Origin of the sequence: Microbacterium sp. BE35 (assembly GCF_031457705.1) — a bacterium.
Classification (GTDB): domain Bacteria; phylum Actinomycetota; class Actinomycetes; order Actinomycetales; family Microbacteriaceae; genus Microbacterium; species Microbacterium trichothecenolyticum.
This window is the reverse complement of the sequence record NZ_JAVDXD010000004.1, coordinates 226668-339704: the sequence shown is the minus strand read 5'-3', so window position 1 is coordinate 339704 and position 113037 is coordinate 226668. Positions and strand designations below refer to the sequence as shown.

Genomic DNA, 113037 nt, shown 5'->3' with positions numbered 1-113037 from the left:
GGCTGCGGACGAGCGGGCTGCGCTGCTCTCGGCTGCCGAAGCCGCGGTGCATGCCGCAGGCGGCCGGGTCGCGGCATCCGATTCCAAACTCGCCCGCACCCTCGGCGCCTGAACACGAGAACGCCCCGGACCTTCCAGATGGTCCGGGGCGTTCCGCGTCAGCTGATCAGAGGTTGATCATGTGGCCGGCGAGGCCGTGGAAGGCCTCCTGCACGGCCTCCGACAGCGTCGGGTGCGTGTGGACGTTGCGCGCCGCCTCGAGAGCGGTGAGGTCCCACTTCTGCGCGAGGGTGAGCTCGGGCAGGAGCTCCGAGACGTCCGGGCCGATGAGGTGGCCGCCGAGGAGCTCGAGGTGCTCGCCGTCGGCGATGAGCTTGACGAAGCCGATGGGCTCGCCCAGGCCGTTCGCCTTGCCGTTCGCCGAGAACGGGAACTTCGCGACCTTGACGTCGTAGCCGGCGTCGCGGGCCTGCTGCTCGGTGAGGCCGAACGAGGCCACCTGCGGCGAGCAGAACGTCGCGCGCGGCATCATGCGGTAGTCGCCGAGCGTCATGGTCTCGGCCTTGCCGATGGTCTCGGCGGCGACGACGCCCTGCGCCTCGGCCACGTGCGCGAGCTGCAGCTTCGCGGTGACGTCGCCGATCGCGTAGATGTGCGGCACGTTGGTGCGCATGTGGTCGTCGATGTCGATCGCGCCGCGGTCGGTGAGCTTCACGCCGGTGTTCTCGAGACCGAAGCCCTCGACGTTGGCGGCGAAGCCGATCGACATCATGACCTTGTCGGCGTCGATCGAGCCCTGGGTGCCGTCCTTGGCGGTGTAGGTCACGGTGACCTTGTCACCCTGGTCGGTGACGGTCTCGACCTTGGTCGAGGTGAGGATGTCGACGCCGTAGTTCTTGTACTGGCGCGCGATCTCCTTCGAGACGTCCGCGTCCTCGTTCGGAAGGGCACGATCGAGGAACTCGATGATCGTGACCTTGACGCCGTAGTTCACCATCACGAAGGCGAACTCCATGCCGATGGCGCCGGCGCCGACGATGACGATCGACTGCGGCAGGTCGCGGGCGAGGATCTGCTCCTCGTACGTCACGACGTTGCCGCCGATCTGCACGCCCGGAAGCAGGCGCACCTTCGAGCCGGTCGAGATGATGGCGTTGTCGAACGAGACGTCCTCGGTGGAGCCGTCGGCCTTGGTCACGCGGATCGCGTTCGGGCCCGTGAACGAGCCCCGACCCTCGTACTCGTCGACCTTGTTCTTCTTCATCAGGTAGTGGATGCCCTTGACGTGGGTGTCAGCCACCTTGCGGCTGCGGTCCCACGCGACTCCGAAGTCGAAGTGCACGTCGCCCGAGATGCCGAACAGGTCGGCCTTGTGGTGGAACTGGTGCGCGAGGTCGGCGTTCTTGAGCAGAGCCTTCGAGGGGATGCAGCCGACGTTGAGGCACACACCGCCCCAGTACTTCTCTTCGATGATGGCGACCTTGAGGCCGAGCTGCGAAGCGCGGACGGCTGCGACGTAGCCGCCGGGCCCCGCGCCGAGGATGGCGACGTCGTAATGAGGCATGGTCTCAAGCCTATCGGTCGGCGGGGGGCGCGGAGTCGGGCTGCGAGGCACCGCCGGCAGGACCGGCGCCGCCGCTCGCGAGGGCCTTCTCGCGGCGGGAGCGCGAGACGAGCAGGTAGACGACCGCGGCGATCAGCGCGAGCGCCAGCACGCCCGCGATGATCCACGGGAGGGCGCTCGATCCCTCGTCCGCCACGGGCTCGCTCGTGACCGTCGGCGTGGGCTCGGCGGACTCGGTCGGCGCCGTGGTCGCGGTCGGCGTCGGGCTCGCCGTCTCGGTGGGCGTCGGCGCGCCCGTGACGGTGAAGGAGAACTCGCCCGAGATGGGGTGCCCGTCGCTCGAGACGACCTTCCACAGCACCCTGACGGCACCGGATGCCTCGCCCGCGAGCGGCTGCGTCAGCACGTTGTCCTGCACGGTCGGTGCGCCATCGACGAGCGACGAGCCCGAGGAATCCGTCACCTCCACGACCGAGGCGCCGTCATCGTCGGCGATCTCGGCGCTGAAGGTGAGCGTCAGCTGCGCGGGGAGCGCGTCGAGCGTGCTGTCGGCCGCCGGGTCGCTGCCCAGAAGCTCGTCATGCGCCAGGGCGGGAGATGCTGTCGCGAGGACGACGCCGAAGGCGAGGAGCAGTGCGGCGAGGAATGCCCAGACCCGGGCTGGAAGCGGCTTGTGAAGAGTTTGTGACATCACCCGATCGAGCCTATCCGGCTCTTTGCTGCGGACCCCGCGAGGTCTAGCCTGGCCAATGGCGGGCCCCCTGCCCGTCGTCCCCACACGCGGAAGGATGCGGCAGATGGATCAGATGATGATGGGCGCCATGTCGAAGGACATGATGTCGATGCCCGGCATGCAGGCCATGGACATGTCGGTCATGCAGGCCTGTATGGATGCCTGCTCGGCCTGCGAGCAGGCATGCACGGTGTGCTCCACGCAGATGATGTCGTGCGCCCCCGCGTGCATGAACTGCGCCGACATGTGCAACACGATGATGCGCGCCATGATGCGGATGCAGGGCATGAACCCGGCGACCATGATGTCGATGCTCGACGCCTGCATGGCGATGTGCCAGCTGACGATGGACGAGTGCATGGAGCACGCGGACCACAGCGAGGTCTGCAAGATGTGCGCTCAGGCGTGCAAGGCGTGCATGGACGCCTGCATGGCCATGAAGGACATGATGATGGCGATGAGCTGAGGCTCGTCGCTTCCTCTTCGGCCGCGGTGCGGGCCGTGCGACTCAGCCGCGGAGGACGTTGAACCGCGCGCCGCCGACGGCGAGCACGTGGTAGCGCTCGTGGAGCGCGACCGGCGTGCCGGGCGTCGCGGCCGCGGCAGCGCCCGTGCCGTTCCAGAGAGCGACCGGGGTCCAGTCGGCGAGCGTGCGAACGATCACGAAGCCGGAGCGCTCATCGGAGGCCTCGACGATCGCGTCCGCCCAGTCCGACGGCGTCGCCGAAGCGAGGCGCGCCTGGATCAGGTGCAGCGCGTGACCGGGGGCGTAGGACGAGCAGGTGTCACCGTGGTCGCACATGCACGCCGCAGCCTCACGCACCTCGAGGGGCGGGACGTGGCTGTGCGGGCTCGACACGGTGGTCTCCTTCTGGTTAACGGATCTTTGCCGGTGCTGCCAGGGTAGAAGGGCCGCCCTGCGGCTCGCACGTCGGGTGACACGCGGCGAAACATTGCGGCAACGGCCGACGTCCTCTTCCGAGCCGGGGACGATCGGATAGGCTGGCCGGACGAAGGAGGAAACCGTGGAGCACGACCGCCGACCCGATCAGGGCGACATCCGCCGGGCCGCAGGGTCCGACGCGCACGATTCCGACCGCGCCGCCGACACGACGCAGACGTTCGGCCACGACTCCGACCTGTCGTTCGTGCCCTTCGGCAGCGAGCTCGGCGAGGCCGAGCTCGACGCGATCGACGCCCTCCCGTCCGGTGCCGCTCTGCTGCTGGTCCGCTCGGGGCCCACCGCCGGCGCCCGCTACCTGCTCGATGCCGACGTCACGTCCGTGGGGCGGCATCCCGAGGCCGACATCTTCTTCGACGACGTCACCGTCTCGCGCCGCCACGCGGAGATCAGCCGCACCGGCACCGCCTTCGAGCTCGTCGATCAGCGTTCGCTGAACGGCACCTACGTGAACGGCGAGCGGGTCGACAGGGCCGTGCTCACCAACGGTGCCGAGGTTCGCATCGGCAAGTTCCGCCTCAACTTCTTCGTCTCACCGGCTGACCTCGCCAGGGCGACGGAGGCCTGATGCCCGCGGCTTCCGCCCGTGACAGGGCGTCGTCCGCGGGTCTTCTCAGCATCGGTCAGGTCCTCGCGCGTCTGTCGCCCGAGTTCCCGTCACTGACCTCCAGCAAGCTGCGCTTCCTCGAGGTCCAGGGGATCGTCACCCCGCTGCGCACCGAGTCGGGCTACCGCAAGTTCTCGCAGGACGACCTCGAGCGCCTGCGCCTCGCGCTCACCCTGCAGCGCGACCACTACCTGCCGCTGTCGGTCATCCGCGATTACCTCGAAGACGTCGACGCCGGCCGCGATCCCGCGACACCGACCGCCGTGCCGCCGCCGTCGATCGTGCCGGCGCCGCGCCGCTACCGCCGTGAGGAGCTGCTGTCGGCCGCCGGCGCCGCGCCGCAGCTGCTCAACGACGCCATCAGCACCGGCATCCTCGCGGGCGCCGAGTCGTACACCGAGCAGTCGGTGACCCTGCTGCGCGCACTGGTCGCGCTGGACCGGCACGGCATCGAGCCGCGCCACGTCCGAGCCCTCCGGCAGAGCGCAGAACGCGATGTCGCGCTCGTCGAGTCGGCTCTCGCACCCCTGCTGCGCCGCACGGATGCCTCGTCCCGCGGCCGCGCCGGCGAGCTGGCGCCCGAACTGACCCGGCGCCTCGACGACGTGCGGGCCATCTTCGTGCGGGCGGCGCTCGACCGCATGCTGTCCTGAGGTGCGGCAGGTCGCACCTCTCCGACCGGTCGTCGAGCGAGATCGCGGCTCGAAACGCGCGAAGTGCGCGACACGCCGACCCCCGAACGACGGATGTCGTTGCCGCGAGGGGGCGGCTGATCTAGCGTGGAACTATTCGATCCGGAGGGGGGAACGAGCATGACCGGAGACGTTGCTCCAGGCGAGCCGTTCAGTGCAGAACTCCTCTTCACGGACGGTCTTCCCGCGATGGATGACGAGGTCGGGTATCGCGGCGCGGCCGCGGCGAAGGCGGCCGGAATCACCTACCGCCAGCTCGACTACTGGGCCCGCACCGAACTCGTCCAGCCGACGGTGCGCGGTGCCAGCGGGTCCGGCTCGCAGCGGCTGTACGGCTTCCGCGACATCCTCGTGCTGAAGCTGGTCAAGCGCCTTCTGGACACCGGCATCTCGCTGCAGCAGATCCGCACTGCCGTCGACCAGCTCCGTGCTGCCGGCATCCGCGACCTGGCAGGCACGACGCTCATGAGCGACGGGGCATCGGTCTATCTGTGCACGTCCAACGACGAGGTCATCGATCTCGTCAGCCGCGGCCAGGGCGTCTTCGGCATCGCGGTCGGCAAGGTGCTGCGCGAGGTCGAGTCGGAGCTCCTCGAGTTCGAGTTCGAGAAGCCCGACCCGATGGACGAACTCGCGGTGCGTCGCGCCGCCCGCACCGCGTAAGGCGCGCCGCCCGCTTCGTCGGGGTCAGCCCAGCGCGGTCCCCATCCGTTCCCGCACGCCCGCCGCCGCGGTGAGGGCCTGATCGAGGTCAGCGATGAGGTCGGCCGGATCCTCCAGGCCGATCGAGAGGCGCACGAGCGCGTCCGAGGGCTTCGCCTCGGCGGCGACGGGCCGGTGGGTGAGCGCCGCAGGATGCTGGATGAGCGAGTCGACACTGCCGAGCGACACGGCGTGCGTGAAGAGCTGGACGGATGCCGTCAGCGTCGCCGCGGCGTCGAAACCGTCGGCGAGTTCGATCGCGATCATCGCGCCCGGACCCGACTGCTGAGTGCCGATGAGGCCTCGGGGGTCGCTGTCGGAGAACCCGGGGAAATGCACACGCGCGACTTCGGGGCGTGAGAGCAGCCACTCCGCGACGACCCGCGCGCCCTCCTGCTGGGCGCGCATGCGCACCGGGAGGGTCGCCAGGCCGCGGTGCAGCAGGTACGCCGCGAGCGGATGCATGATCGCGCCGGTGATGGCGCGGGTGCGCCGCAGCGCCGCCGCGAGTCGCGCGTCGCACGCGACGACGCCGCCCACGACGTCGCCGTGGCCGCCGAGGTACTTCGTCGCACTGTGCAGCGAGAGGGACGCGCCGAGGTCGAGCGGGTGCTGCAGAACGGGTGTCGCGAAGGTGTTGTCGACGAGCACCGGGACCACGCCGGCCGCCGCCGTCACCCGGCGGATGTCGACGAGCTCGAGCGTCGGGTTGGCCGGGCTCTCGAGCACGACGAGCGCGGTGTCGTCGCGTACTGCGTCGGTGACACCGTCGGGGGAGCAGAAGGTGGTCTCGACGCCGAGCAGACCCGACGCCAGCAGGTGGTCCGTGCCGCCGTACAGTGGACGCACGGCCACGACGTGGCGCTTCTCGGACTCGTGCGTGAGGGCCAGCAGCACGGCGGTCACTGCGGCCATACCCGACGAGAACGCCACCGCCTCCTCGGCGTGCTCGAGACGTGCGAGAGCCTCCTCGAATCGCGCGACCGTCGGGTTCCACAGTCGCGCGTAGACGTTCGACCCGCCTTCGAACGGGTGGCCGCCGGTCGCGAGGACCTCGTACGACATGCCTCCGAGTTCGATGCCGGGCAGCGGATTGGTGGACGAGAGGTCGAGGGGGAGAGCGTGCACGCCCAGGCTCGCGAGATCGTCGCGACCGGCGTGCACGGCAAGGCTGTCAGGGTGCAGCGTCATCGATGCCATGGCGATATGGTCAGTGAAATCGCGACGAATGGCAAATCGAGCTCACCCGCACGTGCAGATTTAGCGCAATGTGCTCATGCGGTGAGCAAAGTGTTCACCGTCACGGATGCCGGGGCCCGCAGCATCCGTCGGATCAGGAGCGGGAGTCCTCGGGGACCGGGATGCGACCCGTCCGCATGACGCGGTCGAGCAGGGAGTCGAAATCGGCGGCGAGCTCCTGGGCAGAGTCGCCGGGCCAGATGTGCAGCGGCTTCGCGGCGCCCTGTGCCTGCTGGAGCGAGGTGCGCTCGGGCAGCTGCGGGCTCAGCACGAGCGGGCCGAACATGTCGCGGAGCTCCTTGATGCGGAACTGGTGCTCGATCGACTGCGGGCGCACGCGATTGACGACGATCCCCAGCGGCTGCAGGCGGGGGGAGAGCCCGCGGCGGATCTCTTCGATCGCACGCAGGGCGCGGTCGGCGGCGGCGACCGAGAACAGTCCCGGCTCGGTCACGACGACGACGCGGTCGGAGGCCGCCCACGCGGTGCGGGTGAGGGCGTTGAGCGACGGCGCGCAGTCGACGAGTACGAGATCGTAGTCCGCCTCGATCGTCGCGAGCGCCTCTTCGAGCTTCCAGACGTCCCGGACGCTCGGGTGGGGGCCGTCGAAGTTGATGGCCGACGGGCTGCCGATCATGACGTCGATGGTGCCCGGGTGCACCTTCGCCCAGCCGCTGGAGGTGATGGCCTGACGGACCGTCTTCTCCTTGGGGTTGGCGAGGACATCTGCGACATTCAGGCGGCCGGCCACCTGGATGTCCATGCCCGTCGAGACGTCGGACTGCGGGTCGAGGTCGACGACGAGCGTGCGGACACCGCGGGCGAAAGCCGCCGACGCGAGTCCGAGAGTCACGGTCGTCTTGCCGACGCCACCCTTGAGCGAGCTGACGGATAGGACGTGCACAAGCCACCACGTTACCGTCCCCTAGGCTGAGAGCACACTCAGCCCGTTTTTTCGGGCCCTGCCTGCGCCGCCGCACACGGAGGTCTCATGTTCCGCAAGATCCTGGTCGCGAACCGAGGCGAGATCGCCATCCGGGCATTCCGCGCCGCGTACGAGCTGGGGGCGCGCACTGTCGCGGTGTTCCCGTTCGAGGACCGCGGCTCCCTGCACCGCCAGAAGGCGGACGAGTCGTACGAGATCGGTGAGAAGGGCCACCCGGTCCGCGCCTACCTCGATGTCGACGAGATCGTGCGCGTCGCACTCGCAGCCGGTGCCGACGCCATCTACCCCGGCTATGGCTTCCTCTCCGAGAATCCCGAGCTCGCTGAGAAGGCGGCCGCGAACGGCATCGCCTTCATCGGACCGCCCTCCAACGTGCTCGAGATGGCGGGAAACAAGGTCACCGCGAAGCAGCACGCGATCGCCGCGGGCGTGCCGGTGCTGCGCTCCACCGACGCGTCCGACGACGTCGACGCGCTGCTCGCCCAGGCCGACGACATCGGGTTCCCGATCTTCGTGAAGGCCGTCGCAGGCGGCGGCGGCCGAGGGATGCGCCGGGTCGAGCGCAAGGAGGAGCTCGCGCCCGCGCTGGCCGAGGCCATGCGCGAGGCGGGCAGCGCCTTCGGCGACGCCCGTGTCTTCCTCGAGCAGGCGGTGCAGCGGCCCCGTCACGTCGAGGTGCAGATCCTCGCCGACAAGACGGGCGAGACCGTGCACCTGTTCGAGCGTGACTGCTCGGTGCAGCGTCGTCACCAGAAGGTGATCGAGATCGCTCCGGCGCCGAACCTCGACCCCGCCATCCGCGACGCACTCCACGGCTACGCGGTCGCCTTCGCGCGGTCCATCGGCTACGAGAACGCCGGCACCGTCGAGTTCCTCCTGGAGACCGCCGGCCCGCGCACCGGCGAGGTCGTCTTCATCGAGATGAACCCGCGCATCCAGGTCGAGCACACCGTGACCGAGGAGGTGACGGACGTCGATCTCGTGCAGTCGCAGATGCGCATCGCCGCAGGGCAGACGATCGCCGACCTCGGGCTGACGCAGGATCGCATCCAGCTGCGCGGTGCGGCGCTGCAATGCCGCATCACGACGGAGGACCCGTCGCAGGGCTTCCGCCCCGACACCGGCCGCATCACGACCTACCGTTCGCCGGGTGGCGCCGGCATCCGTCTCGACGGCGGCACGACCGCGGCGGGCTCCCAGATCAGCCCGCACTTCGACTCGATGCTCGCGAAGCTGACGTGCCGCGGCCGCGACTTCCCGGCCGCCGTCGCGCGCGCCCGCCGCGCCCTGGCCGAGTTCCGCATCCGCGGCGTCTCCACGAACATCCCCTTCCTGCGGGCGGTGCTCGACGACCCCGCCTTCGTCGCGGGCGACGTCAGCACGTCCTTCATCGACGAGCGGCCCGAGCTGCTCACGAGCAACCCGTCGCGCGACCGTGCGACGAAGCTCCTCAACTGGCTCGGCGACGTCACCGTGAACCGCCCGTACGGCGAGAAGCCCGTCTCGGTGTCGCCGGGCAGCAAGCTGCCTGCCATCGACCTCTCGGTACCGCCCCCCGCCGGCACGCTGGACCGCCTGCGCGAGCTCGGACCCGAGGGCTTCGCCCGGGCGCTGCGCGAGCAGACCGGTCTCGCCGTCACCGAGACGACGTTCCGCGACGCGCACCAGTCGCTGCTCGCCACCCGTGTGCGCACACGCGACCTCGTCCGCGTGGGCCCCCACGTCGCGCGCATGACGCCGCAGCTGCTGTCGGTCGAGGCATGGGGCGGTGCGACCTACGACGTCGCGCTGCGCTTCCTGGCCGAGGACCCGTGGGAGCGCCTCGAGGCGCTGCGCACGGCGATGCCGAACATCCCGATCCAGATGCTCCTGCGCGGCCGCAACACCGTGGGCTACACGCCGCGCCCCGTCCAGGTCACGGACGCCTTCGTGCGCGAAGCCGCCACCACCGGGGTCGACATCTTCCGCATCTTCGACGCCCTGAACGACGTGTCGCAGATGCGTCCGGCGATCGACTCCGTGCGCTCCACGGGCACCGCGATCGCCGAGGTGGCGCTCTGCTACACGTCCGACCTGCTCGACCCGGCCGAGAAGCTGTACACGCTCGACTACTACCTGCGCCTCGCGGAGCAGATCGTCGAGTCGGGCGCGCACATCCTCGCCATCAAGGACATGGCGGGCCTCGTGCGTCCGGCGGCCGCAGCCAAGCTGGTCACCGCGCTGCGCGAGAATTTCGATCTCCCGGTGCACCTGCACACGCACGACACCGCGGGCGGCCAGCTCGCGACCCTGCTCGCGGCGAGTGCCGCGGGAGTGGACGCGGTGGATGCTGCAGCCGCCCCGATGTCGGGGACCACGAGCCAGCCGTCGCTGTCTGCGCTGGTCGCCGCGCTCGCCCACACGGACCGCGACACCGGCCTCAGCCTGCAGGCGGTCAGCGACCTCGAGCCGTACTGGGAAGGCGTACGCCACCTGTACCGTCCGTTCGAGTCCGGCCTCGCGTCGCCGACCGGCCGCGTCTACCACCACGAGATCCCCGGCGGGCAGCTGTCGAACCTGCGCCAGCAGGCGATCGCCCTGGGCCTCGCCGACGACTTCGAGCTCATCGAGGACATGTACGCCGCCGCCGACCGCATCCTGGGCCGCATCCCCAAGGTGACGCCGTCGTCGAAGGTCGTGGGCGACCTCGCCCTCGCGCTCGTGGCGGTGCGCGCCGATCCCGCCGACTTCGAGGAGAACCCGCAGAACTACGACATCCCCGACTCGGTGGTGGGCTTCATGGCGGGCGAACTCGGTGACCTGCCGGGTGGCTGGCCCGAGCCCTTCCGCACGAAGGTGCTCGCGGGCCGCACGATCTCGATCGACGTCCCGCCGCTCACCGCGGAGGAGCAGGAGGGCCTTGCCGGCGACGCCGCGACGCGCCGCCGCACGCTCAACCGTCTGCTCTTCCCCGGGCCCGCGCGCGACTTCGAGAAGAACCGCGAGACATACGGCGACCTGACGGCGCTCGGCACCCCCGACTATCTCTACGGATTGAAGCCGGGCGAGGAGCACATCGCCGAGATCGACCCTGGCGTGCAGCTGTACGTCGGTCTCGAGGCGATCGGCGAAGCCGACCCCAAGGGCATGCGCACCGTGATGACGACGCTCAACGGCCAGCTGCGACCCGTGTTCGTCCGCGACCGCAGCATCAAGGTCGAGGCGCGCCAGGCCGAGAGGGCCGACACCTCGAAGCCGGGCCAGGTCGCAGCTCCATTCTCAGGCGTCGTCACCCTCAAGGCGAAGGCCGGCGACGCCGTCACGGCCGGCCAGCCCGTCGCGTCGATCGAGGCCATGAAGATGGAGGCGGCGATCACCGCACCCGTCGACGGCGTCGTCGAGCGCCTCGTGATCGCCGAGACCGCGCAGGTCGACGCCGGCGACCTTTTGGTCGTCATCCGTCCGGCGCAGTAACCTGGAGGGCGGCATCCGCCCGAAACGCCGTCTTTTCAGGAGAGCTCCGCAGTGACGCCCGATCGCATCGAACACACGCCCGACGAGCCCGAGAACGGCGTGCTGTCCGACACCGGAAGCATGGACACGACCGGTCTCGGCATCCTGGGCGGTGCGACGGCGCAGGTGAACGTCGAGCTGCCGTCCGAATCCGACGACGACCGTGAGGACGACGGCGTCATCGACGACGAGGTCCCCTTCGTGATCGAGATCCCGGCCGACGCCGATCTTCCGGTCATCGAGGCCGCTCCGGTCGAGGAGTTCCCGACCACGACGACCGAGGCCGAGATCGTCGAGAACCCGGCCGACCTCGAGGAGTGGACCGTCGAGGGCGACGGCTTCGCCCCGGCGCCGCTTGTCGAAGACATCGCCGACGCGGAGATCGTCGAGGTGTTCGAGGCCGAGATCTACGCCGAGGACGCCGATGTGGTCGACGAGGCCGAGCCGGACCCGGTGGTCGAGGCTGAGCCCGTAGCCGAGGAGCCGACCGCCGTCGCCGAGGACCTCGAGCCGCTCGCCGAAGAGCCGATCTCCGAGGTGCTTGTCGCCGAAGAGCCCGAGGTCGTCGCCGAAGAGCCCGAGGCCGTCGCCGAAGAGCCCGAGGCCGAACCTGTGGCGGCGGAGCCGGCCGTCGAAGAGTTCACGATCGCCGACTTCGACGCCGCCGACTTCGAGGTCGCCGACTTCGACGGGGAGTTTGATCCGGCCGAGTTCGACCTCGAGCTCGCCGATGACGGCGTCGAGGCCGCCCTGGCGGAGAACGCCGCAACCGGAGACGATGTCAGCAGGGCCGACGACACCGCGGAGGAGCCCATGAGCGCCAAGACCCCGGCCGACGACGACAAGGCAGCCGCGACTCCGGCGCCGGGAGCGCCCCCGGCGGCCCCCGCCCGGCCATCGGTCCCGGCCGCTGCCGCCGCAGCGAAGACCGCGACCGGCCAGACGCCCGCCACCCGCCGTGAGGCCAACCACACCGGCGCCCAGCCGGTCGTCGAGCGCACGGCGGTCGAGCGTGCCGGCTTCCCGCGCGCCGACGTCGCCCTGACCTCGAAGCGCCTCGGCGAGTTCGAGGCGGGCCGCGAGACCGCCGACCTGCTCACCGCCGACCGCCTGCTCGACCCGCACCAGGTGATCCGCCCCGAGCCCGAGGGCGCCTGGCAGCACTTCGTCTACTCGATCTCCGGCAAGCGCATCAACCTCGGCGACAGCAAGCGCGCGAAGGCCCGCAAGGACCTCGACCGCCGCATCGCGACCCCCCTCACCGGCGGCGCCCGGTTCGTTCCGGTGCTGTCGCGCAAGGGCGGCGTCGGCAAGACGACCGTGACCACCCTGCTGGGCCAGGCGCTGGCCGACGCCCGCGACGACCGCGTGATCGCCATCGACGCCAACCCTGACCGTGGCACGCTCGCCGAGCGGATCACCCGCGACGGCGGCAAGACCGTGCGCGATCTCGTGCGCATGAGCCCTGAGGTCGTCGGCTTCAACGACCTGTCGAGCATCGTCGCGCGCGACGAGACACGCCTCGACGTCGTCGCGTCCGACACCGACCCGCGCGTGTCGGAGGCGTTCAACGACGCCGACTACCGGAATGTCGCCGCCCTCGCGGCCCACTACTACTCGGTCGTGCTCACCGACACGGGAACCGGCATCGTCCACTCCGTTATGGGGGCAACGCTCGACCTCGCCGACCAGATCGTGATCGTGGCCGGACTGAGCGTCGACGAGGCCCGGCTCGCCTCCGAGACGCTCACCTGGCTCGAGACCAACGGCTACTCCGACAAGGTGCGCAGCGCCGTCGTCGTGCTCAACAACGCGCGGCCGGGCCATCCGCTGGTTCAGCTCGATGAACTGGAATCGCACTTCCGCACCCGCGTGCGCGCAGTCGTGCGCGTGCCGTACGACCCGCACATCGCGGCCGGCAGCGCCATCGTGTTCCGCGAGCTGCAGCCTGCGACGCGCGAGGCCGCACGTCAGCTCGCCGCGACCGTGGTCGAGGGCCTCCGTTCGCTCGCGTCGGCGGCCTGAGGCATCCGATGGCAGTCCGTCCCATCCGTGTGTTCGGCGACCCCGTCCTGAAGTCCGCCAGCGCCCCCATCGGCGAGATCGACGACGGCGTGCGCGCCCTCGTCCGCGACCTCGTCGACACCGTCGAGCTGCCCGGCCGCGCGGGCGTGGCCGCGCCGCAGATCGGCGTCGGGCTGCGCGCCTTCAGCTACAACATCGACGGTGACATCGGCTACGTGCTGAACCCGGTGCTGGTCGAGGTGTCGGGCGAGCCCGAGGCGATCGGCGAGGGCTGTCTGTCGGTGCCGGGACTCTGGCACGACACGGTCCGGTATCCGAGGGCCAAGGTGGTCGGCATCGACCTCGACGGCAACGAGATCGTGCTCGAGGGGGAAGGTCTTCTCGCACAGGCGCTGCAGCACGAGACCGATCACCTCGATGGCACGCTCTATCTCGATCGGCTCACGAAGGAGCGGCGCCGCGTCGCGATGCGCGAGATCCGCGAGTCCGACTGGTTCTGAGCCCTCGATTCACCGCGAAACGGCAAGCCCCGGACCCTGAGAGGGCCCGGGGCTTGCGGCATCCGTCGTCCGTCGTCCGCCGGTTAGGAAAGCGAGACGTTCGTCGTGTTGACGGGCACGGCGTAGATCTCGTCGACGTCGCCGGCGAAGTCCTCGAGGATGACGTTGCGCTTGATGCTCATCTTGGGCGTGAGGTGGCCGCTCGACTCCGTCCACTCCGTGGGGAGGATGGTGAACTTGCGGATCGACTCGGCGCGCGAGACGTTCTTGTTCGCGATGTCGATCGCCCGCTGCACCTCGGCGCGGACCGCGTCGTTCTTCGCGGCGTCGGCGAGCGACATGTCGGCCGGCAGGTTGTTGTTCGACAGCCACGCCGGCAGCATCTCGGGGTCGAGGGTCACGAGGGCTGCGATGAACGGCTTCTGGTCGCCGACGACGACAACCTGGCCGACGATCGGGTTGGCGCGGATCGGGTCCTCGAGCGCCGCCGGCGCGACGTTCTTGCCGCCGGCGGTGACGATGATCTCCTTCTTGCGGCCCGTGATCGTGAGGAAGCCCTCGGAGTCGAACGCGCCGATGTCGCCGGTCTTGAACCAGTCGCCGTCGAACGTGGCCGCCGTGGCCTCGGGATTGCGCCAGTACTCCTTGAACACGTTGATGCCGCGCACCTGGATCTCGCCGTCGTCGGCGAGACGGATGCCGACACCCGGCAGCACCGGACCCACGGTGCCGATCTTGGACTTGGTCGCGAGGTTGACCGTCGCGGGCGCCGTCGTCTCGGTGAGACCGTAGCCCTCGAGGATCGTGACGCCGAGGCTGTGGAAGAAGTGGCCGAGGCGGTGGCCCAGGGGAGCGGAGCCCGACACGGCGTACGCCACGCGCCCGCCCATCGCGGTGCGCAGCTTCGAGTAGACCAGCCGGTCGAAGAGCGCGAACTTGATCTTGGTGAGGAACGGGACCTTCTTGCCCTCCTGCAGGAGGCGGGAGTGCTCGATCGCGGTGTGTGCGGCGGCGCGGAAGATCTTGCCCTTGCCGCCGGCCTCCGCCTTCTGCTCGGCCGAGTTGTAGACCTTCTCGAACACGCGCGGCACAGCCAGGAGGAACGTCGGCTTGAACGAGCCCAATGCGGGCAGCAGCTGCTTCGTGTCGGGCTGGTGGCCGGTCTTGACACCCGCATGGATGGTGAGGATGGAGATGAACCGGGCGAACACATGCGCCGTCGTGATGAAGAGAAGCGTCGACGCGCCGGGCATGTCGAGCACCTCGTGCAGCGACTTGGCGGAGTTGCGGGAGAGCTCCACGAAATTGCTGTGGGTCAGCACGCAGCCCTTGGGGCGGCCGGTCGAGCCCGACGTGTAGATGAGCGTGGCGATGTCGGCGCCGTTCGCGATGTTGCGACGTCGCTCGATCTCGTCGTCTGCGACGCTCGCACCCTCGGCGACGAGCGTGTCGAGGTCGCCGCCGTGCATCTCCCACACCGAGCGGATGAGCGGAAGCTCCGGGCGCGCCTCGGCCAGGCGCGCGCTGTGGTCAGACAGCTCGGTGATGACGGCGATCGCGCCCGAGTCGGTCAGATTCCACGCGATCTGGGCGCTCGAGCTGGTCTCGTAGATGGGCACCATGACCGCTCCGGCGTAGAACAGCGCGAAGTCGACGAGCGTCCACTCATACGTGGTGCGGGCGATGAAGCCCACCTTGTCGCCGGGCTCGATGCCGCCCGCGACGAAGCCCTTGGCCAGCGCGATGACCTGCTTCTGGAACTCGGCAGCGGTGATGTCGCGCCACCCGTCGCCCTCCGGCACGGCGAACAGCGCGAGGTTCGGCGTGGCATTGACGCGCTCGACCAGGAGGTCGGTGATGTTCGCCTGTGGATCGGCGGGGACGATGGCAGGGACTTCGAATTGAACCACGGCAGCTCCTTCGGTACCGGACGACTTAATCTCGGGTGGATCTCATCCGAGTCTAATCAGGTGTCGCATCGGACTCGCGGGGGATGTGGAGAGCACCGCCTGGATAGACTTCAAGGCGCTGTCGCGCGTGCGGCGGACGGAGAGGGAGAACGTGCTCAAGGTCGGCATCGACATCGGCGGAACGAAGATCGCGGGCGGAGTCGTCGACTCCGAGGGCACCATCGTCGAACAGCTCCGCGTCGACACCCCCACCGACACCGCCGCCCTCGCCCAGGCCGTGGTCGACATGGCTCGCTACTTCCGCGGCGCGCACGACGTCGCAGCCGTGGGCGTCGCAGCCGCCGGCTTCATCGACCGCGACCGCGCCACCGTCATCCACGCGCCCAACATCGCGTGGCACAACGAGCCGCTGAAGGCGACCCTCGAAGAGGGCATCGGCCTGCCGGTCACCATCGAGAACGACGCGAACGCCGCCGGCTGGGCCGAGTTCCGCTTCGGCGCGGGCCGCGGGGTTCAGCACATGGTGATGCTCACGATGGGCACCGGCGTGGGCGGCGCCATCGTCCTCGACGGCGAGCTCTTCCGTGGCGGTCACGGCGTGGCCGCCGAACTCGGCCACATCCGCTTCATCCGCGACGGCATCCTGTGCGGCTGCGGTCAGCGCGGATGCCTCGAGCAGTATGCATCCGGCCGGGCACTGCAGCGCGAGGCCGGTGAGATCGCCGATGGCGGCGGCATCGGCGCCGCGCTGGCGGCCCACCGCGCCGAGCACGGCAAGATCAGCGGACCGGCGGTGTCACGCCTCGTGCTCGCGGGCGATCCCGGGGCGGCGGAGGCGCTGCGGCGTGTGGCGACCGCTCTCGGCGAGGCGTGCGGCGGCTTCCAGGCGGTGCTCGACCCCGAGCTGTTCGTCATCGGCGGCGGGGTCGCCCAGCTCGGCGACGCCCTCCTCGAGCCGATGCGCGTCGCGTACGAGAAGTCGCTTCCGGGATACGGCGACCGGCCGATCGCGACCTTCAAGATCGCGAAGCTCGTCAACGACGCGGGCCTCATCGGAGCGGCAGATCTCGCGGGGACAGAGGCGTAGCGCGATGTTCTACTGGCTGATGAAATACGTGGTCATCGGACCGATCGTCAAGGCGATCTGGCGGCCGTGGATCGTCGGCCGTCGCAACGTCCCCGCCGAGGGAGCCGCGATCCTCGCGAGCAACCACCTCTCGTTCGTGGACTCGATCTTCCTGCCGCTCATGCTCGACCGGCCCGTCGCGTTCCTCGCCAAGAGCGACTACTTCACCGGCAAGGGCCTCAAGGGCTGGGCGACCCGCATGTTCTTCAAGGGCACCGGCCAGCTCCCCATCGACCGATCCGGCGGCAAGGCGTCCGAGGCATCCCTCAACACGGGTCTTCAGGTGCTGGGCCGGGGCGACCTGCTCGGCATCTACCCCGAGGGCACCCGCAGCCCCGACGGCAAGCTCTACCGTGGCCGCACCGGCATCGCTCGCATGGCGCTCGAAGCGCACGTGCCGGTGGTGCCCGTGGTCATGGTCGACACCGACACCATGATGCCGATCGGCACCACGGTCCCGCGGATCGTCCGGGTGGGCATCGTGGTGGGCGAGCCCCTCGACTTCTCGCGCTTCGAAGGCATGGAGGGCGACCGCTACATCCTGCGCTCCATAACCGACGAGATCATGGTCGCGCTGCAGCGGCTGGGGGAGCAGGAGTACGAGGACGTCTACGCGTCGACCGTCAAGGACCGGCTCAAGCCGAAGACCCGCTGAACACCGGGTGGCCGGCCGTCACGCGGCGCCGGTGGCCTGCGTCCCGCGGCTAGACTCGGGGGATGCTCCAGCACCTCGACGCACTCGACCATTGGCGGACCCTGCCCATCAAGCAGCAGCCGCAGTGGTATGACGCGGACGCAGTGGCTGAGGCATCCGCCGAACTGGCCACCCTGCCGCCCCTTGTCTTCGCCGGTGAGGTGGACAACCTCCGCGACCGCCTCGCGCGTGCCGCGTCGGGCAAGGCCTTCCTCCTGCAGGGCGGCGACTGCGCCGAGACCTTCGCAGGCGCGACCGCCGAGCAGATCCGCAACCGCATCAAGACGGTGCTGCAGATGGCCGTCGTGCTCACTTACGGCGCCTCGATGCCCGTCGTCAAGATGGGCCGTATGGCGGGGCAGTTCGCCAAGCCTCGCTCGAGCGACACCGAGACGCGCGGCGACGTGACCCTCCCGGCGTACCGCGGCGACATCGTCAACGGCTACGACTTCACGGAGCACTCGCGCCGCGCCGACCCCCAGCGACTGCTGAAGGGCTACCACACGGCCGCGTCGACCATCAATCTGATCCGCGCCTTCACGACGGGTGGTTTCGCCGACCTCCGCGAGGTGCACTCCTGGAACAAGGGCTTCGCGTCGAACCCCGCCAACCAGCAGTACGAGCGTCTCGCGACCGAGATCGACCGCGCCATCAAGTTCATGGAGGCCGCCGGCGCCGACTTCGACGAGCTGAAGCGCGTCGAGTTCTACACCGGCCACGAGGGCCTGCTCATGGACTACGAGCGGCCTATGACGCGCATCGACTCGCGCACGAACACGCCGTACAACACGTCGGCGCACTTCCTGTGGATCGGCGAGCGCACCCGCGAACTCGACGGCGCGCACGTCGACTACTTCTCGAAGATCCGCAACCCCATCGGCGTGAAGCTCGGCCCCACCACGTCGCCCGACACGGCGCTCGCACTCATCGACAAGCTCGACCCGAACCGCGAGCCCGGCCGTCTCACGTTCATCACGCGCATGGGCGCCGGCAAGATCCGCGACGCGCTGCCGCCGCTGCTGGAGGCCGTGAAGGACTCGGGCGCGACCCCGCTGTGGGTGACCGACCCGATGCACGGCAACGGCATCACGACGCCCACCGGCTACAAGACGCGTCGCTTCGACGACGTCGTCGACGAGGTGCGCGGCTTCTTCGAGGCTCACCGCGCGGTCGGCACGTTCCCCGGCGGCATCCACGTCGAGCTCACCGGTGACGACGTCACCGAGTGCCTCGGCGGGTCCGAGCAGATCGATGAGGCCACCCTCGCGACCCGCTACGAGTCGCTGTGCGACCCGCGCCTGAACCACATGCAGTCGCTCGAGCTCGCATTCCTCGTCGCCGAGGAGCTCGAGAAGCGTTGACGCGGCTCGGGTCAGCCTGACACGAAGAAGATCCCGGATGCCTCGACCCGAGGCATCCGGGATCTCTCTGTTCTGCGTCAGAGCGCGGCGGCGATGCGCAGCGAGATGACGGTTCCCTTCGGCTCCATGTCGCCGGCGTCCGGCTTCTGGGACTCGACCTTGGTGAACGGATCGGGGAACGCGTCCCAGCGGTCGTCGTAGTCGATGGAGAAGCCGGCGTTCGCGGCGGCCTGTCGGGCCTCGGCGAGAGTCATGCCCGCGAAGTCGGGGACCTCGAACAGCGCCGGACCGGTCGACACGACAAGGGTGACGGTGTCGCCGGGGGCGAGCCAGGTGCCGTCCTCCTTGCCGAGGACGCGGATCACGCGCTCGGCCTTGACGGAGTCGCTGGACTCGGTCTGGCTGGGGTCGGCGACGACGAGCCCGAGCCCCTCGAGCGTGCTGCGCGCCTTGCCCTCGCTCTCGCCCGCGACGTTCGGGAGCGGACCGAGCGATACCTGCAGGCGCGCGGTGTCGCCCTGGTGGACGGTGCAGCCGTCCATGCACGCCACATCCTGCGAGCCGTCCTCCGGCGCACCCGCGGGGCGGATGATCACGCCGATCACCACGTCGGGCGCGGCGTCGGTGAAGAACTTCGCGCTCTCGTCGGGCACCGAGACGGACTGGGCCTGGAGCGCTGCGCGCGCGTCGGCGTCGGGCATTCCCGAGAACGACGCGAACGTCGCCTCCTGCGGGCCGAGCGAGACGTAGACGTTCACCTCGGCGCCCTTGTCGACGCGGGTGCCGCCGCCGGGGTCGCTGCGGATGACCTGACCCGTCGCGACCTCGAGGCTGTACTCGCCCTGCTGCACGGCGACGAGGGAGTCCTCCTGAAGACGTGCGGATGCCTCGTCGAAGGTCATGCCCGTGACATCGGCGACGGCGACCATCGACCCCGGTCCGGACCCGAACCACCACCCGAGCCCGCCTGCGAGCGCGGCGAGCACGAGCACGAGGACGATGAGCCAGCCGCCACGGGACCGGCGGCGCTGCGTCGCGCGGCGGAGCCGGCCGGCGTTGTCGACCTCCGCCATCGTCGCGACGGGTCCGGTCGGCGTTGCGGGGAGCACCGCTGTGAGCTCGCCGGTGGCGGCGACGTCGTCGCGGACGATGCCGATGGGCCCGGTGCGTGCGACGACGGGGGAGATGCCCAGCTCGCGCTCGATGTCATGCAGGCGCTGCAGCATCTCGCGCGCGTCGACGGGCCGTTCGTCGGGCGACTTCTCGGTCGCCCACAGCACGAGCTCGTCGAGCGGCTCGGGAACGCCCGGGTTCTTCACGCTCGGCCGGGGCACCGAGTCGGTGGCGTGCTGGAATGCGATCTGCATCGGCTGCTCGCCCTTGTAGGGCTGCTCGCCGGTGAGCATCTCGTACAGCATGATGCCGATGGCGTAGATGTCGCTGCGGGCGTCGGCGGTGCCGCGCGTGACGAGCTCGGGGGCGAGGTAGGCGATCGTGCCGAGCAGCTGCGCGCCCGATGCGGTGTTCGCGGTCGTCGCACGGGCGAGGCCGAAGTCGCCGATCTTGATGCGCCCGTCCTCGGCGAGGAGCACGTTCTCGGGCTTGACGTCGCGGTGCACGATGCCGGCCTTGTGCGCGGCGGCGAGTCCCGAGAGCACGGCGTCGAGGATCGACACGGCCTGCGGGATCGTCAGCCGGCGCTGCTCGCGCAGGAGCTCGCGCAGCGTGATGCCGGGCAGATACTCCATGACGAGGTACGCCATGTCGCCGTCCTGGCCCTGATCGAACACGTTGACGACGTGCGGATCGGCGAGGCGGGCGGCCGCGCGGGCCTCCTGGATGAACCGGCTCTGGAAGACCGTGTCATCGCTCAGGTGCGAGTGCATGACCTTGAGCGCGACCCGCCTCTCGAGGCGCAGATCGGTCGCCACGTACACCGTGGCCATGCCGCCGCGGGCGATGCGAGCACGCACCCGGTACCGGCCGTCGACGAGACGGCCGATCAGCGGGTCCGTCTGCTGACTCGTGCTCACCCTGAGAGTCTACGGATCCGTGCCTGCGAGCCGGCGGAGCGGCTCACCCGGCGAGACCGCATTGTGACGGATGCCTCGGCTCAGCCGAGCGCGGCGAGCCACGAGTGGGCCGGGGCCTCCCACTTCGCGTACGCGTCCGGGTAGGCCGAGATCTGCACGGCCTGCGCGGCCTGCGTGAAGGTCAGGCTCTCCCAGCCGGGGATGTCGAGCAGCCCGCGTGTGCGTGATCCGTTCGGGTCGCCGGCGCCGCCGAAGAAGGCACGCGTAGCACGGGCGGCATCCTGCACCTCCGCAGCGGTGCCCCAGCCGTGACTGGGACGCTGCTGGAACAGTCCGAGCGAATCGCGGTCGCCCCAGGTCACATTGCGCAGCGACGATTCCTGCATCGCGGTGCCCAGGGCGATGGCGATGCCGCGGTCCGAGACGCCGAGTTCCCGGCCGATGCGGACGATCAGCTGCGCGTTGGCGACCTGCTCGGCCGTGAGGCCGGGCACCGACGGCGCCGAGCCCGGGATCTTGATGGTCTGCCCGGGGTAGATGATCGACGACCAGCCGAGGCCGTTGGCCGAGAGCACCGCGTTCGTCGTCACGCCGTACCGCTTCGCGATCGAGCTGATCGTCTCGCCGGCCGCGATGGTGTGCGAACCGCCCGCCGACGTGTTCGGCGCGGGAGCGGGTGCGGGGGCAGGCGCCGGAGCGGGGACGGATGCCGCGGGCGCGGCCGCGCCGGGGATCTTGATGGTCTGCCCGGGGTAGATGATCGACGACCAGCCGAGGCCGTTGGCGGCCAGCACCGCGTTCGTCGTGCTGCCGTGGCGCGTGGCGATCGCGCTGACCGTGTCGCCCCGCTGCACGGTGTACGTGCCCGTGGCCGGGGCGGGTGCCGGCGCGGCCGGCGCCGGTGCGGCGGCGGCCGCACTGAGCTTGAGCACCTGGCCGGGGTAGATCGTCGACGACCACCCGAGCCCGTTGAGCGCGAGCACGTCGTTGGTGCGGAGCCCGAACCGCGCCGCGATGCGGCTCACGGTGTCTCCACGCTGCACCGTGTAGGTCGCGGGCGCGGCCTCGGCGGTCACTCTGACGGTCGGCAGCGCGGCGACGCGAGGGACGCTCACCGCGGTCGCGCCGAACGTGCGCGGCACGCTCAGGGGCGCAGCATCCGTCGTCGCCGCATGGGCGGGCACCGCCGACAGCGTCAGCGCGATCGACCCCGCGACGGCCACCGGCACACCGGTGAGGAGCGCGCGCGACGGGATGCCGGTCTGGTGGACACGATTCCTGGTACTGCGGACCTGTCGCACGAGTTTCCCCCCTCAGTCGACTCCGAGAACCGTGTCACGGATGTTTATTGGTGTCAACAGGTGTAAATAGGAGGGGTTTCTGTTACTGGTGTGGCCAGAGTGCGGTGGACGAGTGGCCGATCCGATCTGAGATAGTTGGTTTCGTGACCCCTGACGCCGCTTCGCGCTTCGAGACCGATTGGCTCACTCTGCCCGACCTCGTGGAGGTGCTCGGCGAACCGCTCGGCCGCGTGCGCCGGCTGCTCGACGAGTACTACCTCGTCGGATCCAAGCGCGACGGTGTCCTCAAGGTTCCCTCCGTCTTCGTGGTCGACGGTCACCCGCTGTCGTCGCTGCGAGGCACGGTCATCGTGCTGCACGACGGCGGCTTCTCCGACGACGAGGCGATCGACTGGCTGCTGTCTCCCGAGGAGTCTCTGGGCCATGCCCCGATCGAGTCGCTCCTCGCCGGGCGCAAGAGCGAAGTCCGCCGGGTCGCCCGCACGCTGGCCTGACGCCGGCGAGCTCAGGCTCCGGATCCGCTCAGGTCGTTCGGACGGTCGCGGCGCGTGCGAGGTCGCGCAGCTCTCCGACGGCCGCGTTGCCCAGCCGCGCCCCCGACAGCGCGCGATCGGCCTGGTGCGCGTAGTCGGCGATGAGCCGCTCGACGCGGTCGAGCGCGCCGGTGTCGACGATCGTCCGCTGGAGTGACGCCACTTGATCGGCGTCGAGATCGGCATCGCCGACGAGCTCGTCGACGATGCGGCGCGCGGTGGGCGCCAGAGCCTCCCGCGCGTACGCGATGAGCACGGTGCGCTTGCCCTCGCGCAGGTCGTCGCCGGACGGCTTGCCGGTCGCGGCCTCGTCGCCGAACACGCCGAGCACGTCGTCGCGCAGCTGGAACGCCATGCCCAGCGGATGCCCGAACGCGGCCAGCGCCGCTGTCTGCGCAGCATCCGCTCCCGCGAGGGCCGCCCCGATCGCGAGCGGCTGCTGCACGCTGTAGCGCGCAGATTTGAAGGACGCCACGCGGAGCGCCCGTTCGGCGTGGCGGTCGTCGGGCTCGCTCGCGAACGCGGACTCCTCGGCGACGTCGAGGAACTGCCCGAGGGTGACCTCGCGACGCATCAGCGCGTACTGGCCCCGCGCGGCGGCGGCGCGTTCGGCCGAGGTCTCGGCGAGCCCCTCCTCGAGGAGGTCGTCGCTCCACGCGACGAGCAGATCGCCGAGCAGGATCGCCCCCGAGCGGCCGAAGGCGTCGGCATCGCCGAGCCAGCCCGAGCCGCGGTGCCCCGCCTCGAGGGCGCGATGCGCCGACGGGCGGCCACGGCGGGTGTCGGAGTTGTCGATCAGGTCGTCGTGGACGAGGGCCGCGGCATGGAACACCTCGAGGGAAGCCGCCGCGGCGATGACCGCCGCCGGCGGCTCGCCGGCCGGGCCCGCGGCCTCCTCCACTGCCCTCCACCCGGAGAGGCAGAAGCGTCCGCGAAGACGCTTTCCGCCGGTGACGGCTTCCGCCCCTGCAGCGACGAATCGCGCCGCTTCGGGGCCCGCATCGGCCACACCTCCGCGTTGAGCCGAGACGAACATGTCCACTCGCTGGGAAATGGCTTCGATCGGCTCAAGAGGGGCGGACACGGGCCTAGCCTAGTGAGGAACGGCACGCGTACAATCGAGCCACCGAAGTACAGAGGGGGAAGCATGCCACTCTCCGAACAGGAGCAGCGCCTGCTGGACGAGATGGAACGTCATCTCATGCGCAACGACGCGGACGTCGTCAGCGCGCCCCGCGATGGACGCACTCTGAGCTATCGCAACATCGTCTACGGCACGATCCTCGTGCTGCTGGGGCTCGGCGGTCTCATCGTCGGGGTGTCGCAGCAGCTGATCGTCGTCGGCGTCATCGGTTTCGTCGTGATGCTGGGTGGAGTCCTCCTCGCCGTCACGCCGGGCCGCGGTCCCGGCAAGATGCGCATCGAGCCCGAGCGACCCGCCAAACCCCAGAACAGCTCTTCGTTCATGGACCGCATGAACGACCGCTGGGACAAGCGGCAGGAGGAGCGCTGAGCGTCCCCGCCGCCTGAATCGGCACGAGAAGCACCGACCTTAGGGTCGGTGCTTTTTTTGTTGCCCGCGCAGCCCCTTCATCCCGCCGCGAAGGGGCGCGGGGGAGTGCCACATCACAGATCGGTAGCAAAGTGGAGGAGAGTGGAGTAAAGTGGCGCACATCCCGGGGGGCCGGATGAAGGGGGTGTGATGTACCGATGCTTTTGGGCACGCACACACCCAAGCTCGATGACAAAGGACGCGTCATCCTCCCGGCGAAGTTCCGCGACGACCTTGGTGGGGGTGTCGTCGTGACGCGCGGGCAGGATCGCTGCCTGTACGTATTCAGCGAGAAGGAGTTCGAGCGGGTGCACGACCGCATCCGCGAGGCGCCTCTTGCGAACAAGCAGGCGCGCGACTTCCTGCGCATGTTCCTCTCCGGCGCGAGCGCCGAGAAGCCCGACGGTCAGAACCGCATCACCATCCCCCCTCCGCTGCGCGCATACGCCGGCTTGGAGCGCGACCTCGTCGTCACCGGCGTAGGCGCCCATGCCGAGATCTGGGACGCCACGGCGTGGAACACCTACGCCGAGGCCAACGAAGAGAGTTACGCCGAGCTGGAGCAGGAGGTGATTCCGGGCCTGTTCTGAGCCCTCGGCCGTGACTCCCAGCTGCTCGTGCCCTGTCGCCACTTCCCCGGTGCCAGGTCGGAGCGGATGGGGATCAGGGCCTGGGGACCAGGACCGCCAGGCGATCATGAATCTTCGCGACATCCACACCCCTGTCATGCTCGAGCGCTGCATCGAGCTGCTCGCTCCCGCGCTCGAGCGCGACGGCGCCGTCTTCGTCGATGCCACGCTCGGCATGGGCGGGCACTCCGAGGCGTTCCTGCAGCGCTTCCCGAAGCTCCAGCTCGTCGGCCTCGACCGCGACACCGACGCCCTCCGCATCGCGGGGGAGCGCCTCGCTCCGTTCGGCGACCGCGTGCATCTCGTGCACACCGTCTACGACGGCATCGCAGATGCGGTGACCGCGAGCGGGTTCGCCGCGGCTGACGGCATCCTCTTCGATCTGGGCGTCTCGTCGCTGCAGCTCGACGTCCCGGGCCGCGGCTTCGCGTACGCGCAGGATGCGCCGCTCGACATGCGCATGGACCAGTCGGCGGGCACGACGGCAGCCGACATCCTCGCCACCTACGGCGAGGGCGACCTGCGGCGCATCTTCGAGCGCTACGGCGAGGAGAAGCTCGCCGGTCGCTACGCCCGCGCGATCATCGCCGCACGTGCCGAGGCGCCCATCGAGCGATCGGGCCGGCTCGTCGAGATCCTGCAGGCGGCGACTCCGGCCGCCGTGCAGCGCACCGGCCACCCTGCCAAGCGCGTGTTCCAGGCGCTGCGCATCGAGGTCAACCGCGAGCTGTCGGTGCTCGAGCGGGCGGTGCCCTCGGCACTCGGCATCCTGCCGGTCGGTGGCCGCGTCGTCGTCCTGTCGTATCAGTCCCTCGAGGATCGCCTCATCAAGCGCGCGTTCGCCGACGCGTCGGCGTCGACCGCGCCCAAGGGGCTGCCCGTCGAGCTGCCCGAGCACGCCCCCAAGTTCCGACTGCTCGTCAAAGGCGCCGAGCTCGCCACCGACGAGGAGCGCGCGGTCAACCCGCGCGCGACGCCGGTGCGCCTGCGAGCCGCTGAGCGCGTGAGGCCCGAGCACGCGGAGGGTGCCTCATGAGCACGATCGCGAACGCCACGACCGGCCTCGGCCGGGCCGTCGCCCCGGAGAGGACGGATGCCCCGCGCCGCCGACTGCGGGTAGTCGACGCACCGGCCCGGCGGCGCCGCCCGAAGCTCTTCTACGGCATCGTCGCGGTGCTGGGGGCTTTCCTCATCGGCGCCGCCCAGATGTCGCTGTCGATCATGACGACGCAGGGGACGTACGAGATCGCCGCCCTGACGAAGGAGCAGCGCGACCTCACCTACGAGAAGCAGATCCTCTACGACGACGTCGCAGGGCTCAGCTCGCCGCAGTACCTGGCCGCGAACGCGGCGGCGCTCGGCATGGTCATCAACGAGGCGCCCAGCTATCTGCGGCTGAGCGACGGCGCGATCCTCGGTCCGTCCGAGGTCGCCATGGGCACTTCGTCGGTCGACGCCATCGGCCGCGGATCCGTGCCCAACGCGCTCATCACGAACACGCCCCTGGTCACCGTGCCTGACGCGACGATCGACGGTCTGCCGGTCGAGGTCGCCGAGACGCCCGACGGCGGAGTCGGCAACACTCCGCCTCCGCTCACGGACGGACTGCCCACCCCGAGCACACACTGAAGCGACGACGCCGAGCCGAGAACCGATCGAGACGCCCCACTGCACGAGGCGCAGAGCACGAGACGCAGATGACGACACGAAGCACGAGAAGTCCCCGCCGCCGCACCGTGGTGGCCCTCGCCGTCGTCCTGGCCGTCCTCGCCGGATTCATCGTCCGCCTCGTCGACATCCAGGTCGTGAACGCCGACGATCACATCAAGGACTCCCTCGACGTCGCCTTCGCCGGAGAGCAGAAGCTCTACGGCACGCGCGGCTCGATCGTCGACACGAACGGGCAGACCCTGGCGGGCAGCATCCTTCGCTACGACTGCCAGCTGTCTCCGCTGCTCATCACCCAGATCGACGAGCAGGTGCTCTCGGGCGACTCCGATGAACGGCTGTGGGCGGACGTGTCGAACGACGTGGCCGAGATCACCGGCCAGACTCCCGAGGAGGTCCGTGCGATCGTCGGCACCGCTCTCGCGGAGGATCCCAACTCGCAGTACGCGGTGCTCAAGAAGGGCGTGTCGACCGAGCAGTTCCGAGCCCTGGCCGACCTCAAGACCCCCTACATCGCGTGTGTCTCGCACCCTGCGCGCACGTACCCCGACGGCGCGGTCGCCGGCAACCTCATCGGCTTCGTCGGCTCCGACGGCACGCCGCTCGAGAGCCTCGAGCAGTCGCAGAACGCCTGCCTCGCGGCGACCGACGGCACGCGGACGTACGAGAAGGGCAAGGACGGCGTCGTCATCCCGGGCACCGAGCTGGAGACGCCCGCGACGGACGGCGGCACGCTGCAGCTGACGATCGACCGCGACCTGCAGTGGTACATGCAGCAGCTCATCGCCGAGCAGACGCAGACGATGGCCGCGCAGCGCGGTGCGATCCTCGTCTACGAGGTGAAGACCGGCAAGGTGCGCGCGGCCGCCGAGTATCCGACCGTCGACCCCAACGACTTCGAGGCCGCAGCGGTGAAGGATCGCACGAGCAGCATCTTCACCGACTGGTTCGAACCCGGATCGACTTTCAAGGGCCTCACCGCGGCGACGGTCATCGATGCCGGGGGGCAGACACCGACCTCGACCGTGGTCGCCTCCAGCCTCGAGAACTTCGACGGGGGCGCGCGCGTGCGCGACTCGTTCCAGCACCCGGCCTACACCTACACGCTCACCGGCGTGCTCATCGACTCCTCGAACGCGGGCATCTCGAAGTTCAGCCAGAAGGTGGACAAGCAGACGCGCTACGACTACTTCAAGAGGTTCGGCATCGGCGACGGCACGGCCTCGGGGTATCCCGGTGAGGGCCAGGGCCTCATCTACCCCGCGGACCAGTGGGGCGCGCAGACCACGCTCAACACCTCGTTCGGCCAGGGCGTCACGACCACCATGCCCGAGCTCGCGCGCGCGTACGGCGCGATCGTGAACGGCGGCGTGAAGATGCCGCTGCAGATCATCGAGTCGTGCACCAAAGCGGACGGCACCGTCGTCGAGCCCGAGGTGGCGGAGCCCGAACGGGTCATCAGCGAGGGCACCTCCGCGCAGATGCGCGAGATGCTCGAGAACGTGTTCCTGCAGGCGCCCTACGCCAAGACGGTCGCCATCCCCGGCTACCGCCTCGGCGGCAAGACGGGTACCGGTGAGAAGAGCGACGGCCAGGGCAACTACAAGGCCGGCGTGTACTACACGACGATGGTCGGCTTCGCGCCCGCCGACGACCCCCAGTACGTCGTCGTCGTCACCCTCGACGAGCCGACGAAGGTAACATCGTCTGCGGCCAACGCGACCGCGTTCCAGAAGGCCATGACCCAGGTTCTCAAGACCTACCGCGTCATGCCCTCGACGACGTCGCCGGAGCTGCTGCCCAAGTTCGGGTAGTGTCCCGAGCTTCCGGAGTTCCCCACATGATCGCGCTCAGCATCGCCCAGATCGCCCACGCCGTTTCGGGCGAAGTGCACCTCGAGAACGGCGACACCCTCGACACCGTCGTGTCGGGGGCCGTCGACACCGACTCCCGCCTCATCGAACCCGGCGGCGTCTTCGTCGCGAAGCCGGGCGAAGAGACCGACGGGCACCTGTTCGTCGACGCGGCCGTCGACAGGGGCGCCGCCCTGGCCCTCGTCGAGCGGCGGGTCGAGGCATCCGTCACCCAGATCCTCGTGCCCGACGTCGTCGAGGCGATCGCCGCCCTCGCACGCGAGGTGGTGAAGACGGTGAAGGATGCCGGAGACCTGCGCGTCGTCGGCATCACCGGGTCGAACGGCAAGACGACGACGAAGAACCTGCTCGCCCGGATCCTCGAGGGCGAGGGTGAGACCGTCTCGCCGAAGGCGTCGTTCAACAACGAGGTCGGCGCGCCCCTCACGATGCTTCGCGTCACCGGCACCACGAAGTACCTCGTGAGCGAGTTCGGCGCGAGCGCGCCCGGCGAGATCGCCCGCCTCGCGGGACTCGTCGACCCCGATGTCGGCGTCGTGCTGATGGTCGGTATGGCGCACGCGGGCGGCTTCGGCGGGATCGAGGCGACCTTCCACGCGAAGTCGGAGCTCGTGCGCGCGTTGAGCGCCGGGGGAGTGGCGGTGCTCAACGCCGACGACGCGCGCGTCGCCGCGATGGCGCCCATCGCCGCCGAGCAGGGCGCGAGCGTGCGCTGGTTCGGCCGCGGTCCCACCGCCACGGATGTGCGCGCCGACGACGTCGTGGTCACGGCATCCGGAACCTCGTTCACGGTGACCGCCGACGGCGTCTCGCTGCCGCTGCGCCTGCGGGTGCTGGGCGAGCATCATGTCATGAACGCGCTGGCGGCGATCGCCGCCGCGACGACCTTCGGGGTCTCGCTCGCCGACGCCGTCGCGCGCCTGGAGACCGTCGAGATCGCCGAGCGGTGGCGCATGCAGCCCCTCGGCTCGGAGCGCGTGCGCATCATCAACGACGCCTACAACGCCAGCCCCGACTCGATGGCGGCGGCTCTGCGCACCCTCGCGCAGATCACCGGCCCCGATGAGCGCACCGTCGCCGTGCTCGGCGCGATGAGCGAGCTCGGCGAGTACGCCGAGGAGGAGCACGACCGGGTAGGCCTGCTCGCAGTGAGACTCGGCATCCAGCGCATCGTCGTCGTGGGCGACCCGGCACGCCGCATGTTCCTCGAGGCCGTCGCACAGGGCTCGTGGGACAACGAGGCCGTCTTCTTCTCGACCGCCGACGAGGCGTTCGACTATCTGCAGGGTGAGCTGCGCGACGGCGACCGCGTGCTGGTGAAGTCGTCGAACTCCGCCGGGCTCCGGTTCCTCGGCGATCGTCTGGGAGAATCGTTCTCGTGAGATCACTCCTTACCGCGGCGGCGATCTCGCTGGCATTCACCCTCTTCCTCACTCCCGTGTTCCTGCGGCTCTTCCGCAAGTGGGGCTGGGGCCAGGTGATCCGGACACCGGAAGACATCCGCAACCCCAACCACCAGACCAAGCGCGGCACGCCCACGATGGGCGGCACGATCTTCATCGTCGGCACGATCGTCGGCTACCTGGTCGGGTGCTACGTCGGCAACAACCCGCCGACCGTCTCGGGCCTGCTCGTGATCTGGATGATGGTCGGGCTCGGCGCCGTCGGCTTCATCGACGACTACATGAAGGTGCGCCAGCAGAAGTTCATGGGCCTGAGCGGCTGGCGCAAGGTCGCCGGTCAGGTCGCGGTCACCGTGCCGTTCGGCATCGTCGCGCTGAACTTCCCCAACCAGTTCGACCAGACCCCCGCCTCGCCGTACATCTCGGTGTTCCGCGACGTGCCGGCCCTGGGCTTCATGACGCTCGGGCTCATCATCGGCTGGATCCTTTACCTCGCGTGGATCACGTTCATCGGCGTCGCCTTCTCCAACAGCACGAACGTGACCGACGGCCTCGACGGCATGGCCGCCGGCGCGGCGATCTTCGTCGTCGGCGCCTACAGCCTCATCGCCTTCTGGCAGTTCAATCAGGCGTGCTGGGGCGGCGACGCCCTCTCGGCGGCGGCGAAGGCCGCGTGCTACCCGACGCGTGATCCGTTCGACCTCGCGATCATCTCGGCGTCCTTCGTGGGCGCGCTCGTCGGCTTCCTGTGGTGGAACGCCCCCAAGGCCAAGGTCTTCATGGGGGACGTGGGATCGATGGCCATCGGCGGCGTCATCGCCGCGATGGCGATCCTCACCCGCACCGAGCTGCTCGCCGTGCTGGTCGCCGGCGTCTTCATCATCGGCCCCGGCTCGGTGATCCTGCAGCGCCTCTACTTCAAGATCACGCGCGGCAAGCGCCTGTTCCTCATGAGCCCGTTCCACCACCACCTCGAGCTGCGAGGGTGGTCGGAGGTCACGATCGTCGTGCGCATGTGGATCATCGCCGGCCTCCTGGCGGTGTCGGGCGTCGGATTCTTCTACGTCGAATGGCTCTCTCGCACATGACCTCGGACCGCCTCCGCGCCCTCACCAGCTGGAACGCCGACTGGAAGGGCCTGCGGGTCGCCGTGCTCGGCCTGTCGGTCACCGGCTTCTCCGTCGCCGACACCCTCGCCGAGCTCGGCGCCGACGTTCTCGTCGTGACCGAGAAGGCCGACGAGGAGTACGAGCGCCTCCTGCCCGTCATCGGCGCACGCCTGTGGACCGGCTCGTTGGATTCGCCTCCCGCCGAGCTCATCGAGTTCGCGCCCGAGGTCGTCGTGGCGTCGCCCGGCTTCGCGCCGAGGCATCCGCTCATCGCGTGGGCGCGCGAGAACGACATCGCGCTGTGGGGCGACGTCGAGCTCGCGTGGCGCGTGCGCGACAAGGTGGTCAGGGCCGACGGCAGACCCGCCGACTGGATCCTCATCACCGGCACCAACGGCAAGACCACCACCACGCGGCTGACGGCGACCATGCTCGTCGCGGGCGGCGTGCGCGCAGCTCCCGTCGGCAACATCGGCACGCCGGTGCTCGACGCGGTGCGCGACCCTGACGGCTTCGACGCACTCGTGGTCGAGCTGTCGAGCCACCAGCTCTGGTACCTGGGACTGCAGGACTCGCCCGACCCGCTGTCGCCGCACGCGGCCGTGTGCCTCAACCTCGCCGACGACCACCTCGAGTGGCACGGCTCGTTCGAGGAGTACCGCGCGGCGAAGGCGCACGTGTACGACAACACGCGCGTCGCGTGCGTCTACAACAAGGCGGATGCGGCCACCCAGGCGATGGTCGAGGACGCCGAGGTCGTCGAGGGCGCCCGCGCCATCGGCTTCGACCTGGGCGTGCCCGGCCCGAGCGACCTCGGCGTCGTCGAGGGCATCGTCGTCGACCGCGCGTTCCTCGAGGACCGGCACAAGAGCGCCCTGGAGCTCACGACGGTCGAGGAGCTCGCCTCCCTCGGGCTCGCGGCGCCGCACATCGTCGCCAACATCCTGGCCGCGGCAGCGCTCGCACGGTCGCTGGATGTCGCGCCCACGGCGATCCGGGATGCGCTGCGCGGCTTCCGCCTGGACCCGCACCGCATCGAGGTCGTCGCGCGCCACGAGGGCGTCACCTGGGTCGACGACTCCAAGGCCACCAACCCCCACGCCGCGGCGTCGTCGCTCGCGGCGTATCCCGGCGCCGTGTGGGTCGTCGGGGGGTTGCTCAAGGGCGTCGACATCTCCGAGCTCGTCGCCGGACGCGGAGCGACCGCGAAGGCGGCGATCGTGATCGGCCTCGACCGCGCCGCGGTCGTCGGCGCGTTCGAGCGACACGCGCCGACGGTGCCGGTGTTCGAGGTGCACGCCGATGAGACTGAAGTGGTCATGGCGCAGGTCGTCGAACTGGCGGCAGGGGTGGCGCGTGACGGGGACGTTGTTCTTCTCGCTCCCGCTGCCGCATCCTTCGACCAGTTCGCGTCGTACGCGGACCGCGGCCGCAGATTCGCTGCGGCGGTGAGGGATCGGATCGGAACGGAGGACCCGGGTGACCACGACGCAGCCACCGCGGGCCCGGACGGCACGCCCCGCTCCGACGACGTCGGCGACGACGACCGAGGCTGACAGGCCCGCGCGACGCGGCCTCGCCGCTCGCGTGTCGCTCGGGCGCGTGTTCGCCCCCGTGCCGAGCGAGTTCCTGCTCATCGCCTCGACGACGCTGCTCCTGACGGTCTTCGGCCTCGTGATGGTGCTCTCGGCGACCTCCGCGACGGCGACGGCCGCCGGTGAGGCTCCGTGGGAGATGGTGCTCAAGCAGGTCGTGTTCGCGGTGATCGGCGTCCCGTTGATGTTCATCGCGAGCCGCCTGCCGGTGGCGTTCTGGAAGAAGATGGCGTGGCCGGCGCTCATCTTCGGCGTCGCGTTCCAGCTCCTGGTGTTCACGCCCCTCGGCCACGGCGCCGACGGGAACCGCAACTGGATCACGATCGCGGGTTTCCAGGCGCAGCCGTCGGAGTTCCTGAAGCTCGGTCTGGCGCTGTGGGTGGCATACGTCCTGTTCCGCAAGCGCACGCTGCTCACGAAGTGGCAGCACGTGTTCATCCCGCTCGTGCCGGTGGCAGGCCTCGCGATCGCGACGGTGCTGGCCGGCGACGACCTCGGCACGGCGATGATCCTCGTGCTCATCGTGCTGGGCGCCCTGTTCTTCTCGGGCGTGAAGCTGCGCATCTTCGTCCTGCCCGCGATCGCCGCGGCGGGCGCGGTCGCGTTCCTCGCGGTGACGAGCCCGGACCGCATGCGCCGGTTCATGAGCTTCCTCAACCCGAACTGCCTCGACGACTACTTCAACGACTGCTATCAGCCGCTGCACGGCATCTGGGGCCTTGCAAGCGGCGGGATCTTCGGTCTCGGCCTCGGCAACTCGCGCGAGAAGTACGACTGGCTGCCCGCGGCCGCGAACGACTACATCTTCGCGATCGTCGGCGAGGAGCTCGGCCTCATCGGCTGCGCCGTCGTGCTGGCCCTCTTCGCCCTGTTCGCCGTCGGCGCCTTCCATGTCATCCGCAAGACCGACGACCCGTTCGTGCGCATCGCCGCCGGCGGCATCACCGTGTGGATCGTCGGGCAGGCGCTGATCAACATCGGCGTCGTGCTGCGCGTCTTCCCGGTGCTCGGCGTGCCGCTGCCGTTCATGTCGCAGGGTGGCACCTCGCTGCTGTCGGTGCTGCTGGCGTGCGGGGTGCTGCTGGCGTTCGCGCGATCACTGCCGGCATCCGTCGCGCGACGTGAGGCCGCCATCGCCTCGGCGCGCGCGGCGCGAGAGCGCGCGAAGCTCCACGCCGTCCGCTGACGTCAGGGCTTCGGATCCGGGTTTGGGGCGCGATTTCTTCGTTGGGGCGGAGTTACTGCGCCCCAACGGAGAGAGTGCGCCCCAAACCCGTCGCGCCGGGCCGGATAGGCTCGGGGAGTGACGACGTACCTTCTTGCCGGCGGCGGCACCGCCGGACACGTCAACCCGCTCCTGGCTGTCGCCGACGCGCTGCGCGCCCGCGACCCCGAGGCCGAGGTGCTCGTGCTCGGCACCCGCGAGGGGCTCGAGGCGCGGCTCGTGCCCGAGCGCGGCTACGAGCTGCTGTTCGTCGACAAGGTGCCGTTCCCGCGCCGCCCGAACAAGGCGGCCGCCACGTTCCCGGCGCGCTTCCCCCGCGCGATCTCACAGGTGCGCGCACACATCGCACAGCGCGGCGTCGACGTGCTCGTGGGCTTCGGCGGCTACGCGTCGGCCCCGGCGTACGTCGCGGCACGGCGCGAGAACGTGCCGTTCGTCGTGCACGAGGCCAATGCCCGCCCGGGCCTCGCGAACGTGCTCGGCGCCCGCCGCGCGGCCGGTGTCGGCGTGGCCTTCGAGGGCACGCCACTCAAGCGCTCGAAGGTCGTGGGGATGCCGTTGCGTCGGGAGATCGTGGCGCTCGACCGCGCCGCGCTGCGCGACGAGGCGGCCGCGTACTTCGGACTCGATCCGGCGAAGCCGGTGCTCCTGGTCTTCGGCGGCTCGCTCGGCGCCCAGCGCCTGAACGCCGCCTTCGGCGAAGGGCACGGCGAGGGCTGGCGTGCCGTGCTCGACGCCGGCTGGCAGCTGCTGCACGTCACCGGCGAGCGCTCCGAGCTCGTCGACCCCGGCGCGCCGGGCTATGTCGTCCGCCGCTACGTCGACCGCATGGACCTCGCGTTCGCTCTCGCCGACTTCATCGTCTCGCGCGCCGGTTCGGCCACGGTCAGCGAGATCAGCGCACTGGGCATCCCGACCGCCTACGTGCCCTACGCCGTGGGCAACGGCGAGCAGGCGCTGAACGCCTCCTCTGCGGTCCGCGCCGGCGCGGCGATCCTGATCCCGGATGCGGAGTTCACGGGCGATCGCGTGCGGTCCGAGGTCGTGCCGCTCCTGGCCGATGAGACCCGCCGCGTGGCGATGGCGGCGGCCGCGGCATCCGTCGGCACCCGCACCGGAACCGAGAACGTCGTCGCGATGATCGACGACGCGCTGCGCGACTGAGATGCGTGTCGTCGCGGCTCTGCTGAGCGCGCTGTGCGCGCTGGCGCTGAGCGGTTGCACGGCCGGCCCGGGTGCGCCGAAAGGCGGGCCCACGCCGCAGGCGTTCCTCGGCCGCGAAGAGCTCCCGGCCTGCGGCACCGTCGAGCTCGATCAGGGCGAAGAGGTTCCGACCGGCGACATCGCGTGCCTCGAGGAGGCTTCCGTCGCCGGCGCGGAGCTGGCGGTGACCCGACCGACCACGGAGGGCGACCCGTTCACGGCGTACTACCGCGTGCTCCCTGGCGGCGGGTGGGAGATCTACACCGACATGACGCAGGATCGCTACGGCGAGGGCTGGTGGCTCGACGAGTGCCCCGACGCCCTCTCGATGACCCAGCTGGGGGAGTGCACCAGCACGCGGCTGTGATCAGGCTCCCGCGGTCGCGGACCCGGGCGCACGCAGCGCAGCGGTGACGACGGCGAGCGCCTCCTCGGCGTCGAGATGCAGGTCGCGAACCTGCGCGGCGAACGCCGCCGCGGCGCGCTGCAGCTGCTGACGGGCGGGGTCGGCGTCGAAAGCGACGAACGTGCCGTTGCGGCCGCGGGTCTCGATGATTCCGGATGCCTCGAGCTCGCGGTACGCGCGGGCGACCGTGCCCGGTGCGACACCCAGGTCTTCGGCGAGGCGGCGCACCGTGGGCAGCCGCGTGCCCGCGGCGAGTTCGCCGGACGCGACCGCGTCGACGAGCCCCGTGCGCAGCTGCTCGAACGGCGGGAGAGGGGAGGACGGGTCGATGACGATCATGCGGGTGCTCCTCCCGACGCGAGTGCCTCGAACCACATCTCGAACTCGCTGGTCATGACTTCGATTGTGTCGCCGTCTGTATCAATGTGTCAACACAAAGCAGTGCGTCGGCGCCGAGCGGCCCCAGCGTGCCGGGGCCGCGGCATCCGCCCGCCAACTTAGACTTGACCGGTCATGATCAGACCCGATCTCAGTCTTCCCATTCCCGACGACATCACGGCCGCCCATTTCATCGGAATCGGCGGATCCGGCATGTCGGGGCTCGCCCGCATGTATCTGGAGCGCGGGATCCGCGTCTCGGGATCCGACCGCGCCGACAGCACGGCGCTGCGCGAGCTCGCGGAGCTCGGCGCCACCGTCTACGTCGGGCACGACGCGTCGAACCTCGCCGACGATGTCGACACCGTCGTGCACACGGGCGCGATCTGGCCCGAGAACCCCGAGTTCGTGCTCGCCAAGGAGCGCGGGCTGCACGTCATACACCGGTCGCAGGCGCTGTACTGGCTGATCGGCGGGCGTCGGCTCGTCTCGGTCGCCGGTGCTCACGGCAAGACCACGTCGACCGGCATGATCGTCACCGCCCTCCGCGACCTGGGCGTCCAGCCGACCTTCGTGAACGGCGGCGTCATCGCCCAGCTGGGTGTGTCCAGCGGCAGCGGCTCGGACGAGCTCTTCGTCATCGAGGCCGACGAGTCCGACGGCACGTTCCTGCTGTACGACACGTCGATCGCGCTCATCACGAACGTCGATCCCGACCACCTCGACCACTGGGGCACCCGCGACGCGTTCTACGCCGCGTTCGCCCGGTTCGCGAACGAGGCGCGCGAGGCGGTCGTCATCTCGTCCGACGACGCGGGTGCGCAGCTCGTCGCCGCACAGCTCAGCCACCCGCACGTCATCACCTTCGGCGAGGCCGCAGACGCGACGGTGCGCGTGAGCGACATCGTCACCGACGGACCTGTCTCGTTCCGCATCACGCACGACGGGGTCGCCGTCGACGCGCAGCTGCCGGTTCCCGGGGCCCACAATGCGATCAATGCCGCGGGCGCGGTCGCCGTGCTCCTCACGCTCGGCCACGCCCTCGAGCCCGCGGTCCGCGCGGTCGAGGGCTTCGCCGGCACCGTCCGCCGCTTCGAGCTGCACGGCGTCGAGCGGGGCGTCAGCGTCTTCGACGACTACGCCCACCACCCGACCGAGGTCGCCGCCGCCCTCGCCGCGGCTCGGTCGGTCGTCGGCGACGGACGCCTCATCGCGATCCAGCAGCCGCACACCTACTCGCGCACGCAGGAGATGTACCGCGAGTTCGCCGAGGTGCTCGAGCGGTACGCCGACCACACCGTCATGCTCGACGTCTACGGCGCCCGGGAGGACCCCGTGCCCGGAGTCACCGGCGAGCTCGTGAGCGCGGCCTTCGCAGACCCGTCGCACGTGCACTACGTCCCCGACTGGCAGGAGGCCGCGGACTACACGGCCTCGGTCGCGCGCGACGGCGACTACGTCATCACCCTCGGCTGCGGCAACGTGTACCTCATCATCCCGCAGGTGCTCGAGGCCCTCGCCCACGAGGACTCCGCCCGTCAGACGAGCACGGCGAAGTAGCAGCCGCATGCGCCGCCCGTCGCCGTTGCCGCAGCCGCCGGTCGCCTCGCGCGGCACGGCGGATAAGGCCGCGCCGACGCGCACGCAGCGCCCCATCGAGGAGTCCGCCGCCACGCGGGCACCGGCGGCACGTCGGCGGGACGAGCCGGCGCCCGACGAGAACCCCACGGCCCCCGTCATCCCGCTGGCGTCGCCGACGCCGCTGCGCGACGCGAAGCCCACCCCCGATTCCACGACGGCCGACGCGGGAACGGATGCTGCGCAGGTGGGCTTCCGCGAGGTGTGGAGTGCCGCACACGCCCGGCGCAAGGCGCTGCGCGCCGAGATCCGCCGCTTCACCGTGCGCCAGCGACGCCGGCGCGCGGTGTGGTTCGGTGCGGCGGCATCCGTCCTCCTCCTCGCCCTCGGCACGCTCGGCGCCGCGTACAGTCCGCTGTTCGGGGTGGAGAAGATCACTGTGGTCGGTGCGCAGGAGCTCGTTGCCGGCGACGTCAGCGCCGCGCTGTCCGGTCAGCTCGGCACGCCGCTGCCGCTGGTCGACGAGAGCGCCATCAAGGCCGAGCTCGTCGCGTTCCCGCTCATCGAGACCTACGCCCTCGAGGCGCGACCGCCGCACGAGCTGGTGGTGCGGATCGTCGAGCGCACGCCGATCGGGCTGATCGAGACGCGTGCGGGGTACACCCTCGTCGACGCGGCGGGCGTGGCGCTGTCGACGACGGCGACGCCGAGCGCCGGCACTCCCGTGCTCACGATCACGGGTGGCGTGGACTCCGACGCGTTCGCCGCGGCCGGTCAGGTGATGCGCTCGCTGCCCGACGCGATCCGTGCGCAGGTGACGGGGGTCACGGCATCCACCCCCGACGACGTGACGCTCGAACTCGGCGGCACGAACACGCAGGTCGTGTGGGGGAGCGCGGAGGATTCGGCGAAGAAGGCCCTCGCCCTGAACAAGATCATGGCGGCGCGCCCGCCTGCCGACGTGTTCTCGTACGACGTCTCATCGCCGGGCGCCGTCGTCGTCCGCTGACGCGCAACCCCCTCCGACGCGACTTCGAGTACCAGATGGCGCGACACGCCGACTCGCTCCGAGCTCGTGCGCGGCATCGGCCTACTTTCGTGACAAAGGAATTGCATACCGGGCAATTCTTTATACCTCTACTAGAGGTTGAAGGTTTCGACAGGTCCAGGGCTACGGAGGCCGGCATGAGCCAGAACCAGAACTACCTCGCCGTCATCAAGGTGGTCGGCGTCGGCGGCGGCGGCGTGAACGCGGTCAACCGCATGATCGAGCTCGGCCTGCGGGGCGTCGAGTTCATCGCCATCAACACCGACGCCCAGGCGCTGCTCATGAGCGACGCCGACGTCAAGCTGGATGTCGGGCGCGAGCTGACCCGGGGGCTCGGTGCAGGTGCCGACCCCGAGGTGGGGCGCCGCGCCGCCGAGGACCACGCGGAGGAGATCGAGGAGGCGCTGCGCGGCGCAGACATGGTCTTCGTCACCGCGGGCGAGGGCGGCGGCACCGGCACCGGCGGCGCGCCGGTCGTGGCCAAGATCGCGAAGTCGATAGGAGCACTCACGATCGGTGTCGTGACGAAGCCCTTCTCCTTCGAAGGCCGACGACGCCAGCAGCAGGCAGAGTCGGGCGTCGCGCGCCTGAAGGAAGAGGTCGACACCCTCATCGTGGTGCCGAACGACCGCCTGCTCGAGATCAGCGACCGCGGCATCTCGATGATCGAGGCGTTCGCCACCGCCGATCAGGTGCTCCTCGCCGGTGTGCAGGGCATCACCGACCTCATCACGACACCCGGTCTCATCAACCTCGACTTCGCCGACGTCAAGTCGGTCATGCAGGGAGCGGGTTCGGCGCTCATGGGCATCGGCTCCGCACGGGGGGCGGATCGCGCCATCAAGGCCGCCGAGCTCGCCGTCGAATCGCCCCTGCTCGAGGCCTCGATCGAAGGCGCGCACGGTGTGCTGCTGTCGATCCAGGGCGGCTCGAACCTCGGCATCTTCGAGATCAACGACGCAGCGCAGCTGGTCAAGGAGGCCGCGCACCCGGAGGCGAACATCATCTTCGGCACGGTCATCGACGACACCCTCGGCGACGAGGTGCGCGTCACCGTTATCGCGGCGGGCTTCGACGGCGGCGAGCCGCAGGCCCGCATCGAGCCGATCACGGCCACGCGCGTCGTCTCCACGCCCGCGCTGCCCGTGACATCCGCCGACGAGGCCGCGAAGGACCGCGATGTCGTCGAGACGCCCCAGCAGGTGCCGGTTGCGGTCGGCGCCGTCACCGAGTCGTCCTACGACACCGCCTTCGGCGACGACGACCTCGATATCCCCGACTTCCTCAAGTAAGTGGGCGACCTCGCCGATCGTCTCGCGACGATCGATGAGCGGATCGCGGATGCCGCGCGCGCGGCGCGCCGTGATCCGTCCGAGCTCACCCGCATCGTCGTGACCAAGTTCCACCCGGCCTCCCTCGTCGAGGAGCTGTACGGGCTCGGCGTGCGCGACGTGGGGGAGAACCGGCAGCAGGAGTTCAGCCGCAAGGCGGCCGAGGTCGGAGCCCTCGCCGGTCTGCGCTGGCACTTCATCGGGCAGGCGCAGACCAACAAGGCGCGCGCGATCCGGGCGGCAGCATCCGTCGTCCATTCGCTGGACCGTTCCCGCCTGGCAGACGCGCTCGACGCCGCGTCCGAGCCGGGAGACGCCGTCCTCGACGTGCTCCTGCAGGTCAACCTCACCGACGACCCCGGCCGTGGCGGCGTCGCCCCTGACGACCTCGAGGCCCTCGCCGCCCACACCGCCGCGCTGCCCTCGCTGCGCGTGCGCGGGGTGATGGCGGTCGCGCCGCTGGACGAGCCGCCCGCTGCGGCGTTCGAGCGGCTGAACCGCCTCGCGGGCGTCGTGCGCGCGGTCGTCCCGGATGCCGAGTGGATCTCCGCCGGCATGACGGCGGACTTCGCCGAGGCCATCGCGGCCGGCGCGACACACCTACGCATCGGTTCGGCAATCACCGGACCCAGACCAGAACGCGGCTAGCCTCGGAACAGATGAGCACTACGGAGGATCAGATGTCGAACCCGCTCAAGAAGACCATGGTGTACCTCGGACTCGCCGACGAGGAAGAGGTCTACGAAGAGCCGGCCCCTCAGCCGCGTGCTCGCAAGTCCGAGCAGGTCGTCGAGAAGCCGGCCGCTCCCGTGACGCCGATCCACCGTCCCGCCGTCGTGCGTCAGCCGGCGCCCGCGGCGATCAACGAGATCCTTACGGTGCACCCGAAGCAGTACCGCGATGCCCAGGTCATCGCAGAGAACTTCCGCGACGGCATCCCCGTGATCATCAACCTCTCGCAGATGAGCGACGCCGACGCGCGGCGTCTCATCGACTTCGCGAGTGGCCTGTCGCTCGGCCTCTACGGACGCATCGAGCGCGTCACCAGCAAGGTGTTCCTGCTCTCGCCCGAGAACGTCGCCGTGTCGGGCGACGGAGCGGTGGCGCAGGCGGATCCGGAGTCGGTTCCGTTCGCGCAGCCGTAATCTGGCTACGTGGCAGTCGTCCAACTCATCGCAGCGATCCTCAACCTCGCGCTGCTGCTCTATGTCTTCGTGTTGCTCTCGCGGCTGGTCCTCGACTGGATCCCGTTCTTCAACCGGGAGTGGCGCCCGCGAGGCGCGGGTCTCGTCGCCGCGGAGATCATCTACACCGTCACCGATCCGCCGATCAGGCTGTTCCGCCGCTTCATCCCGCCGCTGCGCGTGGGTGCGATCGCGATCGACTTCGGGTTCGCGCTGACGATGCTGCTGTGCTTCATCCTGCTCAGCATCACCCGCACCCTCGCAGGCTGAACCGACTCCCTCCGACCCGGTCGTCGCCTTCGACACTCTCAGAACCGATGACTATGCTTTGCTGATACGAACGGCCGCCAGCCGGCGGCCGCCCCGACATCGGCCAGCGACCAGACGCTCGAAAGAGGAATCACCATGGCATTGTCCCCCGATGACGTCGTCACCAAGCAGTTCCAGCACGTCCGCTTCAAGGAGGGTTTCGACCCGGATGAGGTGGACGACTTCCTCGACGAGATCGTCGTCGAGTGGCGTAAGGCTCTCACCGAGAACGAGGAGCTGAAGGCCAAGCTGGCGGCGTATGAGTCGGGTGCTGCCGCGCCTGCCCCGGCTCCCGCCCCGGCGCCTGTCGCCGAGCCCGCCCCCGCCGCCGGTGGCGCCGCTCCCGCCGCGAGTGCCGGCATCATCGAGCTGGCGCAGCGCCTGCACGACGAGCACGTCGCCGAGGGCATCGCGCAGCGCGACCAGCTCATCTCCGACGCCAAGTCGCAGGCCGCGTCGATCGTGTCCGAGGCCGAGACGCGCGGTCGCGAGGAGCTCTCGAAGCTCGAGCGCGAGCGCACCACGCTCGAGGGCCGCATCTCCGAGCTCCGCAACTTCGAGCGCGACTACCGCGCACAGCTGCGCAGCTACATCGAGGGCAAGCTGCGCGACCTCGAGACCACGGCGACGGCGTCCGGCGCTCAGCCGGTCTCCGCGCTGGGCCTCTAGGCCTTGTCGCGCCGACCACCCCTTCGTCAGGCGGCGGCCGGCACCATCATCGCGGTTCTCGCGGTGCTGGTGCTGGCCGCCGACCAGTTGGCGAAGTACCTTGCGCTCGAGAACCTGCCCTACCAGGAGCCGGTCGAGGTCCTCGGTGACTTCCTGAGCTTCTACCTGACCCGCAACCCCGGCGCCGCCTTCTCGCTCGGTGAGGAGGTCACGTGGATCTTCACGATCGCGCTGGCCGCCGTCGCCGTGGTCATCGCGTGGCTCGCCGCGACGCGCGTGCGCTCGCGCCTCTGGGCGGTCGCCCTCGGGCTCCTCCTCGGCGGCGTCCTGGGCAATCTCACCGATCGGCTCTTCCGCGACCCCGGCTTCGGCGTCGGGCACGTCGTGGACTTCATCAACACGCCGTGGATGTGGTTCTTCCCCGGCATGTCCCCGGCGATCTACAACGTCGCCGACATCTTCATCGTGTGCGACATGATCGCGATCGCACTCTTGGTACTCGTGGGGGTTCACATGGACGGTACGCGCGACCACGGCCGCAAGGACGAGAACAGAAGCGAGGACGACGAGACGCTCCTCGGCGCCGAGGGCGACCAGTTCGCCTCCGGCGGCACCGTGGAAGGCTTCGGCGACGAGTTCCCCGTCGCCGACCCGGACGCGGGCATCCCGGCCGCCGAGCGCGGGCTGCCTCCGCTCAGCGAGGCCGAACAGCACGAGGTCGAGGAAGAGGCCGAGCGCGAGGCGGAGGAGTACGAGGCCGGCCACGATCCGAAGCGGCCCGAGTCCGGCGCCCAGCTCTGACGTGGACTCGCGCAGCCTTCCCGTCCCCGACGGACTCGACGGCGCCCGCGTCGACGCGGCCCTCGCCAAGATGCTCGGCTTCTCCCGGACGTTCGCGGCCGAGGTCGCCGAGGCCGGCGGTGTGACGATGGACGGGCGGACGCTCGCGAAGTCCGACAAGCTCCGCGGCGGCGCCTGGCTCGACGTGTCGTGGGCGCCGAAGGAGGAGCCGCGGGTCGTGCCGGTGGAGGTGCCCGACCTCGGCATCGTGTACGACGACGACGACATCGTCGTGGTCGACAAGCCGTCGGGTGTCGCGGCGCACCCCTCCCTCGGGTGGGAGGGGCCGACGGTGCTCGGCGCCCTCGCCGCCGGCGGCTACCGCATCGCGACGACCGGCGCCGCCGAGCGTCAGGGCGTCGTGCACCGACTCGATGTCGGCACGAGCGGCCTCATGGTCGTCGCCAAGACCGAGCAGGCGTATGTCGCGCTCAAGCGCGCCTTCAAGGAGCGCGAGGTCGAGAAGATCTACCACGCCGTCGTGCAGGGCCACCCCGACCCGCTCGCCGGAACCATCGACGCGCCGATCGGACGGCATCCGTCGCACTCGTGGAAGTTCGCGGTGACTCCCGACGGCAAGGACTCCGTCACGCACTACGAGACGCTCGAGGCGTTCCCGGGAGCCTCGCTGCTCGAGATCCACCTCGAGACGGGACGCACCCACCAGATCCGCGTGCACATGGCGGCGCACCGGCACCCGTGCGTCGGCGATCCGCTCTACGGCGCCGACCCGACCATGTCGGCGCGGCTGGGCCTCACGCGCCAGTGGCTGCATGCCCACGAGCTCTCGTTCGCGCATCCCGCGACCGGGGACTGGGTGACGTTCACGTCGGAGTATCCGGCCGACCTGGCGCATGCGCTCAGCGTGCTGCGCGGTGACTGATCCCGCCGTGCCCGGCTGCGCGAGCGCTCAGCGTCCGCCCTCGAAGCGCGCGGCCCCGTCGCCGAGGAGCGCGGAGTCGATCCGCCGACGCATGTCGGCATCGATCTCGGCGGGCAGCGCGTGGAGGTCGAACCACCCGACTTCGGTCATCTCGCCGTCGGCGGGGTACGGCTCGCCCGACACCCACGCGCACCGGAACGTGAGGTCGAGGTAGTCCGCCTGATCGCCGTTGCCGTAGACGATGCGCGGGATCCGGTGCACCCAGGCAAGTCGCTCGACGCGGCAGACGACGCCGGCCTCCTCGCGCGTCTCGCGCACAGCTGCGTCTGCGGGCTCTTCGCCCGGGTCGACGATTCCCGTGATCGGCGTGAGCCAGCCGTTGTCGCTGCGACGGCCCAGCAGCACCGCGCCGTCGCGGATCACGACCGCGGTCACGCCCGACAGGGACAGCGGGTGCGTGCCGACCTTCTCACGCAGCTCGAGGATGAAGTCCGGGGTGGGCATGCTCACACCCTATGCGGCGCGCCGGGTCCCGATCGCAACTGCGCCTGGACGATGTCGGATGCCTCGGGCAGAGTGTCGCCATGTCGATCGAGGTGAGACCCGCGATGGTCTACGAAGACGTCGCGACGATGGTGGGCCCGAAGAACCCGGTGTCCAATGTGTGCTTCTGTCTCAGCTACCGCATCCCCTCGAAGGAGAACCTCGCACTGAAAGGACCGGAGCGCGGAGAGCGCGTGCGCCGGCTCATCGACGAAGAGGGTCCGATCGGCGTTCTCGCGTACGACGGCGACGAGGTCGTCGGGTGGGCCGCGGTGGCGCCGCGCACGCGGACGCACTTCGCGACGTTCCGCAAGATCCCGCACGTCGATGAGCAGGACGTGTGGTCGCTCTGGTGCTTCCGGGTGCGGCCGGGGCATCGCAAGAAGGGCGTCATGCACGCTCTCATCGACGGTGCCGTCGAGTTCGCACGCGACCAGGGCGCCCCTGTGCTCGAGGGCTACCCCGTCGACAACGGCGGTGAGAAGGTCGATCTGACGATGGCGTACGTCGGCACGCGCCGCCTGTTCGAGAAGGCCGGGTTCGTGAAGGCCGCCGACACAGAGTCGGTGCTGTCGGGGTTTCCCCGCGTCCTCATGCGCCTCGAGCTCTAGCGTGGACGCGTGAACGAACTCCTGCGCCGCCGCTTCACCTGTGCGAACTCCCTCTACCTCGACTTCGTCGATGCGGTCTCGCCGGAGCAGCTGGGCTCGCACCTGGCGGACCTCCCGTCCGACACGGTGGGGCATCAGCTCTGGTGCGTCCTCGGGGCGCGCGAGAGTTACCCGCGTGCCGCGCGGGCGGGGGAGTGGCAGGGTTTCACGAGCCCGGTCACGGCGGACGAGACGACGGATGCCGCGGCTCTCCGCGCTGCGCTGGCGCAGACTTCATCGGATGTCGATCACTGGATCGCGGGGCTGGACGCCGAGGACGAGGCATCCCTCACATATGCGCTTGCGCTGCTCGAGCACGAGACGCAGCACCACGGACAGCTCATCCGCTACCTGTACGGCCTCGGGATCGAACGGCCCGAGTCATGGCAGCGCCAGTACGCCCTCGACGAGGAGTTCTGAGACCCTGACCTTCACCCTCGAGTCGAGGGTGAAGAGACCTCGTGGCAGGAGTCCGCGACTCACGACGGATGCCGCCGCCGGTGTCGGCGGCCGAACCTAGACTCGATGCGTGGCATCCGATTCCTTCGTCCATCTGCACGTGCACAGCGAGTACTCGATGCTCGACGGAGCGGCCAAGATCGGGGCGATGACGCAGGCGGCGGCCGAGTACGGCATGCCGGCGATCGCCGTCACCGACCACGGCAACACGTTCGCCGCGTTCGAGTTCTACCGCGCGGCCCAGGCCGCCGGCATCAACCCGATCATCGGACTCGAGGCGTACGTCACGCCCGGCACCCACCGCAGCGACAAGTCGCGCGTGGCGTGGGGCACGCCCGAGCAGAAGAGCGACGACGTCTCCGGCTCCGGTGCCTACACGCACACCACGCTGTGGAGCGAGACCACCGAGGGCATGCACAACCTGTTCCGGCTGAGCTCGCTGTCGAGCATGGAGGGCTACTACTTCAAGCCGCGCATGGACCGCGAGCTCCTCCAGACGTACGGCAAGGGGCTCATCGCGACGACCGGCTGCCCGTCCGGCGAGGTGCAGACGCGCCTGCGTCTCGGCCAGTACGACGCGGCGCGCGCGGCGGCGGCCGAGTTCCAGGACATCTTCGGCAAGGAGAACTACTTCGCCGAGATCATGGACCACGGCCTGTCGATCGAGCGACGGATCATGAGCGATCTGCTGCGGCTCGCGAAGGACCTCGACATCCCGCTGGTCGCCACCAACGACTCGCACTACACCCACCAGCACGAGGCCGACGCGCACGCAGCGCTGCTCTGCGTGCAGTCGGGGTCGACCCTCGACGACCCGAACCGGTTCAAGTTCGACGGTGACGGGTACTACATCAAGCCCGCACAGGAGATGCGGCAGCTCTTCCGCGACCACCCCGAGGCGTGCGACAACACGCTGCTGATCGCCGAGCGCTGCAAGGTCGAGTTCAACACCTCGGCGAACTACATGCCCCGCTTCCCCGTGCCCGACGGCGAGACCGAAGACAGCTGGCTCATCAAGGAGGTCGAGCGGGGCCTTCATCACCGGTACCCGGGGGGCATCCCCGACAAGGTCCGCAAGCAGGCCGAGTACGAGACCGGCATCATCCTGCAGATGGGCTTCCCCGGCTACTTCCTGGTGGTCGCCGACTTCATCAACTGGGCGAAGGACCACGGCATCCGCGTCGGTCCCGGCCGCGGCTCCGGCGCGGGCTCGATGGTGGCCTACGCGATGAAGATCACCGACCTCGACCCCCTCGAGCACGGCCTCATCTTCGAGCGGTTCCTCAACCCCGACCGCGTCTCGATGCCCGACTTCGACGTCGACTTCGACGATCGCCGCCGCGGCGAGGTGATCGACTACGTCACCGAGAAGTACGGCTCCGAGCGCGTCGCGCAGATCGTCACGTACGGCACCATCAAGTCGAAGCAGGCGCTGAAGGACGCGGGGCGCGTGCTCGGCTTCCCCTTCAGCATGGGGGAGCGGCTGACCAAGGCGATGCCCCCGCCCGTGATGGGCAAGGACATGCCGCTGGACGGCATGTTCGACCCGCAGCATCCGCGCTACAAGGAGGCTGTCGAGTTCCGCACGCTGATCGAGACCGATCCCGAGGCGAAGACGGTCTTCGACCGTGCGCTCGGACTCGAGGGACTGAAGCGGCAGTGGGGCGTGCACGCCGCAGGTGTGATCATGTCGTCGGAGCCGTTGCTCGACATCATCCCGATCATGCGCCGCGAGCAGGACGGTCAGATCGTCACGCAGTTCGACTACCCGTCCTGCGAGACCCTCGGGCTCATCAAGATGGACTTCCTGGGGCTTCGCAACCTCACGATCATCTCGGACGCGCTCGACAACATCCGCCTCAACCGTGGCGAGGAGCTCGACCTCGAGCACCTGACCCTCGACGACCGCCCCGCCTACGACCTGCTGACCCGTGGCGACACGCTGGGCGTCTTCCAGCTCGACGGCGGGCCGATGCGCTCTCTCCTGCGGCTGATGAAGCCCGACAACTTCGAGGACATCTCGGCCGTCATCGCGCTGTACCGCCCGGGTCCGATGGGCGCGAACTCGCACACCAACTACGCGCTGCGCAAGAACGGGCTGCAGGACATCACGCCGATCCACCCCGAGCTCGAGGAGCCGCTGAAGGACATCCTCGACACGACCTATGGCCTGATCATCTATCAGGAGCAGGTCATGGCCATCGCTCAGAAGGTGGCCGGCTTCTCCCTCGGACAAGCAGACATCCTGCGGCGCGCGATGGGCAAGAAGAAGAAGTCCGAGCTCGACAAGCAGTACGAGGGCTTCTCCGGCGGCATGAAGGAGCGCGGCTTCGGCGATGCCGCGGTGCAGGCGCTGTGGGACATCCTGCTGCCGTTCTCGGACTACGCCTTCAACAAGGCGCACTCCGCCGCGTACGGACTCGTCTCGTACTGGACGGCGTACCTCAAGGCCCACTATCCGGCCGAGTACATGGCTGCGCTCCTCACCAGCGTCGGTGACTCGAAGGACAAGATGGCGGTCTACCTCAACGAGTGCCGCCGCATGGGCATCAAGGTGCTGCCGCCCGACGTCGGGCAGTCGATCCGGTACTTCGCGGCCGTCGGCGAAGACATCAGATTCGGCCTCGGCGCGGTGCGCAACGTCGGCGCGAACGTCGTCGAGGGCATCGTCGCCGCCCGGGCCGACGCGACCTATTCGAGCTTCCATGACTTCCTCTCAAAGGTGCCCGTGCATGTGGCGAACAAGCGGACGGTCGAGTCGCTGATCAAGGCCGGCGCGTTCGACACGATGGGGTCGACGCGGCGCGCACTCATGGAGATCCATGAGGATGCGACCGAGGCCGCCGTGCTCGACAAGCGCCGCGAGGCCAACGGCGAGGTCGGCTTCGACTTCGACTCGCTCTGGGGGGACGACGAGCCTCAGCAGGCGGCCAAGGTGCCCGAGCGGCCCGAGTGGACCAAGAAGGACAAGCTCGCTTTCGAGCGCGAGATGCTGGGGCTCTACGTGTCGGACCACCCGCTGGCCGGCCTCGAGATCCCGCTCGCGAAGCACGCATCGACGAGCATCCACGACCTGCTGGCCTCGGAGGACGTGGGCGACGGGGATCAGGTGACGATCGCCGGCCTCGTCACGAGCGTGCAGCATCGCGTGGCCAAGCAGAGCGGCAATCCCTACGGCATGATCACCGTCGAGGACTTCGACGGCGAGATCACGGTCATGTTCATGGGCAAGACCTACACCGAGTTCCAGCACATGCTGCAGGCCGACTCGATCCTCGTTGTGCGCGGCCGCGTGTCGCGGCGCGACGACGGCATGAACCTCCACGCGCAGTCTGCGTTCTCGCCGGATCTCGGCAGCATGGACGAGTCGAGCGCACTGGTGCTGATCATTCCAGAGCGGCGTGCGAGCGAGGCGCTCGTCGGCGAGCTCCTGCAGACCCTGAACCGCCACGCGGGCGAGACCGAGGTGTCGGTCAAGCTCCACAGCGGCACGGTGGCGAAGGTGTTCGAGGTGCCGCACACCGTACGGATCACCCCGGACCTGTACGGCGAGCTCAAGGGTCTCCTCGGGCCGCAGTGTCTCGGATGACAAACGGGCGCGCGTGCGTGCGTCGGCGGATGTCGCCGCACGTCGCGCCGTCTCATCGGCGTCTCATGCGCCGTAGGTAATATCGGGTCGACGCGGGCCTCGGGAGCCCGCCGGAAGGAACGAACGTGACGGACGAGAAGCAGGACGCCAGCATCGACGAGGCGGTCGCGACCGAAGAGCCGCCGCAGTACGGTGTCGGGCCGTTCTCCATCCGCGAGGTCGCCCTCGCGGGAACGTGGATCGTCGCGTTCGTCGTGTCGTTCTTCCCGATCTACGGCCCATTCGAGTCGGCGCCGTCGGTCTGGACCGGCGGCATCGACTGGATCCTCATGATCGGCGTGCCGACCATCGCGGTGTTCCTCATCGTGCTGCGCCGTCTGTCACCGCAGGGCATCCGCCGCGTCGGCTCCCTCGGCATCGACCAGTTCGCGTCGGTCGCGTTCTCCGTCGCCAGCGTGCTCTGGCTGAGCCTGCTGTGGAACTCGTTCGTCCGCCTGTCGGTGGGGCAGATCTTCCTCGCCTCCTGGGTCGTGTGGGTGGAGTTCTTCCTCATGCTCGCCGGCGTCGTGCTCACGGTCGCCGCGCCGTTCATCGGCCCGTTCGCGCAGGACTTCCAGGGGCGCCCCGAGGTCCCGGCGCACCGCAGCGCCCGTCCGGTGCGGCCCGTGTCGCCGCGCCCAGCGCCCGTGCGCCCCGAGCCCGCCGCCGAGGCAGAGGCGGAATACACGCCCTACGCGCCCGCCGACACCGGCTCCACCGCGACGCCTGAAGCCGCGGCGAACGACGACTTCGCCACGACGGTGATCCCGATCGACGAGCAGGACGCCCCGACGGTCGAGGAGCAGGTCGCGCCGGCCCCGATCGAGCCCGCTCAGGCGCGGGAGTCCTTCGAGCACGTCGAGAACCCCACGTCCACCGTGGAACCCGCCGCGGCGACGGCGCCGCAGCACCAGGCCTTCTGGGCGCTCGTGCCCGAGGAGCGCGACATCGTGGACGAGATCGGCATCCCCGTGTTCCGCATCGGCCCGAGCGCGTGGGCTCTCGTCATCGAGGACCGCGGCGAGGTGTTCGTGGTGCGCCACGAGGACGGCCGCATCGGCTACCTGCACGACGTCTCGGGCGTCACGCGCGGCTGACTCCGATCCGCCTCGCGATACCGTAGAAGGATGCTCCGGACGATCGACCTGCGTGGGCGTGCGCTCACGCCCGCGGAACTGCTCGCGACCGTTCCCCGTGCCGAGGCGGCGCGCACAGAAGCCCTCGCGACGGCCGCGCACATCGTGGACGACGTGGCTGCGCGCGGCGAGACCGCCCTCAGGGAGCAGGCGTCGACCTTCGACGGCGTGGCCGGGCACGACATCCGCGTCCCCGCCACCCACCTCGACGAGGCGCTCGAGACGCTCGATCCCGCCGTGCGCGCCGCGCTCGAGCAGGCGATCGAGCGCGTGCGCGAGGCATCCGCCGCTCAGGTCCCTGCTCCGACGGTGACCCAGCTCGGTCCCGGCGCCCGGGTGACGCAGCGATGGCAGCCGGTGCGCCGCGTCGGCCTGTATGTCCCCGGCGGCAAGGCCGTGTACCCCTCGAGCGTCGTCATGAACGTCGTGCCGGCGCAGGTCGCGGGAGTGTCCGAGATCGCTCTGGCTTCGCCGCCGCAACGCGCGTTCGGCGGCCGTGTGCACCCGGTCATCCTCGGCGCCGCGAAGCTCCTCGGGGTGACCGAGGTGTACGCGATGGGCGGCGCCGGCGCGATCGGGGCTCTCGCCCACGGCGTGGCGTCGCTCGGTCTCGAGCCGGTCGACGTCGTCACCGGCCCCGGCAACAACTTCGTCGCCGCCGCCAAGCGCGCCGTGGCGGGTCTCGTCGGCACGGATTCCGAGGCCGGGGCCACCGAGATCCTCGTGGTCGCCGACGACAGCGCCGACGCGCGCCTGGTCGCGGTCGACCTCATCAGCCAGGCCGAGCACGACGAACAGGCCTCCGCCGTCCTCGTCACGACGTCGGAGCAGCTCGCGGCCCGAGTCCTCGAGGCCATCGCGCCCCGCGCCGCCGCGACGCGTCACGCCGAGCGCGTCGCCGCGGCCCTCGCCGGCCCGCAGTCGGCGATCGTGCTGGTCGACGACCTCGCCGCGGCGACGGCGTTCAGCAACGCCTATGCGCCGGAGCACCTCGAGCTGCACCTCGCCGACCCGCGTCCCGAGGAGTTCGTTCACGCCGGCGCCGTGTTCGTCGGCGCGGATTCACCGGTGAGCCTCGGCGACTACCTCGCCGGCAGCAACCACGTGCTGCCGACCGGGGGACAGGCCCGCTACTCGGCGGGGCTCTCCGCCGCCACCTTCCTGCGCCCGCAGCAGGTCATCGAGTACGACCGCGATGCCCTCGCCGCCGTCCACGCCGCGATCGTGACGCTCGCCGAGGCGGAGGCGCTCCCCGCCCACGGCGAGGCCATCACGGCCCGTTTCGAGGACTGAGCCCGGATTCCCGGCGTAGGCTGTCTCTGCCATGCACTGCCCGTTCTGCCGCCACGCCGATTCGCGCGTCATCGACTCGCGCACCAGCGACGACGGTCTCAGCATCCGTCGCCGTCGTCAGTGCCCGCAGTGCGGAGGTCGTTTCACCACGATCGAGACCGCGAGCCTCAACGTCATCAAGCGCTCGGGCGTGATCGAGCCCTTCAGCCGGGAGAAGGTCATGTCCGGCGTGCGCAAGGCGTGCCAGGGGCGGCCCGTGACCGACGCCGACCTCGCGGTGCTCGCGCAGACCGTGGAAGAGAGCATCCGCCAGACCGGCGCCTCGCAGCTGGACGCGAACGAGATCGGTCTCGCGATCCTCGGCCCCCTGCGCGACCTCGACGAGGTCGCCTACCTCCGGTTCGCGAGCGTGTACCAGGCGTTCGACTCGCTCGAGGACTTCGAGACGGCCATCGAGCAGCTTCGGGTCGACCACGGACGCGCTCGCGCGCGCGACGAGAGCGCAACGGCCGCCACGGAGTGACCGGATAGCCTAGGAGGGATGTATCCCCTCCTCTTCCGCACCGTCTTGTCGCGCATGGACCCCGAGTCCGCCCACCATTCGGCGATGGCCGTGATACGGATGCTGGGGGTTCCACCGTTCTCTTGGGCCGCGCGTGCGATCACCCGACCTGCTCCCGAGCTGCGGACCACCGCGCTGGGGCTCGCCTTCGACTCGCCCTTCGGCGTCGCGGCCGGGTTCGACAAGGACGTGAAGGGGGCCTCGGGCCTCCACGCCCTCGGCTTCGGTCACGTCGAGGTCGGCACGGTGACGGCAATCCCGCAGGACGGCAACCCGCGCCCGCGGCTGTTCCGGCTCATCCCGGACCGCGCCGTCGTGAACCGGATGGGCTTCAACAACCACGGCGCGGAGGCCGCGGCCGCGCGTCTGCGGACGCTCCGCAAGCGCTCGCGCCGCACGGTGCTGGGCGTGAACATCGGCAAGAGCCGGGTCGTCGACGTCGCGGATGCGACCGCCGACTACGTCCGCAGCGCGACGCTGCTCGCGCCGCTCGCCGACTACCTCGTGGTGAACGTGTCGTCGCCGAACACGCCGGGGCTGCGCGGCCTGCAGGCCGTCGAGACCCTGCGTCCGCTGCTCGACGCCGTGCGCGACGCCGCGGGCGCGACGCCGCTGCTGGTGAAGATCGCGCCCGACCTCCCTGATGACGAGGTCGTCGCGATCGCGCAGCTCGCGGTGGATGCCGGACTGTCCGGGATCATCGCGACCAACACCACGATCTCCCGCGACGGGCTCGTCACCGACCCCGCGACGGTGGCCGCGGCCGGCGACGGCGGGCTCTCCGGAGCGCCGCTGAAGGCGCGCTCGCTCGAGGTGCTGCGACTGCTGCGCCAGTCGGTTCCCGCCCACTTCGCGGTGATCTCCGTCGGCGGCGTCGAGACCGCCGCCGACGTGCAGGAGCGGTTGGATGCCGGAGCCACCCTCGTGCAGGGCTACACGGCCTTCCTCTACCGCGGCCCGCTGTGGGCGCGGCAGATCAACCGGGGCCTGGCGAGGCTCAGGCCGGCTTCTGACCGCGCTTGACCTGCGGCTTCGGAAGGCGGAGGAAGCGCATCTGGACGGTGCGCATGGCGGCGTACCAGCCGAGGCCCTTCTCGACCTTGCCCTCGCCGAACTTCTTCCTGACGGCGCGCTTGACGGTGATCGACGTGATCACCATGTCGCCGATGACGAAGAAGATGAAGATCCAGAGGCCCACGAACGCGTAGTACTGCAGGGCTGCGATCGGCAGGAACGTCGCCAGGATGACGAGCACCATCGCGGGCATGACCGCCTCGCCGAGGTGCCATCCGGCGTCGACCCAGTCGCGCACGAACTTGCGCTGCGCACCCTGGTCGCGCGCGGGGAGGTAGCGCTGGTCGCCGTTGGCCATGCCGATGCGGGCCTTCTCGCGCTGAGCGGCGAGATCCGCCTTCGCGCGGGCCTTCGCCTCCTTGGTGTCGGGCACGAGGGGGCGCTTGCGTGCGGCCTCCTGCTCGGCGCGGGAGGGAGTGGGGCGGCCCTTGTTCGAGGGGCCGGTGGGGACGCCGTTGAGCACGGTGCCCTCCGACGGTGCGTCGTTGGACGAAGGAGCTGCAGGTGTCTTGGCCACGGATGATCCTCGGAGTGCGGAGAAGGGGTGCACTTAAGATTACCCGCATGACCTCTGAGCTCTCCCGACAGGATGCTGTGCGCGAAGCCGCGGCTTCCGGCATCCCTTCCGCCCTCGCCGATCTCGGCAATCTCGTGCGCATCCCGTCCGTCGCGTTCCCCGGGTTCGACCCCGCGCAGGTGCAGCGCAGCGCCGAGGCGGTCGCCGAGCTCGTGCGCGAGACGGGGCTGTTCGAAACAGTGGAGATCCGCACGGCTGCCATCCCGGAGACGGGGGAGCGGGGCAACCCCGCGGTGCTCGCCACGCGGGCAGCGCGCAACGGCCGCCCGACGATCCTGCTCTATGCGCACCACGACGTGCAGCCGGTCGGCGACGAGGCGCTCTGGGAGTCGTCGCCGTTCGAGCCCACCGTCCGCGGCGGCCGGCTCTACGGCCGCGGCGCCGCCGATGACAAGGCCGGCATCATGGCCCACCTTGCGGCGCTGCGCGCGCTCAAGGAGGGCATCGGCGACGACTTCGACCTCGGTGTGGCGCTGTTCTTCGAGGGCGAGGAGGAGGCGGGCTCCCGGTCGTTCGCGCAGTTCCTCTCGGACAACGCCGATGCGCTCCGCGCGGACGTGATCGTCGTCGCCGACTCCGGCAACTGGGACGCCAAGACGCCGGCGCTCACGGTGTCGCTGCGCGGCAATACGCGCTTCACGCTCCGCGTGCGCGCGCTCGAGCACGCCTCGCACTCCGGCATGTTCGGGGGAGCGGTGCCCGACGCCATGATGGCGACCGTCAAGCTCCTGGCGACGCTGTGGGACGAGGACGGCGCGGTCGCGGTGGCGGGGCTGACCGAACGGGATGCCGAGACCCCGGAGTACAGCGAGGAGACGCTGCGCGACGAGGCCGGGCTGCCGGCCGGCGTCTCGCCCGTCGGCCGCGGCACGATCCTCAGCCGTATCTGGAACAAGCCGTCGATCACGGTGACGGGTATCGACGCGCCGAGCGTCGTGAACGCCTCGAACACGCTCAGCCCCGAGATCTCCGTCGTGATCAGCGCCCGCGTCGCGCCTGGTCAGCCCGCGCGCGAGGCGTACGCCGCCATCGAGGCGCACCTGCGCGCGCACGCGCCGTTCGGTGCGCAGCTGACCTTCAGCGACCAGGACTACGGCGACGCCTTCCTCGTCGACACCTCGGGCTGGGCAGTGGAGGCCGCACGCGAGGCGCTCCATGAGGGCTACGGCGTCGAGTCCGTCGACATCGGCGTAGGCGGGTCGATCCCGTTCATCGCCGATCTCGTACGCGAGTTCCCGGGCGCCCAGATCCTCGTGACCGGCGTGGAGGATCCGCACGCCAAGGCCCACAGCCCCAACGAGTCGCTGCACCTCGAGACCTTCCGCAATGCCGTGCTCTCCGAGGCGCTCCTGCTCGAGAAGCTCGACGCGCGTACGTCGCAGGCGTGGCACGACGGCTCCGGGATCGGCGCGAATGCGCCGCTCCCGGAGCCTTTGGCCAGCGGGCACGCGTAGAATCGTCGCATCCCGCCGCCTGAGTGGATGATCGATCCGGGGCGGCCCTTCCGGAGGAGTGCCATGACCGACACCGCACTGACGACCGAGCAGACCGCCCGCGAACACGGTGTGCTGCTGACCGACGCCGCCGCCGGCAAGGTCAAGAACCTGCTCGAGCAGGAGGGACGCGACGATCTGCGCCTGCGCGTCGCCGTGCAGCCCGGCGGGTGCAGCGGCCTGATCTATCAGCTCTACTTCGACGAGCGCTACCTCGACGGCGACAAGACGGTCGACTTCGACGGCGTCGAGGTGATCGTCGACGACATGAGCGTTCCGTACCTCGACGGCGCCACGATCGACTTCAAGGACACCATCTCGGAGCAGGGCTTCACGATCGACAACCCCAATGCGGCCGGGTCGTGCGCGTGCGGCGACAGCTTCCACTGATCGCTAACGATCCGATACTTTTCCGGCGGGTCCGGCGCGCTTCGATTCGCGCCCGGGCCCGCCTTTTTCCGTCTCCTCGACACGACCCAACCTGAGCGGATGGCCTGAATCGCCTGGGCGGTTGCCCTAGACTGACGTGAGTCCTGTTCGTGATCGGAAAGGTGCACCGTGCCTTCGAAACGCCGTATCCGCTGGGCCGTTCTCCCACTCGGGATCGCAGCGGCTGCAGTCCTCGCCGGATGCACCCCGACCGAGCTGCACGGCTTCCTCCCCGGGTTCACCGAAGACGGCCAGCCGGCCACCAACCACGTCGACATGGTCGCGGGTCTCTGGGTGAACTCGTGGATCGTGCTGCTCGTCGTCGGCGTCATCACGTGGGGCCTCATGGGATGGGCGGCGATCGCGTACCGGCGTCGCAAGGGCCAGATGGGTCTTCCCGTCCAGCTGCGCTACAACATGCCGATCGAGATCTTCTACACGATCGTCCCGCTGATCCTCGTGGTCGGCTTCTTCGCCTTCACCGCGCGCGACCAGGCGATCCTCGAGACGCAGTACGACGAGCCCGATGTGTCGATCACGGCGATCGGCAAGCAGTGGTCGTGGGACTTCCAGTACGACGGCGCCAGCGACGACGAGACCGTCTGGACGATGGGCGTCCAGGCGCAGACCGACGAGCGCGGCGACGTCATCAGCGAGCTGCCGACCCTCGTCCTTCCGGTCAACGAGTCGGTCAAGATCAAGCTGCAGTCGCGTGACGTCATCCACTCGTTCTGGATCATCGACTTCCTTTACAAGAAGGACATGTACATCGGCAGGGACAACTACTGGTCCTTCACGCCGACCCGCGAGGGCGAGTACGCCGGCAAGTGCGCCGAACTCTGCGGCGAGTACCACTCGATGATGCTGTTCAACGTCAAGGTCGTCAGCGCAGCCGAGTACGAGGACTACCTCGCCACGCTGCGCGAGGCGGGCCAGACCGGCGACATCAACGACGCCTACGACCGTCTGCAGAACGCGCCCGGCACGGGCGCTCAGGGCGAGGGATCCGAAGAGGGAGACAACTGATCATGGCGACGACGCTTCCGCTCCAGGAGACGACGCAGGGTCGCCCCACCACCCTGCCGCCGCGTCAGGCCGCACTGCTCAGCGCATCGCGCGTCGAGCAGAAGGGCAACATCATCGTCAAGTGGATCACCTCCACCGACCACAAGACGATCGGGTACCTGTACCTCATCTCCTCCGTCATCTTCTTCCTCCTGGGTGGAGTGATGGCGCTGATCATCCGTGCAGAGCTCTTCGAGCCCGGGATGCAGATCATCCCGACCAAGGAGCAGTACAACCAGCTGTTCACGATGCACGGCACGATCATGCTGCTGATGTTCGCGACGCCGCTGTTCGCGGGCTTCGCGAACGCGATCCTGCCGCTGCAGATCGGGGCGCCCGACGTCGCCTTCCCGCGTCTGAACGCCTTCGCCTTCTGGCTGTTCCTCTTCGGCTCGACGATCGCCGTCTCGGGATTCCTCACCCCCCAGGGTGCTGCCGCGTTCGGCTGGTTCGCCTATCAGCCCCTCGCGAACGCCTCGTTCTCCCCGGGGGTGGGTGGCAACCTCTGGATGCTCGGCCTCGGCATGAGCGGTTTCGGCACGATCCTCGGTGCCGTGAACTTCATCACGACGATCATCACGATGCGCGCGCCCGGCATGACCATGTGGCGCATGCCGATCTTCTCGTGGAACACGCTGATCACCAGCATCCTGGTGCTGATGGCGTTCCCGGTCCTCGCCGCCGCCATCCTCGCGGCCGCTGCCGACCGCGTCCTCGGCGCCCACATCTACGACCCGGCCAACGGCGGTGTGCTCCTCTGGCAGCACCTGTTCTGGTTCTTCGGTCACCCCGAGGTCTACATCATCGCGCTGCCGTTCTTCGGCATCGTGTCGGAGATCTTCCCGGTCTTCAGCCGCAAGCCGATCTTCGGCTACAAGACGCTCGTCTACGCGACGATTGCGATCGCCGCCCTGTCGGTGGCGGTGTGGGCTCACCACATGTACGTCACCGGCGCGGTGCTGCTGCCGTTCTTCGCCCTGATGACGATGCTGATCGCAGTTCCCACGGGCGTGAAGATCTTCAACTGGATCGGCACGCTCTGGCGAGGCTCGGTGACGTTCGAGACCCCGATGGTCTTCGCCCTCGGCTTCCTGGTGTCGTTCGTGTTCGGTGGTCTCACCGGCGTGATCCTCGCGTCGCCGCCGCTGGACTTCGCCCTGTCCGACTCCTACTTCGTCGTGGCGCACTTCCACTACGTCGTGTTCGGCACCGTCGTGTTCGCGATGTTCGCGGGCTTCTACTTCTGGTGGCCGAAGTGGACCGGGCGCATGCTCAACGAGCGTCTCGGCTACGTCCACTTCTGGATGCTGTTCATCGGCTTCCACATGACGTTCCTCATCCAGCACTGGCTCGGCGTCGACGGAATGGTGCGCCGTTACGCGGACTACTCCGAGGCCGACGGGTGGACCTGGCAGAACCAGGTGTCGACGATCGGGGCCATCATCCTCGGCGCCTCGATGATCCCGTTCCTGTTCAACGTGTGGATCACGTCGCGCAAGGCACCCAAGGTCACCGTGAACGACCCGTGGGGCTACGGCGCATCGCTCGAGTGGGCGACCTCCTGCCCGCCCCCGCGTCACAACTTCACGTCGATCCCGCGCATCCGCAGCGAGCGGCCCGCGTTCGACCTGAACCACCCCGAGGCGGGTATCCCGGTCGGCGTCGGTCCTGCGAAGGACGCCCCCGAAGCCCCGGTCTCCGACCTTGCCGATGGAGAGGTGAAGTAAGGTGCGCACGAACACCGGACTCTGGTGGCTGCTGGCGATCTTCTTCCTGGCGGTGGCCGTCGTCTACACCGGGTGGAACATCATCGCCCACCCCGACGTGCCGTGGTACCACGGCATCGAGTGGGTCGGCAGCGTCGCGCTGCTGTTCACCGCACTGATGGGCGCGCTGATCGCGTTCTACATCGGCAAGGTGCACAAGGCACAGGGCGGCGAACTCCCCGAGGACGTCCTCACCTCCGACATCGACGACGGCGACCCTGAGCTCGGCGAGTTCAGCCCGTGGTCGTGGTGGCCGATCGTCCTGGCCTTCTCGGCCGCGCTCGGCATGATCGGCCTCGCGGTCGGCGCCTGGATGATGCCCATCGGCATCGCCGTCTTCGTCGTCGCGATCGTCGGCTGGGTCTACGAGTACTACCGCGGTTATTTCGCCCGCTGATCCGGCGCTGCCGGCCCGAATGGCTCATCGCGTGACGCGCACGGGAGCCCGTCTGTGACGGGTCCCCGTGCGCTTCTGCGTGCGACTGCCTGCTCCGACATCGGCCCGCACCGCCGGACGAATCAGGATGCCGCGTTCACGGCCTCGTGGGGCGCCGCCGTGGCCGACGGCGTCGGAGGGGGACCCGCCGGCGACCTCGCCTCGGCGGCTTTGATCCACCGGTTGGCCGCGGGCCGCCTCGACGGTCTCGAGCCGGTGCAGCTCGCCGATGCGGTGCGGTCGGCCAACTGGGACCTCCGCGCCCATGTCGAGCGCGATCCGTCGCTGAGCGGCATGGCCACCACGTTCACGGGGCTCTTCGCGGCGCGTGACGGCGGGCTTCTGCTGGCCCATACCGGAGACTCCCGGGCGTACCGCCTGCGAGACGGCGAGCTCGCACAGGCGAGCAGGGACGATTCGCTCGTGCAGGCACTGGTCGACCGCGGGATCGTCTCGCTCACGGATGCCGCTTCCCACCCTCGTCGAAACATCATCACCGCCTCGCTGAGCGGCGCCGAACGTGACGCCGCCGCGGTGACCGCTCACGATGCGCGGGCCGGCGACAGGTGGCTGCTGTGCAGCGACGGCCTCACAGACTACGTCCCGGATGCCGAGATCCGCGACCTTCTTCTGGAGTTCCCGCATGCGGGAACGGCGGTCGAGGCGTGTGTGGCGGTGGCCCTCGAAGCCGGTTCCTCTGACAACGTCACCGTGGTCGTCTGCGACGTCGTCCTGTCTGCCGGCGAGGTCGGCGGCGCGCCCGCGCAGACGACGTTCTACGGGGCGGCCGCCGACCGGTTCATGGAAGGGCTGGAGTCGGCTTGAGCCGGGCGCTCAGCCTGCGACGGGCGCGCGGACGACCATCACCTGGGCGTCGAACACGCGGGGGAGTGCGCCCTCATCGTTCTCCGTCGGCTGGCCTTCGCGCACCCAGTACTCGTAGCCACCGATCATCTCCTTGACGGAGTAGCCGAGCTTGGCGAACTCGATGGCGCCCTTCGCACCCGCGTTGCAACCGGGACTCCAGCAGTAGACGACGACGGGGGTCGACCTGTCGATCTCGCGCGGTGCGCGATCGGCGATCTCGCGGTACGGCATGTGGATCGCGCCACGGATGCGTCCCTGCGCCCATGCCTCTCCGCCTCGGACGTCGACGAGGACGACCTGCTCGCCGGCCTTCTGAGCGGCGTACACGTCGGAGGAGTCTGTTTCGAGGGCGAGTTTGGCGGAGAAGTACGAGAGGGCATCGGTCATGCGTCCACGCTAAGTCAGCATCCGTGTCTCGACCGTCGGAAGCGCGGTCAGACGTCGTCTGATTCCTGCCGATCGGCGGCGCCCGCCACGTGCTCGCTGCAGCGGACGACAGATGCCCCGGCACGATCGTGGAGATCGTGCCGGGGCATCCGTCTGCGAGTGCGGCGACCCTACTGGTCGGACTCCTTCTCGCGGTTGCGCGGAGCCTTCGTGCCGGGCTCGGGCTCGGGAACGATGACGTTCGAGGGGCGCACCGGCACCTCGCCGTGCTTCCCGTCGTCGAGCGGCTTGTGCGGGGCGTCCGGGACGCCGGCACGCTCGTGAGCAGCCTGGATCTCGAGGTCTTCCTCGGCCGCGATGTGGTCGAGGTCGTGGTGCTGGTGAGCCAGCGCCGCGTCGAGCTCCGCCTGCGTGACGGGCGTGAGGCGGTCCTCGAAGAACCAGCGCGAGATGGACGCGCGGAGGTTCTCGTGCCACGGGATCTGACCCTTGGCGTTCGGACGCACCACGAGCGGCTCGTAGGTGTCGAAGTCGGCCAGCTTGAAGCGCTCGTAGTCGTCGACAGGCTGGTGCACCTCGATGTACTCGCCACCGGGGAGGCGGACGATGCGGCCCGACTCGTAGCCGTGCAGCGAGATCTCGCGGTCCTTCTTCTGCAGCGCGATGCAGATGCGCTTGGTGACGAAGTACGCGATCACCGGGCCGAGGATCAACAGCGCCTGGAGCGTGTGGATCACGCCTTCCATCGTCAGCCAGAAATGCGTGGCGATGATGTCGGAGGCGGCCGCGGCCCACAGCACCGCGTAGAACGTGACGCCGGCCGCGCCGATCGCGGTGCGGGTCGCGGAGTTGCGCGGACGCTGGGCGATGTGGTGCTCGCGCTTGTCGCCGGTGACCCACGCCTCGATGAAGGGGTAGATCAGGACGAGCACGATGAACAGGCCGAGCACGACGAGCGGCACGATGATGTTGAACGACCACGTGCGGTCGAGGAACACGATCTCCCAGCCCGGCGGAACCAGGCGCAGGGCGCCGTCCGCGAACCCGATGTACCAGTCCGGCTGGGTGCCCGCGGAGACGGGGGACGGGTCGTACGGGCCGTAGTTCCAGATCGGGTTGATCGTGAACAGCGAGGCGATGAGTACGATCACGCCGAACGTGATGAACAGGAACCCGCCCATCTTCGACATGTAGACCGGCATCATCGGGTAGCCCACGACGACGCTGTTCGTGCGGCCGGCGCCGGCGAACTGCGTGTGCTTGTTGATCACCATCAGCATGAGGTGGAGCACCAGCAAGCCGACGAGGATCGCGGGCAGCAGCAGGATGTGCAGCGTGTACAGGCGGCCGACGATCGCGTCGCCAGGGAACTGTCCGCCGAACAGCAGGAACGAGGTCCAGGTTCCGATGATCGGGATGCCCTTGACCATGCCGTCGATGATGCGGAGGCCGTTGCCCGAGAGCACGTCGTCGGGGAGCGAGTAGCCGGTGAAGCCCTCGCCCATCGCGAGGATGAACAGGATGAATCCGATCACCCAGTTGAGCTCGCGCGGCTTGCGGAACGCACCCGTGAAGAACACGCGCAGCATGTGCACGCCGATGCCGGCGACGAACACCAGCGCGGCCCAGTGGTGCATCTGCCGGACGAGGAGACCGCCGCGCAGATCGAAAGAGATCTCGAGGGTCGAAGCCATGGCGGCCGACATCTCGATGCCGCGCATCGGCAGGTAGGCGCCGTTGTAGTGCGTCTCGACCATCGACGCCTGGAAGAAGAACGTCAGGAACGTGCCCGAGAGGAGCACGACGACGAACGCCCACAGGGCGATCTCGCCCAGCATGAACGACCAGTGGTCGGGGAAGATCTTGCGGCCGAGCTCCTTGACGAAGCCGGAGAGGCTCGTGCGCTCATCGATGTAGTTCGCGGTGGCGCCGATGAAGCGGCCGCCCAGCGGACGGTCGCCGTTGCGTGAGACGGGAGCCACAGGAGCCGCAGGCTGCTCAGTGACGGTTGAGGTGCTCAATGACGCTCCCAGAAGCTCGGGCCGACGGGTTCGAGGAAGTCGCTGCGGGCCACCAGGTAGCCCTCGTCGTCGACGGTGATGGGCAGCTGCGGCAGCGGGCGCGCCGCCGGGCCGAAGATGACCTTCGCGTGGTCGGTCACGTCGAACTGCGACTGGTGGCACGGGCACAGCAGGTGGTGGGTCTGCTGCTCGTAGAGCGCGACCGGGCAGCCGACGTGTGTGCATACCTTCGAGTACGCGACGATGCCGTTGTACGACCACTCCTTGCGGTCCTCGGACTCGGTGAGCTGCTCGGGGAGCAGGCGCACCAGGAGCACGAGCGCCTTGGCCTTCTCGTCGAGGTAGCCCTCGCTGTGCGAGACATCGGCGAGTGCTTCGGGGATGACGTGCACCGCGGAGCCGAGGGTGAGGTCGGCCGCCTTGATGGGCTCGCCCGACGGGTCGTGAGCCAGGCGCATGCCCTCCTTCCACATGGTGTGCTCGAGGAGGTACACGGGGTCGCCGGCGTGCGGCTTCTCCGGCGAGTTGAACGGAGCGAGGCCGCGGAAGAGCACGACGCCGGGCACGACCGATGCCACGAGGGCGGCGATCAGCGAGTTGCGGACCATCGCACGTCGGCCGAAGCCCGACTCTGCGTCCGCGTCGGCGAAGGCCTTGATCGCGGCCTCACGCGTCGTGTCGCGGCCGCGCGTCGCGTGACGGGGCTCGACGAACTCCCTGTCGGACATGACGGCCTTCGACCAGTGGATCGCGCCCACGCCGATGGCCAGCAGCGCGAAGGCGATGCCGAGTCCGATGAAGAGGTTGTTGTTGCGGATGTCGACGATCCGCCCGCTCTCGATCGGGAAGAGCATGTAGGCGGCGATCGCCCAGATGCTGCCGGCGATCGACAGGTAGAAGAGCGTGTAGATGGCGCGGACCGCGCGCTTCATCGAAGCGGGGTCCTTGTCGGTCATCCGCTCGCGGTGCGGGGGGAGGCCAGGGTTGTGCACCGGGTCGGTGACCGCCACAGCGAGCCCGGGGGAGGGCTTCCAGGAAGCCCTCTCGTGCTCTAGCGGGTCGTCCTCGTGGGCCATGCTGCTCCTCGTCAAGTCTTACGTGTGTCGTTCGTCGATCAGTTGGACTTCGCCGTGATCCACACGGTGATGGCGATCAGCGAGCCGATGCCGAAGATCCAGATGAAGAGGCCCTCCGAGACGGGGCCGAGCGAGCCGAGCGTGAATCCGCCCGCAGACTCGTTGTCCTGCAGGTACAGCAGGTAGGTGATGATGTCGCGCTTCTCTTCGGTGGTCAGCGTCATGTCGTTGAACACCGGCATGTTCTGCGGACCCGTGACCATCGCCGCGTACATGTTCAGCGGGGTGGTGGTGTGAAGGTTGGGGGCGTACTTGCCCTCCGTGAGCGCACCGCCGGCGCCGGCGACGTTGTGGCACATGGCGCAGTTGATGCGGAAGAGCTCGCCACCCTCGGACGCGCTGCCGCCGCCGTCGAGGACCTCGTCGTCGGGGTAGGTCGGGCCGGGCGCGATCGACTGGACGTAGGCGCCGATCGCGGTGATCTGCTCCTCGGTGAACTGCGCGGGCTTCTGCGGAGCCTGCGGGCCCTGCATCTGCAGCGGCATGCGCCCGGTGCTCATCTGGAAGTGCACGGCGAGCTCGCCCACGCCGTAGAGCGACGGGCCGTCCTCGGTTCCCTGCACGTCCAGGCCGTGGCACGTGGCGCAGTTGGCCTGGAACAGCTTCTTGCCGTCTTCGACGGTGAGCGCGGAGTTCGTGACGGTCTCGGGAGTCGTGGCCGCCATCGCGGCGGATGCCCCGGCGTAGACGCCGCCCGTGATGAGCAGGCCGATGCCGATCAGTGCGGCTGCAGCCCAGGGGCTGCGGCGGCCTTTCGAGCGGCGCGTGGTCTGTCGTGCCATGTCGGGTTTCAGCTCCGCTCTCACTTGAGGAAGTAGATGACGAGGAAGAGGGCGATCCAGACGACGTCGACGAAGTGCCAGTAGTACGACACGACGATCGAGGACGTCATCTCTTTGCGCCCGAAGTTCTTGACGGCGTATGCGCGGCCGATGACGAGGAGGAAGGCGATGAGGCCGCCCGTCACGTGCAGAGCGTGGAAGCCGGTGGTGAGGTAGAAGGCCGACGCGTACGAGTTCGCGCTGATCGGCATGCCCTCCGTGACGAGCTGGGCGTACTCCCACACCTGGCCCGAGACGAAGATCGCGCCGAGAGCGAAGGTCAGCCAGAACCACTCGACCATGCCCCAGCCGAGCCAGCCGCGCTTCTTCGTCGAGTAGGGCTGGAAGCGCTCTGCGGCGAACACGCCCATCTGGCACGTGACCGAGGACAGCACGAGGATGATCGTGTTGACGGTCGCGTACGGGATGTTCAGCAGCTGCGTCTCCTGCGCCCACAGTTCGGGCGAGGTGTTTCGCAGGGTGAAGTAGATCGCGAAGAGGCCCGCGAAGAACATCACCTCGCTGCCGAGCCACACGATGGTTCCGACAGCGACCGGATCCGGCCGCTTGACGGACCGCATGGCCTGGGAGTAGGTCGCTGTGGAGGTCGTCACGCTCCCCATTATGGCCGATTCGAAGCCGCGATTTTCGCATCGGAGGGCATGACTTCGCCCGCTCCGGAACTTAGGGGAGCCTAAAAGGACACTGCGACTTCGCCGTGAACCCGTGGTGAAGACGCAGAATCGCCCCGCGCGGGCCGCCGTGTCACGAAACGGTTCCGATTCCCGAGCCCGGCTAGGCTTCTCGGTTATGGCGGAGCTGTACACCTGGCCGGGAATCCTCACCACGCTGCTCGAGCGGCGCGACCTCACCGTCTCGGAGTCGACGTGGGCGATGCGGCAGATCATGTCGGGCACCGCCACCCCCTCGCAACTGGCGGGATTCCTCGTCGCGCTGCGGGCCAAGGGCGAGACCGTGGACGAGATCGTCGGCTTCCGCGACGCGATCCTCGAGGCCGCGCTCCCGCTGCCCGTCGACGCGGCCGTCCTCGACATCGTGGGCACCGGCGGCGACCGCTTCGGCACCGTGAACGTGTCGACGATGTCGGCCCTCGTGGCGGCAGCATCCGGGATCCCGGTCGTCAAGCACGGCAACAAGGCGGCCAGCTCCTCATCGGGCTCGTCGGACGTGCTGGGCGCACTCGGGGTCGACCTCGCGCTGTCCCCGGACGCCGTGGCCGAGACCCTCTCCCGCGCGGGCATCACATTCGCGTTCGCGGGCGCGTTCCACCCCGGGTTCAAGAACGCCGCGGCGACGCGGAGCGAGCTCGGCGTCCCCACGGTCTTCAACTTCCTCGGCCCGCTGTGCAACCCGGCGCGTGCCGAGGCGAACGCCGTCGGCGTCGCCCATCTCGACCGCGTGCCGCTCATCACCGGCGTGTTCCGCACGCGCGGCGCGACGGCGCTGGTGTTCCGCGGCGACGACGGTCTCGACGAGCTCACGACGACCGGTCACAGCCGAGTGTGGGAAGTCAGCCGCGGCGACATCCACGAGCACGATCTGGACCCGCGCGACCTCGGCATCCCGCTCGCCGACATCGACGACCTGCTGGGCGGCGACCCGGCCCACAACGCCGACGTGGTGCGGCGGGTGCTCGGCGGCGAGGAGGGCGCGGTGCGCGACATCGTGCTGCTCAACGCGGCCGCGGGCATCGTCGCCTACCGGCTGTTCCGCGACGCCGCACAGGTGCAGCGGCCGATCCTCGAGCGCCTCGCCGAAGCAAGGGACGACGCCGCCGCCGCGATCGACAGCGGCGCAGCGACCGCCACGTTGGACCGCTGGGTCGAGACGACGCGCGCACTCGCCTCCTGAATCCGGCGCCGTGCGGGGGTTTTCTCCGGCGCGCGCTCTTCCGCCGCGCCGCGCCGCGCCGCTAGCGTGTGGCTCAACGACCGCATCCGAGGAGGACGCATGAGTGAGGAAGAGCCCCGCACCACCGACGTGATCGAGCCCCCCGAGAAGAAGGTCGGCCTGGTGAAGGCGGTCGGCATCATCGGGATCATCGGCGGCATCCTGCTGATCGTCGTCGGCATCATCGCGTGGATCGGCGTGACGACCCAGCTCACGGCCGAGAACATCACCATCCCGGACGATGCGGCAGCCTTCCAGGGCCAGCAGGTCACAGGTCCCTTCACCGCGTACGTGCAGGCCGACATCATCAACACCCATGCTCTCGAGGCGTCGGGCGGCAAGACGTACGCGGAGCTCGACCAGGACGACCCGGTGCGGGCGACCGTGATGCAGGCGTCGTTCCTGCGCGCTTCCCTCTTCACCTCGGTCGTCGCCTATGGCGTCGCGCTGTTCGCCGCCGGAATGGGCGTGCTCGCGATCCTGTTCGGCTGGGCCATCCACCGGTTGGCGAGCGTGCCGGTGGTGATCCGGCGCTCCACCGTCGCCTGATCGGCAGCCCCGCCGCACGTGAACCCCTACGACGCGCTCACCGAGATCGCCACGCTCCTCGAGCGTGAGCGCTCGTCCCGGTACAAGTCGAAGGCGTTCCGTGCGGCGGCGGACGCGATCGACGGCTTGAGCGACGCAGAGCTGCGGGACACCGCGGCTCTGCGTCGCCGCAAGGGGATCGGCGACTCCACCTTCGCCGTGATCCAGCAGGCGCTGGCAGGCGAGGTGCCGGGGTACCTCGTCGACCTGCGCGCGCGGGCGGGGGTGCAGCGCACATCGACCCTCCGGCCGCTGCTGCGGGGCGACCTGCACTCGCACAGCGACTGGTCCGACGGCCTCACCTCCATCGACCTCATGGTCGACGCGGCGAGAGCACTCGGCCACGAGTACCTCGCCCTGACCGACCACTCGCCGCGGCTGCGCGTCGCGAACGGGCTGTCGCCCGAGCGCCTGCGCTCCCAGCTCGAGGTCGTCGCGGGCATGAGCGGCGACGGATTCACGCTCCTCTCGGGCATCGAGGTCGACATCCTCGAGGACGGCACCCTCGACCAGGAACCGGACCTCCTCGCCGAACTCGGCGTCGTGGTCGCATCCGCCCACTCCAAGCTGCGCATGGAGCGCGGTCCGATGACGCGGCGCCTGGTCGCGGCGGTGTCGAGCGCCCACATCGATGTGCTCGGACACGTCACCGGCCGCCTCGTCGAGGGGTCGCGCGGAACGCGGCCGCCTTCGACCTTCGATGCGCGGGCCGTGTTCGAGGCCTGCGAGGCCCACGGCGTCGCGGTGGAGATCAACTCCCGGCCGGAGCGGCAGGACCCGCCGGACGACCTGATGGCACTGGCGCTGGAGATCGGATGCCTCTTCTCGATCGATTCGGACGCCCATGCGCCCGGCCAGCTCTCGCTGCTGGACTACGGCGCCGAGCGTGCCGAGCGCATCGGCGTGCCGCCCGAGCGCATCGTCACGACGTGGCCGCTGGACAAGCTGCGCGCGTGGACCGGACGCGACCGCGGCGCCTGAGTCCGTTGTGACGGATCCAGCGCGACAGTCGCGCCCGGGCGCTCACTGGGCCGCGTTCGCGCGGACCACTTCGAGGCGAGCGCGGTACTCGGTCTCGTCGATGTCGCCCTTTGCGAAACGCTCGGCGAGCGTCGTCTCGGCCTGACGGGCGGGGTTGCGGCCGTACGGACCGTATCCGTTCTCCGCGGCTGAGCGCCGCCAGCGGCGGCCGAAGACCGCGAAGAGGATCGCGAACAGGGCGATCCAGAACAGCGGGATCAGAAGGAACCACCAGCCGAACCCCCACGGGGCGGCGAAGTGGGTGGCCACGATCCCTGAGCCGGCATCGAGCACGGTGGCGAGTGCAATGGACATGCGGATTCCTCTCTCGGAGCCGGCCCCGCCGGGGAGGGCGACCGGATGCCTCGAGTCAACGCGGGTGGCGGCATCCGTGAATCCGACCGTCGGAGCGATCTCGACTGCTCTCGGGGGAGTACCGCAGCCGCGATCACCGGGGTTGTGAGCCGACGAGCCCCGATTCGTACGCGATGATCACGAGACGCACCCGATCCCGGGCGTAGAGCTTCTGCATGATGCGCGACACGTGCGTCTTCGCGGTGAGCGGCGAAAGATGCAGGCGGGCGCCGATCTCGTCGTTCGTCAGCCCTTCGGCGACGAGGCGCAGGACGTCGACTTCGCGCTCGGTGAGGGTCTCGAGGAGCCGGGGATCGGGGATCGCGCGCAGGCCCGACGCGGCCCGGTCGAGCAGCGTGCGGGTGACCCCGGGGGACAGGAGCGCGTCGCCGGCGGCCACGGCGCGGACCGCGCGGATGAGGTCGGCGGGCTCGGTGTCCTTCACCAGGAACCCGCTGGCGCCGGCGAGCACCGCACGGATCACGTACTCGTCGAGTTCGAAGGTGGTCACGATCACGACCCGCACACCGGCCAGGTCAGGGTCGGCGGCGATCTGCTCGGCGGCCCACAGGCCGTCGCCGTCCGGCATGCGGATGTCGACGAGCGCGACGTCGACGTCTGTCGTGCGGAGCGCGCGCAGCAGCTCCTGGCCGCCGGATGCCTCCGCCACGACCTCGATGTCGGGCTCCGAGTCCAGGAGCGCCCGGAACCCTGCCCGCACGAGCTGGTGGTCGTCGGCGAGGGCCACCCGGATCATGCCGCGCCCTGCCAGGGAAGACGCGCGACCACGGCGGTGCCGCGTGTGCCGCTGTCGACGGTCAGGAAGCCCCCCGCGAGCTCGGCGCGCTCGCGCATGCCGCGCAGGCCCCCGCGCTCGGACGCGGTCGCGGGGATGCCGGCACCGTCGTCGGCGACCGTGAGGACGAGGTCGTCGGCGTCGTGCTCGACCGTCACCGTGGCGTGCGAGGCCGCCGAATGGCGGACCACGTTGGTGAGCGCCTCCTGCGCGATGCGGTAGGCCGTCGTCTGCACCGCGCTGGGCGGCGTGTCTCCTGCGAGGCGGTCGTCGAGCGCGACGCTCAGGCCCAGCCCGGTGCGGCCGGCGACGAGGCCGGGCAGCTGCGCGAGCTGCGGCTGCGGCGTGAGCGGCGCGGTGTCGGGCGCGCCGATCTCGTCGCCGCGCAGGAACGCGAGCACGCCGCGCACCTCGTCGAGGCCGGTCGCGCTGAGGGTGCGGATGTTCCCGAGCGCCTCACGTGCCCGCTCCGGCTCGCGGTCGAAGAGGTGCAGCCCCATCCCGGACTGCACGGCGATCTGGCTCAGCGAATGCGCGAGCACGTCGTGCAGCTCCCGGGCGATGCGCGAGCGCTCCTCCTGCTCGGCGGCGCGGCGTCGCGCGACCAGCTGCGTGCGGCGCTCCTCGGCGCCGCGGATGCGCGCCTTCACTCCCTCGCCGACGACGAAGCACAGCGCGAGGCCCACGGTGGCGAAGGCGATGCGCGCGGGGTGCCACGACACACCGACGAAGTCCGCCCCGACGACGACGCCGAGCCAGGCCACGCCGACCGAGACGAGCGCCCATACCCGCGCGCCGCGGACGACGGCGCCGACGATCGCGAAGACCAGGGCGACGGGCGGCGGCCCGCCCACGGGCGCGATCAGCAGGTCGACGCCGCTCAGCGCGGCCACGGCCGCGACGGTGGGCCCGGGCAGTCGCCGCGCCGCCAGGAGGAGGAGAGCGGATGCTGCGGCCAGCGTCAGGCTCGTCGCCGCGGCGGCGACGGGCACGCGCTGCCACCACGACAGCGCGATGGTGCCGGGCACCTGCACGAGGAGCGAGACGAAGACCGGGACGAGGAGCACGACGGCCGCCGGTGGGTGAAAGCGCGGGCCGAACTCGTCGGTGCTCGAGGCGCGGAGCCGGTGACGGCTCGCACTCGGATCGTGACGCACGGGCCCGGGCATGCGCACGATGCTACGCCGCGCCCCTCTGTGAGGAATCTGACCGCGGGAGCCCCGCGCGTACTCCCCGGGGAGTACGCGCGGCGCGCGCGAAGGGGTCAGACGGTGTCGAGGGCGTCGATGATGCGGTTCATCGACGCGCCCAGCGCCCACTGCTCAGCGAGGGATGCGGCATCCGCCTTGCCCGGCTCGGTGAGTGGTCGCAGACGCGGGTCGGGCACGTCGAGCGGGAGGTCGCGCACGACGGCCACCACTTGAGGCGCGACGGCGAGATAGGGCAGGCCCGCGAGCAGCTTGGAGCGCACGCCCGCGGACATGCCCTCACCGAGCTCGGCCGCGGCGACGATCCCGGCGAGATCGCCGTGGGTCGCCAGGAGCCCGGCGGCGGTCTTCTCGCCGATCCCGGCGACGCCGGGCAGCCCGTCGGACGAGTCACCCCGGAGTGTGGCGAAGTCCGCGTACTGCGAAGGAAGGACGCCGTACTTGGCGACCACGGACGCATCGGTGAGCACCTCGAGGTTGCTCATGCCGCGCGCGGTGTAGATCACGCGGACATCGCGCTCGTCGTCGACGAGCTGGAAGAGATCGCGGTCGCCCGTGACGATGTCGACCGGCATGGTCGCGGCGGAGGCGAGGGTGCCGATGACGTCGTCGGCTTCGTGGGCGGTGGCGCCGACGATGCGGATTCCGAGGGTGTCGAGCGCCGCGCGGATGACGGGAACCTGCACCTCGAGCGGATCTGGCACCTCTTCGACGTCGGGTCCGCCCGCGACGACCTCGGCGACGCGATGCGTCTTGTAGGTCGGGATGAGGTCGACGCGCCACCGCGGTCGCCAGTCGTCGTCCCAGCATGCGACGAGGTGTGTGGGGCGGTAGGTCGTGACGAGCCGCGTGATGATGTCGAGGAACCCGCGGACGGCGTTGATGGGTGTGCCGTCCGGCGCGCGGACGGTGTCGGGCACCCCGTAGAACGCGCGGAAGTACAGGGATGCGGAGTCGAGCAGCATGAGGCGGTCGGTCACGCGTTCATCCTGGCATGCGCCGCCGACGTGCACCCGGGCCACGTGAACGCGACGGCCGGTGGCGCGGGCGGCCCGGCCGCGATTCTCACGCGCCCCGCTACCCTCCGTTCACCTGCCGGACCAGCCGCGGTCGCACGGCGGGACCCATCGCGTTCACGTCCGCCGCTCACCGTGGGGAGACAGCGCTGGGCCCGATCGTGAGGCCCAGCCGGGAGGAGGCGCCGCATGGGTCGCGAGGATGTGCTGGCGTGGGTCGAGTCGCCGCTGCAGCTCGTCGGCGCCGCGGAGTGGGCGGCAGCCCACCGCATGACGATCCCTGTCGCGGGACGGCTGACCCCGCAGATCTCGGCCACCGCGGACGAGCTGCTGTCGCGCGGCGCGCAGTTCGGCGAGCTCGAGCCGTATCTCGGCATCCCGTGGAGCCTGCTCGCCCGCCACCGTCACTGGCTCGTCGGCGACGGTTTCTCGGGTCAGTTCCGGCTCGCCGCCTCGGTGCTCCGCCCGGGCCGCATCACCTTCCTCGACGACGGCGCCCACGCGGTCGCGTACGCCGACACGCTGCTCGGTCGCCGTCCGTACGCCCGCCCGAACATCGCGGAGCGGGGACTCACCACGATCGTCGCTCCGTTCGCCGCCGAGCTGGTGCATCGCCGCGCCGCCGCGCGTCGCGCGGGGATGTTCACCGCGTTCGACCTCGGCGCCGACCGCCTCGACGCGCTCGCGGACCACGGGTTCGGCATCCGTCGCCACGACTTCTCGTGGACGCGTCGGAGCGCGCCCGCCTCGCCCGAGCTCGGCCGCCGCGTCGTGCTCGGCAGTGCGCTGCCGGTCGATGGACGGATGCTGCTGCTCGACTATGTGCGGTGGGTGCGGGATGCCGCGGCCGACGGCGCCGTGTATCTCCCGCACCGTCGCGAGACGGCCGAGCAGCTGGACGCGGTCTCGACCGTGCCGGGCCTGCGCATCCACCAGAGCGGACTGCCCGTCGAGCTCGTGCTCGCCGGCGCCCGTGGTCCGCTCGACGTGCACACGCTGCCGTCGAGCACCACGACGACGCTCCCGCTCGTGCTCGCGGGCACGGGAGCGACCGTGCGCACGGGTCGCGCCCGGCGCTCGGCCCGGACGGGGGCGGCATGAGCGAGGTCGTCGCCATCATCCCCGCGCGCGGAGGCTCGAAGGGCGTCCCGCGCAAGAACCTGCAGCGCGTCGGCGGTGTGCCGCTGGTCGCCCGCGCGGTCGACGCTGCGCGGCGCTGCTCCGCGATCGACCGGGTGGTCGTGACGACCGACGACGCCCACATCGCGGCGGTCGCGGCCGAATGGGGTGCCGAGGTCGTCGAGCGTCCGGCCGACCTCTCCGGCGACCTCGCGAGCAGCGAGAGCGCACTCGTGCACGCCCTCGAGACACTCGAGGCGCGCAAGGTCGACGTCGGCGTCCTCGCGTTCCTGCAGGCGACCTCGCCGTTCATCGACGTCGACGCGCTCACCGCGGCCGTGCAGCTCGTGCGCTCGCGCCGCCGCGACAGCGTCTTCTCGGCCGTCGAGACGTACGGCTTCCTGTGGGAGAAGGGCGTCGGCAGTGCCGCTGAGCCGATAGGCCACGAGATCGACGTGCGCCCGCGTCGCCAGGACCGCGAACCGCACTACCTGGAGACGGGCGGCTTCTACGTGATGCGGGCGGCGGGGTTCCGCGCGGCGAACCACCGCTTCTTCGGCAGCGTCGGCATCGCCGAGGTGGCGCCGCGGACCGCGATCGAGATCGACACCCTCGACGAGCTGGAGCTTGCGCGCACTCTCGCGCCCCTCGTCGACCGCGATGCGTTCGGCGCCCGCGCGGGGGCGATTCCCGTCGACGCCGTCGTGACCGACTTCGACGGCGTCCACACCGACGACACCGTGCACGTCGACCAGAACGGCGTCGAATCCGTCACCGTGAGCCGATCCGACGGCATGGGGGTCGGGATGCTGCGAGCCGCCGGAATTCCGTTCCTCATCCTCTCGACCGAGTCGAACCCCGTCGTCACCGCCCGCGCGCGCAAGCTCGGCGTGGACGTGCGACAGGCCGCGGCCGACAAGGCGGCCGTCCTGCGCGAGTGGGCCGACCAGCAGGGCATCCCGTTGGCGCGGATCGCGTACCTCGGAAACGACGTCAACGATCTGCGGTGCCTCGAGCTCGTGGGCTGGCCCATCGCCGTTCCCGACGCACACCCCCTCGTCCTCTCCAGCGCGCGCGTCGTGCTCGACCGCCCCGGCGGCGCCGGCGCGGTGCGCGACCTCGCCGAGCGCGTGCTCACCGGCAGGTCGGCGACGGCGGTCGCCACCGCGCTCCGGCCCTCCGTCGCGCCGGTGCGAGCCCCAGCATCCGATCACCCCGCAGCACCACAGGAGGCCTCATGACCGTCACCATCGGATCCCGCGTCGTCGGGGGCGGACGCCCCGCGTACGTCATCGCCGAGATCGGACTGAACCACAACGGCGACGTCGACCTCGCGAAGCGACTCATCGACGTGGCGGCCGACGCCGGCGCCGATGCGGTCAAGTTCCAGAAGCGCACCCCCGAGATCGCCACGCCCGAGCACATGCGCGACATGCCGCGCGACACCCCATGGGGTCGCATGACATACCTCGACTACCGGCGCCGCGTCGAGTTCGACCGCGAGCAGTACATCGAGATCTCCGATCACGCACTGCTGCGCGGCCTCGAGTGGTTCGCGTCGCCGTGGGACGTGCCGAGCGTCGCGTTCCTCGAAGACCTGGGCGTCGTCGCGCACAAGGTCGCGTCCGCGTCGCTCACCGATGTCGAGCTGCTCCAGGCGCTGCGCGACACCGGCAAGCCGATCATCCTGTCGACCGGCATGTCGACGATCGACCAGATCGACGCCGCGATCGACGTCCTCGGCACCGACCGCCTCGTGCTCCTGCACGCGACCTCGACGTATCCGATGGAGCCGGAGGAGGCCAACCTCCGCATGATCCCGGCGCTGCGTGACCGCTTCCCGGGCGTGCCCGTCGGCTACTCCGGCCACGAGCGCGGCCTCCAGATCTCGCTCGCGGCCGTCGCCCTCGGCGCCGTCGCGGTGGAGCGGCACATCACGCTCGACCGCACCATGTGGGGCTCAGACCACGCCGCCTCGCTCGAGCCCGCGGGCCTGCAGCACCTGGTGCGCGACATCCGTGTCATCGAGGCGGCCCTCGGCGACGGTGTGAAGCGCGTGTACCCGGGCGAGCTCGCGCCCATGGCGAAGCTGCGTCGCGTTCCCGCGTGAGTCCCGGCACGTCAGACGGCGGGCGGCCTCGCGTCGTCGCGATCGCCGACACCGACTCCTACGTGAAGTGGGCGGCCGCCCTCCTCGGCGGAGTCGGAGAGCGATGGGATGCCTCGCTCCTCGTGCTCGAGACGCCGCTCGTGGTCAGCGACGCCCAGCTCGCCTCCGCGCTCGGCGGGAGCGGGCTGGGGGAGGACCGCGTCGAGCGGATCGCGTACGCGGTCCTGGCGGCCCGGCTCGCCGAGCTGCGGGCGGACGTCGTCGTGATCGGGGCACGCGGACCGCTCGTGCGCGTGCTCGCCCGCGATCTCGCGGCTCTCGAGCCGCGGCCGGTCGTGGTGACGGGGCTTCCGGGCATCTCGATCCCCGCAACGCGCAAGGCCGTCGTGTACCGGCTGCAGTCCGACCTGTTCGTCGTGCACTCGCGCCGCGAGGTGCGGGAGTTCGGCGCGCTGTCGGCTCGCACCGGGTACGCGCACCGTTACGCCCTCGCGACGCTGCCGTTCGCCCGGGGTGCCGTGACGGCCGGCGGCACCCGCCCGGATGTCGAGGGCACCGACCTCGTGTTCGCCGCCCAGGCGAAGGTCCCGGCCGAGCGGGAGGACCGGCTGCGCATCTCGCGCATGCTCGTGCGCGCGGCCGCGGCGGATCCGTCACGGCGCGTCGTGGTGAAGCTGCGGGCCGCGTCGGGCGAGCACCAGACGCACGCCGAGCTCGACGGTTACCCCGAGCTGCTCGCCTCGCTCGGGCCGCTGCCGGCGAACCTCGTCACCTCGACGCAGTCGATGGGCACTGCTCTGGCGACGGCCGGGGGACTCGTCACCGTGAGCTCCACGGCGGCGATCGAGGCGATCGCGCGCGGTATCCCCGTCATCGCCCTCGACACGTTCGGCGTCTCACCGCGCCTCATCAACGAGACGCTCGCCGATGCCGACCTGCTCGCGAGCGAGGAGGACGTCGTCGCACGGCGGTTCCGGCATCCGGATCCCGAGTGGCTCGACGAGAACTACTTCCACGCCCCCGAGGCCGACGACTGGACCGCGCAGGTCGACGCGCTGCTCGCGCAGCGGTCGGCGGGGCGGCTTCCGGCGCGCGCGGCTGTGGTGCGCCGCGGCGGGGCGCTGCGCGACGCGTGGGAGCGAAAGGTCGCCCTCGGCCGCAGTGACACGTCCGCCTCGGGCGCCGTCGCCTACGCCGTAGGTGTGCCGCTTCGCGCCGTGGCGCGGCTGGCGAAGCGGGCGCGCCGCCGGCTCGCCGGAGCGGTTCAGCAGCCGGGGCCGGTCGGATCCTCGACGCAGGTGCGGTCCACGAGCGCGGTGCGCACCTCGACGACCCGTACGCCGTAGCCGGCCGCCTCGGCCCGGACCACGCCCGGAACCGTCCGCCACGTGCCGCTTCCGAAATCGACGGATGCCTCGTACTCGACCGTCACCGACACCGGATACGTCCCGCGGGCCCGGTACGCGTGGCTGGTCGCGGTCGGCGTGAACTGCCCCTGCCCGAGCGCCGTCCACGACGCGCCCCCCGTGCTCGCGCGCGTGGTCGTGCCGTCGCCGTTGTCGAACACGTAGGCGACTGGGACGAACCGCACCGTCACGTCCCAGCCGAGGACCGTGCCCGGGATGCGCTGCTCGGATGCCGAGGCCAGCAGGTTCGTCGGCATGCCGACCACGCCGAAGCCGGCGGGCTCGCCGCCGAGCGTCGGCTGCGCGGGCCGGAAGGAGGCGAGATCAGCGAGGGTCACGTCCGGCGGGCCGGCGACGACGTAGTTCTCACACCGGTTGAGCGGGCCGCAGTCCTCCGGCTCCGCAGGCGCTTCGGGCCGGGGGGCAGCGCCTGGGTTGGATCGAGGCTCATTGTCGACTGCTTCACCGCCAGAGCCTTTTTGTGTATCAGTGCCGGACACGACCGCTTCCTTGTCCGTCGTGTACGAGCAGAGGCCCGCTTGCAGCTGGGAGGCTGTGCAGCCGTTGGATGTAGCGGATCCCATGGCTGGCGCGAGTGACAGTGCGAATGTCGTGATTGCCGCAACTATCAGCATGTCTGATCGTCCGCCACGGCGCTCGCGGACACTGCTAGACCGTCGTTGATTGGGGTGAACACGATCTCGAGTGCCAGGACAGGGGGTCTGTCCGAAGGGGTGACGTCGGTGCCGTCAGAATCCACGACGCGAGAGTTGGAGACGTCGAGACATACCACCGCAGTGACCTCACCCAGATCGTTCGCGAAGTTCGTTCCAGCGAATCGGGTCATTTCTGCGTCGCCGACGATCGAGCGTTCTTGCTCCGCGAGGATACTCTGCGTGTCCAGTTCCGACTCCAGTGCCTGCCCGATCAGGAAGTCGGTCGGGGACGGAGTTGCTGCGGGATCCGCATGTCGCGCGTTCAGCGCATCGACGTACGCGCGGTACGTCTCCTCCGCCGCCGCGAACGCTTCTTCCTCGCTCGAGAACGCGGGAGTCGGCGTGGGTTCCACCGGCTCCGGTGTGGTGCACCCGGCGAGGGCGAGTGCGAGCAGCCCGCTGAGCACTGCCGCCGTCACCCGAGTCGTCACGCCCCCACGGTAGCCGCCGGCGTCGACGCTCCGACCGAGTTATCCACAGCGCGTGCGAAGAAGCCGGCGATCGCGTCCGGGGGGTGTCGCGGATCGCCGGCTCCGGGCGGGTCGGTGAGACCGCCCCTCGTGCCCTCCGGGCGTCGGGCACGAGGGGCGGTCCCGGGCGACTCATCGCCTGCAGGGGTTTCGCGGAGGGGACCGGGATTCCCCTTCACCGCGATGCGTCCAGGCTAGAAGGCCGTCCTGGGAGATCCCTATCGCCGGGCCATACGAACGCCGGGCGCTGGCCGTGCAGCCGCTGGGCTGTCATCATGACGCCATGCGCCTCGCCGGACCCGTCGCCTCGTTCGTGCTCGTCGCCTCGCTCGCCGCGCTGAACGGCTGCGCGTCGTCCCAGCCCGTGATCGCGCCGGTCACCCGCGAGGTAGGCGACCTTCAGGGCCAGACCGTCGAACTCGAGGTCGGGCAGGTGCTGAACATCGACACCGGCGACCTCGCCGTCGACAGTTACAGCGGCGTCGTCTCCGATCCGTCCGTCGCGGAGTTCACAGCTGGTCGCGAGGAGGGCGGTGCGACGTACAACCCGGGGGTCGAAGGGCTCGCCGAGGGATCGACGAAGGTGGTGCTGTCGAACGAGGACGGCGGCATCCAGGACGTCACCTTCACCGTGGAGGTCGCCGGCTGATGCGGCACGGCTACGGCCGGGAGCCGGCATCCGGGCGTAGTCTCATGCGATGACCTCCGCCGCGAGCCGGACCGAGCTTCGTGGGCTCCTGGACGAGCTGCACGACGCGGCCATGGTGCGCATCGCCGCGATCGACGAGACCCTCGAGGAGCTGCGCGCCGATCGGGGCTCCGACGTCGCCGACGACGAGCACGACCCCGAAGGCGTGACCCTGTCGGGGGAGTGGTCGCGGGCCGTCGCCCTCGAGGAGGCCGCACGCCGGGAGATCGCCGAGATCGACGAGGCCGTCAGGCGCTGGGAGGACGGCACCTACGGCGTCTGCGTCGACTGCGGTCGCGGGATCCCGATCGCGCGTCTTCGCGTGCGTCCGTTCGCGACCCGCTGCGTGTCGTGCGCCGAGAAGGCCGGCGTCTGACGTGTCGTTCGGCGCCGCGGCATCCCGTGCTGCCCGTGACGGCTTCCCGCGCGTCGCGGATGCGGATCCCTGTCCGTGCGGCAGCGGCGATCGCTTCGACGGATGCTGCGCCCCCGCGCTTCGCGGAACACCGGCTCCGACCGCTGAGCGCCTGATGCGCTCGCGCTACACGGCATTCGTCGTCGGCGACGCCGTGTATCTGCACGACACCTGGCACCCGGGCACGCGCCCCGCAGAGCTGACGCTCGACCCGCAGCAGCGCTGGAGCGGGCTCGAGATCGTCGACGCCGTGGATGGGGGCGAAGGCGACCAGCGAGGTGTCGTCGAGTTCCGCGCTGCCTGGCGCCACGGCCGCGACCGCGGCGTGCTGCGCGAGCGGAGCCGCTTCGTGCGGCAGGACGGGCGCTGGTGGTACCTCGACGGCCGGATCGATCCGACCTGACCCGTCCCGAGGGTCCCGAGCGCCGATAGCGTGGCAACCATGACCACTCAGGCTGAGAAAGCACAGACCCTCGCCCGACTGCACGCCGCCCCCGAGATCCTGCGCGTGGTGAACGTGTGGGACGCGGTGTCGGCCCGCACCGTCGCCGCCCTCCCCGAGACCCGCGCCATCGCGACGGCCGGCCACTCGATCGCCGCGACCTTCGGCTACCCCGACGGGCAGATCCCGCTCGAGACGATGCTCGACATGGTCGGCCGCATCGTCGAGGCCGTCGGCGACCTGCCGGTGAGCACCGACCTCGACGCAGGGTACGGCGATCCGGGCGAGACCGTGCGTCGCGCCATCGGCAAGGGCGTCGTCGGCGCCAACGTCGAGGACCGCCTCGTGCCGCTCGCCGAAGCCGTCGCCAACGTCGAGGCGATCATCGCGGCCGGTGCCGCGGAGGGCGTGCCCTTCGTCCTGAACGCCCGCACGGACGCGTTCGTGCGCGCCGGCAAGCGCCCGCTCGAGGAGTCGATCGCCGACGCGATCGAACGCGGCCGCGCCTACCTCTCCGCCGGTGCCGACCTCGTGTTCGTGCCCGGCATCCTCAACGCCGACATCACCCGGCAGCTCGTCGAGGGGATCGGCGAGCGCAAGATCAGCGTGATCGGCCTGCCCGGCGCCCTGTCGGCGAGGGAGTACGAGGCGCTGGGTGTCGCCCGCATCTCGTACGGCCCCATGACGCAGCGCGTCGCCCTGACAGCGCTGCAGGATGTCGCCGCCGAGCTCTACGCGGACGGCGTCATCCCCGCCTCCACGCGCGCGCTGAACTGACCCGTACCTCGTCCGATCGGCCCGCGGGAATCCCCGCGGGCCGATCGCCGTTGTGCCCGGCATGGAGGCCGCACCCGTCGACGTCGTCGTGATCGGCGCGGGGCAGGCAGGACTTTCCGCCGCCTATCATCTGCAGCGCCGCGGCTTCGTCCCGCTCGAGCGCGCGGACGCCACGGATCAGACCTTCCTCGTGGTCGACGCGAACCCGGAGCCCGGGGGAGCGTGGCAGCATCGCTGGCCCTCGCTGCGCATGGCGACGGTGAACGGCATCCACGAGCTGCCCGGGTTCGCGGTGCCGCCGGCGGACCCGACGGCCGCGAGCCGCGACATCCTTCCCGCGTACTTCGCGGAGTACGAGGACCGCTTCGCTCTCGACGTGCTCCGGCCGGTGCAGGTGAAGGCGGTGCGCCGCGCCGACGACGACCCCAGCGGCCGGCTGGTGGTGGAGACCGACCGCGGCGCGTGGGCCACGCGCTTCGTGATCAACGCGACGGGTACGTGGACGCGTCCGTTCTGGCCGCGGTACCCCGGTCAGGAGCGGTTCCGCGGACGGCAGCTGCACGTCGGCGACTACGTCTCGGCCGAGGAGTTCCGCGGCAAGCGCGTCGTCATCGTCGGCGCGGGAGTCTCTGCGGTGCAGCTGCTGGACGAGATCTCCCATGTCGCCGACACCTTCTGGGTGACGCGCCGCGAACCGGAATGGGCCGAGGAGGACTTCGACATCCCGGCCAGGGTGGCCGCCATCGCCGGCGTCGAGGATCGCGTCCGCCGTGGCCTCCCGCCCGGCAGCGTCATCTCGGTGACCGGCATGCACTGGACGCCGTGGGCGCGGGCCGCCGAGGCGCGCGGCGTGCTGGTACGGCATCCGATGTTCGCCTCGATCGAAGAGGACGGGGTCCGCATGCCCGACGGCGCGTTCGAGCGCGCCGACGTCATCCTGTGGGCCACCGGGTTCCGGCCCGCGCTCGACCACCTCGCGCCGCTGCGCCTGCGCACGCCCGAGGGCGGATTCCGTGTCGAGAACGGGCGCTCGATCGACGAGCCGCGCCTGTTCCTCATCGGCTACGGCCCGTCGCAGTCGACGGTGGGTGCGAACCGCGCGGGCCGTGACGCGGTCCGTGCGATCGTCGCCGATCCCGTCGCGCTCGCCGCCTAGGCTCGAGGGTGTGACGCTGCTCGCCGTACTGCTGTTCCTGAACGCCGCCTTCAACATCCTGGTCTGGCCGACGTTCTACCGCCGGGTCGCGAAGGACCCCCGCGCCCACGATGCGCAGGGCAAGGCGACCCGCTTCCTCGTCGTGCACGCGGTGCTCATCGCCATCGCGCTGGCGCTGGCGGCGGCGTCCGTCATCGCGGGCATCGCCGCGCTCGTCGCGTGATGCGCGACACAGCGGCCGCGGCGTAGCGTGGAGCGCACGACGAAGGGGGACTCATGGCCCGCATCCTGATCTTCGGCGGCCACGGCCGGGTCGCGCTGCTGCTGGAACCGCTGCTCGCGGCGCAGGGGCACACCGTGACGGCCGTCATCCGCAACGCCGACCACGAGGCCGATGTCGCCGCGACCGGCGCGCAGCCGCTCGCGGCCGACATCGAGGCGCTCGATGTCGACCAGCTCACGAACATCGTCGCCGGCAACGACGTCGTGATCTGGTCCGCGGGGGCCGGCGGCGGCAACCCGCTGCGCACATATGCGGTCGATCGCGATGCCGCCATCCGCTCGATGGAGGCCGCTCTGGCCGCCGACGTGCTGCGCTACGTGATGGTGTCGTGGATCGGCTCGCGGGCCGATCACGGCATCGCGCCGGACGCGTCGTTCTTCCCGTACGCCGACGCCAAGTGGGCGGCCGACGCACATCTCGCCGCGAGCGCGCTCGACTGGACCATCCTCGCGCCGGGTACGCTCACGCCGGATCCGCCCACCGGGCGCATCGCGCTCGATCCGGATGACGGCGGCGCTGTCGCGCGTGCCGACGTGGCCGCGGTGATCGCCGCGACCATCGCGGACGACACGACGATCGGTCGGACCATCCGGTTCGGCGGCGGCGACGAGGTCATCGGCCACGCGATCGCGGGCTGAATCAGTCCTCGCTGGAGTGCAGGCCGCGGCGGGCCGAGAGCAGGGTCACCTCGGGGTGGTCGGCGACGAGGCGCTCGGCGTGGTCGAGCACGTCGCGCACGTGCGACGACCCCGACGCCACGATCGAGACGCCGATCCTGGCTCGGCGATGCAGGTCGTGCTCGCCGACCTCGGCGGCGGCCGCCTCGGTGCGCCTGCTCAGCTCGGCGATGAGCGGGCGCAGCACGCTGCGCTTCTCTTTGAGCGAGCGGACGTCGCCGAGCAGCAGGTCGAACTCCATCCATCCGATCCACATGGGTCCATCGTGCCAGCGGCCTTCGGCAGGCGCCCGCCGTTCTAGGCTCGTGTCATGCGCGCCACCGTCATCCACGCTGCCCGGGACATCCGTGTCGAGGACGTCCCCGACCCCGCCCTGTCCACCGGCGCCGACGCGATCGTGCGCGTCGTGGCCGCCTGCGTGTGCGGCTCCGACCTGTGGCCGTACCGCGGCGTCACGCCCACGCCCGAACCGCACCGCATCGGCCACGAGTTCGTCGGCATCGTCGAGGAGGTGGGCGCCGACGTCGAGGTGGTGCGCCCCGGCGACTTCGTGATCGCGCCGTTCTACGTATGCGACGGCACCTGCGCGAACTGCCGCAACGGCGTGAGCACGTCGTGCCTGAACGGCGGATGGTGGGGCAGCGACGACCGCTTCGGCGGCTTCGCCGACGGCGGCCAGGGCGAGCGCGTGCGCGTCCCGCTCGCCGACGGCACCCTCGCCGTCGTTCCGGGGCCCGTGGCCGATGCCGAGGTCCCGGGCCTGCTGACCCTCAGCGACGTCATGGGGACCGGCCATCACGCCGCGGTCTCCGCGGGCGTCGGTCCGGGCGATTCGGTCGCCGTCGTGGGCGACGGCGCAGTCGGCCTCTGCGCGATCATCGCGGCCAAGCGCCTCGGAGCCACCACGATCATCGCGATGTCGCGGCACCCGCAGCGGCAGGCGCTCGCGCGCGAATTCGGCGCCACGCACGTCGTCGAGGAGCGTGGCGACGCCGGCGTCGAGGCGGTGCGCGCGCTCACCGGCGGCATCGGGGCCGACCGCGTGCTCGAGTGCGTCGGCACCAAGGAATCGATGGACCAGGCGCTGCGCTCGACGCGCCCCGGCGGGATGGTCGGCTACGTCGGCGTGCCGAACGGCGGACCCGAGCTGCCGGTACGGCAGATGTTCAACCGCAACGTGGGCGTGAACGGCGGCGTCGCACCGGTGCGCGGCTACATCGAGGAGCTGCTCCCCGACGTCCGTTCGGGCGCGATCGAACCGGGCCGCGTGTTCGACCTCGAGCTCCCGCTCGAGGACGCCGCGGAGGCCTATGCTGCGATGGACGAGCGCCGCGCGACGAAGGTGCTGCTGCGGCCCTGAGTGCGTCTCGCGGCCCGTCGGCACACGGGGCCGCGATTCGCGACGCGCCCGCGCGCCTGCGTGTGGGAGGGTGTTCGTGCGGTAGAACAGCAGGAAGTCGAAGGGAACCCGGACCGTGAAGCTGATCAAGCGCATCGTCGTGGTGCTCGTCATCGCGTTCGCGGCGTTCTACCTCATCACCCGCCCGCAGGACGCGGCGAACGCGGTGCAGGGCGCGGTCGGCGCCGTCTGGGGCGCCGGTGTCGCCGTGGTCGACTTCTTGACGGCTCTCGCACAGGGCTGAGCATGTTCGATCCGCGGATCGAGAAGCACCTGATCTCGGATCAGGGAGAGCACGTCGTCGACGAGGTCCGCAAGCACTGGGCCGCCACGGTCTCGGCGGTGCTCGAGTTGTTCGGCGGCATCGTCGTGCTCCTTCTCGGCTTCTTCGTGCCGGCGCAGGCGTGGTGGGTGCCGGCGCTGCTGGGCGGCGCGGTGACCGTGCACGCGATCTGGCGGATCTTCGAGCAGCACACCGACCGCTTCGTCATCACGAACATGCGGGTCTTCCGCGTGCACGGCATCCTGTCGCAGCGCATCGCGACGATGCCCCTCGCGCGGATCCTCGACATCTCCGTCTACAAGCCCCTCGTCGGCCGCATCTTCGGCTACGGCCACTTCGTGTTCGAGTCGGCCGCGCAGGAACAGGGGCTTCGTGAGATCAAGTACGTCGGCGATCCCGACCAGCGCGGTCTCACGATCCAGCGCGTGATCCAGCAGGCGGGCCTGCGCGGCGCCGCGGGTCGAGGCGACCAGTTCGCCGGTGCGCCGTTCGCTGCCCCGGCACCGCCGCGACCGGAGCCCCCGGCATCGATCACCGTCGTGCCGGTCTCCGACGACCGCAACCCGACCGCTCCGGTTCCCGATGTGCGGCACGGGTCCACGACATCGGGGTGGGACTGGCTCGCCGATGCGCAGCGCCGCGAGGATGAGCGGCTGGCTCAGCTGCGCGGAGAGGCCACCTCGTCGCCGGCGCCCTTCGACCCCGACCGCACGAACACCGCGCCGATCGAGCTTCCCCGCTGATCCGAGCGGGATGCCGAGGGCGAGGGACCGGGCATTTCGGGGCGATCGGGAACATCGCGAGCGACCCGGTCGTTCTGATACCCTGGAGCGTCACTCGTGTGGCTGTTTCGCCACGCCTGAGTGCCGGCTCGCGCCGGTGACCGGGCCCGCAAGGGTCCGAGTGGCATCGCAAGAAAATCCGCTTCGCCTCGGCTCGAGGCATCCGTTCGCGCTCGCGCGGGGGGAAGCCGCTGAAAGCCGGGGCCCGACACACAACCCCAACAAGGACAACCCACTACATGACTACCGCAACGACCGCCCCGGCCACCAAGCAGGTCGCGATCAACGACATCGGATCTGCCGAGGACTTCCTGGCCGCGGTCGAGAAGACCCTGAAGTTCTTCAACGACGGCGACCTCATCGAGGGCACCGTGGTGAAGATCGACCGCGACGAGGTCCTCCTCGACGTCGGTTACAAGACCGAGGGCGTCATCCCCTCGCGTGAGCTCTCCATCAAGCACGACGTCGACCCCAACGAGGTCGTCAAGGTCGGCGACGAGGTCGAAGCCCTCGTTCTCCAGAAGGAGGACAAGGAAGGCCGCCTCATCCTCTCCAAGAAGCGCGCTCAGTACGAGCGTGCGTGGGGCGACGTCGAGAAGATCAAGGAGAACGACGGTGTGGTCACCGGCTCCGTGATCGAGGTCGTCAAGGGTGGTCTGATCGTCGACATCGGCCTGCGTGGCTTCCTCCCCGCATCGCTCATCGAGCTCCGCCGCGTCCGCGACCTCACGCCGTACCTCGGCCAGGAGATCGAGGCGAAGATCCTCGAGCTCGACAAGAACCGCAACAACGTCGTGCTGTCGCGCCGCGCCCTGCTCGAGCAGACGCAGTCCGAGTCGCGCACCACGTTCCTCAACAACCTCCACAAGGGCCAGGTCCGCAAGGGCACGGTCTCGTCGATCGTCAACTTCGGTGCGTTCGTCGACCTCGGTGGCGTCGACGGTCTCGTCCACGTCTCGGAGCTCTCGTGGAAGCACATCGAGCACGCGTCCGAGGTCGTCGAGGTCGGCCAGGAGGTCACCGTCGAGATCCTCGAGGTGGACCTCGACCGCGAGCGCGTCTCGCTGTCGCTGAAGGCGACGCAGGAGGACCCGTGGCAGGTCTTCGCCCGCACCCACGCGATCGGTCAGGTCGCGCCGGGCAAGGTCACCAAGCTCGTTCCGTTCGGCGCGTTCGTCCGCGTCGCGGACGGCATCGAGGGCCTCGTGCACATCTCGGAGCTGTCGGGCAAGCACGTCGAGCTCGCCGAGCAGGTCGTGTCGGTCGGCGAAGAGGTCTTCGTCAAGATCATCGACATCGACCTCGAGCGTCGCCGCATCTCGCTCTCGCTCAAGCAGGCGAACGAGTCGGTCGACCCGCACGGCACCGAGTTCGACCCCGCCCTCTACGGCATGGTCACGGAGTACGACGAGCACGGCGAGTACAAGTACCCCGAGGGCTTCGACCCCGAGACCAACGCCTGGCTCGAAGGCTTCGACGAGCAGCGCGAGAAGTGGGAGCAGGAGTACGCCGCCGCCCACGCTCGCTGGGAGGCCCACAAGGCTGCCGTCATCAAGGCCCTCGAGGCCGAGGCCGCCGCTCCGGTCGAGACCGGCGCGTCCTCGTACTCGTCCGACAGCGGCCCCGCGGGCACGCTGGCTGACGACGAGGCCCTCGCCGCCCTCCGCGAGAAGCTCTCGGGTCGCTGATCCTGAGCTGAGCCGCCCGGTTCGCTGAACCGTCTGGTTCGAAAGGCCGTCACCACCGCTTCTGCGGGGGTGGCGGCCTTTCGCGTTTCCGGGCGTCGGAGGTCCCCGGTACCGTCGCTCTGTGCCAGTGAATCCTCACGCCGCGCGATGTCTCGTGGACGACGACGGCTGCCGCGGTCCCGTGGCTGCGGATGCGCCGGTCGCGCTGTGCGAGGCGCACCTCGCGGCGGCGGGGGAGTGGGCGGACGCCCAGTACGGCGTCACCGACGCGCTGCCCTCGCCGTGCCGGCTGTGCGGCTCGCGGCTGGGGGTCCGCTATCCGTCGGGCTGGCTGTGCGCGGTGTGCGAGTGGCGCTACGGCGACCTGCCCGACGACGACATCGCACCGCCGCGCGTCGACGTCGTGTACTACCTGCGCTACGACGACCGCGTGAAGATCGGAACGAGCGGGAATCCACGGCAGCGCTTCGGCGCCATCTGGCATGACGAGCTGCTGGCGTTCGAGCGCGGCGGGCGCGCGCTCGAGCAGCGGCGGCACGTGCAGTTCGCGGCGGATCGGTTCCCGGGCACGGAGTGGTTCCGTCGCTCCGACGCGCTCACCGCGCACATCGCCGTGCTCGCGGCCGGCGTCGACGATCCGTGGCAGCTGCATGCGCGGTGGCTGAGCGAGGCGCTCGCGGCACGCGGGTGACGCCGTACGCTCTGCGAGAACGAGGGAGGATCCTCCAGCACCTTCCGAGGAAGCGCGCCTAGCGTGAGGATCCACCCCGCACTCGCAGACGACGGAGCAGCACATGGGATTCCTCGACCGACTGTTCGGAAGCACGGATGACGCGCGCCAGGCGCCGCCCGTTCCGCAGAACCGCTACGGCGCCCAGGGGCCGGGCATGCAGCCGCCCCGGAGCGAGGACGAGATCGCCATCGAGCGCTACCGGTACCTGCTCAAGACCGCGCCGCCCGAGACGATCGAGCAGGTGCACGCCGAGGCCTTCGCGAAGCTGACGGAGCCGCAGCGCCAGCAGGTGCTCGCCGAGCTCTCGGCGGGGCTCCCTCGGCAGGAGCAGCCGCGTTCGACGGATCCGCGGGCGATGGCCCGCGCGGCGACCCGCGCGGAGTACACCGACCCCGGTTTCATGGAGCGCACGCTGGGTCCTCAGCGCCAGGGTCCTTCCTTCGGCTCCATGCTCGGCTCGTCGATCCTCGGCACGGTGGTCGGCTACGTCATCGGCTCGGCTCTGGTGAGCTCGTTCCTGGCGCCCGGCTTCGCCGACGACCAGGGCTACGAGGACGCCTCCACCGCCGACGGCGGCTCCGGCGAGACGGGCCCCGCGGACGCGGGCGCCGACTCGGGGGCCGGCTGGGGCGGCGACCCGGGCTCGGGCTGGGGCGGCGACGCCGCAGCCGGCGACATGGGCGGATTCGGGGACTTCGGCGACTTCGGCTTCTGACCCGGCGCCGGGCGATCGGGCCCCGCGTTCGCGCACCCGGTGGGCGGCGCCGAGCGCGCCGTTCGGGCGCAGGGGTGCGGCATCCGTTACCGTCGCGGTATGAGCGCCGCGACGCCGGGCGAGCCGGGAGCGCCTGCGGCGCGATCCCGCACGGGCGGGACCGCGCCGGAGGGAGCCGACCGCACGCGCGGTCGCACCGCGATGCTCAACCAGCTGCTGCTGACCGCAGTGGTGTTCGTCCTCGGGGTGCTCGTGGCGATCGGGCCGTTCGGCGGCGAGCAGCTGCTGTTCTTCCTGGGGGTCGTCCTCGTGGTCGCAGTGACGGCCGCCACGCTCGTGGTGCCCTGGGGTCGCCTGCCGTACGGGTGGGTCGCCGTGGTTCCCTCCGTCGACATCGTCGCCATCACCCTCATGCAGATCGCAGCGCCCGACACGGTGCTGGGACTGCTGTGGATCTTCCCCGCGACCTGGCTCGCCGGCGGGTTCGGGCTGCTCGGGCTGTTCGGCGTGATCGTGGCGATCGCGGGGATCGTCAGCGTGCTGACGGCGCTCAGCGCCACCGAGGTCACGTACCGGACGTTCCTGCTGCCGCTCGTGATCGTCGCCGTCGCCGCCACCAGCCACCTCAACGCGCGCCGGTCGGACGCGCAGCGCATGCTGCTGGCCAAGCAGTCGGCACTGCTGGCGAGCGTGCTCGCGCGCACCCGGCGTCAGGAGCAGGTCGTCACGGAGGTGCTGGACGCCGTCGACTTCGGCGTGGTGCGGATGGGCACGAGCGGCCGCGTCGCGGTCACGAACGAGGCCCACGGCAGGCTCCTGCAGGGGTTCGAGCTCGACCCCGACGGCATCGAGGTGCCGGCCTTCCGCGATGACGGCACCTCCCCGCTGCCGCCCGACGAGCTCCCCCTCGAACGTGCGCGCCGCGGCGAGGCGTTCGACGACCAGGTGGTGTGGTTCGGGGCAGAGCCCGGACCGCGCCGGGCGCTCACGATCACCGCGCGTCGCCTCATCGATCCCGACGGCGCCGACGCCGGTGCCGTGGTCGTCTCGCGCGACGTGACCGCCGAGCTCAGCGCCCTCCGCGCGCGCGACGACCTGGTGGCCTCGGTGTCGCACGAGCTGCGGACGCCGCTCACCTCGATCCTGGGCTATCTCGACCTCGCCATCGAGGATCCCGACACCCCCGACGCGGTGCGCGCCAGCCTCGACGTGGCCGAGCGCAACGCGGAGCGACTGCTGCGCATCGTGGCCGACATCCTCGCCGCGTCGAGTTCGTCGCCGTCGTCGGTCGAGGCATCCCTCGCCCCTCAGCTCCTCGATGCGCGAGACCTCATGCGCGGCGCGGCGGCCGACGCCCTCCCGCGGGCCGCCGCCCGGGCGATCACGATCGACGAGACGGGCCTCGAGCCCGCGACCGCGTGGGCCGACCCGCTGCGGCTGCGGCAGGTCGTCGACAATCTCGTGTCGAACGCCATCGCCTACAACAAGGACGGCGGCACGGTGTTCGTCGGCACGACGACCGACGGCACGTCGAGCTGGATCCTGGTGCGCGACACCGGCGTGGGCATCTCGGACGCCGACCGTTCGCGTCTCTTCCAGCGCTACTACAAGGCGGGAGGCGAGCGCAGATCGGGTACCGGCCTCGGCCTCGCGATCACCCGCGACATCGTGCGCGCGCACGGCGGCGAGCTCGCGCTCCACAGTGCGCCCGGCGTCGGCTCCACCTTCATCGTGAAGCTGCCCGCGGTCGCCCCGGAAGGAGAAGAAGGATGACCCTCGATCTGGCGAGCGTGCTCATCATGACCGCTCTGGTCGTCAACGTCAGCGGCGTGCTGTTCATCCTCGAGACGCTGTTGCGACGGGACGAGGGCGCGGGGCGCATCTGGGCGATCGCCTTCCTCGCGGCGATGCTCACCACCCTCGCGTACACGATCTGGGTGCAGTCGGAGGGCGCGTGGTGGGCGATCGCCGTCGGCAACGCGGCGTTCGTCGCGGGCACCGGCTGCATGTGGCTGGGATGCCGCCGCTTCAACGGGCGCGACATGCGCTGGTCGGCGATCCTCGTGGCCGTCGCGGTGACCGCCGCGGCCGCGGCCGTCGCCGTCGAGGGAGGGGCAGGCGGCGACTGGGCGGGCGCACTGTGGATGTTCGTGCCGCTGCTCGCCTTCGCCGGCGCAGGGGCGGTGGAGTGCCTCCGCGGCGACATGCGGGAGTCGCGGACGGCGTGGGTGCTGGGGGCGGTCCTCGGATTCCAGTCGCTGTACTACGTGTCGCGCACCACGGCCTTCGTGACCTCCGGCCCCGACAGCGCGCTGTTCGAGACCGCGTTCGGCACGATCAGCACGAGCTACCTCACCGTGACCCTCACGATCGTCGCCGTCGTCGTGACCTCGGTGCTCCGGGCGAGCCGTGCTCCGATGCGCGGGTACCTGCGAGAGACCCGGGCCGTGGACGAGGAGCAGGGCATCCTCACCGAGGGCTCCTTCGCTGTCGTGCTCGAGAGCATGTGCCGGCGTGCCGAGCGGCGCCTGGAGCCGATCGCGGTGACCGCCGTGCGCCTGGACGACCTCGACCAGATCTCCACGGCGTTCGGCAGCGACGTCGCCGGGGCACTGGCGGCGACGTGGCGCACCGGCGTGCGCGACCACGCGCCGACGAACGCCGTCGTGGGGCAGGACGGCCACACCGGGCTCGTCGTCGGTCTGGCTGTCTCGTCCGCGCAGGAGGCGCGCCGGCAGGCGGGCGCGATCTACCGAGGCCTCTTCGACGACCTCGGCAAGGTCGGCGGGGGAGTGATCCCCGTTGTCGGCGTCGGCGTCGCGCTCAGCGAGACGGCCGGCTACGACTCCGCCGAGCTCATCCGCGTCGCGCGCGAGGCGGCGAGCCGCGCAGCCGCGAACGTCGAGACGTCGGTGCTCGTCGACGAGGGCGAGTAGCGGCATCCGTGCGCCGCCGCGGAGCACGTGTCAGGCGGTGAGCCGATAGCCGACGCCGCGGACGGTCTCGATCCACCGGGGCTGCGAGGGCGACTCGCCGAGTTTGCGCCGGAGGTTCGCCATGTGCACTTCGATCGCGCGGGCGTCACTGTCGGAGACGAAGTCACTGACCGCGTACTGGTCGCCGCGGAGCATCAGGGCGAGATCGGACTTCGCGCGCACGCGCCGGCCCGCCATGAGCAGGTCGGCGAGGATGTCGAACTCGCTGCGCGTCAGCTCGACATCCTCGTCGTCGACGGTGACGAGGTGCGTCGAGGCGTTCAGGCGCAGCCCGTGGTGCTCGATCCACACGCCCTCGGGCGGGGCGTTCTCGCTCTGGCCGTCGGGGTCGGCCGGCGCCACGTGCCGCGGCCGGCGCAGCATGGCGTCGATGCGGGCACGCAGCTCGCGCGGACGGAACGGCTTGGCGACGTAGTCGTCGGCCCCCGCCTCGAGGCCCTGGAGGGCGTCGATCTCCTCGGTACGGGCGCTGAGCATCACGATGTAGGTCGAGCTGATGGCCCGGATGCGCTTGGCGGTCTCGAAGCCGTCCATGCCGGGCATGTTCACGTCGAGCGTGGTCACCAGCGGACGGTGCTCGCGAACGAGTTCGACGCCGTCCGCGCCGTTGGCCGCGCCGTGCACCTCGAAGCCCGCCTGGGCGAGCACGGTCGACAGGAGAGAACGGATGTCTTCCTCGTCCTCGATCACCACCGCGACGCGCGCTTCTTCCACCGATGCACCCTCCGGGTCCGGTGCCGTCGACGGACCATGGACGTCGGTCATGATATCCCAGAACGCGCTTCGGAACGGGTGCGGCAGGCCGTCGACGATCACGGAATGCGACCGTGGGCGGCTCGGGCCAGGTGCCTCTGCTCGCGGGCGTCCGCAGCCCCGCCGGTTGGACGGGCCGCGCGGAGGGCGGGAGTCTTCCCCACGACCCGCCCTGCGCGCGTCCTCCGTGCACGGACCAGGGCCGCAATCGTCCCCACGCACGCGGCCCTTCCGTACCTCAAGACGATCCGGCTGGTGCAGCGGGGCGGTGCCGCGTCGGGCGCCACGATGTCGCGTCCGGCGTTCATCTCCCGCCCTCCCCAGTGCCACACGGGTGGATCTGTCCTTCGGGTGCCCCGAGGCTACCTCCGGTGCCTCAACGCCCGCTCAGGCCCGCCTCAGGAACCGCGCAGGCTTGCAGGGGACCGCGCCCCGCCGCTTCAGTGCGGCGTGGCATGCTCGAACCATGCCGCTCGTCGCCCTCACCGGAGGCATCGCCTCGGGAAAGTCCACGATCGCCCGTCGTCTCGCGGAGCACGGCGCCGTCGTCGTCGACGCCGATCAGCTGGTCCGCGAGGTGCAGCAGCCGGGCTCTCCCGTGCTGGCTGCGATCGCCGAGACCTTCGGGGAACGGATGCTGCGCCCCGACGGATCCCTCGATCGCGCGGCCCTCGGCAGCCGGGTGTTCGGCGACGAAGCGGCGATCGCGCAGCTCAACCGGATCGTCCACCCCGCCGTCCGAGCCGAGTCGGCGCGCCGCTTCGAGGAGGCGTTCGCCGCCGATCCCGACGCTGTCGTCGTCTACGACGTGCCGCTGCTCGTCGAGGCGCGTGTCGACGACCCCTGGCAGCTCATCGTCGTGGCGCACGCGCCCGAGGACGTCCGCCTCGGGCGCCTCGTCGAGCTGCGCGGCATGACCGAGACGGACGCGACCGCCCGCCTCGCGTCGCAGGTGCCCGACGACGCGCGCCTGCGGATCGCCGATGTCGTGATCGACACCGCGGGTTCGCTCGAGAGCACCCGGCGCCAGGTCGACGCGCTGTGGGACTCGCTCGACGAGCACGTCGCGCAGCGCACCGCACGAACGTAGCCTGGAGACGGATCGAGGAGGTACCCGATGGCCGTGTTCTCGAGGTTCCGGCGCCGCAAGACGCCCTATGGTGCGACGACCGACGAGGAGCGCATCGCGCGCTACGTCTATCTCCTCAACACCCTCCCCGCGTCCGTGATCGAGAGCGCCCATGCGTCGGCCTTCGCCGACGTGCCTCCGGAGCGCCGGCGCGAGATGTTCGAGCGGCTGCGGCCGTTCCTCGCGGAGTCGGAACGCGATGCCGCCGCCGAGGATCCGACGGTCATCGCGCGGCTGGTCCGCCGAGCCGAGGAGCACAAGGCGCGCCGTGGCGAGAGCAGGGGAGCGGATGCGGCGGCCGCGGCCGTGACCGACCCCGCCCGCACGGCGGTCGACGCCCTGGACCGCGACCCGCGCGACGACGTCGATGTGCGCTCGATGCTCGTGAACGCCGGCGCACTGATCATCGTGGCGAACCAGTTCCTGCTGTCGAGCTCGGTGGCCGCGTACTACACCGTCGGTGCCGGATCCCTGCAGCTGGGCGACGGTCCCGCATGGATCGGCGACACGTACGACCCCGGCTCGGGCGGCTACGACGGCGGTGGTGGCGGGTTCGACGGCGGCGGCGGGTTCGACGGGGGCGGTTTCGGCGGCGGATTCGACGCCGGGGGCTTCGGCGGCGGGTTCGACGGCGGCGGGGGCTTCGGCGGCTGAGTCCCGCGCGGACAGCAGTCCGCGGCATCCGCTGGTCGCGAACGCCGCCCCGATGTCGGGGGTCGCGCCTACGCTGGATTGGTGCAGACCACTCGATCCGTGCGGCCGTTCGAGGTCGTGAGCGAATTCGCGCCGTCGGGCGACCAGCCCCAGGCGATCGCCGAGCTGGCGGCGCGCATCAACGCCGGCGAGACCGACGTCGTGCTGCTCGGCGCGACCGGCACGGGCAAGTCGGCGACGACGGCGTGGCTGGTCGAGGCCGTCCAGAGACCCACCCTCGTGCTGGCCCACAACAAGACGCTGGCCGCGCAGCTGGCGAACGAGTTCCGCGAGCTCATGCCGCACAACGCGGTGGAGTACTTCGTCAGCTACTACGACTACTACCAGCCCGAGGCGTACGTCCCGCAGACCGACACCTTCATCGAGAAGGACTCATCCGTCAATGCCGAGGTGGAGCGGCTGCGCCACTCGACGACGAACTCGCTGCTCAGCCGCCGCGATGTCGTCGTGGTGAGCACGGTCTCGTGCATCTACGGCCTCGGCGCGCCCGACGAGTACCTGCGGGCCATGGTGGCGCTGCAGGTCGGCGAGGTCTACGACCGCGACGCGCTCATCCGCAAGTTCATCGCGATGCAGTACAACCGCAACGACGTGGACTTCTCGCGCGGCAACTTCCGCGTGCGCGGCGACACCATCGAGATCATCCCGGTCTACGAGGAGTACGCGATCCGCATCGAGATGTTCGGCGACGAGATCGAGGCGCTGTTCATGCTCCACCCGCTCACCGGCGATGTGGTGCAGCGGCTCGACAGCGTGCCCATCTTCCCGGCGTCGCACTACGTCGCCGGCACCGAGACGGTGCAGCGCGCGATCGGCACGATCGAAGACGAGCTCGCGGACCGGCTCAAAGAGCTGGAGTCGCAGAACAAGCTGCTCGAGGCGCAGCGCCTGCGCATGCGCACGACCTTCGACCTCGAGATGCTGCAGCAGCTCGGGTTCTGCTCGGGCATCGAGAACTACTCGCGCCACATGGACGGGCGCGCGCCCGGCGAGCCGCCGCACACGCTGCTCGACTTCTTCCCCGACGACTTCCTCATGGTGATCGACGAGTCCCACGTCACCGTCCCGCAGATCGGGGCGATGTACGAGGGGGACGCCTCGCGCAAGCGCACACTCGTCGAGCATGGGTTCCGGCTGCCCAGCGCGCTCGACAACCGGCCGCTGCGGTGGGACGAGTTCAAGGACCGCGTCGGGCAGACGGTGTACCTGTCGGCGACTCCGGGCCGGTACGAGATGGGCATCGCCGACGGCGTCGTCGAGCAGATCATCCGCCCGACGGGCCTCGTCGACCCCGAGATCGTGGTGAAGCCCTCGAAGGGGCAGATCGACGACCTGCTCGAAGAGATCCGCCTCCGCGTCGAGCGCGACGAGCGCGTGCTCGTCACGACGCTCACCAAGAAGATGGCCGAAGAGCTCACCGACTTCCTGGGCGAGCACGGCGTGCGCGTGCGCTATCTGCACTCCGACGTCGACACGCTGCGCCGTGTGGAGCTGCTCAGCGAGCTGAGAGCGGGCGTCTACGACGTGCTGGTGGGCATCAACCTGCTGCGCGAGGGCCTCGACCTGCCCGAGGTCTCGCTGGTGTCGATCCTCGATGCCGACAAGGAGGGGTTCCTCCGCAGCGGCACCTCGCTCATCCAGACGATCGGTCGCGCGGCCCGCAACGTCTCGGGTCAGGTGCACATGTACGCCGACAAGGTGACCGATTCGATGGCCAAGGCCATTGAAGAGACCGACCGGCGTCGCGAGAAGCAGATCGCTTACAACACCGCCAACGGCATCGAACCCCAGGCGCTGCGCAAGCGCATCGCCGACATCACCGAGGTGCTCGCGCGCGAGGCGTCCGACACCGATCGGATGCTGCGGGGCAAGGCGGCAGCGAAGACCAAGTCCGGTGTCGGCAAGAGCCCGACCCCCCAGCTGCGGCGCGAGGGCATCGCGGCCGAGGGCGCGGAGCAGCTCGAGGCGACGATCGCCGACCTCAGCCAGCAGATGCTCGCGGCGGCCGGCGAACTGAAGTTCGAACTCGCCGCGCGGCTGCGCGACGAAGTGCAGGACCTCAAGAAGGAGCTGCGCGCCATGGAGCGCGCGGGTCACGCCTGAGGCCGCGCCTTCGACGTGGCTCGAAGACCGCCCAGGACTACGGGCAGTGCATGAGGGGCTTCGGCCCCGAGCGGTCGAACGTGTGCTGCGAGATCGGCGCGCCGCAGAGCGGGCACGCGCGCTCGGCCCGTTCCGCCTGACTCGGCGGGGGAGTCGTCTCGTAGGGGCCGACGGCGGCGGGGCCGGCGACACGGATGAGATTCGTGTTCAGGAACGCGTACCAGCCGCCCGCTTCGCGCACGCGCTCGCGGAGCGGACGGCGGTCGGGGGTGGGGGCATCCGTGTCTGGCATGTTCCTTAGTGTACTAACGATTAGTGGGCGATAGGATCATCGGGTGACGAATGCCGAACTCAGCCCCGACGACCTGCTCAAGCTCGACAACCAGGTCTGCTTCGCGCTCGTGACCGCGGCGCGCAACGTCGTCGGGCTGTACCGGCCGATCCTCGAGCCGCTCGGCCTCACGCACCCGCAGTACCTCGTGATGCTCGCGCTGTGGGAGCGGTCGCCCCGCTCGCTGCGCGAGCTCGCCGCCGAGCTCGCGCTGGAGCCCGCGACGCTGTCGCCCCTCGTGAAGCGCCTCGAGGCGCAGGACCTCGTCACCCGTTCGCGTCGCGACGACGACGAGCGGGTGCTCGACGTCCGCCTCACGGAGGCCGGCCGGCGTCTTCGCGCCCAGGCGCTGGAGGTCCCCGGCAAGGTGATGGCGAGCGTCGGGACGGATGCCGCGGCGCTCCTGGCGCTCCGGGACGCGCTGCAGCCCTTCGCCGGCGCCCGCTGATCCGGGGCCCGCGGTACCGCCCCTTCGCCTACGGCGAACAGCTCCCAGCCCTCGTGTCGGAGGCCCCACCTAGACTTGTCGGGTGCCCATCGTCCCTGTCGCCCTGCCCGCGAACATGCCCGGAAACTCCGTCGGCGGTGCCGGCGGAAAGCTCAGCGTCCGCGGTGCCCGCGTGCACAACCTCAAGGATGTCGATCTCGACATCCCGCGCGATTCGCTCGTCGTCTTCACCGGCCTGTCGGGCTCGGGCAAGTCGAGTCTGGCGTTCGACACGATCTTCGCCGAGGGCCAGCGCCGCTACGTCGAGTCGCTGAGCGCTTACGCCCGGCAGTTCCTGGGGCAGGTCGACAGGCCCGACGTCGACTTCATCGAGGGCCTGAGTCCCGCTGTGTCGATCGACCAGAAATCCACGAACCGCAACCCGCGGTCGACGGTCGGCACGATCACCGAGATCCACGACTACATGCGTCTGCTGTGGGCGCGGATCGGCGTGCCCCACTGTCCCGAGTGCGGGGCCGTCATCCAGCGCCAGACGGTGCAGCAGATCGCCGACCAGCTCATTGAGCTGCCCGAGCGCACCCGCTACCAGATCGTCGCCCCCGTCGTCACACAGAAGAAGGGCGAGTTCGTCGACCTCTTCAAGGAGCTCGGCGCGAAGGGCTACGCCCGGGCCATCGTCGACGGCGAGCTGATCCAGCTCGCCGAGCCGCCGGCGCTCAAGAAGAGCTACAAGCACGACATCGCGGTCGTGGTCGACCGTCTCGTCGCGGCTCCCGGCATCCTGGACCGCGTCACCGACTCCGTCGAGACCGCGCTGTCGCTCGCGGGCGGCGTCGTGCAGGTCAACTTCGTCGATGAGGAGGGGGATGCCGCGTGGCAGTCCTTCTCCGAGAAGCTCGCGTGCCCGAACGGCCACCCGCTGCAGCTCACCGAGATCGAGCCGCGCACGTTCTCGTTCAACGCGCCGTTCGGCGCGTGCCCCGCGTGCTCGGGTCTCGGCACGCGCATGTCGGTCGACGTCGAGCTCATGCTGGGCGACGAAGACCTGTCGATCCGCGAGGGCGTCCTCATCCCGTGGACGACCCAGGGCAAGGGACTCTTCCAGTACTACGAGCGCCTGCTCGAAGGACTCGCGAACGATCTCGCCTTCTCGCTCGACACGCCCTGGAAGAGGCTTCCGTCCGAGGTCCGCGAGGCCGTGCTGCGCGGTGAGAACTACAAGGTCACCGTGCGGTGGAAGAACCGCTACGGCCGCGAGATGCGCTACTCGTCGGGCTTCGAGGGCGTCGTTCCCTACATCGAGCGGCAGTACACGCAGGCCGAGTCCGACACGCAGCGTCAGCGCTGGGCGGAGTACCTCCGCGAGGTGCCGTGCCCCGTGTGCGACGGCGCCCGGCTCAAGCCCGAGGTGCTGGCCGTGCAGGTGCACGGGCATTCCATCGCGGATGCCTCGCGCCTGAGCCTGGGCGAGGCGCGGGAGTACTTCGCCAAGCTCACGCTCACCGACCGCGAGGCGACGATCGCCGCGCAGGTGCTGCGCGAGATCCGCCTCCGGCTGGACTTCCTCATCCGCGTCGGCCTCGACTACCTGAGCCTGAGCCGCGCCGCAGCGACGCTCTCCGGCGGCGAGGCGCAGCGCATCCGGCTCGCGACTCAGATCGGCTCCGGCCTGACCGGCGTGCTGTACGTGCTCGACGAGCCGTCGATCGGCCTCCACCAGCGTGACAACCGCCGTCTCATCGAGACCCTCGTGGCGCTGCGCGACCTCGGCAACACCCTCATCGTGGTCGAGCACGACGAAGAGACGATCCACGCCGCCGACTGGGTGGTCGACATCGGCCCCGGCGCCGGCGTCAACGGCGGCGAGGTCGTGCACTCCGGCCCGATCGGCGAGCTGCTGGCCGACCCGGATTCGATCACCGGCGACTACCTGTCGGGCCGGCGCTCCATCCCCACCCCGAAGAAGCGCCGCAAGATCGACAAGAAGCGTCAGGTGACGGTCGTCGGCGCGCGCGAGAACAACCTCAAGAACGTGACGGCCGACTTCCCGCTCGGTGTGCTCACCGCGGTCACGGGAGTCAGCGGCTCGGGCAAGTCCTCGCTGGTCAACGGCATCCTCTACCAGGTCCTCGCGACGCGTCTCAACGGCGCCCGCCGGGTCGCCGGCAAGCACACGCGCGTGACCGGGCTCGACAACCTCGACAAGGTCGTGCACGTCGACCAGGCGCCGATCGGCCGCACGCCGCGGTCGAACCCGGCGACCTACACCGGGGTGTTCGACCGCATCCGGACGCTGTTCAGTGAGACGCCCGAGGCCAAGGTGCGCGGCTACCAGCCGGGCCGGTTCAGCTTCAACGTCAAGGGTGGCCGCTGCGAGGCCTGCTCGGGCGACGGCACGATCAAGATCGAGATGAACTTCCTGCCCGACGTGTACGTCGACTGCGAGGTCTGCCATGGCAAGCGGTACAACCGCGACACCCTCGCGGTGCACTACAAGGGCAAGAACATCGCCGAGGTGCTCGAGATGCCGATCGCCGAGGCAGCCGAGTTCTTCGAGCCGATCCAGGCCATCCACCGCTACCTGAAGACGCTCGTTGACGTCGGTCTCGGCTACGTGCGGCTCGGCCAGTCCGCCACGACGCTGTCGGGCGGCGAGGCGCAGCGCGTGAAGCTCGCCACCGAGCTGCAGCGGCGCACGAACGGCCGGTCGATCTACGTGCTCGACGAGCCGACGACGGGTCTGCACTTCGAAGACGTGCGCAAGCTCCTCGAAGTGCTCAACGGGCTCGTCGACAAGGGCAACACCGTCATCGTCATCGAGCACAACCTCGACGTCATCAAATCCTCCGACTGGGTGATCGACCTCGGTCCCGAGGGCGGATCCGGGGGCGGCCAGATCATCGCGACGGGCACGCCCGAGCAGGTCGCGCGCGCCGAGGGCAGCCACACCGGCGCGTTCCTCGCCGAGGTGCTGGGGCTCCGCGCCCCGACGCACGCGGTCACCGAGCTCGTCGAGGCCCGCAAGGCCGGCTGAGCGGCATGGCGCGCTCTGCTCCCACCGTCCCGTACAAGCCGAAGCCGGGCGAGATCCCGACGAATCCCGGGGTCTACCGCTTCCGAGACCGCGACGGGCGCGTGCTGTACGTCGGCAAGGCGAAGAACCTCCGCGCCCGCCTGTCGAACTACTTCGCGCCGCTGCACACGCTCCACGAGCGCACGCGGCGGATGGTGACGACCGCCGCGTCCGTCGAGTGGACGGTCGTCGCGACCGACGTCGACTCGCTGCAGCTCGAGTACCAGTGGATCAAGGAGTTCGATCCGCCGTTCAACGTCCGCTACAAGGACGACAAGTCGTACCCGTTCATGGCGATCACGCTCGCCGACGAGGCACCGCGCGTCATCGTGACGCGCAACCGCCGCATCCCGGGGGCCAAGTACTTCGGCCCGTACCCGAAGGTGTGGGCGGTCCACGACACGATCGATCTGATGATCCGGGTGTTCCCGATCCGCACCTGCAGCGACGCGTCGTACAAGAAGGCGATGGCGACCGGGCGCCCGTGCTTCCCGGGGCAGATCGGGCGCTGCGGCGGGCCGTGCTCGATGAAGGTCACCGTCGAGGAGCACCGGGCGATCGTCGACGACTTCATCGCGTTCATGTCAGGCGGCGATCAACGGTTCACCAGGGAGCTCACCGCGCGCATGCGCGAGGCGTCCGCCGCGATGGACTACGAGGCGGCCGCCGTGTACCGTGACCGGCTGCAGTCGATCGACGCCGTGCTGAACCGCAGCGCGCTCGTGCTCGCCGCCGACACCGACGCCGATCTTTTCGGCATCGCCGAGGACGAGCTGGCCGCCACGGTGCAGCACTTCGTGATCCGCGGCGGCCGCGTGCGCGGCGTGCGCGCGACGACGATCGAGAAAGAGCTCGACATCACCGGTGGCGAACTCGTCGACCAGGTGCTGCAGCGGACGTACGGAAACGCCGCTGGCGCCGACATCCCGAAGCAGGTGCTGGTGCCGACGATGCCCGACGACGCCGCCGACCTCGAGGAGTGGCTTCGCGGGCGCCGTGGCAAGGCCGTGACGATCCAGATCGCACAGCGTGGCCGCAAGGCCGACCTCATGCGCACCGCCACGCTCAACGCGCAGCAGGCGCTGATGCTCCACAAGACCCGCCGCACCAGCGACTACGTCGCCCGCAGCCAGGCGCTCACCGACCTGCAGGAGGCGCTCGACCTCGTCGAGGCGCCGCTGCGCATCGAGTGCTTCGACGTCTCGCACCTGAGCGGCACGAACGTCGTCGCGTCGATGGTCGTCTTCGAGGACGGCCTGCCCCGCAAAGACCAGTACCGCTCGTTCGGCGTCGCCGAGACCACCGACGACACCGACTCGCTCTACCAGGTGCTCACGCGCCGGCTCGCGTACCTCGATCGTCCGGAAGAGAACGAGCCGGGTGCCTCGGCCGACCCGACCGCGGACGGCGAGGTGGTGACCGAGCGGCGTCGCCCGCGCTTCGCGTACCGGCCGCAGCTGCTGGTCGTCGACGGCGGCAAGCCCCAGGTCGAGGCCGCGGCGCGGGCGCTGCGCGATGCCGGCCACGAGGAGATCGCGCTGTGCGGCATCGCCAAGCGCCTCGAGGAGGTGTGGCTGCCGGGGGAGGAGTACCCCGTCATCCTGCCCCGCACGTCGGAGGCGCTGTACCTGCTGCAGCGGCTGCGCGACGAGGCCCACCGCTTCGCGATCACGCATCAGCGCAAGCGCCGCCGCCGCGACATCCAGAGTGTGCTGGCGGAGGTGCCGGGCCTCGGCGACGCGCGGATCAAGGCGCTGCTGCGCCACTTCGGGTCGGTGTCGGCGCTGAAGAAGGCGACGCCGGAGGAGATCGCCGAGCTTCCGGGGGTCGGTCCGAAGCTCGCGTCGGCCATCCACGCCCACCTCGCCCAGCCGGTCGCTCTCTCCGACGCGTCATAGCGCCCGTCGCGCCGCCGAGCGGTGGTCCGGTATGACTAGGCTTGTCGGGACGGGGGTGGTCATGGGCGAGGCGACGCGTCACGACGTCGGAGAAGTGCTGATCGTCACGGGGATGTCGGGCGCCGGACGGTCCACCGCGGCGAACGCACTGGAGGATCTCGACTGGTACGTCGTCGACAATCTGCCGCCGCAGATGCTCAAGCCGCTGCTCGAGCTCACCGAGCTCGCCGGCGGCGTGCTGCCGCGGGTCGCCGTCGTGGTCGACGTGCGCGGGCGCGACCTCTTCTCGGACCTGCCCGACGCGATGCGCTCGCTCCGGGAGCGCCGCCAGATCCGGCTGCTGTTCCTGGATGCCTCGGACGAGGTGCTCGTGCGGCGCTTCGAGGCCGTGAGGCGCCCTCATCCGCTGCAGAGCGACGGCACGATCCTCGACGGCATCCGCCGCGAGCGCGGCCGCCTCGCGGCGGTCCGCGAGAGCGCCGACGTCATCATCGACACGTCGTCGTACAACATCCACCAGCTGGCCACCAAGGTCGCCGACCTCTTCAGCGAAGCAGGCGCCGCGCGCCACACGGTGACGCTCCAGAGCTTCGGCTTCAAGTACGGGCTGCCGCCGGACGCCGACATCGTGGCGGACATGCGGTTCCTTCCGAACCCGTTCTGGGACGAGCGGCTGCGCCCGTTCACGGGGGAGGACGAGGAGGTCCGCGAATACGTCCTCGGCCAGGAGGGCGCACAGGAATTCCTCGACGCGTACAGCGCGGCGCTGCGTCCCGTGCTCGAGGGGTACCAGCGGGAGAACAAGAGCCACTCGGTCGTCGCGATCGGCTGCACCGGTGGGAAGCACCGCTCCGTCGTGATGGTGCGCGAGCTCGCGCAGCGTCTCGCGAGCGTGCCCGGCGTCGCCGTCCGTGTGACGCACCGCGATCTCGGACGCGAGTGACGAGCCCGCCCGGCCGGAGCGGCCGGGTAGGCTTGACGGTCGTTCCCGCAAGACCCATGAAGGAGACCCGTGTCGCTGACCGCTGACGTGAAGGCCGAGCTGATCACCGTGCGAGATCCGCGCCCAACGGCACGGGTGGCCGAGCTCACGTCGCTGCTGCGATTCTCGGGAGGCCTGCACTCGATCGCCAACCGCGTCGCGGTCGAGGCCGAGCTGGACTCCGACGTGCTCGCGCGCCGCACCGCCCGCGATCTCGTCGAGCTCTACGGGGTGCGGCCGGAGCTCGTCCACGTGCAGGGCTCGGGAGCCCGGTCGGGCAGCCATTACGCGGTTCGCGTGATCGAAGGCGGCGAGACGCTGGCCCGTCAGACGGGCCTCCTCGACCAGCGACGACGTCCCGTCCGCGGACTCCCCAACAAGCTCACCACCGGATCGCGTGGCGACCTGGCCGCCATCTGGCGCGGGGCGTTCCTCGCCGCCGGCACCCTCAGCGACCCGGGCCGCTCGGCTGCGCTCGAGATCACCTGTCCCTCGTCCGAGGCCGCGATGGCGCTCGTCGGCGCCGCACACCGCCTCGGCATCGCCGGCAAGGCGCGCGAGGTGCGCGGCATCCCGCGCGTCGTCGTGCGCGAGGGCGAGGCGATCCGCGCCGCCCTGGCCGCGATGGGCGCCGTGCGCGCCGCCGCGGAGTGGGACCAGATGCGTCAGCGCCGCGAGGTGCGCGCCGGCGTCAACCGGCTCGTGAACTTCGACGACGCCAACCTGCGCCGTTCGGCGCAGGCCGCCGTCGCCGCCTGCGCGCGCGTCGAGCGTGCGCTGGAGATCCTGGGCGACGAGGTGCCCGACCACCTCCGTCAGGCGGGCGACCTCCGTCTCGCGCACCGCGACGCGAGTCTCGACGAGCTCGGCCACCACGCCGACCCGCCGCTCACCAAGGACGCCGTCGCCGGTCGCATCCGCCGGCTCCTCGCGATGGCCGACAAGAAGGCCGAAGCCGAGGGCCTCCCTGGGACCGAGGCGGCGGTCCCCGCCGGCATGGAGGACTGAGATCCCTCACGGATGCTGCGGGCCGCAGCTGGGCCCACGCGTCCGAGGCTCGGCCCAGCGCGAAGCGATGCGTGGAGGGTCGTGGGGACCGTGCTTCCACACGTCACAGTCGGAAGCAACCCCGCCGCGGGAGCGTTGCCGCTCAGTAGGATGAATCCGTCACCCTCGCTGCGCCGGGGACTTCGGCGCGCGCCGACAGGAAGAAGAGAACATGGCGAAGTACACCTTGCCCGACCTCCCTTACGACTACGCCGCACTCGAGCCGCACATCAGCGGCAAGATCATGGAGCTGCACCACAGCAAGCACCACCAGGCGTACGTGACCGGCGCGAACACCGCGCTGGAGCAGCTGGCCGAGGCGCGCGAGTCCGGCAACCTCGCGAACGTGAACAAGCTCGAGAAGGACCTTGCGTTCCACCTCGGCGGTCACGTGAACCACTCGATCTTCTGGACCAACCTCTCGCCCGAGGGCGGCGGTGAGCCCGAGGGCGAGCTGAAGGCCGCCATCGACGAGTTCTTCGGCGGCTTCGACAAGTTCCAGGCGCACTTCACCGCCGTGGCCAACGGGATCCAGGGCTCAGGCTGGGCCGTCCTCAGCTGGGACCCGATCGGCGAGCAGCTCATCATCCAGCAGCTGTTCGACCAGCAGGGCAACACCGCGCAGGGCACGATCCCGATCTTCCAGCTCGACATGTGGGAGCACGCCTTCTACCTCGACTACCTCAACGTGAAGGCCGACTACGTCAAGGCCGTCTGGAACATCGCGAACTGGCAGAACGTCGCGCAGCGCCTCGACGCCGCCCGTCAGAAGACCTCTGGCCTGCTGGTACTGTCCTAGTTAGCGCGGCCGTCCCGGCGGGACAGCCCGCCGGGACGCCGTTGTCCTCGTTCGCATCGCAACAACCGCGCATTCGCGCACGACACATCTCAGGAGAAACTCCGTGACTGTCAAGATCGGCATCAACGGCTTCGGCCGAATCGGACGCAACTACCTCCGCGCGGCTCTCGCGCAGGGCGCGGACCTCGACATCGTGGCGGTGAACGACCTCACCGACAACAAGACGCTGGCGCACCTGCTCAAGTACGACTCGATCCTCGGACGCCTGGACCAGGAGGTCTCGTACACCGAGGACTCGATCACGGTCGGTGACAAGACCATCAAGGTCTTCGAGGAGCGCGACCCGGCCAACCTGCCCTGGGGCGAGCTCGGCGTCGACATCGTCATCGAGTCGACCGGCCGCTTCACCAAGGCCGTCGACGCCGCGAAGCACATCGCGGGCGGCGCCAAGAAGGTCCTCATCTCGGCTCCCGCCTCCGGCGAGGACGGCACGTTCGTCATCGGTGCGAACGAGGAGACCTACGACCCCGAGACGCAGCACATCATCTCGAACGCCTCGTGCACCACGAACTGCCTCGCGCCGCTCGCGAAGGTGCTCAACGACGAGTTCGGCATCGTCAAGGGCCTCATGACGACGGTCCACGCCTACACGGCCGACCAGAACCTCCAGGACGGCCCGCACAGCGACCTGCGTCGCGCCCGCGCCGCCGCGCTGAACATCGTCCCGACCTCGACCGGTGCCGCCAAGGCCATCGGCCTGGTGCTGCCGGAGCTCAAGGGCAAGCTCGACGGCTTCGCGCTGCGCGTGCCCGTTCCCACCGGCTCGGCGACCGACCTCACGGTCGAGCTCGAGCGCGACGTGACGGTCGACGAGATCAAGGCCGCCTACAAGGCTGCCGCCGAGGGTCCCCTCAAGGGCATCCTCAAGTACACCGAGGACGAGATCGTCTCGAGCGACATCGTCACCGACGACCACTCCTGCATCTTCGACGCCGGCCTGACCCGCGTCATCGGCAACCAGGTCAAGGTCGTCGGCTGGTACGACAACGAGTGGGGCTACTCCAACCGTCTCGTCGACCTCACCGAGATCGTCGCCTCGAAGCTCTGATCCCCATGGCTCTGCGCACCCTCAGCACGCTGGGTTCGCTGGCCGGCAAGCGTGTCATCGTCCGTGCTGACCTCAACGTCCCCCTCAAGGACGCGGTCATCACGGACGATGGCCGTGTACGGGCCACGCTCCCCACGCTCAACGCCCTGATCAACCAGGGCGCCCGCGTCATCGTCTGCTCGCACCTCGGCCGCCCCGACGGCGCTCCCGACCCGAAGTACAGCCTCGAGCCGGTCGCCCAGCGCCTCTCGGAGCTCCTCGGCAAGCCCGTCGCGTTCGCGCGCGACACGGTGGGGGAGTCGGCCCGAGAAGCGGTCGCAGCCCTCGAGGACGGCGACGTCGCGATCATCGAGAACCTCCGCTTCAACCCGGGCGAGACCGCCAAGGACGACGCGACCCGTCGCGCGTTCGCGGAGGAGCTCGCCACGCTCGGCGACGTCCTCGTCTCCGACGGGTTCGGCGTCGTGCACCGCAAGCAGGCGTCGGTCTACGACCTCGCCGAGATCCTGCCGTCGGCAGCCGGGTTCCTCATCGAGAAGGAGGTCGACGTCCTCGACCGCCTGACCGAGAACCCCGAGCGGCCGTACACGGTCGTGCTGGGCGGCTCGAAGGTCAGCGACAAGCTGGGCGTCATCGACCACCTGCTGCCGCGCGTCGACCGTCTGCTCATCGGCGGCGGCATGCTGTTCACCTTCCTCGCGGCGCAGGGGCACAAGGTCGGCTCGAGCCTCCTCGAGGCCGACCAGCTCGACACCGTGCGCGAGTACATGCGGCGCGCCGAGGATTCGGGCGTCGAGCTCGTGCTGCCCACCGACGTCGTCGTGGCCTCGAAGTTCGGCGCCGACGCGGAGCACGTGGTGACGAGCGCCGACGGCATCGAGGACACGGCGTTCGGGGCCTCGGGCCTCGGACTCGACATCGGTCCCGACACCGCCGAGCGCTTCGCAGCCGTCGTACGCGACTCGAAGACGGTGTTCTGGAACGGCCCGATGGGCGTGTTCGAGCTCGCGCCGTTCGCCGCGGGCACCAAGGCAGTGGCGCAGGCTCTCACCGAGGTCGACGGTCTGTCGGTCGTCGGCGGCGGCGACTCCGCCGCGGCGGTCCGCCAGCTCGGGTTCGCCGACGACGCCTTCGGTCACATCTCGACCGGCGGCGGCGCCAGCCTCGAGTTCCTCGAGGGCAAGAAGCTCCCCGGACTGGAGGTCCTCGGATGGCAGTAGCAGGCCGCACCCCGCTCATCGCGGGCAACTGGAAGATGAACCTCGACCACCTGCAGGCGGTCGCGTTCGTGCAGAAGCTGCACTGGACCCTGAAGGACGCCAAACATGAGGACGGATCGGTAGAGGTCGCGGTGTTCCCGCCCTTCACCGACCTGCGCACCGTGCAGACGCTGCTCGACGCCGACAAGATCCCGTTCGCCCTCGGCGCGCAGGACCTGTCGGCGCACGACTCGGGCGCGTACACCGGCGAGATCTCGGGCGCGTTCCTGGCCAAGCTCGACGCGAAGTACGTCATCATCGGGCACTCCGAGCGTCGGCAGTATCACGACGAGACGGACGAGATCGTCGGCTCGAAGGTGAAGGCCGCGCTCAAGCACGGCCTCGTGCCCGTGATCTGCGTCGGCGAGACCAGCGAGGACCTGGAGAAGTTCGGCGCGAGCGCCGTGCCGGTCAGCCAGCTGTCGGTCGCCCTCGAAGGGCTGAAGGCGGACGCCGACATCGTCGTCGCCTACGAGCCCGTCTGGGCGATCGGCTCGGGCCAGGCCGCGACGCCGGAGCAGGCGCAGGATGTGTGCGCCAAGCTCCGCGAGGTCATCGGCGAGAAGCTCGGCGCGGACGCGGCGGCACGCACGCGTGTGCTCTACGGCGGGTCGGTGAAGTCCGCGAACATCGCGAGCTTCATGCGCGAACCCGACGTGGACGGCGCCCTGGTCGGCGGTGCGAGCCTCGTCGTCGACGAGTTCGCCGCGATCATCCGCTATCAGAAGCACGTCGGGGTCTGACCCCGCAACCGGCGGGCGGTGAGGATTCCTCACCGCCCGCCGGCCTACACGTATACTTGACCCTTGTGCGATCGGCGAACGATCGCAGCGAAAGGCTTCAACGACTGTGCAGATCCTCGAGTTCGTCCTGCAGGTGCTTCTCGGCATCACGAGTCTCCTGCTGACCCTCCTCATCCTGCTCCATAAGGGGCGCGGTGGCGGCCTGTCCGACATGTTCGGCGGCGGCATGACCTCGGCGCTCGGCTCCTCGGGCCTCGCCGAGCGCAACCTCAACCGATTCACGGTGGTCCTCGCCCTGGTGTGGTTCGCCTCGATCGTCGCGCTCGGCCTGATCACGAAGTTCCAGGCCCTCTGATGGCCACCGGAGGCAACGCGATCCGCGGCACCCGCGTCGGTGCCGGACCGATGGGCGAGCAGGACCACGGCTTCCACGCCGAGCGTGTCGCCGTCTCCTACTGGGACGCCCTCGGCAACGAGACCGTGCGATACTTCGCGGCGGGCATCCCCGAGGAAGAGATCCCCGACACGATCGACTCGCCGCACTCCGGCCTGCCGGCCGGCCGCGACAAGGAGAATCCTCCCGCCGTCGCGAAGGCCGAGCCGTACAAGACGCACCTCGCTTACGTCAAGGAGCGCCGCACCGAGGAAGAGGCCGAGACCCTCCTCGACGACGCGCTGAAGCAGCTGCGCGAGCGCCGCGGCCAGGACTGAGTCCCCGTACAGACATACGAGAAGAGCGGATGCCGAGGCATCCGCTCTTCTCGTATGTTCGGGGGGTCCGTCCGCGGAGCCGCGTCAATACTCCCGGTCGATCAGGTCCGGCGGCACCTGTGCGGCGGCCGCCTGATCGACGAAGAACGTCGTGCGCTTGCGGCCCTTCGCGCCGGCGGCCGGCACGCTCGCGTAGCTCGCCCCCGCGAGGGCGAGGCCGAGGGCGGCCGCCTTGTCGGCGCCCGCCAGCACGAGCCACACCCGCTTCGAGCTGTTGATCACCGGGCGCGTCATGGTGATGCGCTCCGGCGGCGGCTTGGGGGAGTCGCGTACCGCGACCACCGCGCGATCCGTGATCTGGATCTCGGAGCGGTCCGGGAACAGCGACGCGATGTGCCCGTCCGGCCCGACGCCGAGGAAGCACACGTCGAACGACGGCCACGCGCCCTCGGCACCCGGGAAACGCGCGAGCTCCTCGGCGTACGCCGTGGCGGCGTCGTCGAGGCCGGCGCCGTCGTCGCTGCCCAGGGTCGCGTGGATGTTCTCCTCGGGGATCTCGAGACCGTCGAGGAACGCCTCACGGGCCTGGCGATCGTTGCGGTCGGCATGGCCGAGCGGAACGAAGCGCTCGTCGCTCCACCAGAAGTGCACCCGCGACCAGTCGATGCGCGCCGCGCGCGGATTGCGCGCGGCGGCGGCGAGCACGGCCGCACCCATCGAACCGCCGGTGAGCGAGATGTGCGCGAGCTTTCCCTCGTCGATCCGCTTGCTCACCCGACTCAGGAAGCGGGGCGCGACCGACTCGGCCAATGCGGCGGGATCGGAGCTGATGACGACGCGTTTCTCGGCCCAGCCCTCAGGCATCCGTCTGCGTTCCGTTCGTCACCCGCGCACCGCTCATCAGGCCTGCGTCTCCTTCGTCGCCGGGGGGTCGAGCAGCTCCCAACCCTCGGTGATGACTCGACCATACAGGACGTCCGGGTCGAGACGACGAAGCTCCTCCGCGAGGCATTCGCGGAGCGTCCGGCGGGGGAACGCGAGGTCGTGCGTCGGCTGACCGGGCTGCGTGAGGATGGCCACACCGGGCGTCGGGCGCTCGAGGAGCACCTCGCCGCTCGGGCGCACGAGAGCGACCGACTTGATGCCGTGCGGCCACTCTTCGGCGTCGAGGTAGGCCCAGTCGACGGGCACGTCGAGGGTGAGACGCAACCACGCCGCCAGGAGCGCGGTGGAGGGAGAATCGGACGCCCCGCGCACGCGAACGCCCACGACGGGCTCGTACGGCGGCTGGTCGAGGATCGCCGCCAGCTGCTCGCGCCAGCGCGTCAGGCGCGTCCACGCGAGGTCGGTGTCGCCCGGCGCATACTGCTCGCCGAGGTCCGCGACCCAGGCCGACGGGTCGGACTTGGTCGCGGCATCCGTGATCCGGCGCTGCGCGATGCGGCCGATCGACGTCTTCGAGATGTGGTCGGGGGTCCGGTTGGGCCACCACACCACCACGGGGGCGTCGGGGAGCAGGAGACCGGTCACGAGGCTCTCGAGGTTCGAGCGGCCGGCGTCTCCGAACGCGCGCAGCGTGACGACCTCGCTCGCGCCGGCGTCGCCGCCGACACGGATCTGCGCGTCGAGGCGGGACTCGCCGTCGTCGGTGTCCGGGATCATGAGCACGATGACGCGCATCGGGTGCTCGCGCGACGCGTCGTTCGCGGCCTCGATGACCTCTTCGACGGCGCCTTCGCGCGTCAGGATGACGAGCGTCAGCACGCGGCCGAGTGCGACCGCCCCGCCCTCCTCGCGCACGTTGACGAGTGCGCGGGAGATCTTGCTGACGGTGGTGTCGGGAAGGTCGACGATCACGGGCGCCTCCAGGTGCGGCCATCGCGGGCGAGCATCTCGTCCGCGGAATCCGGGCCCCACGACCCGGGCGAGTACTGTTCGAGCGGTCCGCCCTGGGCGTCCCAGAACTTCTCGATCGGGTCGAGGATCTTCCACGACAGCTCGACCTCTTCGTGCCGCGGGAACAGCGGCGGGTCGCCGAGGAGCACGTCGAGGATGAGGCGCTCATAGGCCTCGGGGCTGGCCTCGGTGAACGCGTGGCCGTAGCCGAAGTCCATGGTGACGTCGCGCACCTGGGCGCCGGCACCCGGCACCTTCGAGCCGAAGCGGATCGTGACGCCCTCGTCGGGCTGCACGCGGATCACGAGGGCGTTCTGCCCCTGACCCGAGGTCTGGCTGCGTGAGAACAGCAGCTCGGGGGCGCGCTTGAACACCACGGCGATCTCGGTGACGCGGCGGCCGAGGCGCTTGCCGGTGCGCAGGTAGAACGGCACGCCGGCCCAGCGACGCGTGTTCACCTCGAGCGTGACGGCGGCGTATGTCTCGGTCGTGGACTGCGGGTTCATGCCGTCTTCCTCGAGGAAGCCGAGCACCTTCTCGCCGCCCTGCCATCCGCCCGCGTATTGACCACGGGCGGTGGAACGCGCGAGGTCGGCCGGGAGCGTGACGGCCGCGAGGACCTTCTCCTTCTCGGCGCGGAGGTCCTTCGCGTCGAACGAGATGGGCTCCTCCATCGCGGTGAGCGCCATGAGCTGCAGCAGGTGGTTCTGGATGACGTCGCGTGCGGCGCCGACACCGTCGTAGTACCCGGCACGGCCGCCGACCCCGATGTCTTCCGCCATCGTGATCTGCACGTGGTCGACGTAGTTGCGGTTCCAGATCGGCTCGTACAGCTCGTTCGCGAAGCGCAGCGCCAGGATGTTCTGGACCGTCTCCTTGCCGAGGTAGTGGTCGATGCGGAAGATCGAGTCCGTCGGGAACGCCGAGCGCAGCACGTCGTTGAGAGCGCGTGCCGACTCCTGGTCGTGACCGAACGGCTTCTCGATGACGACGCGGCGCCAGCGGTCGGGCTGGTCGGCCGTGTCGTCCACGAGGCCCGACGCCTTCAGCTGCTCCGCCACGAGCGGGAACGCCTTCGGCGGGATCGAGAGGTAGTACGCGTGGTTGCCCATCGTGCCGCGCTCGGTGTCGAGCTTGTCGACGGTCTCCTTGAGGCGGCGGAAGGCGTCCGGGTCGTCGAACTCGCCCGAGACGAAGCGGATGCCCTGGAGCAGCTGCTGCCATGTCTCGTCGCGGAATTCGGTGCGCGCGTGCTGGCGCACGGCGTCGTAGACGACCTTGGCGAAGTCCTGGTCCTCCCAGTCGCGCCGTGCGAAGCCGACGAGCGCGAAGCCCGGAGGCAGCAGGCCGCGGTTCGCGAGGTCGTAGACGGCGGGCATGAGCTTCTTGCGGGAGAGGTCTCCCGTGACGCCGAAGATGACGAGCGCGCTCGGGCCGGCGATGCGGTTGAGGCGACGGTCTTCGGGGTCGCGCAGCGGGTTGTGCCCGCGCGAGATCTCGACGGTCATGTGGGGATCGAACTCCTACTGTGCCGCTTCGAAGAGCGAGAGCACTTCGATCTGGGGGTCGGTGAGGGTCAGGGTCACGACGGGACGGCCGTGGCCTTCGGCGAGCACGGCCGCGTCGCCCGCGGCCTGCGCCTGGATCAGCTGACCGAAAGTGAACGGCCGGCCGGGGATCTCGAGGTCGACATCGGTGCGCTCGAGGATCTGCACGAACACGCCGTTCGCCGGGCCGCCCTTGTGGTACTGGCCCGTCGAGTGCAGGAACCGGGGGCCCCAGCCGAAGGTGGTCGGGCGAGCGGAGTCCGCGGCCACGAGCTCGCGCAGGCCCGAGAGCTGGCCGAGCTCGAGGCGGTTGACGTAGGCCTGGATCGCGACGTAGCCGTCCTCGGGAAGGCGCGCCCAGAGCGCGTCGAGCACACCCGCGACGGTTCCGGATGCTGCGAGCTCGGGGTCCGAGACGCGCACCTCGACGCCCTCCACGGCGAACGCCGGGGCGGTGGGCTCGGGACGCGCGTCGAGCAGACCTCGGGCCGCGACCTTGGCGGACTCGACGTCGGGCTGGTCGAACGGGTTGATGCCCAGCATCCGTCCCGCGATCGCCGTCGCGTACTCCCACACCACGAACTGCGCGCCCAGCGAGCCGCTCACCAGGATCTCGCCCTCGTGATGCTCGAACAGGTGGAACTTCTTGGCCTCGTCGACGAAGCGCACGATCTGCAGATCGGCGGGCTTCGCCTCGACCTCGGGGGAGACCGGCAGCAGGACGACCGGCAGGATCCCGGTGCCCTCCTTGCCCGTCGACTCGGCCACGAGCTGCTCGATCCAGTCCGGGAGCCCCACGATATGGGTGCCGTCGGTGATGAGGCCGAGCTTGTCCTTGCGGGGCTCGCCACCGGCGATCGCCGCGGCCAGCACGAGTGCCGGGTTGTCGGGGCTGTCGATCGAGACCTCGAGCAGCGACGCCTCGGCCTCGTCGAGGAGCTCCGAGATGTCGGCGCCCGCGAGACCGGCCGGCACGAGCCCGAACGCGGTGAGCGCCGAGTAGCGGCCCCCTACGGTCGGGTCGGCGTTGAACACCGTGTACCCGTCGGCGCGGGCCTCCGCATCCAGCGGCGAGCCCGGGTCGGTGACGACGATGATCCGCTCGGCGGGGTCGATGCCCAGGTCGCGGAACGCGGCCTCGAACGCACGCTTGGCCGAGTCGGTCTCGACGGTCGAGCCCGACTTCGACGACACCACGAGCGCCGTGCGCGTGAGGTCGCCGGCCTGTGCGTCGCCGTCGATCGCGGCGAGCACCTGGCCCGGTGCGGTCGAGTCGAGGATCACCAGCGGCGCCCCAGACGTCTGCGTGATGACCTCAGGCGCGAGCGACGAACCGCCCATGCCTGCGAGCACGAACCGGGTCACGTTGCGGGCGTGCAGACGCTCGCGCAGGGCGAGGATCTCGGGGACGAGCGGACGCGAGACGCTGACGGCCTCGGTCCACCCGAGTCGACGGGATGCCTCATCCTCCGACTCGGGACCCCACAGCGACGAGTCGCCGCCGGTGATCCCCGACGCCACCAGGCTCGCGACGAGCCCGGGAAGCGTCGCGTCGACGACCGACTTGACGTGCCCCGACAGGTGGATGTCGAAGCTCATCGGGTGGCCTGGAGTGCGTCCTCGAGGGCCGCCTTCACGGTGCCCTGCAGATCGTGCCAGGAGGCGATGAACTTGCTGACGCCCTCGTCTTCGAGCACCTGCGTGACGTCGGCGAAGTCGACGCCGGCGGCCGCGAGATCGGCGAACACCTGGTGCGCGGCCTCGTAGGTGCCGGTCACGGTGTCGCCGGCGATCTGGCCGTGGTCGAAGGTCGCCTCGAGGGTCTTCTCCGGCATGGTGTTGACCGTGCCGGGGGCGACGAGCTCGGTGACGTAGAGCGTGTCGGGGAGGTTCGGGTCCTTCACGCCGGTCGATGCCCACAGCGGACGCTGGGCGTGGGCTCCGGCATCCGTCAGCGCCTTCGCGCGGTCGGTGGCGAACTCCTTCTCGTACAGTTCGTACGCGAGGCGCGCGTTCGCGACGCCGGCGAGCGACTTCAGGCCCTCGGCCTCGTCGGTGCCGATCGCGGCGAGGCGCTTGTCGACCTCGGTGTCCACACGCGAGACGAAGAACGACGCGACGGAGTGGATCTGCGAGATGTCGCGGCCGTTGGCCTGCGCCTGCTCGAGGCCCGCGAGGAAGGCCTCGATGACCTCGGCGTAGCGCTCGAGGCTGAAGATCAGCGTGACGTTGACCGAGATGCCCTCGGCGAGCACCGCGGTGATCGCGGGCAGGCCGGCCTTCGTCGCGGGGATCTTGATGTGCACGTTCGGCCGGTCGACCTTCGCCCAGAGCTGCTTGGCCTGCGCGATCGTCGCGTCGGTGTCGTGGGCGAGGTCGGGGGAGACCTCGATCGACACGCGGCCGTCCACGCCGTTCGTGGCGTCGTAGACGGGACGGAAGATGTCGGCCGCGTCGCGCACGTCGTCGGTCGTCGCGGCGAAGATCGCGTCATCCACCGTCGCGCCTGCCTTGGCGAGCTCGGCGATCTGGTCGGCGTACGAGTGGCCGCCGCCGCCGATCGCGCCCTGGAAGATCGTCGGGTTCGTCGTGACGCCCGAGACGTTGCGCGTCGAGATGAGTTCGGTCAGGTTGCCCGACGTGATGCGCTCGCGCGACAGGTCATCGAGCCAGATGCTCACGCCTTCGGCGACCAGCTTCTCAGTGGGGGTGCTCATTCTGCCTTCTCCTCGTGCTTACTTCGCCGTTGCGAGTTCGAGTGCTGCCGTGGCCGCGAGGGACTCGCGGGCGGCCTCGACGACGTGCTCGGCGGTGATGCCGAACTTCTGGAACAGGGTCTTGTAGTCGGCCGACGCACCGAAGTGGTCGATGGCGACGGATCGGCCGGCGTCGCCGACGATGCCGCGCCAGGTGAGCGCGGAGCCGGCCTCGACCGACACGCGCGCCTTGACGGCGGCGGGGAGGACCTTCTCGCGGTAGGCGGCGTCCTGCTCGTCGAACCACTCCAGCGACGGCGCCGACACGACGCGGGCGTTGATGCCCTCGGCGGCGAGGGTCTCGCGGGCGGCGACCGCCAGCTGGACCTCGGAGCCGGTCGCGATG

The 113037-nt window shown here is 70.1% G+C and carries 113 protein-coding genes (2 of these 113 running past the window's edge); 81 read left to right on the top strand and 32 right to left on the bottom strand.

Translation table 11 applies throughout. From position 1 onward, the window contains the following. Positions 1-112, top strand: the 3' portion of a protein-coding gene (locus J2Y46_RS15455) for a CYTH domain-containing protein (protein ID WP_045299022.1). 536 nt of this gene lie to the left of the window's left edge; the window shows 112 of its 648 coding nt (coding positions 537-648); the start codon falls outside the window, past its left edge; the stop codon is at positions 110-112. A 54-nt stretch (positions 113-166) separates the two neighbouring features. On the opposite strand, the gene lpdA is transcribed toward J2Y46_RS15455, so the two are convergent. Next, on the bottom strand, positions 167-1564 hold the full coding sequence (gene lpdA / locus J2Y46_RS15450) for a dihydrolipoyl dehydrogenase (protein WP_045299020.1): 1398 nt from the start codon (positions 1562-1564) through the stop codon (positions 167-169). 10 nt (positions 1565-1574) lie between these two features. Then, complete coding sequence (locus J2Y46_RS15445) at positions 1575-2255, bottom strand: copper resistance protein CopC (protein ID WP_045299018.1); 681 nt, start codon at positions 2253-2255, stop codon at positions 1575-1577. A 106-nt stretch (positions 2256-2361) separates the two neighbouring features. Here J2Y46_RS15445 and J2Y46_RS15440 point away from each other — a divergent pair, with 106 nt between their 5' ends. Further along, positions 2362-2763, top strand: coding sequence for a hypothetical protein (locus J2Y46_RS15440; RefSeq protein ID WP_045299016.1), 402 nt, complete (start codon positions 2362-2364; stop codon positions 2761-2763). 42 nt (positions 2764-2805) lie between these two features. Here the strand turns inward: J2Y46_RS15440 and J2Y46_RS15435 are convergent, their stop codons facing one another. Further along, on the bottom strand, positions 2806-3156 hold the full coding sequence (locus tag J2Y46_RS15435; protein WP_045299014.1) for a hypothetical protein: 351 nt from the start codon (positions 3154-3156) through the stop codon (positions 2806-2808). 166 nt (positions 3157-3322) lie between these two features. Between J2Y46_RS15435 and J2Y46_RS15430 the strand changes: the two genes are divergently transcribed. The 3 genes from J2Y46_RS15430 to J2Y46_RS15420 all read left to right on the top strand — a co-directional run bounded on the left by J2Y46_RS15430 (position 3323) and on the right by J2Y46_RS15420 (position 5220). Next, complete coding sequence (locus J2Y46_RS15430; protein ID WP_045299011.1) at positions 3323-3826, top strand: FHA domain-containing protein; 504 nt, start codon at positions 3323-3325, stop codon at positions 3824-3826. Then, positions 3826-4518 carry a MerR family transcriptional regulator gene (locus J2Y46_RS15425; protein ID WP_045299008.1) on the top strand — a complete coding sequence of 231 codons (693 nt, stop codon included), beginning with the start codon at positions 3826-3828 and terminating at the stop codon, positions 4516-4518. Before J2Y46_RS15430 ends, J2Y46_RS15425 begins: the two co-directional genes overlap by 1 nt. Before the next feature lie 159 nt (positions 4519-4677). Continuing rightward, entirely contained in the window at positions 4678-5220 is a 543-nt protein-coding gene (locus J2Y46_RS15420; protein ID WP_045299006.1) for a MerR family transcriptional regulator, read from the top strand. A gap of 24 nt (positions 5221-5244) precedes the next feature. Here the strand turns inward: J2Y46_RS15420 and J2Y46_RS15415 are convergent, their stop codons facing one another. Both J2Y46_RS15415 and J2Y46_RS15410 read right to left on the bottom strand, forming a co-directional pair. Next, complete coding sequence (locus tag J2Y46_RS15415) at positions 5245-6459, bottom strand: aminotransferase class I/II-fold pyridoxal phosphate-dependent enzyme (RefSeq protein WP_310243420.1); 1215 nt, start codon at positions 6457-6459, stop codon at positions 5245-5247. 133 nt (positions 6460-6592) lie between these two features. Further along, on the bottom strand, positions 6593-7402 hold the full coding sequence (locus J2Y46_RS15410; protein WP_045299002.1) for a ParA family protein: 810 nt from the start codon (positions 7400-7402) through the stop codon (positions 6593-6595). A gap of 87 nt (positions 7403-7489) precedes the next feature. On the opposite strand from J2Y46_RS15410, the gene J2Y46_RS15405 reads away from it, so the two are divergent. From J2Y46_RS15405 to J2Y46_RS15395, 3 genes are read left to right on the top strand one after another with little or no spacing between them, the layout of a single operon-like run. Then, positions 7490-10897: a pyruvate carboxylase gene (locus tag J2Y46_RS15405; RefSeq protein ID WP_310243418.1), complete on the top strand. Its 3408-nt coding sequence runs from the start codon at positions 7490-7492 to the stop codon at positions 10895-10897. A gap of 51 nt (positions 10898-10948) precedes the next feature. Further along, positions 10949-12961, top strand: coding sequence for an AAA family ATPase (locus J2Y46_RS15400; protein ID WP_310243416.1), 2013 nt, complete (start codon positions 10949-10951; stop codon positions 12959-12961). A gap of 8 nt (positions 12962-12969) precedes the next feature. After that, on the top strand, positions 12970-13461 hold the full coding sequence (locus J2Y46_RS15395; RefSeq protein WP_310243414.1) for a peptide deformylase: 492 nt from the start codon (positions 12970-12972) through the stop codon (positions 13459-13461). A gap of 83 nt (positions 13462-13544) precedes the next feature. Here the strand turns inward: J2Y46_RS15395 and J2Y46_RS15390 are convergent, their stop codons facing one another. Further along, on the bottom strand, positions 13545-15371 hold the full coding sequence (locus tag J2Y46_RS15390) for a long-chain fatty acid--CoA ligase (RefSeq protein ID WP_310243412.1): 1827 nt from the start codon (positions 15369-15371) through the stop codon (positions 13545-13547). A 151-nt stretch (positions 15372-15522) separates the two neighbouring features. On the opposite strand from J2Y46_RS15390, the gene J2Y46_RS15385 reads away from it, so the two are divergent. The 3 genes from J2Y46_RS15385 (at position 15523) to J2Y46_RS15375 (ending at position 18552) form a co-directional block, all read left to right on the top strand. Then, complete coding sequence (locus J2Y46_RS15385; protein WP_310243577.1) at positions 15523-16458, top strand: ROK family glucokinase; 936 nt, start codon at positions 15523-15525, stop codon at positions 16456-16458. Positions 16459-16462: 4 nt separating this feature from the next. Beyond that, positions 16463-17152 carry a lysophospholipid acyltransferase family protein gene (locus J2Y46_RS15380; protein ID WP_310243411.1) on the top strand — a complete coding sequence of 230 codons (690 nt, stop codon included), beginning with the start codon at positions 16463-16465 and terminating at the stop codon, positions 17150-17152. 62 nt (positions 17153-17214) lie between these two features. Continuing rightward, positions 17215-18552: a class II 3-deoxy-7-phosphoheptulonate synthase gene (locus J2Y46_RS15375; protein WP_045298990.1), complete on the top strand. Its 1338-nt coding sequence runs from the start codon at positions 17215-17217 to the stop codon at positions 18550-18552. 77 nt (positions 18553-18629) lie between these two features. Here J2Y46_RS15375 and pknB read toward each other — a convergent pair whose 3' ends face one another. After that, positions 18630-20585, bottom strand: coding sequence for a Stk1 family PASTA domain-containing Ser/Thr kinase (gene pknB, locus J2Y46_RS15370; RefSeq protein ID WP_045298988.1), 1956 nt, complete (start codon positions 20583-20585; stop codon positions 18630-18632). A gap of 80 nt (positions 20586-20665) precedes the next feature. Further along, positions 20666-21814: a LysM peptidoglycan-binding domain-containing protein gene (locus J2Y46_RS15365; RefSeq protein ID WP_396653204.1), complete on the bottom strand. Its 1149-nt coding sequence runs from the start codon at positions 21812-21814 to the stop codon at positions 20666-20668. 215 nt (positions 21815-22029) lie between these two features. Here J2Y46_RS15365 and J2Y46_RS15360 point away from each other — a divergent pair, with 215 nt between their 5' ends. Beyond that, positions 22030-22380, top strand: coding sequence for an Rv2175c family DNA-binding protein (locus J2Y46_RS15360; protein ID WP_045298986.1), 351 nt, complete (start codon positions 22030-22032; stop codon positions 22378-22380). 28 nt (positions 22381-22408) lie between these two features. Here J2Y46_RS15360 and J2Y46_RS15355 read toward each other — a convergent pair whose 3' ends face one another. Further along, positions 22409-23455 carry a polyprenyl synthetase family protein gene (locus tag J2Y46_RS15355; RefSeq protein WP_310243575.1) on the bottom strand — a complete coding sequence of 349 codons (1047 nt, stop codon included), beginning with the start codon at positions 23453-23455 and terminating at the stop codon, positions 22409-22411. 111 nt (positions 23456-23566) lie between these two features. On the opposite strand from J2Y46_RS15355, the gene J2Y46_RS15350 reads away from it, so the two are divergent. The 11 genes from J2Y46_RS15350 (at position 23567) to J2Y46_RS15300 (ending at position 35044) form a co-directional block, all read left to right on the top strand. Further along, the gene (locus J2Y46_RS15350; protein ID WP_310243404.1) at positions 23567-23932 is read left to right on the top strand and encodes a DUF3040 domain-containing protein; all 366 of its coding nucleotides are present in this window, start codon (positions 23567-23569) and stop codon (positions 23930-23932) included. A 197-nt stretch (positions 23933-24129) separates the two neighbouring features. Beyond that, entirely contained in the window at positions 24130-24561 is a 432-nt protein-coding gene (gene mraZ, locus J2Y46_RS15345; protein WP_045298983.1) for a division/cell wall cluster transcriptional repressor MraZ, read from the top strand. Positions 24562-24667: 106 nt separating this feature from the next. Next, positions 24668-25636, top strand: coding sequence for a 16S rRNA (cytosine(1402)-N(4))-methyltransferase RsmH (gene rsmH, locus J2Y46_RS15340; RefSeq protein ID WP_310243402.1), 969 nt, complete (start codon positions 24668-24670; stop codon positions 25634-25636). Next, a complete protein-coding gene (locus J2Y46_RS15335; protein ID WP_045298978.1) occupies positions 25633-26229 on the top strand; it encodes a hypothetical protein in 597 nt (198 codons plus the stop codon). Before rsmH ends, J2Y46_RS15335 begins: the two co-directional genes overlap by 4 nt. A 68-nt stretch (positions 26230-26297) precedes the next feature. Next, positions 26298-28082 carry a penicillin-binding protein 2 gene (locus J2Y46_RS15330; RefSeq protein WP_045298976.1) on the top strand — a complete coding sequence of 595 codons (1785 nt, stop codon included), beginning with the start codon at positions 26298-26300 and terminating at the stop codon, positions 28080-28082. A gap of 26 nt (positions 28083-28108) precedes the next feature. After that, entirely contained in the window at positions 28109-29524 is a 1416-nt protein-coding gene (gene murF, locus J2Y46_RS15325; protein ID WP_310243399.1) for a UDP-N-acetylmuramoyl-tripeptide--D-alanyl-D-alanine ligase, read from the top strand. Then, on the top strand, positions 29521-30633 hold the full coding sequence (mraY, locus tag J2Y46_RS15320) for a phospho-N-acetylmuramoyl-pentapeptide-transferase (RefSeq protein ID WP_310243397.1): 1113 nt from the start codon (positions 29521-29523) through the stop codon (positions 30631-30633). Before murF ends, mraY begins: the two co-directional genes overlap by 4 nt. Continuing rightward, positions 30630-32210 (top strand): UDP-N-acetylmuramoyl-L-alanine--D-glutamate ligase, encoded by a 1581-nt coding sequence (murD, locus tag J2Y46_RS15315; protein ID WP_310243572.1) that lies wholly within the window; start codon positions 30630-30632, stop codon positions 32208-32210. Before mraY ends, murD begins: the two co-directional genes overlap by 4 nt. Next, positions 32134-33435, top strand: coding sequence for a putative lipid II flippase FtsW (gene ftsW / locus J2Y46_RS15310; RefSeq protein ID WP_310243395.1), 1302 nt, complete (start codon positions 32134-32136; stop codon positions 33433-33435). Before murD ends, ftsW begins: the two co-directional genes overlap by 77 nt. Positions 33436-33552: 117 nt before the next feature. Then, a complete protein-coding gene (locus J2Y46_RS15305) occupies positions 33553-34638 on the top strand; it encodes a UDP-N-acetylglucosamine--N-acetylmuramyl-(pentapeptide) pyrophosphoryl-undecaprenol N-acetylglucosamine transferase (protein WP_310243394.1) in 1086 nt (361 codons plus the stop codon). 1 nt (position 34639) lies between these two features. Continuing rightward, on the top strand, positions 34640-35044 hold the full coding sequence (locus J2Y46_RS15300) for a hypothetical protein (protein ID WP_045298962.1): 405 nt from the start codon (positions 34640-34642) through the stop codon (positions 35042-35044). Here J2Y46_RS15300 and J2Y46_RS15295 read toward each other — a convergent pair whose 3' ends face one another. Next, positions 35045-35422, bottom strand: coding sequence for a GntR family transcriptional regulator (locus J2Y46_RS15295; RefSeq protein ID WP_045298960.1), 378 nt, complete (start codon positions 35420-35422; stop codon positions 35045-35047). Positions 35423-35596: 174 nt separating this feature from the next. Between J2Y46_RS15295 and murC the strand changes: the two genes are divergently transcribed. From murC to J2Y46_RS15250, 9 genes are all read left to right on the top strand, one after another. Next, a complete protein-coding gene (murC, locus tag J2Y46_RS15290; RefSeq protein WP_310243391.1) occupies positions 35597-37021 on the top strand; it encodes a UDP-N-acetylmuramate--L-alanine ligase in 1425 nt (474 codons plus the stop codon). Positions 37022-37028: 7 nt separating this feature from the next. Further along, positions 37029-38048 carry an FtsQ-type POTRA domain-containing protein gene (locus J2Y46_RS15285; protein ID WP_310243389.1) on the top strand — a complete coding sequence of 340 codons (1020 nt, stop codon included), beginning with the start codon at positions 37029-37031 and terminating at the stop codon, positions 38046-38048. Positions 38049-38224: 176 nt separating this feature from the next. Next, entirely contained in the window at positions 38225-39379 is a 1155-nt protein-coding gene (gene ftsZ, locus J2Y46_RS15280; protein WP_045298955.1) for a cell division protein FtsZ, read from the top strand. Further along, the gene (locus tag J2Y46_RS15275) at positions 39380-40066 is read left to right on the top strand and encodes a YggS family pyridoxal phosphate-dependent enzyme (RefSeq protein WP_310243387.1); all 687 of its coding nucleotides are present in this window, start codon (positions 39380-39382) and stop codon (positions 40064-40066) included. A gap of 32 nt (positions 40067-40098) precedes the next feature. Further along, on the top strand, positions 40099-40563 hold the full coding sequence (locus J2Y46_RS15270) for a cell division protein SepF (RefSeq protein ID WP_045298951.1): 465 nt from the start codon (positions 40099-40101) through the stop codon (positions 40561-40563). A 9-nt stretch (positions 40564-40572) separates the two neighbouring features. Next, the gene (locus tag J2Y46_RS15265) at positions 40573-40872 is read left to right on the top strand and encodes a YggT family protein (RefSeq protein WP_045298949.1); all 300 of its coding nucleotides are present in this window, start codon (positions 40573-40575) and stop codon (positions 40870-40872) included. A 135-nt stretch (positions 40873-41007) separates the two neighbouring features. Continuing rightward, on the top strand, positions 41008-41580 hold the full coding sequence (locus J2Y46_RS15260; protein ID WP_045298948.1) for a DivIVA domain-containing protein: 573 nt from the start codon (positions 41008-41010) through the stop codon (positions 41578-41580). 3 nt (positions 41581-41583) lie between these two features. Next, positions 41584-42381: a signal peptidase II gene (gene lspA, locus J2Y46_RS15255; protein WP_396653202.1), complete on the top strand. Its 798-nt coding sequence runs from the start codon at positions 41584-41586 to the stop codon at positions 42379-42381. 1 nt (position 42382) lies between these two features. Then, on the top strand, positions 42383-43303 hold the full coding sequence (locus J2Y46_RS15250; RefSeq protein WP_045298947.1) for an RluA family pseudouridine synthase: 921 nt from the start codon (positions 42383-42385) through the stop codon (positions 43301-43303). 27 nt (positions 43304-43330) lie between these two features. Here J2Y46_RS15250 and J2Y46_RS15245 read toward each other — a convergent pair whose 3' ends face one another. Further along, positions 43331-43807: an NUDIX domain-containing protein gene (locus J2Y46_RS15245; protein ID WP_310243383.1), complete on the bottom strand. Its 477-nt coding sequence runs from the start codon at positions 43805-43807 to the stop codon at positions 43331-43333. An 80-nt stretch (positions 43808-43887) separates the two neighbouring features. Here J2Y46_RS15245 and J2Y46_RS15240 point away from each other — a divergent pair, with 80 nt between their 5' ends. From J2Y46_RS15240 to J2Y46_RS15210, 7 genes are all read left to right on the top strand, one after another. Then, on the top strand, positions 43888-44457 hold the full coding sequence (locus tag J2Y46_RS15240; RefSeq protein ID WP_310243381.1) for a GNAT family N-acetyltransferase: 570 nt from the start codon (positions 43888-43890) through the stop codon (positions 44455-44457). 9 nt (positions 44458-44466) lie between these two features. Beyond that, positions 44467-44916 carry a hypothetical protein gene (locus J2Y46_RS15235; protein WP_310243379.1) on the top strand — a complete coding sequence of 150 codons (450 nt, stop codon included), beginning with the start codon at positions 44467-44469 and terminating at the stop codon, positions 44914-44916. A gap of 157 nt (positions 44917-45073) precedes the next feature. Further along, positions 45074-48544 carry a DNA polymerase III subunit alpha gene (gene dnaE, locus J2Y46_RS15230; RefSeq protein ID WP_045299187.1) on the top strand — a complete coding sequence of 1157 codons (3471 nt, stop codon included), beginning with the start codon at positions 45074-45076 and terminating at the stop codon, positions 48542-48544. 125 nt (positions 48545-48669) lie between these two features. Then, complete coding sequence (locus tag J2Y46_RS15225; RefSeq protein ID WP_045298943.1) at positions 48670-49680, top strand: hypothetical protein; 1011 nt, start codon at positions 48670-48672, stop codon at positions 49678-49680. A gap of 30 nt (positions 49681-49710) precedes the next feature. Continuing rightward, entirely contained in the window at positions 49711-51012 is a 1302-nt protein-coding gene (hisD, locus tag J2Y46_RS15220) for a histidinol dehydrogenase (protein ID WP_310243375.1), read from the top strand. A gap of 31 nt (positions 51013-51043) precedes the next feature. Further along, on the top strand, positions 51044-51535 hold the full coding sequence (gene nrdR, locus J2Y46_RS15215; RefSeq protein ID WP_045298940.1) for a transcriptional regulator NrdR: 492 nt from the start codon (positions 51044-51046) through the stop codon (positions 51533-51535). Positions 51536-51553: 18 nt separating this feature from the next. Then, positions 51554-52597, top strand: a complete 1044-nt coding sequence (locus J2Y46_RS15210; RefSeq protein WP_310243373.1) for a quinone-dependent dihydroorotate dehydrogenase — start codon at positions 51554-51556, stop codon at positions 52595-52597. Here the strand turns inward: J2Y46_RS15210 and J2Y46_RS15205 are convergent. Further along, on the bottom strand, positions 52572-53165 hold the full coding sequence (locus tag J2Y46_RS15205) for a DUF3043 domain-containing protein (protein WP_045298935.1): 594 nt from the start codon (positions 53163-53165) through the stop codon (positions 52572-52574). The genes J2Y46_RS15210 and J2Y46_RS15205 overlap by 26 nt on opposite strands. A gap of 47 nt (positions 53166-53212) precedes the next feature. On the opposite strand from J2Y46_RS15205, the gene J2Y46_RS15200 reads away from it, so the two are divergent. The 6 genes from J2Y46_RS15200 (at position 53213) to J2Y46_RS15175 (ending at position 59239) form a co-directional block, all read left to right on the top strand. Further along, a complete protein-coding gene (locus J2Y46_RS15200; protein WP_310243371.1) occupies positions 53213-54679 on the top strand; it encodes a dipeptidase in 1467 nt (488 codons plus the stop codon). 63 nt (positions 54680-54742) lie between these two features. Beyond that, positions 54743-55108, top strand: coding sequence for an iron-sulfur cluster insertion protein ErpA (gene erpA, locus J2Y46_RS15195; protein ID WP_045298933.1), 366 nt, complete (start codon positions 54743-54745; stop codon positions 55106-55108). Positions 55109-55276: 168 nt separating this feature from the next. Next, positions 55277-56173, top strand: coding sequence for a cytochrome c oxidase subunit II (gene coxB, locus J2Y46_RS15190; RefSeq protein WP_045298931.1), 897 nt, complete (start codon positions 55277-55279; stop codon positions 56171-56173). 2 nt (positions 56174-56175) lie between these two features. Next, the gene (ctaD, locus tag J2Y46_RS15185; RefSeq protein ID WP_045298929.1) at positions 56176-57939 is read left to right on the top strand and encodes a cytochrome c oxidase subunit I; all 1764 of its coding nucleotides are present in this window, start codon (positions 56176-56178) and stop codon (positions 57937-57939) included. 1 nt (position 57940) lies between these two features. Further along, entirely contained in the window at positions 57941-58375 is a 435-nt protein-coding gene (locus J2Y46_RS15180) for a cytochrome c oxidase subunit 4 (RefSeq protein ID WP_045298927.1), read from the top strand. A 54-nt stretch (positions 58376-58429) separates the two neighbouring features. After that, positions 58430-59239 (top strand): PP2C family serine/threonine-protein phosphatase, encoded by an 810-nt coding sequence (locus J2Y46_RS15175; RefSeq protein WP_211255903.1) that lies wholly within the window; start codon positions 58430-58432, stop codon positions 59237-59239. Between the two features lie 9 nt (positions 59240-59248). Here J2Y46_RS15175 and J2Y46_RS15170 read toward each other — a convergent pair whose 3' ends face one another. The 5 genes from J2Y46_RS15170 to J2Y46_RS15150 form a co-directional block, all read right to left on the bottom strand. Further along, entirely contained in the window at positions 59249-59668 is a 420-nt protein-coding gene (locus J2Y46_RS15170) for a rhodanese-like domain-containing protein (RefSeq protein WP_045298924.1), read from the bottom strand. Positions 59669-59838: 170 nt separating this feature from the next. Then, on the bottom strand, positions 59839-61650 hold the full coding sequence (locus tag J2Y46_RS15165; RefSeq protein ID WP_157005507.1) for a cytochrome bc complex cytochrome b subunit: 1812 nt from the start codon (positions 61648-61650) through the stop codon (positions 59839-59841). 35 nt (positions 61651-61685) lie between these two features. After that, entirely contained in the window at positions 61686-62765 is a 1080-nt protein-coding gene (locus tag J2Y46_RS15160; RefSeq protein WP_045298920.1) for a ubiquinol-cytochrome c reductase iron-sulfur subunit, read from the bottom strand. A 38-nt stretch (positions 62766-62803) separates the two neighbouring features. Next, on the bottom strand, positions 62804-63607 hold the full coding sequence (locus tag J2Y46_RS15155; RefSeq protein ID WP_045298918.1) for a cytochrome c: 804 nt from the start codon (positions 63605-63607) through the stop codon (positions 62804-62806). Positions 63608-63627: 20 nt separating this feature from the next. Further along, a complete protein-coding gene (locus tag J2Y46_RS15150; protein ID WP_045298916.1) occupies positions 63628-64269 on the bottom strand; it encodes a heme-copper oxidase subunit III in 642 nt (213 codons plus the stop codon). 187 nt (positions 64270-64456) lie between these two features. On the opposite strand from J2Y46_RS15150, the gene trpD reads away from it, so the two are divergent. The 3 genes from trpD (at position 64457) to J2Y46_RS15135 (ending at position 67126) form a co-directional block, all read left to right on the top strand. After that, complete coding sequence (trpD, locus tag J2Y46_RS15145; protein ID WP_045298914.1) at positions 64457-65518, top strand: anthranilate phosphoribosyltransferase; 1062 nt, start codon at positions 64457-64459, stop codon at positions 65516-65518. A gap of 99 nt (positions 65519-65617) precedes the next feature. Then, complete coding sequence (locus J2Y46_RS15140; protein ID WP_045298912.1) at positions 65618-66106, top strand: hypothetical protein; 489 nt, start codon at positions 65618-65620, stop codon at positions 66104-66106. A gap of 18 nt (positions 66107-66124) precedes the next feature. After that, the gene (locus J2Y46_RS15135) at positions 66125-67126 is read left to right on the top strand and encodes a PHP domain-containing protein (RefSeq protein WP_310243358.1); all 1002 of its coding nucleotides are present in this window, start codon (positions 66125-66127) and stop codon (positions 67124-67126) included. Positions 67127-67168: 42 nt separating this feature from the next. Here J2Y46_RS15135 and J2Y46_RS15130 read toward each other — a convergent pair whose 3' ends face one another. The 4 genes from J2Y46_RS15130 to J2Y46_RS15115 form a co-directional block, all read right to left on the bottom strand. Next, positions 67169-67480: a hypothetical protein gene (locus J2Y46_RS15130; RefSeq protein ID WP_310243356.1), complete on the bottom strand. Its 312-nt coding sequence runs from the start codon at positions 67478-67480 to the stop codon at positions 67169-67171. Positions 67481-67613: 133 nt separating this feature from the next. Then, the gene (locus tag J2Y46_RS15125; RefSeq protein WP_310243354.1) at positions 67614-68276 is read right to left on the bottom strand and encodes a response regulator transcription factor; all 663 of its coding nucleotides are present in this window, start codon (positions 68274-68276) and stop codon (positions 67614-67616) included. Next, on the bottom strand, positions 68273-69484 hold the full coding sequence (locus tag J2Y46_RS15120) for a sensor histidine kinase (RefSeq protein WP_052676775.1): 1212 nt from the start codon (positions 69482-69484) through the stop codon (positions 68273-68275). Before J2Y46_RS15120 ends, J2Y46_RS15125 begins: the two co-directional genes overlap by 4 nt. Before the next feature lie 95 nt (positions 69485-69579). After that, positions 69580-70503: a 5'-3' exonuclease gene (locus tag J2Y46_RS15115; RefSeq protein ID WP_310243351.1), complete on the bottom strand. Its 924-nt coding sequence runs from the start codon at positions 70501-70503 to the stop codon at positions 69580-69582. A 225-nt stretch (positions 70504-70728) separates the two neighbouring features. Here J2Y46_RS15115 and J2Y46_RS15110 point away from each other — a divergent pair, with 225 nt between their 5' ends. From J2Y46_RS15110 to J2Y46_RS15095, 4 genes are read left to right on the top strand one after another with little or no spacing between them, the layout of a single operon-like run. Then, positions 70729-71640 carry a hypothetical protein gene (locus J2Y46_RS15110; protein WP_310243349.1) on the top strand — a complete coding sequence of 304 codons (912 nt, stop codon included), beginning with the start codon at positions 70729-70731 and terminating at the stop codon, positions 71638-71640. Then, positions 71637-72899 carry an acylneuraminate cytidylyltransferase gene (locus tag J2Y46_RS15105; RefSeq protein WP_310243347.1) on the top strand — a complete coding sequence of 421 codons (1263 nt, stop codon included), beginning with the start codon at positions 71637-71639 and terminating at the stop codon, positions 72897-72899. Before J2Y46_RS15110 ends, J2Y46_RS15105 begins: the two co-directional genes overlap by 4 nt. Continuing rightward, positions 72896-73768, top strand: coding sequence for an N-acetylneuraminate synthase family protein (locus tag J2Y46_RS15100; protein WP_045298896.1), 873 nt, complete (start codon positions 72896-72898; stop codon positions 73766-73768). The genes J2Y46_RS15105 and J2Y46_RS15100 overlap by 4 nt, the downstream gene beginning before the upstream one ends. Beyond that, on the top strand, positions 73765-75114 hold the full coding sequence (locus tag J2Y46_RS15095) for a DUF6716 putative glycosyltransferase (RefSeq protein ID WP_310243344.1): 1350 nt from the start codon (positions 73765-73767) through the stop codon (positions 75112-75114). The genes J2Y46_RS15100 and J2Y46_RS15095 overlap by 4 nt, the downstream gene beginning before the upstream one ends. Here J2Y46_RS15095 and J2Y46_RS15090 read toward each other — a convergent pair. Then, positions 75033-75512, bottom strand: a complete 480-nt coding sequence (locus J2Y46_RS15090) for a hypothetical protein (protein ID WP_052676773.1) — start codon at positions 75510-75512, stop codon at positions 75033-75035. The genes J2Y46_RS15095 and J2Y46_RS15090 overlap by 82 nt on opposite strands. Before the next feature lie 290 nt (positions 75513-75802). Then, entirely contained in the window at positions 75803-76321 is a 519-nt protein-coding gene (locus tag J2Y46_RS15085; protein ID WP_157005505.1) for a hypothetical protein, read from the bottom strand. Positions 76322-76643: 322 nt separating this feature from the next. Between J2Y46_RS15085 and J2Y46_RS15080 the strand changes: the two genes are divergently transcribed. From J2Y46_RS15080 to J2Y46_RS15050, 7 genes are all read left to right on the top strand, one after another. Further along, positions 76644-77009, top strand: coding sequence for a hypothetical protein (locus J2Y46_RS15080; protein ID WP_045298891.1), 366 nt, complete (start codon positions 76644-76646; stop codon positions 77007-77009). A gap of 49 nt (positions 77010-77058) precedes the next feature. Then, positions 77059-77424 (top strand): TraR/DksA family transcriptional regulator, encoded by a 366-nt coding sequence (locus J2Y46_RS15075; RefSeq protein ID WP_084695559.1) that lies wholly within the window; start codon positions 77059-77061, stop codon positions 77422-77424. 1 nt (position 77425) lies between these two features. Continuing rightward, positions 77426-77866, top strand: coding sequence for a YchJ family protein (locus J2Y46_RS15070; RefSeq protein WP_045298888.1), 441 nt, complete (start codon positions 77426-77428; stop codon positions 77864-77866). 39 nt (positions 77867-77905) lie between these two features. After that, a complete protein-coding gene (locus tag J2Y46_RS15065; RefSeq protein ID WP_045298886.1) occupies positions 77906-78682 on the top strand; it encodes an isocitrate lyase/phosphoenolpyruvate mutase family protein in 777 nt (258 codons plus the stop codon). Positions 78683-78743: 61 nt separating this feature from the next. Then, positions 78744-79838: an NAD(P)-binding domain-containing protein gene (locus J2Y46_RS15060; RefSeq protein WP_310243340.1), complete on the top strand. Its 1095-nt coding sequence runs from the start codon at positions 78744-78746 to the stop codon at positions 79836-79838. Between the two features lie 10 nt (positions 79839-79848). After that, positions 79849-80061, top strand: a complete 213-nt coding sequence (locus J2Y46_RS15055) for an SCO4848 family membrane protein (protein WP_045298882.1) — start codon at positions 79849-79851, stop codon at positions 80059-80061. 53 nt (positions 80062-80114) lie between these two features. Beyond that, a complete protein-coding gene (locus tag J2Y46_RS15050; RefSeq protein ID WP_310243339.1) occupies positions 80115-80759 on the top strand; it encodes an NAD(P)H-binding protein in 645 nt (214 codons plus the stop codon). A gap of 1 nt (position 80760) precedes the next feature. On the opposite strand, the gene J2Y46_RS15045 is transcribed toward J2Y46_RS15050, so the two are convergent. Next, entirely contained in the window at positions 80761-81054 is a 294-nt protein-coding gene (locus tag J2Y46_RS15045) for a DUF503 domain-containing protein (protein ID WP_045298878.1), read from the bottom strand. A 54-nt stretch (positions 81055-81108) separates the two neighbouring features. Here J2Y46_RS15045 and J2Y46_RS15040 point away from each other — a divergent pair, with 54 nt between their 5' ends. The 8 genes from J2Y46_RS15040 to J2Y46_RS15005 all read left to right on the top strand — a co-directional run bounded on the left by J2Y46_RS15040 (position 81109) and on the right by J2Y46_RS15005 (position 89334). Then, complete coding sequence (locus J2Y46_RS15040; RefSeq protein ID WP_045298876.1) at positions 81109-82158, top strand: zinc-dependent alcohol dehydrogenase family protein; 1050 nt, start codon at positions 81109-81111, stop codon at positions 82156-82158. A 115-nt stretch (positions 82159-82273) separates the two neighbouring features. Then, positions 82274-82441: a hypothetical protein gene (locus J2Y46_RS15035; protein WP_157005503.1), complete on the top strand. Its 168-nt coding sequence runs from the start codon at positions 82274-82276 to the stop codon at positions 82439-82441. Positions 82442-82443: 2 nt separating this feature from the next. Next, complete coding sequence (locus J2Y46_RS15030) at positions 82444-83223, top strand: PH domain-containing protein (RefSeq protein WP_084695558.1); 780 nt, start codon at positions 82444-82446, stop codon at positions 83221-83223. Between the two features lie 278 nt (positions 83224-83501). Further along, positions 83502-84950, top strand: a complete 1449-nt coding sequence (gene rpsA / locus J2Y46_RS15025; RefSeq protein ID WP_045298874.1) for a 30S ribosomal protein S1 — start codon at positions 83502-83504, stop codon at positions 84948-84950. A 121-nt stretch (positions 84951-85071) separates the two neighbouring features. Then, positions 85072-85641 carry a GIY-YIG nuclease family protein gene (locus J2Y46_RS15020; RefSeq protein WP_245619574.1) on the top strand — a complete coding sequence of 190 codons (570 nt, stop codon included), beginning with the start codon at positions 85072-85074 and terminating at the stop codon, positions 85639-85641. A 103-nt stretch (positions 85642-85744) separates the two neighbouring features. Then, positions 85745-86398 (top strand): hypothetical protein, encoded by a 654-nt coding sequence (locus J2Y46_RS15015; RefSeq protein WP_045298869.1) that lies wholly within the window; start codon positions 85745-85747, stop codon positions 86396-86398. A 99-nt stretch (positions 86399-86497) separates the two neighbouring features. Further along, positions 86498-88171: a cell wall metabolism sensor histidine kinase WalK gene (locus tag J2Y46_RS15010; protein WP_045298867.1), complete on the top strand. Its 1674-nt coding sequence runs from the start codon at positions 86498-86500 to the stop codon at positions 88169-88171. Then, the gene (locus J2Y46_RS15005) at positions 88168-89334 is read left to right on the top strand and encodes a hypothetical protein (RefSeq protein WP_045298865.1); all 1167 of its coding nucleotides are present in this window, start codon (positions 88168-88170) and stop codon (positions 89332-89334) included. Before J2Y46_RS15010 ends, J2Y46_RS15005 begins: the two co-directional genes overlap by 4 nt. A gap of 30 nt (positions 89335-89364) precedes the next feature. On the opposite strand, the gene J2Y46_RS15000 is transcribed toward J2Y46_RS15005, so the two are convergent. After that, complete coding sequence (locus J2Y46_RS15000) at positions 89365-90108, bottom strand: response regulator transcription factor (RefSeq protein WP_045299176.1); 744 nt, start codon at positions 90106-90108, stop codon at positions 89365-89367. Positions 90109-90613: 505 nt separating this feature from the next. Between J2Y46_RS15000 and coaE the strand changes: the two genes are divergently transcribed. The 3 genes from coaE to uvrB all read left to right on the top strand — a co-directional run bounded on the left by coaE (position 90614) and on the right by uvrB (position 94093). Then, a complete protein-coding gene (gene coaE, locus J2Y46_RS14995; protein ID WP_045298863.1) occupies positions 90614-91237 on the top strand; it encodes a dephospho-CoA kinase in 624 nt (207 codons plus the stop codon). 27 nt (positions 91238-91264) lie between these two features. Further along, positions 91265-91930: a hypothetical protein gene (locus J2Y46_RS14990; RefSeq protein WP_045298861.1), complete on the top strand. Its 666-nt coding sequence runs from the start codon at positions 91265-91267 to the stop codon at positions 91928-91930. 81 nt (positions 91931-92011) lie between these two features. Then, positions 92012-94093, top strand: a complete 2082-nt coding sequence (uvrB, locus tag J2Y46_RS14985) for an excinuclease ABC subunit UvrB (protein ID WP_045298859.1) — start codon at positions 92012-92014, stop codon at positions 94091-94093. Between the two features lie 37 nt (positions 94094-94130). Here uvrB and J2Y46_RS14980 read toward each other — a convergent pair whose 3' ends face one another. Then, positions 94131-94385 carry a hypothetical protein gene (locus J2Y46_RS14980; protein ID WP_045298856.1) on the bottom strand — a complete coding sequence of 85 codons (255 nt, stop codon included), beginning with the start codon at positions 94383-94385 and terminating at the stop codon, positions 94131-94133. Positions 94386-94428: 43 nt separating this feature from the next. Here J2Y46_RS14980 and J2Y46_RS14975 point away from each other — a divergent pair, with 43 nt between their 5' ends. From J2Y46_RS14975 to J2Y46_RS14925, 11 genes are all read left to right on the top strand, one after another. Further along, positions 94429-94872, top strand: a complete 444-nt coding sequence (locus J2Y46_RS14975; RefSeq protein WP_045298854.1) for a MarR family winged helix-turn-helix transcriptional regulator — start codon at positions 94429-94431, stop codon at positions 94870-94872. Between the two features lie 82 nt (positions 94873-94954). Next, a complete protein-coding gene (gene uvrA / locus J2Y46_RS14970) occupies positions 94955-97906 on the top strand; it encodes an excinuclease ABC subunit UvrA (RefSeq protein ID WP_396653199.1) in 2952 nt (983 codons plus the stop codon). A 5-nt stretch (positions 97907-97911) separates the two neighbouring features. Then, positions 97912-99843, top strand: coding sequence for an excinuclease ABC subunit UvrC (gene uvrC / locus J2Y46_RS14965; protein WP_045298852.1), 1932 nt, complete (start codon positions 97912-97914; stop codon positions 99841-99843). 31 nt (positions 99844-99874) lie between these two features. Continuing rightward, the gene (rapZ, locus tag J2Y46_RS14960; RefSeq protein ID WP_396653198.1) at positions 99875-100786 is read left to right on the top strand and encodes an RNase adapter RapZ; all 912 of its coding nucleotides are present in this window, start codon (positions 99875-99877) and stop codon (positions 100784-100786) included. Positions 100787-100855: 69 nt separating this feature from the next. After that, positions 100856-101833, top strand: a complete 978-nt coding sequence (gene whiA, locus J2Y46_RS14955; RefSeq protein ID WP_045298850.1) for a DNA-binding protein WhiA — start codon at positions 100856-100858, stop codon at positions 101831-101833. Between the two features lie 211 nt (positions 101834-102044). After that, positions 102045-102671 (top strand): superoxide dismutase, encoded by a 627-nt coding sequence (locus J2Y46_RS14950; RefSeq protein ID WP_045298848.1) that lies wholly within the window; start codon positions 102045-102047, stop codon positions 102669-102671. 103 nt (positions 102672-102774) lie between these two features. Further along, positions 102775-103779, top strand: a complete 1005-nt coding sequence (gap, locus tag J2Y46_RS14945) for a type I glyceraldehyde-3-phosphate dehydrogenase (RefSeq protein WP_045298846.1) — start codon at positions 102775-102777, stop codon at positions 103777-103779. Positions 103780-103784: 5 nt separating this feature from the next. Continuing rightward, positions 103785-104999, top strand: a complete 1215-nt coding sequence (locus J2Y46_RS14940) for a phosphoglycerate kinase (RefSeq protein WP_045298843.1) — start codon at positions 103785-103787, stop codon at positions 104997-104999. Further along, entirely contained in the window at positions 104990-105781 is a 792-nt protein-coding gene (tpiA, locus tag J2Y46_RS14935; RefSeq protein WP_310243328.1) for a triose-phosphate isomerase, read from the top strand. Before J2Y46_RS14940 ends, tpiA begins: the two co-directional genes overlap by 10 nt. 106 nt (positions 105782-105887) lie before the next feature. Continuing rightward, positions 105888-106136: a preprotein translocase subunit SecG gene (gene secG, locus J2Y46_RS14930; protein WP_045298839.1), complete on the top strand. Its 249-nt coding sequence runs from the start codon at positions 105888-105890 to the stop codon at positions 106134-106136. Beyond that, entirely contained in the window at positions 106136-106492 is a 357-nt protein-coding gene (locus J2Y46_RS14925; RefSeq protein ID WP_045298837.1) for an RNA polymerase-binding protein RbpA, read from the top strand. The genes secG and J2Y46_RS14925 overlap by 1 nt, the downstream gene beginning before the upstream one ends. A gap of 84 nt (positions 106493-106576) precedes the next feature. Here J2Y46_RS14925 and pgl read toward each other — a convergent pair whose 3' ends face one another. The 6 genes in view from pgl to tkt are tightly spaced (at most 36 nt apart) and all read right to left on the bottom strand, a layout consistent with a single transcriptional unit that may run on beyond the window. Next, on the bottom strand, positions 106577-107356 hold the full coding sequence (pgl, locus tag J2Y46_RS14920) for a 6-phosphogluconolactonase (RefSeq protein WP_310243326.1): 780 nt from the start codon (positions 107354-107356) through the stop codon (positions 106577-106579). 36 nt (positions 107357-107392) lie between these two features. Beyond that, positions 107393-108349, bottom strand: a complete 957-nt coding sequence (locus tag J2Y46_RS14915; RefSeq protein WP_045298833.1) for a glucose-6-phosphate dehydrogenase assembly protein OpcA — start codon at positions 108347-108349, stop codon at positions 107393-107395. Continuing rightward, positions 108346-109896, bottom strand: a complete 1551-nt coding sequence (zwf, locus tag J2Y46_RS14910; RefSeq protein ID WP_045298831.1) for a glucose-6-phosphate dehydrogenase — start codon at positions 109894-109896, stop codon at positions 108346-108348. Before zwf ends, J2Y46_RS14915 begins: the two co-directional genes overlap by 4 nt. A 15-nt stretch (positions 109897-109911) precedes the next feature. After that, a complete protein-coding gene (locus tag J2Y46_RS14905; protein ID WP_045298829.1) occupies positions 109912-111534 on the bottom strand; it encodes a glucose-6-phosphate isomerase in 1623 nt (540 codons plus the stop codon). Beyond that, a complete protein-coding gene (tal, locus tag J2Y46_RS14900) occupies positions 111531-112652 on the bottom strand; it encodes a transaldolase (RefSeq protein ID WP_045298827.1) in 1122 nt (373 codons plus the stop codon). Before tal ends, J2Y46_RS14905 begins: the two co-directional genes overlap by 4 nt. A gap of 18 nt (positions 112653-112670) precedes the next feature. Further along, on the bottom strand, positions 112671-113037 hold the 3' portion of the coding sequence (gene tkt / locus J2Y46_RS14895) for a transketolase (RefSeq protein WP_045298825.1). The gene runs 1754 nt beyond the window's last position; the window shows 367 of its 2121 coding nt (coding positions 1755-2121); its start codon lies off the right edge, out of view; the stop codon is at positions 112671-112673.

Coding starts and splice junctions, on each gene's coding strand:
- lpdA (WP_045299020.1), bottom strand. CDS start 1,564: ATGCCTCATTACGACGTCGCCATCCTCGGCGCGGGGCCCGGCGGCTAC.
- J2Y46_RS15445 (WP_045299018.1), bottom strand. CDS start 2,255: ATGTCACAAACTCTTCACAAGCCGCTTCCAGCCCGGGTCTGGGCATTC.
- J2Y46_RS15440 (WP_045299016.1), top strand. CDS start 2,362: ATGGATCAGATGATGATGGGCGCCATGTCGAAGGACATGATGTCGATG.
- J2Y46_RS15425 (WP_045299008.1), top strand. CDS start 3,826: ATGCCCGCGGCTTCCGCCCGTGACAGGGCGTCGTCCGCGGGTCTTCTC.
- J2Y46_RS15420 (WP_045299006.1), top strand. CDS start 4,678: ATGACCGGAGACGTTGCTCCAGGCGAGCCGTTCAGTGCAGAACTCCTC.
- J2Y46_RS15415 (WP_310243420.1), bottom strand. CDS start 6,459: ATGGCATCGATGACGCTGCACCCTGACAGCCTTGCCGTGCACGCCGGT.
- J2Y46_RS15405 (WP_310243418.1), top strand. CDS start 7,490: ATGTTCCGCAAGATCCTGGTCGCGAACCGAGGCGAGATCGCCATCCGG.
- J2Y46_RS15395 (WP_310243414.1), top strand. CDS start 12,970: ATGGCAGTCCGTCCCATCCGTGTGTTCGGCGACCCCGTCCTGAAGTCC.
- J2Y46_RS15380 (WP_310243411.1), top strand. CDS start 16,463: ATGTTCTACTGGCTGATGAAATACGTGGTCATCGGACCGATCGTCAAG.
- J2Y46_RS15375 (WP_045298990.1), top strand. CDS start 17,215: ATGCTCCAGCACCTCGACGCACTCGACCATTGGCGGACCCTGCCCATC.
- J2Y46_RS15355 (WP_310243575.1), bottom strand. CDS start 23,455: ATGTTCGTCTCGGCTCAACGCGGAGGTGTGGCCGATGCGGGCCCCGAA.
- J2Y46_RS15350 (WP_310243404.1), top strand. CDS start 23,567: ATGCCACTCTCCGAACAGGAGCAGCGCCTGCTGGACGAGATGGAACGT.
- mraZ (WP_045298983.1), top strand. CDS start 24,130: ATGCTTTTGGGCACGCACACACCCAAGCTCGATGACAAAGGACGCGTC.
- rsmH (WP_310243402.1), top strand. CDS start 24,668: ATGAATCTTCGCGACATCCACACCCCTGTCATGCTCGAGCGCTGCATC.
- J2Y46_RS15335 (WP_045298978.1), top strand. CDS start 25,633: ATGAGCACGATCGCGAACGCCACGACCGGCCTCGGCCGGGCCGTCGCC.
- J2Y46_RS15330 (WP_045298976.1), top strand. CDS start 26,298: ATGACGACACGAAGCACGAGAAGTCCCCGCCGCCGCACCGTGGTGGCC.
- murF (WP_310243399.1), top strand. CDS start 28,109: ATGATCGCGCTCAGCATCGCCCAGATCGCCCACGCCGTTTCGGGCGAA.
- murD (WP_310243572.1), top strand. CDS start 30,630: ATGACCTCGGACCGCCTCCGCGCCCTCACCAGCTGGAACGCCGACTGG.
- J2Y46_RS15300 (WP_045298962.1), top strand. CDS start 34,640: ATGCGTGTCGTCGCGGCTCTGCTGAGCGCGCTGTGCGCGCTGGCGCTG.
- J2Y46_RS15295 (WP_045298960.1), bottom strand. CDS start 35,422: ATGATCGTCATCGACCCGTCCTCCCCTCTCCCGCCGTTCGAGCAGCTG.
- murC (WP_310243391.1), top strand. CDS start 35,597: ATGATCAGACCCGATCTCAGTCTTCCCATTCCCGACGACATCACGGCC.
- J2Y46_RS15285 (WP_310243389.1), top strand. CDS start 37,029: ATGCGCCGCCCGTCGCCGTTGCCGCAGCCGCCGGTCGCCTCGCGCGGC.
- ftsZ (WP_045298955.1), top strand. CDS start 38,225: ATGAGCCAGAACCAGAACTACCTCGCCGTCATCAAGGTGGTCGGCGTC.
- J2Y46_RS15270 (WP_045298951.1), top strand. CDS start 40,099: ATGTCGAACCCGCTCAAGAAGACCATGGTGTACCTCGGACTCGCCGAC.
- J2Y46_RS15260 (WP_045298948.1), top strand. CDS start 41,008: ATGGCATTGTCCCCCGATGACGTCGTCACCAAGCAGTTCCAGCACGTC.
- J2Y46_RS15245 (WP_310243383.1), bottom strand. CDS start 43,807: ATGCCCACCCCGGACTTCATCCTCGAGCTGCGTGAGAAGGTCGGCACG.
- J2Y46_RS15240 (WP_310243381.1), top strand. CDS start 43,888: ATGTCGATCGAGGTGAGACCCGCGATGGTCTACGAAGACGTCGCGACG.
- dnaE (WP_045299187.1), top strand. CDS start 45,074: ATGCTCGACGGAGCGGCCAAGATCGGGGCGATGACGCAGGCGGCGGCC.
- hisD (WP_310243375.1), top strand. CDS start 49,711: ATGCTCCGGACGATCGACCTGCGTGGGCGTGCGCTCACGCCCGCGGAA.
- nrdR (WP_045298940.1), top strand. CDS start 51,044: ATGCACTGCCCGTTCTGCCGCCACGCCGATTCGCGCGTCATCGACTCG.
- J2Y46_RS15210 (WP_310243373.1), top strand. CDS start 51,554: ATGTATCCCCTCCTCTTCCGCACCGTCTTGTCGCGCATGGACCCCGAG.
- J2Y46_RS15200 (WP_310243371.1), top strand. CDS start 53,213: ATGACCTCTGAGCTCTCCCGACAGGATGCTGTGCGCGAAGCCGCGGCT.
- erpA (WP_045298933.1), top strand. CDS start 54,743: ATGACCGACACCGCACTGACGACCGAGCAGACCGCCCGCGAACACGGT.
- ctaD (WP_045298929.1), top strand. CDS start 56,176: ATGGCGACGACGCTTCCGCTCCAGGAGACGACGCAGGGTCGCCCCACC.
- J2Y46_RS15170 (WP_045298924.1), bottom strand. CDS start 59,668: ATGACCGATGCCCTCTCGTACTTCTCCGCCAAACTCGCCCTCGAAACA.
- J2Y46_RS15160 (WP_045298920.1), bottom strand. CDS start 62,765: ATGGCCCACGAGGACGACCCGCTAGAGCACGAGAGGGCTTCCTGGAAG.
- J2Y46_RS15155 (WP_045298918.1), bottom strand. CDS start 63,607: ATGGCACGACAGACCACGCGCCGCTCGAAAGGCCGCCGCAGCCCCTGG.
- J2Y46_RS15150 (WP_045298916.1), bottom strand. CDS start 64,269: ATGGGGAGCGTGACGACCTCCACAGCGACCTACTCCCAGGCCATGCGG.
- trpD (WP_045298914.1), top strand. CDS start 64,457: ATGGCGGAGCTGTACACCTGGCCGGGAATCCTCACCACGCTGCTCGAG.
- J2Y46_RS15140 (WP_045298912.1), top strand. CDS start 65,618: ATGAGTGAGGAAGAGCCCCGCACCACCGACGTGATCGAGCCCCCCGAG.
- J2Y46_RS15130 (WP_310243356.1), bottom strand. CDS start 67,480: ATGTCCATTGCACTCGCCACCGTGCTCGATGCCGGCTCAGGGATCGTG.
- J2Y46_RS15125 (WP_310243354.1), bottom strand. CDS start 68,276: ATGATCCGGGTGGCCCTCGCCGACGACCACCAGCTCGTGCGGGCAGGG.
- J2Y46_RS15120 (WP_052676775.1), bottom strand. CDS start 69,484: ATGCCCGGGCCCGTGCGTCACGATCCGAGTGCGAGCCGTCACCGGCTC.
- J2Y46_RS15110 (WP_310243349.1), top strand. CDS start 70,729: ATGGGTCGCGAGGATGTGCTGGCGTGGGTCGAGTCGCCGCTGCAGCTC.
- J2Y46_RS15105 (WP_310243347.1), top strand. CDS start 71,637: ATGAGCGAGGTCGTCGCCATCATCCCCGCGCGCGGAGGCTCGAAGGGC.
- J2Y46_RS15100 (WP_045298896.1), top strand. CDS start 72,896: ATGACCGTCACCATCGGATCCCGCGTCGTCGGGGGCGGACGCCCCGCG.
- J2Y46_RS15080 (WP_045298891.1), top strand. CDS start 76,644: ATGCGCCTCGCCGGACCCGTCGCCTCGTTCGTGCTCGTCGCCTCGCTC.
- J2Y46_RS15075 (WP_084695559.1), top strand. CDS start 77,059: ATGACCTCCGCCGCGAGCCGGACCGAGCTTCGTGGGCTCCTGGACGAG.
- J2Y46_RS15065 (WP_045298886.1), top strand. CDS start 77,906: ATGACCACTCAGGCTGAGAAAGCACAGACCCTCGCCCGACTGCACGCC.
- J2Y46_RS15060 (WP_310243340.1), top strand. CDS start 78,744: ATGGAGGCCGCACCCGTCGACGTCGTCGTGATCGGCGCGGGGCAGGCA.
- J2Y46_RS15050 (WP_310243339.1), top strand. CDS start 80,115: ATGGCCCGCATCCTGATCTTCGGCGGCCACGGCCGGGTCGCGCTGCTG.
- J2Y46_RS15045 (WP_045298878.1), bottom strand. CDS start 81,054: ATGTGGATCGGATGGATGGAGTTCGACCTGCTGCTCGGCGACGTCCGC.
- J2Y46_RS15040 (WP_045298876.1), top strand. CDS start 81,109: ATGCGCGCCACCGTCATCCACGCTGCCCGGGACATCCGTGTCGAGGAC.
- J2Y46_RS15030 (WP_084695558.1), top strand. CDS start 82,444: ATGTTCGATCCGCGGATCGAGAAGCACCTGATCTCGGATCAGGGAGAG.
- rpsA (WP_045298874.1), top strand. CDS start 83,502: ATGACTACCGCAACGACCGCCCCGGCCACCAAGCAGGTCGCGATCAAC.
- J2Y46_RS15015 (WP_045298869.1), top strand. CDS start 85,745: ATGGGATTCCTCGACCGACTGTTCGGAAGCACGGATGACGCGCGCCAG.
- J2Y46_RS15010 (WP_045298867.1), top strand. CDS start 86,498: ATGAGCGCCGCGACGCCGGGCGAGCCGGGAGCGCCTGCGGCGCGATCC.
- J2Y46_RS15005 (WP_045298865.1), top strand. CDS start 88,168: ATGACCCTCGATCTGGCGAGCGTGCTCATCATGACCGCTCTGGTCGTC.
- coaE (WP_045298863.1), top strand. CDS start 90,614: ATGCCGCTCGTCGCCCTCACCGGAGGCATCGCCTCGGGAAAGTCCACG.
- J2Y46_RS14990 (WP_045298861.1), top strand. CDS start 91,265: ATGGCCGTGTTCTCGAGGTTCCGGCGCCGCAAGACGCCCTATGGTGCG.
- J2Y46_RS14980 (WP_045298856.1), bottom strand. CDS start 94,385: ATGCCAGACACGGATGCCCCCACCCCCGACCGCCGTCCGCTCCGCGAG.
- uvrC (WP_045298852.1), top strand. CDS start 97,912: ATGGCGCGCTCTGCTCCCACCGTCCCGTACAAGCCGAAGCCGGGCGAG.
- rapZ (WP_396653198.1), top strand. CDS start 99,875: ATGACTAGGCTTGTCGGGACGGGGGTGGTCATGGGCGAGGCGACGCGT.
- J2Y46_RS14950 (WP_045298848.1), top strand. CDS start 102,045: ATGGCGAAGTACACCTTGCCCGACCTCCCTTACGACTACGCCGCACTC.
- J2Y46_RS14940 (WP_045298843.1), top strand. CDS start 103,785: ATGGCTCTGCGCACCCTCAGCACGCTGGGTTCGCTGGCCGGCAAGCGT.
- tpiA (WP_310243328.1), top strand. CDS start 104,990: ATGGCAGTAGCAGGCCGCACCCCGCTCATCGCGGGCAACTGGAAGATG.
- J2Y46_RS14925 (WP_045298837.1), top strand. CDS start 106,136: ATGGCCACCGGAGGCAACGCGATCCGCGGCACCCGCGTCGGTGCCGGA.
- pgl (WP_310243326.1), bottom strand. CDS start 107,356: ATGCCTGAGGGCTGGGCCGAGAAACGCGTCGTCATCAGCTCCGATCCC.
- zwf (WP_045298831.1), bottom strand. CDS start 109,896: ATGACCGTCGAGATCTCGCGCGGGCACAACCCGCTGCGCGACCCCGAA.
- J2Y46_RS14905 (WP_045298829.1), bottom strand. CDS start 111,534: ATGAGCTTCGACATCCACCTGTCGGGGCACGTCAAGTCGGTCGTCGAC.
- tal (WP_045298827.1), bottom strand. CDS start 112,652: ATGAGCACCCCCACTGAGAAGCTGGTCGCCGAAGGCGTGAGCATCTGG.